Below are 114935 nucleotides of genomic sequence, written 5' to 3'. Positions count from 1 at the left end.
ACCCTGACGCACTTCCCCGGTGTCAGGTGGCGTGTGGATGGGGATCCGGCGCCAGGAGCGGGCTCCGACATTCCATGGTCGATGACAGCGATCCGCGGGACATCCACACGCCGGTCATGCTCGAGCGCTGCGTCGAGCTGCTCGCGCCGGCGCTCGAGACCGACAGGCCGGTGCTCGTCGACGCGACGCTCGGCCTGGGTGGCCACACCGAGGCCTTTCTGGAGCGCTTCCCCTCTCTCACGGTGATCGCGCTCGACCGCGACACCGAGGCGATCGCACTGGCGACACAGCGGTTGTCAGCGTTCGGCGACCGGCTGAAGGCGGTGCACACGGTCTACGACGGGATCGCCGATGCCGTGGCATCCGCCGGATACACAACGGTCGACGCCGTGCTCTTCGACCTCGGCGTCTCCTCCCTGCAGCTGGACCGGGTGGAGCGTGGGTTCTCCTACTCCAAGGACGCCCCGCTCGACATGCGCATGGATTCCACTTCGGAGCTGACCGCGCAGGTCGTCGTCGCCGAGTACGGCGAGGACGAGTTGCGGCGCATCTTCCTCGACTACGGCGAGGAGAAGCTCGCCGCCCGGTACGCGCGGGCCATCGTGCGGGCCAGGAGTCAGGAGCCGATCACCCGTTCGGGGCAGCTCGTTGCGGTGATCCAGGATGCGACGCCTGCCGCGGTGCAGAGAGCCGGGCATCCGGCCAAACGCGTCTTCCAGGCGTTGCGCATCGAGGTCAACCACGAGCTCGACGTGCTGGAGCGAGCGGTCCCGCGGGCCATCGATCTTCTGCGCGTCGGCGGGCGCATCGCCGTCATGTCCTTCCAGTCCCTGGAGGACCGCATTGTGAAACGGGCTCTGGCGGCGAGGGCCGCGTCGACCGCGCCCGTGGGACTTCCGGTCGAGCTCCCCGAGCACCGACCGGAGCTGAAGCTGCTGACGAGGGGCGCCGAGCTGGCCGACGAAGCGGAGAGGGCGCGCAACCCGCGCTCGATTCCGGTGCGGCTGCGCGCGGCGGAACGTATCAGGGGGAACTCATGAGCCAGGCGACTGCGACTCTTCCATCGACGCGGATTCCGGCCACCCGCGGGCCGGCGCAGCGCACGGCGCCGCACCTCGCAGCACTGCCGCGTGCGCAGCGCCGAGCGCGGCCGAAGCTCTTCTACGCCGCTGTCGCCGTGACGACGGTCATGGTCGTCGTTGTCGCGCAACTGCTGCTGTCGATCGGAGTCTCGCAAGGCGCCTATCGCATCGAGTCGCTGCAGGCGAACAAAGCGCAGCTCGCGCGCGCCTACCAGGAAGCATCCGAGAAGGTGCAGACGTTGTCGTCGCCACAGAACCTCGCCGCCAACGCCGTGGCCCTCGGCATGGTGAACAACGGCACGCCGGTCTATCTGCGCCTCTCAGACGGCGCGGTGATCGGTTCGCCGGCACCGGCATCGGCATCGGCCGGCTCCACGGGGCAGCTCGTCGGAAACGCGCTGACTCAGGATCTTCCGCTGGTCACCGCACCGAAGACCACGAAGAAGCCGACGAAGCAGGGCGCCGGAGCGCAGAACGGCACGTCGAGCACCGCCGGTCAGACGTCCGGCGACGCGACCGCCTCCGGCACCGGCAGCGAGGCGGGATCGGGCACACCGAGCGCGAATCAGGCGCAGTCCGACGGTGGCCCCGTACCGTGGACAGGGGCCCTGCCGGCGCCTTCGACCCACTGATCCACCGCTGCAGCGCACCGCGTTCCAGCCGCCGTTTCGAGGAGCCCGATGACGACCGTCAAGTCGCACCGTCGCCGTTCCGCCTTCGCCATCGCCGCCGTCGTCGTCATCGTCGTGGTGTTCGTGGTGCGGCTGGTCGATCTGCAGGTCGTGCGGGCGAATGCGCTGGACAAGCAAGCCGCTGAGCGACGGGGCGACTATTCCACGATCGAGGGGACGCGGGGCTCCATCGTCGCCGAGGACGGAACGGTTCTGGCTCGCAGCGTGACGCGCTACGACTTCCAAGCCACTCCGAAGTACACGACGGGCCTGCGCGCCATAACCATCGATGGCAAGACCAAGAAGGTCTCGCTCGATGTCGCCGCTGCCGCCATCGCCAAGATCACCGGCCAGAAGCCGAGCGACATCACGGGTCCGATCCAGGCGGCATTGGCGAAGAACAAGGAGTCGATGTATGCGCCGATCATTCACGGTGTTGATGTCGCCACCTACCAGAAGCTGACCGCGCTGCAGATCCCGTGGCTGGACTCGACCAGCCATCAGGTGCGCGTGTACCCGAACGGTGCGGTGGCGGGGAACATCCTCGGATTCCTGAACGGGGACGGCAAGCCGCAGGCGGGCCTGGAAAAGGGGGAGAACAAGTGTCTCGCCGGCAACAACGGTGAGGAGACGTATCAGGTTGGGGCCGACGGTGTCACCATCCCCGGCAGCACGAAGGTGCAGAAGGCTGCCAAGGACGGCGGCGAGCTCGTCACCACGATCGACCCCGACCTGCAATGGTTCGCGCAGGACGAGCTGGCGAAGGTCGTTCCGCAGCTCGGCGCGCAGTTCGGCATGGTGAGCGTGGTCAGCATCAAGGACGCCAAGATCCGGGTGGCCGCCCAATACCCCTCCGCAGACCCGAACAACCTCGACGCCACCCCGGTGGCGGACTGGGACGCGATGATGTTCCAGGACCGATACGAACCGGGCTCGATTTTCAAACCCCTGACTGCTGCGGCGCTGATCGATTCAGGCAGGGCATCCCCGACAACGCAACTTGTCGTTCCCGACACGCTCGCACCGCAGAAGGGCGTGTTCGTCGCCGACGACGAGTTCCACCCGGTGCAGCACCTGACGCTCACCGGCGTTCTCACCGAGTCGTCGAACGTCGGCATGTCGGAACTCGGCACCAGCATGCCCGATCAGCAGCGTTACGACTTCATGAAGAAGTTCGGCATCGGCGACAAGACGGCGGTGAACTTCCCAGGAGAAGTGTCAGGCGAGTTCACGAAACCTTCGACGTGGGATGCGCAGACTCGTTACGCGACGACCTTCGGTCAGGGCCTCTCGACCACTCAGGCACAGATGCTGAGCGCCTATCAGGCGATCGCAAATGGGGGCGTCAAGGTTCCGTTGTCGCTGATAGAGGGCTGCAAGCAGGCGGACGGGAGGATGACCGACGTGCCATCCACCAAGGGCACCCGGGTGGTGTCGGCGCAGACGTCGCAGGAGATTCTCGGGATGCTCGAGAACGTGCTCAAAGGAGGGCCGCTCTCCACGCTGCCTCCGAGCGAGATCCCGGGCTACCTGGTTGCCGCGAAGACCGGAACCGCGCAGGAGACGGACGGAAACGGCGGCTATCTGAAGGGCAAGTACTACGTCTCCGTGATGGGTGTCGCACCGGTCGACAACCCCCAGTACCTGGTTTCGGTGAACATCGGCTTCCCGACTACGATTACATCGTCCCTGGCGGCGGGACCGCTGTTCAAGACGATGATGAGCCAGGTGCTCAAGGCGTTCCGGGTCCAACCGTCGACTGCGCCGCCGGCGAACTACCCCGATACCTATTGAAAGTGAGCCACGTGACCGGAACGGGCACCGCGATGCTGCGCCCCGAGCACCCCGTCTCCCGGTCCCTGTCGCAACTGGTGGCCGACTTCGGGTTCGAGGCTCTGGAGCGCGTCGACTCCGTCGAGGTGAGCGGCGTGACCGTCGCATCGGGCGCCGTTGAGCCCGGCGACCTGTACGTCGGCCTTCCCGGAAAACGCGCGCACGGCGCATCCTTCGCGGCCGACGCCGCCGAGGCGGGCGCCACGGCCGTGCTCACGGATGCCGCGGGAGCCGAACTCGCTGCCGGCTCGGGAATCCCGGTACTCGTCACGGATGACCCGCGCGCGCTGCTCGGTGAGGTTGCGGCCTGGGTCTACCGCACCGAGGAGAACCCCGCAACGCTGTTCGCCGTCACCGGGACCAACGGCAAGACGAGCGTCGTCTACATGATCGCCGCGCTCCTGGAGCAGATCGGTGTGCGTTCCGGGCTCAGCTCCACGGCAGAGCGTCGCATCGGCGACCTCGCTGTCACAAGCTCGCTGACCACGCCGGAAGCGAGCGAGCTGCACGCCCTGCTCGCGCGGATGCGGGAGGCAGAGGTGCGTGCGGCGGCTGTCGAGGTCTCCGCGCAGGCGCTCACCAGGCATCGCGTCGACGGCATCGTGTTCGACGTCGCCGGATTCACGAACCTCAGCCACGATCACCTCGACGACTATGCGTCGATGGAGGAGTACTACGAAGCGAAGCTCGCACTGTTCTCGCCCGACCGGGCACGGCGCGGCGTCGTCACCGTCGACACGGAGTGGGGGCGACGTGTCGCGGCCGAGTCGCGCATCCCGGTCACGACATTGGCCACCGTGCCAGGGGTCGAGGCGGACTGGCATGTGGAGCTGGGCGAGGAGTCCATCGACAGCACAGTGTTCACGCTCGCCGGGCCCGACGGCCGCGCGGTCTCCACAAGCATCCCGATCCTCGGATCGTTCATGGCAGGCAACGCCGCTCTGGCGATCGTGATGCTCGTCGAGTCGGGCTTCGATCTCGAGGCGATCGGCCAGGTGCTGGAACGTGATGGAGGCATCCAGGCCTACATTCCCGGCCGCGCCGAACGGGTATCGGGCGAAGAGGGCCCCGTGGTGTTCGTGGACTACGGACACACGCCGGACGCGTTCGCGCGCATCCTCGCGTCGCTGCGCACCGTCACACCGGGCCGCGTGATCATGGTCTTCGGCGCCGATGGCGACCGCGACACGACGAAGCGCGCAGACATGGGCGCGATCGCCGCTCGCGGTGCCGATGAGGTGATCATCACCGACTTCCACCCCCGCTTCGAAGATCCGGCCGCCATCCGTGCCGCGCTGATCCGCGGGGCGCTGGATGCCGTGCCCGACGCGCACGTGGAGGAGATCGCCGACCAGCGGGTCGCCATCCGCACGGCGATCGCCCACGCGGGTGATGGAGACATCGTCTTCTATGCGGGGCCGGGGCACGAGGACTATCAGGAGGTCGCGGGAGTGCAGTTGCCCTATTCAGCGCGTGAGGATGCGAAGCTCGCGCTTCGCGAGGCGGGGTGGCTGTCGTGATCGCCATGACGATCGAGGAGATCGCCCAGGCCGTCAGCGGTCGTCTGGTCCCGGAGGAGGGCGCATCGCGCCTGGTCGAAGGGCTCTCCTACACGGACTCCCGCGAGGTTGAGCCGGGCGGCATCTTCTTCGCGAAACCGGGTGAGTTCACCGATGGTCACCTCTTCGCACCGCAGGCCGTCGAACGCGGTGCAGCGCTCGTCGTCGTCGACCACGAGCTCGGGCTCGACGTGCCTCAGGTCGTCGTCGATGACGTGGTAGACGCGCTCGGTGCTCTGGCACGCAGCAGCATCGCGCGGGCACGCGAGGCGGGCATCCTGCGCATCGTGGGCATCACCGGCTCCAACGGCAAGACGACCACGAAGAACCTGCTGGCGGCAATCCTCGGGCGAGTCGGCGAGACGGTCGCGCCCCGTGCATCCTTCAACAACGAGGTCGGGGCTCCGCTGACCATGCTCGAGGTGGGCGAGAACACCCGCTTTCTGGTGGCCGAGATGGGCGCGAGCCGCGAGGGCGACATTGCGAGGCTCATCCGCATGGCCAAACCCGACGTGGGAGTCGTGCTCAAGGTCGGCCTTGCGCATGCCGGTGAGTTCGGCGGGATCGAGCACACGCAGCGTGCCAAGTCCGAGATGGTGACCGATTTGGATGCCGGCGACACCGCCGTGCTCAACGCCGACGACCCGAGGGTGGCCGCCATGGCACCGCTGACCAGGGCGCAGGTGTTGTGGTTCGGGGTCGACGGCGATGCCGCACCGGATCGGGTGCGGGCGACGGACGTGCGATCCAGCCGCACCGGCACGACCTTCACGCTGCACCTGCCCGCCGGCGCGGAGGGCGAAGGGCCGAGCCGTGAGGTCGCGTTCCGGGTGCTCGGCGAGCACCACGTGGCGAACGCGCTGGCGGCCGCGAGCGCTGCGCACGCGCTCGGCGTCGGCATCGACGACATCGCCGCCGGACTGGAATCGGTCACCAGGGCGGAGCGCTGGCGCATGGAGGTCATGGGCGGAGCGCGAGGCGTGACGATCATCAACGATGCGTATAACGCGAGCCCGGACTCGATGGCCGCCGCGTTGAAGACACTGGTGCAGCTGCGCGAGCCCGAGGGCCGCGCCATCGCCGTGCTCGGCGAGATGAGCGAGCTGGGCGAGGCATCCGGTGCAGAGCACGACCGCATCGGCCTTCTGGCAGTGCGCCTCGGAGTCGACCAGGTCGTGGTGGTGGGCGCCGGTGCACGCCGCATGCACATCTCGACGATCAACGAGGGCTCGTGGGACGGCGAATCGGTCTTCGTCGAGACGCAGGACGAGGCGTACGAGTTGCTCGAGTCACTGCTCCGCAACGGCGACACCGTTCTTGTCAAGTCGTCCAACTCCGCCGGACTCCGGCACCTGGGGGACCGGCTGGGGGAGTTGTACTCGTGAGAGCACTGTTGACCGCTGGAGCGCTGTCGCTTGCCTTCTCCCTCTTCCTCACCCCGATCTTCGTCAAGCTGTTCCACCGGCTGAACTGGGGTCAGTTCATCCGCGACGACGGTCCGCAGTCGCACCACGCGAAGCGCGGCACGGCGACCATGGGTGGCATCGTCATCATCCTCGCCACGCTGGTCGGCTACTTCGTCGCCGTGCTGCTGAACGGCGGCGATGGGCTCTCGGCCTCTCCGCTGCTCGTCCTTCTGATGATGGTGGGCCTCGGCGTCGTCGGCTTCATCGACGACTTCCTCAAGACCCGGAAGCAGCGCAGCCTCGGCCTCGGCGGGTGGTCCAAGGTGGTCGGTCAGGTCATCGTCGCCACGCTCTTCGGTATCCTCGCCATCAACTTCCCGAGCAACGAGGGCGTGACGCCGGCCTCGACCGAGATCTCCTTCATCAGAGACCTCCCGATCGACCTGATGGTGCTGGGCGGCATTCCCGTGATCGGGATCATCCTCTACCTGATCTGGGTCAACCTCATCACGACCGCCGCATCGAACGGGGTCAACGTCACAGACGGCCTCGACGGCCTCGCCACGGGTGCCTCCATCCTGGCGATCGGTTCGTACATCATCATCGGGTTCTGGCAGTTCAACCAGTCCTGTTTCAGCGACACGATCGACACCGACAACCTCTTCAAGTGCTACACCGTGCGCGACCCGCTCGACCTCGCGGTCGTGGCCGCCGCCATCGTCGGATCGCTGGTCGGGTTCCTGTGGTGGAATACGTCGCCCGCCCAGATCTTCCTCGGCGACACCGGCTCGCTCGCGCTCGGCGGCGCCCTCGCCGCGTTCGCCATCCTCAGCCACACCGAGCTGCTGCTCGTGCTGATCGGCGGCCTGTTCGTGATCGAGGCCGGCTCGGTCATCCTGCAGCGGGCGTACTTCAAGGTCACGCACGGCAAACGCATCTTCCGCATGAGTCCGATCCACCACCATTTCGAGCTCAAGGGGTGGGCAGAGGTGACGGTCGTCGTGCGGTTCTGGATCATCGCCGGACTGCTCGTGGCCGCCGGCGTCGGCTCCTTCTATCTCGAGTGGCTCTCGAGGACGTCGTGACCTCTCCCGATCTGCCTGGTCGGCTCGCCGGCCTGACCAGCTGGCGTTCCGACTGGCAGGGCTTGCGGGTGGCGGTGCTCGGTCTCGGCGTTGCCGCGTTCTCCAGCGCCGACACTCTGGCCGAACTCGGCGCCGACGTGCTCGTGGTGGCGGACGCCCCGCACGAGGAACGCGCACGCCTGCTCGACGTCATCGGGGTACGGCTTCACGTGGGCGACCTGTCCTCGGTGCCGGATGCCGTGACATCCTTCGCTCCCCAGGTCGTCGTCGTCTCGTCGGGCAGGTACCACCCCGACCACGCGGTGCTCACCTGGGCGGAGAGCGCGGGGGTCGCGGTCTGGAGCGACGTGGAGCTCGCCTGGCGGGTGCGCGACAAAGTGGAACCGGCGGCGGAGTGGATCTGCGTCACCGGCACCAACGGCAAGACGACAACTGTCGAGCTGACGGCGACATTCCTTGTTGCAGCGGGCCTGCGCGCGGCCCCGTGCGGCAACATCGGCGTCCCCGTGCTCGATGCGATCCGCGACCCGCAGGGGTTCGACGTGCTCGTCGTCGAGCTCTCCAGCTATCAGCTGCACTGGATGAATCGCAACGCGGGCGGCGAGGTGTTCCCGTACTCCAGCGTCTGCCTCAACCTCGCCGAAGACCACCTCGACTTCCACGGATCCCTTCAGGCGTACGGCGCCGCGAAGGCGAAGGTATACGACAACACCAAGGTCGCCTGCGTCTACAACCGCGCCGACGTCGCCACCCTGCACATGGTGGAGGAGGCCGACGTGGTGGAGGGAGCCAGGGCGGTCGGCTTCGGGCTCGACACACCCGGGCCCAGCGACTTCGGCATCGTCGACGGCATTCTCTGCGACCGCGCATTCCTCGACGACCGTGCCACGACCGCCCTCGAGCTGACCACCCTCGACGAACTGCGGGCGGCCGGCCTCGGCGCGCCGCACGTCGTGGCGAACATCCTTGCCGCGAGCGCACTCGCGAGGTCCTGCGGGGTGTCCGCCGACGTCATCCGCGAGGCGCTGAAGACGTTCCGGCTCGACCCGCACCGTATCGAGGTCGTGGCCGTGCACGATGGTGTGGCGTGGATCGACGACTCGAAGGCGACGAACCCGCACGCGGCAGACGCGTCGCTCCGCGCGTTCGATCGCATTGTGTGGGTGCTTGGCGGGCAGCTGAAGGGCGTCGAACTCGACGGGCTCGTGCAGAGGCACCTGGCGCGCCTCGCCGGAGCGGTGGTGATCGGACTCGACCAGGAACCCGTGCTCGCCGCATTCCGCCGACACGCGCCAGAGCTTCGGGTGCTCCCCGTCGGGGCCGGAGAGACTGATGACGTGATGCCGGAAGCGGTCCGGCTCGCCGCGCGTCTGGCGCGCGACGGAGACACCGTGCTCCTCGCACCGGCGGCTGCGTCGCTGGACCAGTTCACCGATTTCGCGGACCGGGGCGACCGGTTCGCGCGGGCGGTGCGAGACCTCATAGGCAGGGGGAACCGGTGACAGCTCCCACGCAGGCCTCGCGTGCGCCGAGGCGCATTCCGAACGCAGCGGATGCGTCGGCCGCTGAGTCGTCGGCTCGCGGTTCGCTCGTCAGCGCCCGTATCTCGCTCGGGCGGGTTTTCGCGGGCGAGTCGGCGAACTACTTCTTGCTGCTCGGCGTGACGCTCTTCATGGTCGTCTTCGGCCTCGTGATGGTGCTCTCCTCGTCGTCGGTCGACTCTCACTCCAACGGCGACAGCTTCTTCGCGCGCTTCCTCAATCAGGGCCTGTACGCGCTGATCGGGGTGCCGATCATGCTGCTGGCCTCACGCATCCCACCCGGTTTCTGGAAGCGGATCGCTTGGCCGGCGCTCATCGTCGCGGCGACGCTTCAGCTGCTCGTCATCGCGACGCCGCTCGGCTCCGACAACGGAACCGGATACAACCAGAACTGGCTCAAGATCGGCCCCGTCGTCTTCCAGCCCTCCGAGGCGATCAAGATCGCGATGATCCTGTGGATGGGCATGTTCATCGCCCGAAAGCAGGATCGCCTGTCGCAGTGGAAGTACGGGCTGCTGCCCGTCGTGCTCGTCATGACGGTGGCCATCGGGCTCGTGCTCGCCGGCGGCGATCTCGGCACCACGTCGATCATGGTGGCGATCGTGCTCGGCGCACTGTTCTTCGCCGGCATCCCGTTGCGGCAGTTGATCACCGCCGGGGTGATCGGAGTCGGAGCCGCCCTGCTCTTCGCAGTGACGCGTGCGAACCGGCTCGAGCGCATCCTCGGCTTCCTGCACCCCTCGGCAGCCGACCCGATGAGCACCGGCTGGCAGATTCAGCAGAGCAACTTCGCGCTCGCGCACGGCAGCCTCATCGGCGTCGGCCTCGGCAACTCCGAGTCGAAGTGGAACTGGTTGCCCGCCGCCAGCACCGACTTCATCTTCTCGATCATCGGCGAGGAACTGGGCCTGCTCGGCGCCATCGTCGTGCTGCTTCTGTTCGTGCTGCTGGCGATCTGTTTCGTCCGTATCATGAACGCGACGGCCGACCCGTTCGCCAGGGTCGTCACCGGCGCGGTGATGATCTGGCTGGTCGGGCAGGGCCTGGTGAACATCGGCGTCGTGCTCGGACTGCTTCCAGTGCTCGGTGTGCCTTTGCCCTTGATATCCGCCGGAGGTACCGCCCTGATCAGCTCCTTGTTCGGTATCGGCGTCGTGCTCTCGTTCACGCGCACGCCGTCGAATCCGCTGTCCGAGCCCGCACTAGGCGGTCGCCTTCGGAGCCGCGCCCGGTGACGACGTATCTCATGGCTGGCGGGGGAACCGCCGGCCACGTGAATCCGCTTCTCGCCGTCTCCGATGCGCTCCGCCGTGTCGAACCGGACGCGGGGGTGATCGTGCTCGGCACCGCCGAGGGCCTCGAGTCCCGCCTCGTCCCGGAGCGCGGGTACGAGCTGGTGACGATTCCGAAGCTGCCGTTCCCTCGTCGGCCGGATGTCGCGGCGCTGCGGTTCCCAGCACGCTTCCGCTCCAGTGTGGCCAGAGTGCGCAGGCTGATCGCCGAGCGGGGCGTGGATGTCGTCGTCGGCTTCGGGGGATACGCATCGGCGCCGGCCTACAGTGCAGCGCACCGCGAAGGCGTTCCTCTCGTGCTGCACGAGGCGAATGCGAAGCCCGGGCTCGCGAACAAGCTCGGTGCGCGGTACACGCGTCAGGTGGGCGTCGCGTTTCAGAACACGCCGATCGCGCACGCCCGGTTCGTCGGGATGCCTTTGCGCCGTGAGATCGAAGACCTGGACGGTGCGGCGCGCAGGGCAGAGGCATTGGAGTACTTCGGCCTCGACGACCGTCCCACCGTATTGATCACCGGCGGGTCTCTCGGCGCCCGTAGCGTCAATGCGACCGCGATCGCTTCCGCGAAGGACCTCACCGGCACCGGGTACCAGGTGCTGCACATCCAGGGCGGCGCCGCCGAATTCCGCGACCCGCAGGTGGCCGGCTACCATCTCGTCGACTACTGCGACCGCATGGATCTGGCGCTGGCCATCGCGGAGGTCGCCATCTCCCGCGCCGGGGCCGCGACCGTGAGCGAGCTCTCGGCCCTGGGCATTCCCGCCGTCTACGTGCCCTATCCGGTCGGCAACGGGGAGCAGCGGTTCAACGCTGCAGGTGTCGTCGGTGCGGGTGGGGCGATCCTCGTGGACGACGCTCTGTTCACTCCTGAATGGGTCCGGGCATCCGTCGTTCCGCTGCTGCACGACGAAGAACGCCTGCACGGCATGGCGACGGCGGCGGCGAGCGTCGGCGTGCGCGACGGTGCGGAGCGGATGGTCGCCCTGATCGGCGAAGCGCAGCGGGACGCAGTCGGACCGGCCCGAGCGGGTCGCCGCAAGCCCTCAGCGCACTGACTGCATACTGGAAGGAACCCGCCCAGCAGACCGCCATCGCACCAGAGACAGGATGCCTGAAGCACCGTGATCAAGCCCGACCCGACCATGCCACTTCCGGAGCAGATCGGACGAGCGCACTTCGTCGGCATCGGCGGTTCCGGCATGAACGGCATCGCGCGGCTCTTCCTGCAGGCGGGGATCCCGGTGAGCGGTTCGGACCGCGCAGAGAGCGAGTACACGCGCGCTCTTCGCGAGCTGGGCGCCGACGTGCGGATCGGTCACGACGCCGCCAACGTGGGCGACGCCGACACGCTCGTCGTGACCGGTGCCCTGTGGCAGGACAATCCCGAATACCAGTACGCGCTTGCCAACGGCATACCGGTTCTGCACCGCTCCCAGGCGCTCGCCTGGCTCACCCGGTCGAGCCGGCTCGTGGCCGTCGCCGGCGCGCACGGCAAGTCCGGGACGACGGGCATGATCGCCACCGCCCTGATCGAACTGGGAGAGGACCCGAGCTTCGTGAACGGCGCCGTGATCGAGGGGCTGGAGACGAGCGCGCGCCACGGCGATTCCGGTCTGTTCGTGATCGAGGCCGACGAGTCCGACGGCTCGTTCCTGCTCTACGACACGGCCGTCGCGCTCGTCCTGAACATCGACGACGACCACCTCGACCATTACGGCTCGTACGATGCCGTGCAGGATGCCTTCGTCGCGTTCGCCGATCACGCCCGCGAACTCGTCGTCATCTCCGCCGACGACGAGGGCGCCCGTGCCGTGACACCGCGCATCGGCAACGCCAACCTGCTCACGTTCGGCGAGTCGGAAGGCGCCGACGTGCGCGTCACCGGCATCACGACGGATGGTCCGGTCGCCTTCACTCTTCGTTGGAAGGGTGAGGAGTACAGGGCGCAACTGAGGGTGCCCGGGCGCCATCACGCCCACAATGCCGCTGGCGCGTTCGCCGTGCTGACCCATCTCGGCATCGAGACCCAGCGTGCAGTGGACGCGCTGCAGGCGTATGGCGGCACGCATCGCCGTTTCGAGCTTCACGGGAACATCGGCGGGGTCAGCGTGTACGACGACTACGCCCATCACCCGACCGAGGTGCGGGCGGTGCTCGAGGCTGCGCGCACGGTCGTCGGAGAGGGTCGCATCATCGCCGTGCACCAGCCTCACACCTACAGTCGCACGCAGCGCCTGGCCGCGGAGTTCGCCGAGACGCTCGAACGCTACGCGGACGAGACAGTGGTGCTCGACGTCTTCGGTGCACGTGAAGATCCCGTTCCCGGTGTGACCGGCGCGCTGGTCTCCGAGCGCTTCCGCGACCAGTCCCGTGTCGCGTACATCCCTGACTGGCAGCAGGCTGCCGACTTCACGGCCGACTTCGCACGCGACGGCGACTTCGTGATCACGCTCGGCTGCGGCAATGTGAACCTCATCGTCCCGCAGCTGCTCGAATCCCTGCGACGGTCGAACGGCTGACCCAGGTGAAGCGTCCCCAGGGTTTCGAGAACGCGGCGCCGCGACGGCTGGCGCGTGGGCAGCGCGCCGAGGCGCCAGGACGTGAGGTTCCGACCGCGGTGCTGGACGATCGCGGCCACGGAACGCGGAGTGCCGAACCTGATGCCGACACCGCGCCGATTCCTGTCATCCCGGCCGCCAAGCGTGCACCCTCCGCCAATAAGGCGAGCCCTGCAAGCAAGGCTGCGTCGTCCGAGCAACGGCGGGGCGCCGAGCCCCGGAAGAGGGCGGAGCAACGGAAGGGGACGCCGCAGCGGTACAGCACCGAGAACCGCGGCGGCTCGGAGGTGCGCGACAGCCCGGCTTCCCCGAGCGTGCGGGCAGCCGCCCGTCAGCGCCGCAAGTACGAACGCGCGGAGATCAAGCGGTTCACGCGAGCCTCGCGTCGCCGTCGCCTGGCCTGGCTGATCGGGGTCGGATCCGTCGTTCTCGTGCTTCTCGCGGCTGCTCTCGTCTCGCTCTCACCGGCCATGGCGCTCCGCACCGTCCGGGTCGTCGGCGTGCAGCGCATCGACGCGAAGGCGGTGCAGCACGCGCTCGCGAACCAACTCGGAACGCCGCTTCCGCTGATCGACTACGGCAAGGTGCGCAAGGAGCTGGCGGCCTTCCCGCTCATCCGGAGCTACAGCACGGAGGCCGATCCACCCGGCACCCTGGTGGTGCGCATCGTCGAGCGCGTGCCGATCGGGCTCCTGAAGGTTCCTTCCGGGTACCAACTCGTCGACCAGGCGCACGTCGTGATGCAGACCACGCCAGACCGCCCGGGCGGTTACCCGATCATCTCCATCCCCGACGACGCTTCCGAACAGTCCAGACAGAAAGAGTTCAGCGCGACCGCGAACGTGCTCGCGGCTCTCCCGGCAGGCATGCTCGGGCAGGTGGACACCGCTAGCGCCACGGGCGCACAGGATGTCACCCTCAAGCTGACCTCCGGCGTCTCGGTGGTCTGGGGCGGGCCGGAGGATGCCGCGCTCAAGTCCTCGGTGCTCGCGGATCTTCTCAAAGCAGTCCCCGGCGCATCCGTCTACGACGTCTCCGCTCCGAACAGCCCCGTCACGCGCTGAGCGGGACCGTCGCCACCGCACGGAGTGGGCCGTCATGGATGCCTTCGCACCCCGGTCGGGCGACACGCGGCAGATCTGCACGGCGCAGGAGAGGGCCGCGCTTAACGTCAGGCGTAGTAAATGCATACCGAGCATAACTTTAAGCCTCGACTTGAAGTTGAAGGTTGCCAGCATTCGCCAGGGGAGCCCGTCGTGAGTCAAAACCAGAACTACCTCGCCGTGATCAAGGTCGTCGGCATCGGCGGTGGCGGCGTGAACGCCGTGAACCGCATGATCGAGCTCGGGCTTCGCGGCGTCGAGTTCATCGCCATCAATACGGATGCCCAGGCGCTGCTGATGAGCGACGCCGACGTGAAGCTCGACGTGGGCCGCGAGATCACGCGAGGGCTCGGTGCCGGAGCCGATCCGGAGGTCGGCCGCCGCGCAGCCGAAGACCACGCCGAGGAGATCGAGGAGGCGCTGACCGGCGCTGACATGGTCTTCGTGACCGCGGGCGAGGGCGGCGGCACCGGAACCGGTGGCGCGCCAGTGGTTGCCCGGATCGCGAAGTCGATCGGCGCTCTCACCATCGGTGTCGTCACCAAGCCGTTCGGCTTCGAGGGCAAGCGCCGGCAGGACCAGGCCGAGGCGGGTGTCGCTCGCCTGAAGGAAGAGGTCGACACCCTCATCGTCGTGCCGAACGACCGGCTGCTCGAGATCAGCGATCGCGGCATCAGCATGCTCGAGGCGTTCGCTACCGCCGACCAGGTGCTCCTCGCCGGTGTTCAGGGGATCACCGACCTCATCACGACACCGGGCCTCATCAACCTCGACTTCGCCGACGTCAAGTCCGTCATGCACGGCGCGGGATCTGCGCTCATGGGCATCGGCTCCTCGCGGGGCGCGGACCGTGCGATCAAGGCAGCGGAACTCGCAGTCGCCTCGCCACTCCTCGAAGCCAGCATCGAGGGGGCTCGCGGCGTGCTTCTGTCGATCCAGGGCGGTTCCAACCTGGGCATCTTCGAGATCAACGACGCAGCCCGCTTGGTGCAGGAGGCGGTGCATCCCGAGGCGAACATCATCTTCGGCGCCGTCATCGACGACACCCTCGGCGACGAGGTGCGTGTGACGGTGATCGCCGCCGGTTTCGACGGAGGAGAACCCCAGCAGAAGGCGGTCGACGTGCGTCGCTCCACCTTCGTGGCGACGGGATCCGATCAGGCGTCGTCCGGGTCGGAGCTGGTCGACACGCAGGCGCTCGAGGAGGAAGACGTGCCGACGCAGGGCTCCTGGTCCGACGCCGACTCGAAGCTCGTGGAAGCGGCGGCCAACGACCCGTCGTTCGATGACGACGACGTGCTGGACGTGCCCGACTTCCTGAAGTGAGCGATACCTCGGAGCTGAGCGGTGAGGCCCGTCAGGGTCTCGCCGACCGGCTTGCGCGGGTGCGGCAGAGCGTGGCGGATGCCGCGCGCTCGGCGGGCAGGAACCCTGCGGAGATCACGACCATCGTGGTGACCAAGTTCCAGCCCGTCGCGCTCGTGCGTGCGCTCGTCGACCTCGGAGTGCGCGACGTCGGCGAGAACCGGGCGCAGGAGGCCGCAGCGAAGGCATCCAGTGTCGGCGAGACGCATTCGAACGGGCTGCGCTGGCACTTCATCGGTCAGTTGCAGACGAACAAGGCGAAGCAGGTCCGCACCTTCGCCTCGGCGGTGCACTCGGTGGATCGGCCCGCGCTCGTCGGAGCCCTGAGCCGCGCCGGAGGGTCCGCCGAGAGGGCGTCCGACCGAGCGTCCGCCGGCAACGACCTCGACTGCTTCATCGAATTGGCACTCACCGACGAGCCCGGCCGCGGCGGCGTAGCGCCGGACCGCTTGCTCGACCTTGCAGAGCGCATACTGGCCGAACCGGGGCTGCGCCTGCGCGGCGTGATGGCTGTGGCGCCGCTGAACGAAGACGCGCGACGGGCGTTCGCCCGGGTGCGCGAGGCATCCGACCGGCTGCGTTCACTCGCCCCGGATGCAACAGCGATCTCCGCCGGAATGTCCGGCGACTATGCCGATGCGATAGCGGAAGGGGCGACACACCTTCGCATCGGCACTGCAATCACGGGAAAGCGACCCGAGCGTGCTTAGCCTGGCTGTGGAATACGCCGACGACCGGCGAGACCGCAAGACCTCGAGCTGCACACGGAGGATCGCATGGCAAACCCGCTCAAGAAGACGATGGCCTACCTCGGTCTCGTCGAAGACGAGCTCGAGTACGACGAAGAACCGGTCGCCACTGCGCATCCGGCACCTGTCGCGCCGGTCCAGCATCCTGCTCCGGCCAAGGCGCCTGTCACGCCGCTGCGTAAGCCGACCCCGGCCCGGAATGTGACGGTGCAAGAAGTGAATGAGATCCTGACGGTTCACCCCCGGCAGTACAGCGACGCGAAGATGATCGCGGAGTCCTTCCGCGAAGGAGTCCCCGTGATCCTGAACCTGTCGCAGATGAGCGAATCCGAAGCCCAGCGCATGATCGACTTCTCCAGCGGTCTGACGCAGGGCTTGCGCGGCAAGATCGAGAAGGTGACCAGCAAGGTCTTCCTGCTCTCGCCGGAGCACGTCATGGTGTCGGGCTCGGCGACGAACGCCGGGAACGACGTCGAGGCGTCGTTCTTCGCCAGTGCGTAGCCGCACGAGCGACGCAAGCGGTGGGGGCTGGAGCCGAGGCACAGCCAGCGTCCCGCATACTTGATCTGTGCCCCTCGCCGTCTTCATCGTCGCGACCGTCGCGTACTACATCTTCCTGCTCTTCTTCGTGGTGCTGTGGGTTCGCTTCGTACTGGATCTCGTGCGTACTTTCGCCCGCGGATGGCGACCACGCGGGTTCGGCCTGGTGCTTGCGGAAGCGGCGTTCACGGTCACCGATCCGCCCATCAAGTTCTTCCGGCGACTGCTCCCTCCGCTGTCGCTCGGACCGGTCGCACTCGACTTCGGCTGGACGTTGACGATGTTCGCGTGCATCATCGGCATGTACATCGCGTCGTCGTTCATCTGATGTCGCATCAGGCTCACGCAGATGGCAGTGTCGCGGGCGACTTTGCTAGCGTTAGCTGAACGTTATCCACTGTTCGAAAATCAAGCTCTAAGGGTGGTAAGCCATGGCGCTAACTCCGGAAGATGTCGTCAACAAGCGGTTCCAACCGACCAAATTCCGTGAGGGCTACGACCAGGACGAGGTCGACGATTTCCTCGACGAGGTCGTCGTCGAGTTGCGCCGGCTGAACCAGGAGAACGACGAGCTGAAGCAGCGGCTCGTGGCATCCGAGTCGCGGATCGCCGAACTGCAACGCACCTCGTCGTCCGAGCAGACGCAGGCCATCGCAGCGCCGGCTCCCGCACCCGTGGTCGCGCCGGTCGCGCCTCAGCCGGCCGTCTCCGGCGCGGATGAGACCGAGAGCACGAACAACCTTCTCCAGCTGGCACGACGGTTGCACGAGGAGCACGTGCGTGAGGGCGTCGAGAAGCGCGACGCGCTGATCGCCGAGGGCCACGCCACCGCCGCCCGGGTCGTCGCAGAGGCAGAGGCCAAGCAGCGCGCGCAGATCACCGCCCTGGAGTCGGAGCGCTCCACCATCGAGCGTCAGATCGAAGAGCTGCGCAACTTCGAGCGGGACTACCGCGCGAAGCTGAAGAGCTACATCGAGGGTCAGTTGCGCGACCTCGACAACGCGGGCTCTGCCACGGGTGGTTTCAAGCCCGCCGGTGCCGCCGCGGCGTCCGGGCAGTTCGCCGCCGTTGCTTCGGGCGACGCAGATCGCCAGAACCCGCCGACGTTCCAGAGCTTTGGAGGCTAAGCCTTCCAGGAAGGTCAGCGTTCGCGCGATCATCCTGCTCGTCGCGATCGCACTCGTCGTGCTGGCGATCGACCAGCTCGCCAAGTGGTGGGTGGTCACGACTCTGCCCTACCGGGTGCCGAAGAACATCATCGGCAACCTGCTGATCTTCGAGTACGACCGCAACCCGGGTGCCGCATTCTCGATCGGGACCGGATCTACCTGGATCTTCTCGATCGTCGCGGTCGCCGTGCTGGTCTTCGTGATCTGGTACGCCCGGCGCATCCGCTCGATGGTCTGGGCGCTGGTCTTCGGTCTCGTGCTCGGCGGCCTGCTGGGAAACCTCAGCGACCGTTTGTTCCGGCCGCCGGGGTTCGGCGTCGGGGAGGTCGTGGACTTCCTTCGGATCCCGCTGCTCCCCGCGATTTTCAACCTGGCCGACTCGGCGATCGTCGCGGCCATGATCCTCTTCCTGCTGCTTACCGTGCTGGGCGTCGGCCTCGACGGCAAACGCGCGACCAAATCGGTGGATTCGGCCCCCGCGTCGTCCGCCGGGGGGCCCGCCGAGTCTGCCGACGAACATCTCGGCGACGCGACGCCCGAGCAATCGGCCGACGCTGAGGACCCATCCGGTTCGGCATCCGACGTCGATACAGTCGGCGAGACCGAGGGCGCATCGGCGCCCGATGCCGGGGACACCGGTGCGAGACGCGACCGTTCAGAGTCGCGCGGCGCGCAGCTCGGCGAGGTGGGGCATCCAGTCGACGGTCGTGTCTGACATGACCGAGTACCGCAGCCTGCCGGTTCCGGACGGCCTCGACGGGTCGCGGGTGGATGCCGGCGTGGCGAAGCTGCTCGGCTTCTCGCGGACCTTCGCAGCCGAGGTGGCGGAGGCCGGTGGCGTCGTGCTCGACGGCCGAGTGCTCGACAAGTCGGACCGGCTGAGCGCCGGTGCCTGGCTCGAGATCGGCTGGACGCCGAAGACGGCCGTCGAGATAGTGCCGGTCGTCGTACCTGAGCTGGGGATCGTGTACGACGACGACGACATCGTTGTCGTCGACAAGCCCGCCGGCGTGGCGGCGCATCCGTCCATCGGTTGGGAGGGCCCGACGGTGCTCGGCGCTCTTGCCGGGGCCGGATATCGCATCTCGACCTCAGGCGCCGCAGAACGGGCGGGCATCGTGCACCGACTGGATGCCGGAACCAGCGGGCTCATGGTCGTGGCGAAAAGCGAGCGGGCATATACCGCGTTGAAGCGCGCGTTCCACGACCGTACCGTCGAGAAGATCTATCACGCGATCGTTCAGGGGCATCCGGACCCGCTTGCGGGCACCATCGACGCTCCCATCGGACGGCACCCGCGAGCAGACTGGAAGTTCGCCGTCACCGCTGCGGGCAAGCCGTCGGTGACGCACTACGAGACAGTGGAAGCCTTCCCCGCGGCCAGCCTGCTCGAGATCCATCTGGAGACGGGGCGTACGCATCAGATTCGCGTGCACATGGCCGCCCAGAGGCATCCGTGCGTGGGCGACGCGATGTACGGTGCGGATCCGACGCTGTCAGCACGGCTCGGGCTGACCCGGCAATGGCTGCAGGCGTGGCAGCTCGCGTTCGAGCATCCCGCGACGGGGGAGTGGGTGACGTTCGTGTCCGAGTATCCGGCCGATCTGCAGCACGCTCTCGACGTGCTGCGTGAGTCCTGATCGCGGACCGGCGAACCTCCGCTTCGGAGCCGATCGAGAGCGGGTGCACTCCGTTAGTCTGGACTCCCCAGACGACCGGGAGGACCACACGCCGTGACGACTGATTCCTTCGTCCACCTGCACGTGCACAGCGAATACTCGATGCTCGACGGTGCGGCGAAGATCGGTCCGCTGATGGATGCCGCCGTGGCGCACGGCATGCCGGCGATCGCGGTCACCGACCACGGCAACATGTTCGCCGCGTTCGAGTTCTGGCGGGCGGCGAAGGCTGCCGGAATCAAGCCGATCATCGGCACGGAGGCCTACCTCACCCCGGGTACGCATCGCAGCGACCGCACTCGGGTCCGGTGGGGCAACGGGGGCGAAGACGACGTGTCGGGCAGCGGCGCCTACACGCACATGACGATGCTCGCCGAGACGACGGAGGGCATGCACAACCTGTTCCGAATGTCGTCACTGGCATCGATCGAGGGCTACTACTTCAAGCCCCGCATGGACCGCGAACTTCTCGAGCGCTACGCGAAGGGCGTGATCGCCACCACCGGATGCCCGAGTGGCGAAGTGCAGACCAGGCTTCGGCTCGGGCAGTACGACGAGGCGGTGAAGGCGGCTGCCGACTACCGCGACATCTTCGGCAAGGACAACTTCTTCGTCGAGCTCATGGAGCACGGCCTCGGGCTCGAGAAGCGCGTGCGGCAGGACCTCCTCAGACTCGCCAAGGAGCTCGGCCTGCGAACCGTGGCGACCAACGACCTGCACTACACGCACGCGGAGGACGCCAAGTCCCATGCCGCCCTGCTGTGCGTGCAGTCCGGTTCGACGCTGAACGACCCGAAGCGCTTCCAGCTCGAACCCGAGGGGGAGTATTACCTCAAGTCCCCGCAGCAGATGCGCGATCTGTTCCGGGAGCATCCGGATGCCTGTGACATGACGCTCGAGATCGCCGAGCGCTGCGAGATCGACTTCGAGCTCTCGACAGGCAAGTACATGCCGAAGTTCCCGGTGCCCGAGGGTGAGACGGAGGAGAGCTGGTTCGTCAAGGAGGTCAGCAGGGGCCTCCAACAGCGGTATCCGGACGGCATCCCCGAGAAGGTGAGGGCACAGGCGGATTACGAGACCGGGATCATCCTGCAGATGGGCTTTCCCGGCTACTTCCTGGTGGTCGCCGACTTCATCAACTGGTCGAAGAACAACGGCATCCGGGTAGGGCCGGGCCGCGGCTCGGGCGCGGGCTCGATGGCCGCATACGCCATGCGCATCACCGACCTCGACCCGCTCGAGCACGGCCTGATCTTCGAGCGCTTCCTCAACCCGGACCGCGTCTCGATGCCCGACTTCGACGTCGACTTCGACGACCGCCGGCGGCTCGAGGCGGTCAAGTACGTGACGGAGAAGTACGGCGCCGAACGGGTCTCCCAGATCGTGACGTACGGCACGATCAAGGCGAAGCAGGCGCTGAAGGATGCCGGCCGAGTGCTCGGATTCCCGTTCTCCATGGGCGAGAAGCTCACGAAGGCGATGCCGCCCGCAGTCATGGGCAAGGACATCCCGCTGTACCAGGTGTTCGACAAAGACAGCCCGCGGTACAAGGAGGCCGTCGAGCTGCGCGCTGTCGTCGAGAGCGACCCCGAGGCGAAGACCGTCTTCGACACGGCGCTCGGACTCGAGGGCCTGAAGCGGCAGTGGGGCGTGCACGCGGCGGGCGTCATCATGTCGTCCGATCCGATCATCGACGTCATCCCGATCATGAAGCGGGAACAGGACGGCCAGATCGTCACCCAGTTCGACTATCCGGCGGCGGAATCGCTCGGCCTGATCAAGATGGACTTCCTGGGCCTGCGCAACCTGACGATCATCAGCGACGCGCTGGACAACATCAAGGCGAACCAGGGATTCGAGCTCGACCTGGAGGGGCTGCCTCTGGATGATCGGCCCGCGTACGACCTGCTGACTCGCGGCGACACGCTCGGTGTTTTCCAGCTCGATGGCGGCCCGATGCGCGCGCTGCTGCGTCAGATGAAACCGGACAACTTCGAGGACATCTCCGCACTCATCGCGCTGTACCGGCCAGGGCCGATGGGTGCTAACTCCCACATCAACTACGCCCTGCGAAAGAACGGGCTGCAGCCCATCACCCCGATCCATCCCGAGCTCGCGGAACCGCTGCAGGAGATCCTCGACACCACCTACGGCCTGATCATCTATCAGGAACAGGTCATGGCGATCGCTCAGAAGGTGGCGGGATTCTCGCTCGGCCAGGCGGACATCCTGCGTCGTGCCATGGGCAAGAAGAAGAAGTCCGAGCTCGACAAGCAGCAGGAGGGCTTCTTCTCCGGCATGCGCGAGCGAGGGTACTCGCAGCAGGCGATCGACAAGCTCTGGGAGATCCTGCTGCCGTTCTCCGACTACGCCTTCAATAAGGCGCACTCGGCGGCATACGGCGTCGTGTCGTACTGGACTGCCTACCTTAAAGCGCACTACCCGGCCGAGTACATGGCCGCCCTGCTGACCAGCGTCGGGGACTCGAAAGACAAGATGGCCGTCTACCTGAACGAGTGCAGGCGCATGGGCATCAAGGTGCTGCCGCCCGACGTGAACGAGTCGATCGGATTCTTCGCCGCCGTCGGCGACGACGTGCGGTTCGGGCTCGGTGCGGTGCGCAACGTCGGCTCCAACGTGGTGGACGGCATCAGGGATGCCCGCGAGACGAAGGGCCGCTTCGAGTCGTTCCACGACTTCTTGAAGAAGGTGCCGCTGCACGTCGCGAACAAGCGCACCATCGAATCGCTGATCAAGGCCGGCGCGTTCGACTCGTTCGGCGACTCACGGCGCGCGCTGCTGGAGGTGCACGAGGCAGCGGTGGAGTCCGTCGTCAACGACAAGCGAGTCGAGGCCACCGGGCAGGCGGGGTTCGACTTCGACATGTTGCTGGCCGAGGAGCCGCAGAGTGCCTCCGTATCGCTCGTGCCCGAGAAGCCGGAGTGGGACAAACGGCAGAAGCTGGCGTTCGAGCGCGAGATGCTCGGCCTGTATGTGTCGGACCACCCGCTGGCGGGCCTCGAACTCGAACTGGCCAAGCAGGCGAGCACGTCGATCGCCGACCTCACCGGCTCCGAATCCACCCAGGACGGCGACACGGTGACGATCGCCGGGCTCGTGACGGGAGTCCAGCACCGGGTGGCGAAGGCATCCGGCAACCAGTACGGCATGATCACGGTGGAAGACTTCGGCGGCGAGATCACCGTGATGTTCATGGGCAAGGCGTACCAGGAGTTCGGCCCCGCGCTCACGCCGGACTCGATCGTGGTCGTTCGCGGCAGAGTCAGCATGCGCGATGACGGCATGAATCTGCACGCCTACAGCCTGTACGCGCCCGACCTCGGATCCGTGGCGTCCGGGCTGTCCGGTCCGCTCATCATCACGATGCCGGATCAGCGCGCCACGACGGATGTCGTGCAGAACCTCGGCGACATGCTGATCCGCCACGCCGGCGACGGCGAGGTGCGGCTGAGGCTCGTGAAAGGCACCACGGCAAGGATCTTCGAGCTGCCGTATCGCGTCTCAGTCTCGGCCGACCTGTACGGCGAGCTGAAGGGACTGCTCGGCCCCGCCTGCCTCGTCTGACGCGTTCGCCCGGTCTCGGATGGATCACGCGTGCAGCAGACACGCCACATCACGGCGTCGCCACTCAGAGGCTCAATCGGGCCGCCCGCGCAAGCAAGCTCGCACATGCGACCCTCAATCGCCTCTAGGCTTGCCGGGTGCGAACACTCGACCTGAGACGACGGACATTCGACGCCTCCGAACTGCGTCGCATCGTGCCGCGACCCGAGCTCGACATCAGCGCTGCTTCGACCGCGGTCGCCGCTCTGATCGCCGACGTGCGTGAACGCGGCACGCGCGCCCTGCTCGACCAGGCGGAGAAGTTCGATCATGTGCGGCCGCAAGCACTGCGAGTGCCCGCATCCGACATCGCTGCCGCGGTGGAGACGCTTCCCCAAGCTGTGCGCACCGCACTGGAGCGAGCGATCGAGCGCGTGCGCGAGGTGAGCTCAGCGCAGGTGCCCCCCGCCGCATCCACCGTTCTCGGTGACGGCGCGATCGTCGAGCAGCGCTGGCAGCCGGTATCCCGTGCGGGCTTGTACGTACCGGGCGGAAAGGCGGTCTACCCCTCCAGCGTCGTCATGAACGCTGTGCCCGCGCAGGTGGCCGGCGTCGGCTCCGTCGCCCTTGCCAGTCCCGCACAGCGCGACTTCGGCGGCTCCGTGCACCCGCTCATCCTCGGGGCGGCGGGGCTCGTCGGAATCGACGAGGTGTACGCGATGGGCGGCGCAGGGGCCGTCGGAGCGCTCGCATACGGCGTACCCGACCTCCCGCTCGAAGCGGTCGACATCGTCACCGGTCCCGGAAACATCTACGTGGCCGCCGCCAAGCGTCTCGTGCACGGCGTCGTCGGCATCGACGCAGAGGCGGGGACCACCGAGATCCTGGTGATCGCGGATGCCACGGCCGATCCACGCCTCGTGGCCGCCGATCTTCTCAGCCAGGCAGAGCACGATGAGGCGGCCGCCTCGCTGCTGGTGACCGACTCGGAGGACCTCGCGGAGGCGGTACAGCGCGAGCTGAGCGAACTGGTGGTCGCCACGGCCAACCGGGAACGTGCATCCATCGCACTCGAAGGACCGCAGTCCGCCATCGTGCTCGTCGACGACGAAGAGACCGCGACGCGGTTCAGCGATGCCTACGCTCCCGAGCACCTCGAGGTGCACACCGCCGACCCGGACGACACGCTGCGGCGGTTGACCAACGCCGGTGCGATCTTCCTCGGCTCGCACTCGCCGGTGAGCCTGGGAGACTACCTCGCAGGGTCGAATCACGTGCTTCCGACCGGGGGATCGGCGCGGTATTCGTCCGGGCTCGGCGCCTACACCTTCCTGCGCCCGCAGCAGATCATCCGATACGACGAACGGGGCCTCGGCTGCGTCGCCCCGCACGTGATCGCCTTGGCCGAGGCGGAGCGGTTGCCCGCCCACGGTGAGGCGGTGGCCGCGCGCACCGTATCGTCGTGAGCGAAAAAGTAAGCAAGGCCTGACCTGGAGCCGCCATGTTCTGCCCGTTCTGTCGTCATCCGGACTCCCGTGTGGTTGACTCGCGCACGTCGGACGACGGTCTCTCGATTCGCCGTAGACGTCAGTGCCCGGAGTGCGGGCGCCGGTTCTCCACGATCGAGACGGCGAGCCTGAACGTGATCAAGCGCAGCGGCGTGGTCGAACCGTTCAGCCGCGAGAAGATCATGGCCGGCGTGCGAAAGGCGTGCCAGGGCCGTCCCGTCACCGACTCCGATCTGGCGATGCTCGCCCAGAAGGTGGAGGAGGCGGTGCGCGCGACAGGTGTGTCGCAGATCGACGCGAACGAGATCGGCCTAGCGGTGCTTCCACCGCTGCGTGAACTCGACGAGGTGGCCTACCTGCGTTTCGCGAGCGTCTATCAGGCGTTCGACTCGCTGGATGACTTCGAAGACGCGATCGGCGCCTTGCGCGCCGAGCACCATTCCCGACCCGCTCCGGCGGAGTGAGGGTGGAGAGCGGCTATCGCGGTTGCGCCGCTCATAGGCTCAATCGCCTCGGCCGACCGGGCGAGCCCGCTCGGCTCTCGGCTCAATCGCCTATATCGCGGTTACGCCGCTCATAGGCTCAATCGCCTCGGCCGACCGGGCGAGCCCGCTCGGCTCTCGGCTCAATCGCCTATATCGTTGCTTCGGCATGTATCGCATCCTGTTCTCGCTCGTCTTCCGGCATATGGACCCGGAACGGGCGCACCATCTGGCCTTCGCCGTCATCCGCATGCTCCCGAACCTCGGACTCCGTCGGGCGGTTTCCCGTTTCACGATGCCGAAGCGCGACATCTCGGTGCGCGCTCTGGGCCTGACGTTCCCGACACCGTTCGGGGTCGCCGCCGGATTCGACAAGAACGCCACGGCCATCCTGGGACTCGGCGCACTCGGCTTCGGGCACATCGAGGTGGGAACAGTGACGGCCATTCCGCAGCCGGGCAACCCGCGGCCGAGGCTCTTCCGGCTCATCCCCGACCGCGCCATCGTGAACCGGATGGGCTTCAACAACGACGGCGTGACCGCGGCAGCCGCGAAAGTGGCAAAAGCCCGTTCGGCTCGGCGTCGTCCGGTGATCGGCGTGAACATCGGCAAGTCGCGGGTTGTCGACGTGGCGGACGCCGTCGCAGACTACCGGGTCTCGGCCCGGGTGGCTGCGGGGGTCGCGGATTACCTCGTCGTGAACGTGAGCTCACCGAACACGCCGGGACTGCGCGACCTGCAGGCGCTCGACTCTCTGCGACCGCTGCTGCAGGCGGTCAAGGAAGAGGCGGGATCGACCCCGCTGCTCGTCAAGATCGCACCGGACCTTGCCGACGATGACATCCTGGCGATCGCCGACGTGGTCGTCGAGCTCGGAGTCGACGGCATCATCGCCACGAACACGACCATCTCCAGGGACGGGCTGACCACAGATCGCGAGGTCGTGAAAGCGGCTGGCGCGGGAGGGCTCTCCGGGGCGCCCCTGGCCGCGCGGTCGCTCGAGGTGCTGCGGCTGTTGCGCTCCCACGTTCCCGCCACGCTCTGCATCGTCTCGGTGGGAGGTGTGGAGACGGCTCGGGATGTGCGCACCCGCCTCGATGCGGGAGCCACGCTCGTGCAGGGCTACTCCGCGTTCATCTACCGCGGGCCGTTCTGGGCGCGGGCGATCAACCGCGGGCTGGACCGGCTGCCCGCCGCCTGATCGATCTCCGGCTCACTCCGCAGTCGTTCCCTGATGGAACCTCAGGCGCCAGCGTGCGCCGTCACGCACCCAGAGCGAACTGCGCAGTACGGAGCCCCTCGCATCCTCCGTGCGGAAGACGAGAAGTATCGCGTCGTCACAAACGCGGTCGACAGAGACGACCTCGGCGATGCGAGCTTCACCGTCGCCGGCGGGGGAGAGGGCCGCGTCATCCCTGCTCCAGATGCGGCCGGTACGTCCCACCTCGAGGAATTGCGGATGCAGGAGCACGCCCAGCTCCGCGACGTCGTTCCGCACCCGTGACGTCAGCAGAGCGCGCTCCTGGCGCAGAACGATCTCCTCATCGGGCTCCTCAGCGAGATCGTCGAACAGGGCCGGCTGGGGTGCAGGCAGTGCGGAGTCCGGCACGCCGCTGTCGGGTGTGGACGCGACCGCTGGCCCCGCTTCCGATGAGAGTGCAGCGGAGGCACGCCAGCCCGGTCCTGCATCGACCGGGGAACCGTTCTGGTACGAGGTGGCGACCGCCCGCGCACGGATGTCCGCTGCCTCATTGAGCTCGTGTCCGGTGTGGCCGCGCACCCACTCGAACGCGTAGCTGCGTCCGACCAGCGCGGCGTCCAGTCGCTTCAGGAGGTCGAGGTTCTGCACGGGTGATCCGTCTGCCTTGCGCCAGCCCTTCCGTTTCCAGCCGGGCATCCACTTGGTGACCGCGTTGATCACGTACTCGCTGTCGCACAGGATGCGCAGGTCATCCGGCTCTCCGGCCGTCGACTCCAGCAAGTCGATCACGGCCATCAACTCGCCCTGGTTGTTGGTGCCGTGCGGCCAGCCACCGGCCGCCCAGGCCGTCTCGTCGACGTACCAGGCCCAGCCGGCGGGACCCGGATTGCCCAGAGCTGAGCCGTCGGCCGCTGCGGTGATCGTCATCGCGCGAGCTATGCGGGGAAGCGGCCGCGCTTCACCTGCGGCTTCGGGATGCGGATCATTCGGAACTGCAGCGCCCGCATGACGGCGTACCAGGTGAGGCCGCGCTCGAGGGTGCCGAACTTGTCCCGCAGCCGTCGCTTCATGGTGAAGGTCATGATGGCCGAGTCGATCACGGCGATCGCGAAGAATCCCCAGAGCACGAAGATGCCGTAGTACTGCAGCGCCTTCACCGGCACGAATGTGAAGACGATGATCACGAGCATCACCGGCATGAGGAACTCGGCGACGGTGTAGCGGGCGTCGACGTAGTCGCGTACGTACCGGCGCTGCGGACCGCGGTCGCGCTGGGTCAGGTAGCGCTCGTCGCCTGCCGCCATGCCGAGCCTAGCCCGCTCGCGCGCCTCGGCGTTCTTGGAACGTGCGTCCTTGGCTGCCGCCTTGCGGTCGGCCGGCACCAGGGGACGTTTCCGCGCGGCTTCTCGCTCGGCGCGACTCGGCGTCGCGTGTCCTTTGCCGCTCGTCGGAATCATCTCTGATTCGGCGGCGGGGACGGTTGGTTCTGCTCTTTTGGCCACGGAAAGTCCTCGATAGTCGTCCGATTAAGATTACCCGCATGAACGAAGCCGATCAGCCACGGGACGATCTCACGCAAGCACTCGACGACGCTGTGCAGGCGGGCATGCCGCACGCCGTCGCAGACCTCACGGACCTGGTGCGCATCCCGTCGGTCTCCTGGTCGGCGTTCGACTCGAAGAACGTCGAAAGCAGCGCGGATGCCGTCGCGCGCCTTCTGCGCGACCTTCATGTGTTCGAGAGCGTGGCGATCGCCCGGGCGCCGATCGGCGACAGTGTGCCCGGCGGTGACGCCGAGCAGGGCCAGCCCGCTGTCATCGCCCGCCGGCCCGCGCGCGGCGGCGCCCCGACCGTTCTTCTCTACGCCCACCACGACGTGCAGCCGCCCGGCAAAGACGAGGACTGGCAGACGTCGCCGTTCGAGCCCACCGTGCGCGGGGACCGGCTCTACGCGCGCGGTGCCGCGGACGACAAGGCCGGGGTCATGGCGCACGTCGCCGCGATCAGGGCGCTGACCGAAACGGTCGGAGACGAGTTCGACCTCGGTCTCGCCGTATTCATCGAGGGAGAGGAGGAGTTCGGATCCCGTTCGTTCGCAAACTTCCTCGCCCAGAACAAGGACTCCCTCGCCGCCGACGCGATCGTCGTCGCCGACTCCGACAACTGGAGCGTCGACGTGCCCTCGCTGACCGTCGGCCTGCGCGGCAACGTCACCTTCCGGCTCACCGTCTCCACACTTGAACACGCCTCGCATTCCGGAATGTACGGCGGGGGAGTGCCCGACGCGATGATCCCGCTCGTCAAGCTGCTCGCGACCCTGCACGACGACGAAGGATCGGTCGCGGTGGAGGGCATGACGACCCACGACGCCGACGTACCCGACTTCTCCGAGGATCAGTTGCGCGAAGACGCGGCAGTGCTCGACGGCGTCTCGCTGATTGGCCTCGGTCCCGTGCTGTCCCGGCTCTGGAACCAGCCGACGGTGACGGTGACCGGAATCGATGCACCGAGCGTGGCCAACGCATCCAACACGCTTCTGCCCTCTGCGGCAGTGCGCATCAGTGCGAGGGTCGCGCCAGGGCAGCGCGCGCGCGACGCGTTCGAAGCGCTCGAGCGGCACCTGCGCACCCATGTCCCCTTCGGCGCCCACGTCGAGATCGATGACGTCGACCTCGGCGACCCTTTCCTCGTCGATACGAGCGGCTGGGCGGCGCTGGAGGCGAAGGCCGCGATGCGGGATGCCTGGCGTGCTGAGCCCGTCGAGGCCGGCATCGGCGGCAGCATCCCATTCATCGCCGACCTGGTGCGCGAGTTCCCGGATGCCCAGATCCTGGTCACGGGAGTGGAAGACCCTGACACCAGGGCGCACAGTCCGAACGAGTCTCTGCACCTCGGCGTCTTCCGCCGGGCGATCCTGACCGAGGCCCTGCTTCTCGCGCGCCTGAACAAGCGGGGCTGACGCCCATCGTTCAGGCGGCTGACCTACACTGAGGCCAGGCAAGACTTCCTAGGAAGGGATGAGGCACTCGATGAGCGAGACCACTCTCACCGGCGCCGGCACGGCGACCGAGTCCAAGGCGCACGGCGTGCTCCTGACGGATGCCGCCGCAGACAAGGTGCGCAGCCTCCTGAACCAGGAGGGTCGCGACGACCTGCGTCTGCGCCTGGCCGTGCAGCCCGGCGGATGCTCTGGGCTGATCTACCAGCTGTACTTCGACGAACGCTTCATGGACGGCGACGCCACCGTCGACTTCGGCGGAGTCGAGGTCATCGTCGACAAGATGAGCGCACCGTACCTCGACGGCGCCACCATCGACTTCGAAGACACGATCCAGAAGCAGGGCTTCACGATCGACAACCCCAACGCGAGTGGGAGTTGCGCCTGCGGCGACAGCTTCCACTGATGACTGAGGCGAGAGCAAAGCACGCTTGCGTGCTTTGCCGAGCCGATGGAGTCAGTTGAGCGCGAAGCGTGATCACTGATGACTGAGGCGAGAGCAAAGCACGCTTGCGTGCTTTGCCGAGCTGATGGAGTCAGTTGAGCGCGAAGCGTGATCACTGATGACTGAGCTCATCTGACGAAAAGGACCGGCCGATCAGCCGGTCCTTTTCACATTTCGAAAGGATGCCGGCACCCGGGCGGAAGGTGCGTCCGGCACGCGAAGGCCCCCGCGATGGCGATAGGCTAGGCAATGGTCATCGCAGCAGCGAATGCCGCTGCGCCCACGAATCACTCGAAAGGTCACCGGTGCGTCACAATCGCCGTTTCCGATGGGCTGCACTTCCGATCGCAGCAATGGTCGCGCTGGTCTTGGCCGGCTGCACGCAGTCCCAGTTGAACGGATTCCTACCCGGATTCAACGGCAAGACCCCGGTCACCAACCACACGGAGCGCGTCTCCGGCCTATGGGTCACCTCGTGGATCGTGCTGCTCCTGGTCGGACTCGTCGTGTGGGGCCTGATCATCTGGTGCGTCATCGTGTACCGGCGCCGCAAGGGCCAGACCGGTCTTCCTGTGCAGCTGCGCTACAACATGCCGATCGAGATCTTCTACACCATCGTTCCGCTGGTCCTGATCCTCGGCTTCTTCGCCTTCACCACGCGCGATCAGGACGCGATCGAGAAGCCGTATGCGCACCCCGACCTGACCATCCAGGTCTACGCCAAGCAGTGGTCGTGGGACTTCAACTACCTCTCCAACGACGTCTACGACCCGGGCATCCAGGCGCAGCCGAGCGATAAGGCCGACGTTCCCGCCGGCTCGGTTGTCGAGGCCAAGCTCCCCACGCTCTACCTGCCTGTCGACAAGAAGATCACGATCAAGCTCAACTCTCGCGACGTCATTCACTCATTCTGGGTTCCGGCCTTCCTCTACAAGAAGGACGTCATGCCGGGCCACACGAACTACATGTACTTCGAGCCGACCCGGGAAGGCACCTATCAGGGCAAGTGCGCCGAGCTCTGCGGCGAGTACCACTCCGCCATGCTCTTCCAGGTCAAGGTGGTCTCCGAGTCCGAGTACCTGCAGCACATTCAGGACCTGCGGGACCGCGGTTACACCGGCAGTCTCGGCTCCAACGACGATCGCAACCTGAACCAGCCCGGAACGGGCGCCCCGAAGAACAACGACTAAGGCATCGGCGAAGTAATGAGTACGACTACAGCACCGGCCCCCGCGACGACCACGCCATCCGTTCAGACTCTTGGCGGGACGAGAATCCATCGCAAGGGCAACATCCTGGTCAGCTGGATCACGTCGACGGATCACAAGACGATCGGGTACATGTATCTGATCACGTCGTTCGTCTACTTCTGCATCGGCGGCGTGATGGCCCTGATCATCCGGGCTCAGCTGTTCGAGCCGGGTCTGCAGGTGGTGCAGACGCGCGAGCAGTACAACCAGCTGTTCACGATGCACGGCACGATCATGCTGCTGATGTTCGCGACGCCGTTGTTCGCCGGCTTCACGAACGTGATCATGCCGTTGCAGATCGGCGCACCGGATGTCGCTTTCCCGCGTCTGAATGCGCTGGCGTACTGGCTCTTCAACTTCGGCTCGCTGATCGCGGTCGGCGGATTCCTCACGCCGCAGGGCGCGGCCTCGTTCGGGTGGTTCGCGTATGAGCCTCTGTCGTCAGCGACGTTCTCGCCGGGGCTGGGCGGGAACATGTGGTTCATGGGGCTCGCGATATCGGGCTTCGGCACCATCCTGGGTGCGGTGAACTTCATCACGACGGTGATCACGCTCCGTGCGCCGGGTATGACGATGTTCCGGATGCCGATCTTCACCTGGAACGCGATGGTCACCTCGATCCTGGTGCTGATGGCGTTCCCGGTGCTCGCGGCCGCGATCCTGGCCGCTGCTGCGGATCGTGTTCTGGGTGCACACGTCTTCGATGCCGCGAACGGCGGTGCGATCCTGTGGCAACACCTGTTCTGGTTCTTCGGGCATCCCGAGGTGTACATCATCGCGTTGCCGTTCTTCGGCATAGTCACCGAGGTGTTCCCCGTCTTCAGCCGAAAACCGGTGTTCGGCTACAAGACGCTGGTGTATGCCACGATCGCCATCGCCGCGCTCTCGGTGAGCGTGTGGGCGCATCACATGTACGTGACGGGCATGGTGCTGCTGCCGTTCTTCTCCCTCATGACGATGTTCATCGCGGTGCCGACCGGGGTGAAGATCTTCAACTGGATAGGCACGATGTTCCGCGGTTCGCTCACCTTCGAGGCACCGATGCTGTGGGCGATCGGGTTCCTTGTGACGTTCACGTTCGGCGGTCTCACCGGTGTGATCCTGGCGTCGCCTCCGCTGGACTTCCACGTCTCCGACTCCTACTTCGTAGTGGCGCACTTCCACTACGTGGTGTTCGGCACGGTCGTGTTCGCGATGTTCTCCGGCTTCTATTTCTGGTGGCCGAAGTGGACCGGCAAGATGCTCAACGACCGGCTGGGCAAGTGGCATTTCTGGTTGCTGTTCATCGGTTTCCACACCACCTTCCTGATCCAGCACTGGCTCGGCGTGGTGGGAATGCCGCGTCGTTACTACAGCTACTTGCCGCAAGACGGCTTCACCTGGATGAACCAGGTGTCGACGATCGGGGCAGGCATCCTCGCGATCTCGATGATCCCGTTCTTCCTGAACGTGTACATCACAGCGCGCACGGGTGCGAAGGTGACCGTGAACGATCCCTGGGGCTATGGCCGCTCGCTGGAGTGGGCGACGAGTTGCCCGCCGCCGCGACACAACTTCACGTCGATTCCGCGCATCCGCAGCGAGTCGCCGGCGTTCGACCTGAACCACCCCGAGGTCGGTCTTCCCGTCGGAGTAGGACCCGGCAAGGATGCTCCGGATGCTCCGGTGCTCGACGCGTCAGATGCAAAGGTGAAGTGACATGCGTACCAGTGCAACAGTCTTCTGGATCATCGCCGCCTTCTTCTTCCTGATGGCCATCGTCTACACGGTGTGGTCGTGGTTCTACTACCCGCACCATCAGCTCGAGCCGGTGGGCACGGTGGCTCTGACGCTGACCGGGATCCTCGGGGTCTTCATCGCGTTCTTCCTCATGCGCACCCACGCCACGCAGAACGGTGTGGAGCTGCCCGAGGACCGGCTCGACGCCAACATCGATGACGGCGACCCGGAGTTGGGCCACTTCAGCCCGTGGAGCTGGTGGCCGTTCATGCTCGGGCTCTCGGCCGCAATCGGTGCACTCGGCATCGCCGTGGGATGGTGGATCGTTCCGATCGGCGGTGCTCTTGCCACCGTCAGCCTGGTCGGTTGGGTGTACGAGTACTACCGGGGCTACTTCGCCCGCTGACAGGCAGTCGCTTAGCGAAGCGGCCTCCAGGGATCTCCTGGGGGCCGCTTCTTGCGTTACGAGGGGTGGGGACGGAACCGCAGCACGTCGACGGCAACGGTGACCTCGCGGGGCAGGCTACCAGCCGGCTGCTCACTGCCGTGATGGCCGGCGGGCCCCATCGCGCGCAGAGCGATCGCCATCTCTCGCGAAACTGCGAGCGTGTACCGAACGGGGGTTAGCTGCTCAGGGATGAAGTGCCCGGCGAATTCCTCGGTGACGTGCTGCGCCTTGTCGGCGGGCACGTCGAGCATGGGCATGGCGCGGCGCAACTCGATCAGATGATCCTGCCTCGGAGTCGCAATCACCAGGCATCCATCCGGGGCGAGGATGCGCCTGAACTCGCCGGCGTTGCGCGGGGCGAACACGTTGATGATCGCGTCCGCGGAGTGATCCCGTATCGGCAGGGGTCGCCAGGTGTCGGCGACGAGGCCGTCCGCGTGCTCCCGGCTGAGGTGCTTCACCGACCGTCGCACGGCCTCGGAGGAGATGTCGGCGGCGAGGACGCTCACGGGGGAGTGCGGCTCGGCGAGGATCCTGGCGGCGTAATGTCCCGTACCTGAGCCCGCGTCGAGGAGCCGCCGTGAGCCCGGACGTCGCACGTTCTCCGCGACGACACGGGCGACAGGGTCGTAAGCGCCGCTGCCCAGCAGGTCGGCGCGCGCATCCAGCATCTGCGGCGTGTCACCGGCGATACGCGGCTGGGAGGCCAGCATGCTGACGTACCCGCGCTTGTTCACGTCGAAGCGATGTCCGTTCTCACAGCCCAGGACGAGGGGTGGGAGCGGAAAGAGCGCTTCAGAACAGATCGGGCACCGAAGCCACTCCGACAGCGTCGTGAGTGACATCGGTGCCCGATCGAGGAGGGTGGCTACCGCGTCAGTGGTGACCGTGCCCGGACTCGAGCTCGTTCTTCGTGACCGGCTCGAGACGGTCTTCGAAGAACCACCGGGTCATCCCGGCTCGCAGTCGTGCACCTGCAGTGATCTTGCCGCGGGAGTTGGGGCGCAGCATGAGCGGCTGGTACGTGTCGTAGCTGATCAGACGCCACCGCTCGTACTCGTCGAGCGGCTGGTGCACCTCGATGAATTCGCCGCCCGGCAACTTCACGATTCGGCCCGACTCGTAGCCATGCAGCGCGATGGAACGGTCTTTCTTCTGCAGAGCGATACAGATTCGCTTCGTGACGAAGTAGGCGACGATCGGTCCAAGGATCAGCGTGATCTGGAGCGAGTAGATGACGCCTTCCATCGTCAACTTGAAGTGCGTCGCGATGATGTCGGAACTCGCTGCGGCCCACATGACGGCGTAGAACGTGACTCCGGCGGCGCCGATCGCAGTGCGCGTGGCCTGGTTGCGGGGCCGATCGAGGATGTGGTGTTCGCGCTTGTCACCGGTGATCCACGCCTCGATGAACGGGTAGATCGCGACGAGCACGAGGAACACCACGAGGATGACCACGGGTATGAATACGTTCAACGACCAGGTGTGATTCAGCCAGACGAACTCCCAGTGCGATGGCATCAGACGCAGCATGCCGTCGGCGAAGCCGATGTACCAGTCCGGCTGGGTGCCCGCCGAGATCGGCGAGGGGTCGTAGGGACCGTAGAGCCAGATCGGGTTGATCGTGAACAGCGACGCCATGAGGGCGAGCACGCCGAACACGATGAAGAAGAACCCGCCGGCCTTTGCCGCATACACAGGGAGGATGGGATAGCCGGCCACGTTCTGCTGCGTACGGCCCGGTCCCGCGTACTGGGTGTGCTTGTGCACCACGATGAACACGAGGTGCAGCGCGATGAACGCCACAACCAGAGCGGGTAGCAGCAGGATATGGAGCGTGTACAGGCGTCCCACGATCGAGGTGCCGGGGAACTCCCCACCGAAGATGAGGAAGTTGAGCCACGTGCCGATGACCGGGATGCCCTGGATGAGGCCCGAGATGATGCGCAGACCGTTGCCCGAGAGCAGGTCGTCGGGGAGCGAATAGCCCGTGAACCCCTCCGCCATCGCCAGCACGAACAGTGTGAAGCCGATCACCCAGTTCAGCTCGCGCGGCTTGCGGAAGGCGCCGGTGAAGAAGATGCGCAGCATGTGCAGGCCGATGGAGGCCACGAACAGCAGCGCCGCCCAGTGGTGAATCTGGCGAACCAGGAGGCCGCCGCGCACATCGAACGAGATGTTGAGCGTGGAGTTCATGGCGGCCGACATCTGGATGCCCTTCAAGGGCACCCAGGAGCCGTGATAGATCACGTCGGCCTGTGAGGCCTGGAAGAAGAACGTCAGGAACGTTCCGGTGATCAGGATGACGACGAAGCTGTACAGCGCGATCTCGCCGAGCAGGAACGACCAATGGTCGGGGAAGATCTTGCGGCCGAACTCCTTGACGACGGCGGAGATGCCGGTGCGTTCGTCGATGTAGTTCGAGGCGGATGCGGTGAAGCTGCGCTTGGGGGCCGTGGTTTCAGCGGCAGTCGTGGTGGTCAATTGCGCTCCCAGAAACTCGGGCCGACGGGCTCGTGGAAATCGCTCTGCGCGACGAGATAACCGTCGGAATCCACTTCGATCGGCAGCTGAGGCAACGGACGGCTCGCCGGACCGAAGATGACACGTGCCTCGTGGGTGATGTCGAACTGCGACTGGTGACACGGGCACAGCAGGTGATGTGTCTGCTGTTCGTACAGCGCGACCGGGCATCCGACGTGGGTGCAGATCTTGGAGTACGCCACAATGCCGTCATAGGCCCAGCTCGCGCGCCCGTGCGTCGGGTGAAGGTCTTTCGGGTCGAGGCGCATCAGCAGCACCGCGGCCTTGGCCTTCTCGTCGAGGGCGTCCTCCTTGTCGTTGATCCCTTCGGGCATCACGTGGAACACGGATCCGATGGTGACATCGGATGCCTTGATCGGCGTTCCGGAAGGATCGCGGGTGAGCCGCATTCCCTTCTTCCACATGGTGTGGGAGAGGAGCTTCACCGGGTCTTGGTTCTGCGGGCCGAGCCCACGGAACAGCACGATCGCTGGGAGCGGGAAGGCGACGAGTGCACCGATCAGGGAGTTGCGGATCAGGGTACGACGGCCGAACCCGGACTCGGCGTCGGCTTCTTTGAAGATCTCGACGGCTCGTTCCCGCGTCTCCATCGAGCCATGCACGGGGTGACGGAGGTCGATGCCCTCCTTGTCGACCATCAGTGCCTTGGCCCAGTGGACCGCGCCGAAGCCGATCGCGAGAAGGGCGAGCGCCATGCCCAGGCCTATCGCGAGCGTGCTGAAGCGAACGTCGGAGATCTTGCCAGACTCGATCGGGAACGCGATGTAGGCGGCGATCGCCCAGATGCTTCCGACGATGGACACGTAGAAGAGCGTGTAGATCGTGCGCTCGGCGCGGCGCTGCTTGCGCGGGTCCTTATCGGTGATCCTCGCGCGGTGCGGCGGGAAACCGGGGTTCTCCACGGCGTCCTGCACGATGACCGCCGTTCCCGGGTCGCCGGGACGGTGGTCGACGGCCGACGAGGCGGCGGGCGTGATCTCCGTGCCGCCGTTATCGTCCTGTGCCATTGCTCTCCTTCTTGCGCGCGCCTGCGAACCGCGGGCGCATCAGTTCGACTTCGCCGTGATCCAGACCGTCAGAGCGACGATCGAACCGAGGCCGAAGATCCAGATGAACAGGCCCTCGGCCACCGGGCCGAGCGATCCGAGCTCGAAACCGCCGGGGGAGGGATTGTTCTGGATGAAATGCAGGTAGGTGATGATGTCCTTCTTGCCCTCCGGCGAGATGTTCCGGTCGTTGAAGACCGGCATGTTCTGCGGGCCGGTGACCATCGCCTCGTAGATGTGCGTCGGAGAGACACCGCGCAGCGGGGGAGCGTACTTGCCTTCGGTGAGGGCACCGCCGGCACCGGCGACGTTGTGACACATCGCGCAGTTCACGCGGAATAGCTGGGCGCCCTTAGCCGCGTCGCCGTTCGGGTCGGTGATGTCAGATCCGGGGATACCGGGCCCGGGAGCCAGCGATGCCACGTACGCCGCCAGCTTGTCGATGTCCTGCTGGCTGAACTGCGGCGGCTTCTCCTCGGCCTGCGGTCCCTGCATCGCCATCGGCATACGGCCCGTACCGACCTGGAAGTCGACGGCCGCGGCACCTACGCCGATCAAGCTGGGAGCGTCACTCGTGCCCTGCGCTTCGAGACCGTGACAGCTGGCGCAGTTGGCTTGGAAAAGTCTCTTGCCCGCGCCGATGTCGCTCTGGCTGGATGCCGTGGCGTCTGCGCTCGAGCCCGTCGCGTTGAACGCGGCGTATGCGCCACCGGTCAGACCGAGCCCGATCGCGATGAGTGCGACGGTGGCCAGCGGATGCCGGCGTGCGCCCTTGCGCTTGCGAGCGGTCTTTTGCGTTGTCTCCCGCATTGGGTTGCCCTGCTCCTGATCTCTATTTGAGGACGTAGATGACCAGGAAGAGCCCGATCCAGACGACGTCGACGAAGTGCCAGTAGTACGAGACGACGATGGAACTCGTCGCCTCCTTGTCTCCGAACCTCCGCACCGAGAACGCGCGGCCGACCACGAAGAGCATCGCGATGAGACCGCCGGTGACGTGCAGAGCGTGGAATCCCGTGGTGAGGTAGAAGGCCGACCCGTAGGCGTTCGAATCGATGGCGACGCCTTCGCTGATGAGGCCGGCGTACTCGACGACCTGGCCCGCGACGAAGATGGCGCCGAGAGCATAGCTGAGCGTGAACCACTCCGCCATTCCCCACTGGCGCGGGCTCGGGCCGGTGGCGCGGGCCTGGAATCGCTCTGCGGCGAAGACTCCGAACTGGCAGGTGAACGAGCTGGCGACCAGGATGAGCGTGTTCGTCAGTGCGTATGGAACGTTGAGGTGCGGTGTCTCGGCGGCCCACAGCTGCGGCGACGTCGAGCGCAGCGTGAAGTAGATCGCGAACAGGCCCGCGAAGAACATCACCTCACTGCCCAGCCAGACGATGGTCCCGACGGCGACCACGTTGGGGCGGTTGATCGTCGGCGCCGTAACCGATGGAGAAATCGAGGTGCTCGTCACGTGTCCCATTATGGCCGATTTCGAGGGCCGGTTTTCGCAATCGGCCGCCGAATGAGGCGGATTGCAATCCCCTAATATCGCCTGTATGGCGGAAACCCGTACCTGGCCGACGATCATCTCGACCGTGCTCGAGGGTGAACATCTGAGCGTGGCCGATGCGGCGTGGGCGATGGAACAGGTCATGACGGGCGAGGCTACCGATGCCCAGCTCGCCGGATTCCTGGTCGCCCTGCGCACCAAGGGGGAGACGGTCGACGAGATCGTCGGATTCCGCGACGCGATCCTGGAGCACGCCGTGCCGCTGCCGTTGGATCCGATGGCGCTCGACATCGTCGGAACCGGAGGCGACCGCTACGGGACGGTGAACGTATCGACGACGGCATCGATTGTCGCAGCGGCATCCGGTGTCCCCGTGATCAAGCACGGCAACCGGGCGGCGAGCTCGCAATCGGGCTCCTCCGACGTGCTGTCTGCGCTCGGGCTGGATCTTGCGCTGCCCGCCGATCGCGTTGCCGAGGTCTTCGAACGTGCAGGCATCACCTTCGCGTTCGCCTCCCTCTTCCACCCCGGGTACGGGAACGCGGCAGCCGTGCGCCGCGAACTGGGCATCCCAACCGTGTTCAACATCCTCGGTCCCCTGATCAACCCGGCCCGCCCGGAGGCGTCCGCCGTCGGCGTTGCGCAGCTGGACCGGGTTCCGCTCATCGTTGGCGTCTTCCAGACCCGTGGAGCGACGGCCCTCGTGTTCCGCGGCGACGACGGCCTCGACGAGCTTTCGACGACCGGGCACAGCCACGTGTGGGAGATTTCGCGAGGCCTCGTGACGGAGCACGACATCGACCCGCGCGAGCTGGGCATCCCTCGAGCCGACATCGACGACCTGAAGGGCGGCGACGCCGCACACAATGCCGAAGTCGTGCGTGCAGTCCTGGCGGGGGAGAGGGGACCTGTGCGCGACATCGTGCTGCTCAACGCGGCCGCGGGCCTGGTCTCGTTCGAACTGGCATCCGATCCGGCAAGCGGGCAGCGCAGCATCCTCGGACGATTCGCGGAGAAGCTGCGCGTCGCGGGGAACGCGATCGACTCCGGCGCGGCCGCAGCGAAGCTCGAGGAATGGATCGCGGCGTCGCGATAGCGGCGCTTGCGAACCGCGGAGGCCGAGCATGAAGAAGCTGATGAACGACCCTCGGTCGTTCGTGGCTGAGTCGCTGGCAGGTTTCGCACGTGCACACGGAGACCTCGTACGGGTGAGCACCGCGCCGACGTACGTCGTGCGGGCGAAGCTCGTTCCGGGGAAGGTCGGCATCGTCTCGGGTGGCGGAAGCGGCCACGAGCCTTTGCACCCCGGCTTCGTCGGTCGAGGCATGCTGGATGCCGCTGTGCCCGGAGAGGTGTTCACGTCGCCGACGCCGGATCCGATCCTGGCGGCAACCCGTGCGGTGGACCAGGGGTCGGGCGTTCTGTACCTGGTGAAGAACTACACGGGCGACGTGCTCAACTTCGAGACAGCGGCCGAGTTCGCCGCGGCGGAGGGCGTTCTCGTGCGCACCGTCGTCATCGACGACGACGTTGCGGTGCAGAACTCCGAGTTCACGGCCGGGAGACGTGGCGTGGCGGGAACCGTGCTGATTGAGAAGATCGTCGGTGCGGCAGCGGAACGCGGCGACGGCATCGTTGAACTCGAGGCGCTGACGACGCGACTCGTGGCGTCGGCGCGGTCGATGGGTGTCGCGATCGGTGCGCCGACCGTTCCGCACTCGGGCAAGCAGAGTTTCGAACTCGGTGCGGACGAGATCGAGTTCGGCATCGGCATCCACGGAGAGCGAGGTCGCGCCCGTGCGCCCATGGCCTCGGCGGACGAGCTGGCCGACCGTGTGCTGGAGGCCGTTCTGCACGACCTGCCGCGCGAGCCGGGGGAGCGGGTGGTCGTGCTCGTCAACGGCATGGGAGCGACACCGGTCGCCGAGCTCTATGTGGTGTACCGGCGGATCGCCGAGAGGCTGGATGCGTCCGGCGTGCGGATTGCTCGGTCGCTGGTCGGATCGTACGTGACATCGCTCGACATGGCAGGGTTCTCGGTGACCCTGCTCACAGTGGACGACGAGCTGCTCGGCCTCTGGGACGCACCGGTGCACACCGCAGCGCTGAGTTGGGGAGTGTGAACGCACGGTGCACAGCATTGTCTATGTTTGCGGGATGTTCTGCGGACGGGAACGGGTGAGGACGACATGACACTGGACACCGCATGGGCGAGGGCGTGGCTGGCGCGTGCAGCGGATGAGATCGGCGAGCGGTCGAGTGAGCTCAACGAGCTCGACAGGGCGATCGGCGACGGCGACCACGGCGAGAACATGAACCGGGGATTCATCGCCGTGCGCGCCGCACTCGACGAGGCCGAGGGCGGGGCGGCTCCATCGGATGTGCTGCGCACCGCGGCGATGAAGCTCATCTCGTCGGTCGGAGGCGCGGCAGGGCCTTTGTACGGAACCGCCTTCCTGCGTGCGTCCGATGCGGTTTCTGGCCACGTCGAATTGAGCGCCTCCGATGTCGTGGACCTCACCGACGCGGCGCTTCGCGGGATCGAGGAGCGGGGTCACGCTGCGCCGGGTGACAAGACGATGGTGGATGCCTGGGCCGCTGCTGTCCGGACGGCGCGCGGCGCCGCGGCCGCGGGTGACGACGCAGTGCGTGTGCTGTTCGCCGCGGCGGCCGGTGCGGAGGAGGGTGCGGCATCCACCGACGAATTGCTTCCGCACAAAGGGAGGGCGAGCTATCTGGGGGAGCGGGCCGTCGGCCACCGCGACCCGGGTGCGGTATCGACCGCGATCATCCTGAAGGCAGCGGCGGAAGCGGCGTCATGAGCGACGTGCCGGCGCACCCTTTGGTTGGGATGGTCATCGTCTCGCACAGCGACTTGATCGCGCGCGGCGTGGTCGATCTGGCCGCGGAGATGGGGCCCGACGTGACCGTGATCGCCGCGGGGGGAACTGCGGATGGCCGGCTCGGAACGGATGTCGAGCGGGTGATGACGGCGATTCGTGATGCAGATGGGGGCGCCGGCGTCGTCGTGTTGTCTGATCTGGGTTCTGCCGTGCTGAGCGCAGAGGCGGCTATCGATCTGCTCGGCCCCGATTGGGCCGCCCGCGCAGTCGTCGCGCAAGGTCCGCTCGTCGAAGGGGCCGTGGCCGCGGCCGTGTCGTCGCAGACGGGGGAGGGGCTGCAGGATGTGGCGCGCGCGGCAGCCGCGTCCATGCCGCCTACGGGCGCTGTGCCGGCGATCCGTGGCTACGTGCGTACCGCGACGCTGATCAACCCGGATGGCCTGCATGCGCGCCCGGCGGCGGAGTTCGTCAAGCTTGCGGCCAGCCTTGGGCAGCGGGTGACGGTGAACGGCAAGGATGCCCGCAGCCTGCTGAGCATCCTGTCCCTCGGGCTGACGCAGGGTGCAACCGTGGAGATCGCAGCGGAGGATGCGACGGGCAAGGACGCCGTCGACCGTTTGGCCGCGCTGGTCGAGTCGGGATTCTCGGCCTCGTAACGAGACGGTGGATGACGGCACCTCTGCGGCCGACCTCACCGGTACTTCTTTTTCGCCCGACGCCGCGCTGCCCGGTTTGGCGGCATTGATGTGAAGATCCACTCGGGCGTCAAGCGGTCGAACATGGCGTGGTACATGGGAGCGAGTGAATTGCCGGGCGCGAGGCGCCGCGCCGACACGATCGTTTCGTGAGCGGCGTTCGAGAGACCGAGTGCCCATTGCACCCACGCGAAAGCGCACATGAGCCAAGCTTTCTCGGGCAGCGGGCAGTGGGCGATCGCGCGGCCGAGCAGGGCGGCGCCGGCGCGCAGCCGCTCAGGCGAGGGGAGCTCGCGCGTCTGCCCCGTCAGGAGGTTTCCCAGCCGCTCATCCTGCCGGCTGTAGATTCCGCGCTCATACCGGTCCATCAAGATGTCGTTCGGTTCGACGCCCGACTCCGCTGCGGCCGCTCGCACCGCGAGCGTGGCGGACCATGACTGTGCGCCGGCGGCGCGCCCGAACGCGAGCTGCAGCACCGTCCGGTCGACGGCGCCCTCGGACTCGATCTGAGCGATCAGCCGAGCCAGGGTCAGGGCGGAGGCCTCGGCCGGCCCGTCAGCGAGTGCCTTTTCGAGGAAGTCCACCGGGTCGGGCGGTGCGACTGGTCGGAGGCGTCCGAAAGAGTCTCGCTCGGACTGATCGATGTATCGGTCGAAGAGGGCGTCTGTGACGCGTTGAGCGAGTTCCGGATCGGTCTCGGGCAACGTCGATACCGCGTCGGAGCGCGGAACTTCGGGCATCCGCTTCGCGTGTTCCTCGATCTCCGACAGCGGCTGAGGAGCTGCGAGATCGCCCTCGAAGTAGGGGATCCACCCGTCGGCGGCGACGATGGCGGCATCCTTGATGTGGTAGCCGGACTGGTGCAATCGCTCGAGGACGACGCCGAAGGCCTCGTGCCACTGCGGTCCGATCTGGTCGAACGGCTCGTCTCGGTAGACGGCGACCGAGACGCTACCGCAGTCGTCGAGTTTCGAGAGGGCTCCAAGCGCCACCGATGCGAGCGTGCGCGCCGTTTCCATGGAGGGCGATGGCTCGACTGGGATGCGCAGAGCGCGTGATGCCCGGTTTCCGATGAACGGAGCGATGACGAGGCTGCCCCGGACGGGCACACCTGCCAAGACGGGCATGAACGCGAGCAGTTCTGCCGTGGATGTGAGTTTGACGATGGGGATTGTGCTGGTCGACATGCCACCCATCGTCTCGGCGCCGGCCAGTCGGGGAGGGGCGAAAGCACAATCTGGGGATAACTTTGCCCGGTGCTCGGACCGTCAGCCTGCAAGTGATGCAAGGGCGACGACCCGGCGCAAACCAGCCTGATGGCCCGGGCTGCGGTCGATGAGCGCCACTCGATCGATCGCGACCGGCTCGCCCGGCGCGATGGATCGACCACGCTGCACGCTGACATGCGGTCGGTAGCGGTCGCGAACGTTGCGGCGGTCGGCGTGCTGCTCTGCGACGGGTCCGACCGCATCCATGAGTGCCGCGTGCAGCAGAAGCAGTCCGGGGTCGGGCTCGAGCGTGATGACAGGCACGTCGCGGCGCCGGCCGAACAGTTCCCGTCCTGCAGCGCGGACGGTCAGCGGGCTGAAGCTGCGACATACCGACGCGATGAGCTCGACAACGATTTCAGCCGGCACTGACGTGGTGAACGGTGGTACGAGCGTGACGTGCAGCGGCCAGGCGTTCGTGCGGAACTCCGAGCCCGGCCGCATCGTCTCAAGCGGCGCCACGATGACGAAGGCGCCAGGGCTGCGGCGTGACGGGTGCGTCGGCACGTCAGCGCTCATCCTGATCCCACCGTTTTCGAGTCGAAGACACCCGGACTCTACGCGGTCGAGGCGACCTCAACGACCCAGCTCTTCAGCGATATCGCGCGCGTCGGGTAGTGAGCGGGCCAGTCGATCGAGCTTGGTGACTACGAGGCGCCATTGTGCTCTTACCGCACGCCTGAGGCCCGACAATCAGGCTGGGTCAAATGGTCCAGGTGATCGGATAGTTGACGATCGAGGCGTGCTCTGGGCTGAAGTCGACGCCGACGGCTGTGAAGTCTCCACGCGCGGTGACGATCATTTCCTTCAGCCGGCCCATCTGCTCAGCGTGCTCCTCGGAATCCCAGATGCTGATGTGTACGAATGAACCGTCCGGCGATTCCCCCGCGAAGTAGTGCACGAGCCCAGGTAACGAGCGAATGGCGGGGATCAGGTACTCCGAGATCTTCATGTCTGCTGCGACGACCTCATCGAAGAGGCCGGGATCGAAGGTGACACGTGAAACACGGACGACAGCAGTTGGGGGCAATGACTCGACCATGACGATCCTCTCCGTCGGCAATTATGTTCCGGAGTACCATCGTAACGTAATGAGCACTCCCGAAACCAGGGTCGGGCGGCCGAGGAACCCTGCCCTGGACCAAAGCATCCTCTCGACCGCGGTGCACCAGTTCGGCGACCTCGGTTTCGCCCGCATGTCTCTGGAATCCGTCGCCACCGCCGCCGGGACCACAGTGCCAAGCCTGCGACGCCGGTATCGGAACAAAGCGGAATTGGCGGCCGCAGTGATCCGATCATTACGGGTCGAAGAACCCCCTGACGAAGCGGTCACCCCACGGGCTCACGCGCTGGCGATCCTGCAGAACTTCCACAGCAACCTGCGGGCGGCGCCCGCGATGGCCATCCTGGGTTCATTGCTCGCGGAAGAGGAACGCCACCCCGAACTGCTCGACCTCTTCAAGACGACTCTCGTCGAGCCTCGGCGGGCGCTACTTCGCCAAGCACTCTCAGCCGGCGACTTCCCGGACCAGATCGACTTCGACGTACTCACGAGCATGCTCATAGGCTCGTTCTACGGCCAATACGTCACCACGGCCGGAGTACCGGACGACTGGCCCGAGCGGGTGCTGAACGCCGTATGGCCACAGAACGCCACCGACAACGACCACCCAATGTGACCGACAGCGTCGCGCTTGCCATTCCGCCACAGCCGGAGAATCCGCGGAGACGCAGCAGTCGAACTGACATAATGTGCATTATCGGTCATAAACCAGCGGGAGTTGCGGCGCGACCGGTGTCGACCTGCGTGAGTCGATGAGCAGCATTCCAGGTCCCTGTGGTCCGCCGGCCGGCGATGGTTAGGCTGGCCGCGTGGGCGATGACGACAATGACCCGAACACGCCGTCAGTCATCGCCTCGCGTCGGCGCGAGATTCTTCGACACCCGGCGTTCGCCTTGTTCTGGAGCGCCAGCAGCATCCGAGCGTTCGGTAGCGCCATTTCCGGCGTGGCGTTCAACGTCCTGATCGTTTCGGTCCTGCACGCATCTGCCGCTCAGATCAGCATCCTGAGCGCGCTCAGCGTCGTGCCGTACCTGTTCCTAGGACTGATCATCGGCGCTCTCATGGACCGCTGGCGACGCCGGCCGACGCTTGTTCTCACAAGCGTCGGCCGGACGATCGCTCTGGCCTCGATCCCGGTCCTGATACTCACCAACACTCTCAGCTTCTGGTCGGTCGCGATCGTCACGCTTGTGCTCGGAGTACTTGTCTTGTTCGCGCACTCAGCCGAACAGCCGCTTCTCCCGAGGGTCGTCCCCCGCGAGGCTCTCGTCATCGCCAATGCACGCCTCGGGCAGATCGAGACGGTGGCCGGAACCGCAGGTCCGGCGCTCGGCGGCGCGCTGTTGAACGCCCTCGGTGCGCCCCTCCTGTTCGTGTTCGACGCGATCTTCACCGCCGTCTCGGCCGTGCTCCAATCCCGGATCAAGGTCGACGAGCCCAAGGCCGGTCCCCGCGAGCCCGGCCGTCACATCGGGCACGACATCGCCGAGGGCATGCGTTACACCTACACGCACCGCACACTGCGCCCGCTGGCTCTTTCGATCCACACGTGGTTCCTCGGCAACAGCATCGTGGCGACAGTGTTCGCAGTCTTCGTTCTCCGGCAACTCCGACTCCAACCGTGGGAATACGGTCTGGCTCTCACATTCGGTGGAGCAGGCGGGTTCCTGGGTGCACTCATCGCGCCGCGGCTCGGTGCATGGCTCGGTGCGGGACGTGCGATCTTCCTCGCCCGTGCCCTTGTCGTCGTGCCCTGGCTCGCACTCGCCGTCGTGCCCGTGAACGTGGCAAGCGGCGGCTTTGTGCTGGTCACGCTCGTGGCTGCGGCCCAGTTCCTCTATTGCCTCTCGATGGGTATCGAGGACCCGAACGACACCGGATACCGGCAATCAGTCGCACCCGACGCAATCCAGGGGCGGATGAACTCGACCATCCGCACGATCAATCGGGTGGTCTTCTTCTTCGGAGCACTCCTCACCGGAGTCCTCGCAACCTTGCTCGGCTACCGCGTGACCATCGGAATCGGCGCAGCGATCTTCTTGGTCGCTGCGCTCATCGTCCTGTTCTCGCCGTTGTTCGCAGCGCGACACGACGACCAGCCTGCGAACGCCTGAACGAGTCCTCCACCACGCCTGGTGGCCGCGTGCTCTCCGAGCCCACGGTTGCGGTCGCGACACGAATCGGGTGATTTGCAGCGAATGAACCACGATTCGGCGACACCCGAGGCTAGGCTCACGACAAAGCTCACAGCTTTCTCACAGGAAAGGTAGCCTCCATGTCCGCTGAAAGTTCCGTCGCGAGAACCGCGGTGAACGGCATCCGCACGGCATTCGGAGTCGGCGGCCTCGTCGCGCTCATCGTCGGCATCATCATCTTGGTCTGGCCCGGTCACGCCGCCGTCGCCCTGACAGCCGTCATCGCGGCGTACGCGATCGTCGGCGGACTGGTCTACGCCGGTCTCGGCATCTTCTCCAAGTCGATGAGCGGCTGGTCGCGCGTCGGCCACATCATCCTCGGCATCTTGTTCATCATCGCAGGCATCATCGCCTTCACCGAACTCGCCCAGACCGCGGTGTGGCTCGCCGTATTCGTCGGCATCCTCGTGGGGATCATGTGGATCGTCGAGGGCGTGGTCGCGCTCACCGCGCTAGGGACCTCCACGTCGCGTGGCTGGTCGCTGTTCTTCGCGATCCTGAGCATCATCGCGGGCATCATCCTGCTGTTCTCGCCGCTCTGGGGCGCCGTGGTGCTGTGGTGGCTGCTGGGCATCTCGCTCGTGGTGCTCGGCATCATCCAGATCCTTCGCGCGTTCACGTTCAAGGCTGCGTGACGTAGGTCCTGCAAGTCGAAGAAAGGCGCCGGCCCTCGAGGGTCGGCGCCTTTCTTCGTGTTGGGGGTTCGACGGGCTCAACCCCCGGGATGCGAGCTCAAGCCACTGGCTCGGAGCGATGGTTCCGCACGGTGGGCAAGTGGCGTGCCCACCAGTCGAGGATGATCTCGAATCGCTGTACACGATGGCGCGGCCTGCCCGATCGGCTGAGCTCGTGATCCTCACCGGGAAAGACGACGAGCTCCGTCTCCACCCCGCCGCGCTTCAGCGAGGCGAAATAGCGCTCCGCCTGGCTGAGCGGACAACGCAGGTCGTTCTCCGAGTGCATCACCAGAGTCGGCGTGCGAACATCGCCGACGTGCGCCTGGGGGCTCTGCGCCGCGATGAGCTCGGGATCGGCGCCGTTGTACTCCTCGCCGAAGAACGAGCCGATGTCGCTCGTCCCGAAGAAGAACTGCGGGTCGAGGTAACCCCGCTCGACGATGGCCGCCGCGAACCGATGGTCGTGCGCGATGGTCCACGCCGTGAGATAGCCGCCGTACGAGCCACCGAGAATGCCCACCCGGTCGCCGTCGAGTTCGGGATGCGCGGCCACCGCGGCATCCAGAAAGTCCAGCACGTCGTCCAGGTCGACGGTGCCCATGCGGCCCTTGATCGCGCGCCCGTGCTCCTGGCCGTACCCGGCCGAGCCCCTCGGGTTGCAGTAGACGACGGCGTAGCCGGCGTCCGCGTATACCTGCGACTCGTCGAACACGTGAATGGAGTACTGCGCGTAGGGCCCGCCATGGATGTTGAGAAGCACCGGATGCGGCCCCTCCCCCTCGGGCAGCACCACCCAGCCATGCACGGGATAGCCGTCGCGGCCGGTCGCCTCGAACTCGATCGGCGTGCGGACGCCCTTCGCTCGCAGCTCGGAAGAGAAGTCGGTGAGCACCCGGACGGCGGCCTCATGCGCGTCCTCACGCTCGAGGCGGGCGACATCGACGACCGCGAAGTCGCCGAACGTCGACTCGGACTGGAACGAGAACGCGACGGTCTGCCCCGCCGAGGCAGCACCGGTCACCTCCCGGTCACGCACCAGTGTGGTGACGACTCCGTCGGACCCGACCGCGAGCAGGGTGACCCGGCCCCGTTGCGCGTTCCGCACGAGTGCCCCGTGAGGTGACAGCACAACGTCGCTCCCGGTGAGGTCGATCGTTTCGTCGTCGGTGAGGCGGATCGGCTGCTCCCCCACCGACTCCACCAGGTAGAGGCCGGAGTTGCGGGCGACGAAGTCCCGCCCGGACTCCCCCACGTGCTGCGCGACGAAGTACAGTGCGCCCTCCTCCGTGACGGCGACCGCGCCGGCGCTCTCCCCGAGGGACAGATTCGCATCCGGCCCGACGACTGAGAGGGGCTCGCCGCCGTCGATGGGCACGAGCGTGAGGATCGAGCGCAGATCGTCGTCGGCAGCAGGATGCCCGTCGGAGACCACCGCCACATGCCGGCCGTCTGCAGCGAAGGCGATGGCGCCGTGCTCTGCGTCGTCGTTCGTCAGCGGGCGCGGCTCGATCACAGCGGGCCGCGGTTCTGCCACGCCGTCGGAGGATGCGACGGGCTGCACGACGGGCGCGGCGCACAGGTCGGGCACGGGAACGACGAACACTTGGCTGCGACGATCCCGCATCCAGCCGACACCGTTCGCCGAGTAGCGGTAGGTGGTGATGCGACGCGGTGGTTCGGCGGCCGGGTCTACGCCCTCCACGGTGCCGTAACGGCCGTGCTCCGGCTCTCTGGAGACGAACGCGAACATCGACCCGTCGGGCGACCACGCGAACTCCGAGACACCCAGCTTGCGGTCGGTGACCTGGATCGGCTCGCCGCCCGTCGTGGCCATGACGTGCAGCTGTGCTGGTTTGCCGGGTTCTGCACGGAGGAAGGCGATGGCCGAGCCGTCCGGCGAGAACTGCGGTGCGGCGTCGCGGAAGCCGCGGGTGATCCGCCGGGGCGAGGTGCTCCCCTTCACGTCGACGGACCAGAGCTGCCCCACGTAGGCGTCGGCGTCGAGGTCGGGATGCGCCGCGGCCACGACGACGGTACCGCCGTCCGGGCTCAGAGTGGGGCTCGAGACTGAGACGAGACGGGTGATGTCTTCGGCTTTCACGCGGTCAGGCCTCCGCCGCGAAATCCGTGACGTCGCCGATGAGACGAGTGTGGTCATCCGGAACCGGCTCGACGGCGGCCTTCGCAACCTCGGCGGCGAACTCGCTCACGTTGTACAGGCGTCCGGCCGCTTCCTTGCGCTGCTGAATGGCGCCGGGATTCGCACGTTCGAGCAGAGTGGCGGTGATCGTGCCCTCGATCATGTCGCCGGAGACGACGACGAAGCCGATGCCGCGGGCATCCAGCTCGGGAATGAGCTCGCGCAATGCGTCTTCGCCCGCCCGTTTGCTCAGCGCCACCGGCTCGTACTCAGGCATGGTCGGCGTACTGCGGATGAAGTGCGCCTGGTGACTGGTGACGAAGACCACGCGGGATCCCTCGCCAAGGAGCGGCAGCGCCGCCTTCAATACGTTCACCTGGGCGTCGCGATTGAGCTTGAGCGCGTAGTCCGCCTCCATGCCGGACTCCATTCCGCCCGACGCGTTCAGCACGAGGATGTCGAGGCCGCCGAACTCGCGCTGAACCTTCTCGAACATGGCTGCGACGGACTCGGTGTCGGTGAGATCCGCCCCGACCACGATGGCGGTGCCGCCGGATGCCTGGATCGAGTCCGCGAGCTTACGTGCCCGTGCCTCCTTGTTGCGGTAGTTGATGACGACGCTCGCGCCCGCCTCGGCAAAGTATCCGACGGTGTCCGCTCCGATGCCTCGGGAGGAACCGGTCACGAGGGCCCGCTTTCCGGACAGTGACGACGGGGCGAGAGGGTTGCTCACGATGAAGTTCTCCTTGTGCTGCCAGTGCTGTACGGCCCTGCGAAGGGCACCAGGACAGTATCTCAGGCCGGTCGTCGGGCGTCGTCGTGACCGGCTCGCCCGCCGCCGACCGCGCCATCGTGGGGCTGAGGCCGCATGCTGATAGCGTCTGACCAGGCGCGAAAGGAGCGTGTGCGACATGGATGTCGTTTCGTCTTACGCGTGGATCGCCTGGCTCGTTCTGATCCTGGTCTTCGTCATCGTCGAGATGCTTTCGCTGGACTTCGTCTTCCTGATGCTGGCGATCGGCTCTCTCGGGGGCCTGATCAGCGGTCTGTTCGGATTCCCCTGGTGGGCTCAGATCCTCGTTGCGGCGGTGCTTTCGATCCTGCTGCTGTTCCTGCTCCGGCCTCCGCTGCTGCGTGCCCTTCGCCGCGGTGGAGACCCGGCCAGGAGCAACGTCGCCGCTCTTCTCGGTCAGGAGGGCAGGGTTGTGGAGTCGTTCGGTAACGACGGCAGGGGTCTCGTGAGACTGGCCAACGGCGAGGTGTGGACGTCGCGGCTGGCAGATGTCGACGCATCCGGCATGCCGCGACACGTGGAACCGGGAGAACTGGTGCACGTGACCGCGATCGAAGGGGCGACGGCGGTCGTCGTCCCGGCAGGGAAAACCACCTCATGACCTCTGTAGAAGGGCTCGTCGTGCAGATCATCGTCTGGATCGTCGTACTGATCATCCTGATCTTCGTGCTCGTCACGTTGTTCCGGGCGATCCGGATCGTGCCGCAGGCGAGGGCCGGAGTCGTCGAGCGATTGGGGCGCTACCACAAGACGCTCCTTCCCGGACTGAACCTGCTCGTCCCCTTCGTCGATCGGCTCCGCCCGCTGATCGACCTGCGCGAGCAGGTGGTGAGCTTTCCTCCGCAACCGGTGATCACGGAGGACAACCTCGTCGTGTCCATCGACACGGTCGTCTACTTTCAGGTGACGGATGCCCGTGCCGCAACCTACGAGATCGCGAACTACCTCAACGCGGTCGAGCAGCTCACCACGACCACGCTCCGCAACGTCGTCGGCGGCCTCAACCTGGAGGAGACGCTGACCAGCCGCGACAACATCAACAGCCAGCTGCGCACCGTTCTCGACGAGTCGACAGGCAAGTGGGGCATCCGGGTCAGCCGTGTCGAACTCAAAGCGATCGACCCGCCGGTGTCCATCCAGGACTCGATGGAGAAGCAGATGAGGGCGGAGCGTGACCGGCGTGCGCTCATCCTCACCGCGGAGGGCACGAAGCAGTCCGCGATCCTCACCGCGGAGGGCAACAGACAGGCCGCGATCCTGAACGCGGAAGGCGAGGCGCGAGCGGCCGTGCTCGTTGCCGAGGGTGAGGCGAAGGCGATTGAGACCGTGTTCGCCGCCATCCACGAGGGCAATCCGGACAACCTGCTGCTGGCATACCAGTATCTGCAGACGCTCCCCAAGATCGCGGAGGGCGCTTCGAACAAGCTCTGGTTCATCCCGAGCGAGTTGACCGAGGCTCTGCGGGGTATCGGAGAGGGCTTCGCGTCGCAGGGCAAGCCGCGTACGGGACCTCCTTCGCCGCTGAAGTCCTACGCCGACCTCGATCGGATTGCCGAGACCTCGGGCACACCGGGCGAAACGAGCGTGCAGGAGATCATCGACACCCCTGTCGAAAAGCTCGTCGAGCCGCCCGCGGACCTCCTCGGCGAAACCGACTCATCCGCGTCAACGCCGTCAGATCAATCGCCTTCCGGGCCATCGGCCGACCCCGACTCCACGCCGCGGACGGATGCCTGACCCGGCACGCTACTTCGACGGCGCCCCGCCTCGCGCGATCGCACACCGAGGCCTGGCGCTGCATGCACCGGAGAACACGCTCGACGCGTTCCGGGCGGCGCTCGACGCGGGCACGGACATCCTGGAAACCGACGTGCACGCCAGCGCTGACGGCGTGGCCGTGATCTGCCACGACGACGACCTGGCGCGCATCGCCGGTGTTCGGCTTGGGGTTGAACAGCTGCCGTGGGAACGTCTTCGCGACCTGACCCTGGTGGGCGGCGGCGCCCTCACGACCCTGGAGACCGCACTCGCCTGCTTTCCGAACGCCCGATTCAACATCGACATCAAGACGGATGCCGCGCTCCTCCCGACGATCCGGGCCATCCGGGATGCCGGGGCCGAGCCGCGCGTGCTGGTCACCTCGTTCCGGCAGCGTCGACGGCGCCGGGCCGTGCGTGCGCTTCCCGGTGCGGCCACCTCCGCGTCGACGCCGGGCGTGGTGATCTGCCTGATCGGAGCGTGGCTGCGCTTCGCCCCGCTCGTTCGGCTGGCACTGCGCGGCGTCGACGCCGTACAGGTGCCACGTCGGCGTGGCGCCGTCACGGTGGTCTCCCCCGGGTTCGTGAGCGCCGTGCACGCGGCGGGGAAGGAAGTGCACGTGTGGACGATCGACGACCCGGATGAGATGCGCGATCTGCTTGCCCTCGGCGTCGACGGCATCGTGACCGACCGATGCGATCTGCTTCGGGCCATACTGCATGCCGGCACGGGGCACAACCCGCGCCGTTCTCCCGGCGTGACCTAGGAGTTCGTGAGACCCTGAACGAAGAAAATGCCTGAAAGGAGGCTGAATCTCCGGATGTGCCGGGCAGAGAATGCCCAGCTTGACGGTTTATAAGTGTGGAGGCATCGCGAGAGGAGACCACACAATGGCAGATCGCAGCTTGCGAGGCATGAGACTCGGTGCTCAGAGCCTGCAGAGCGAAGAGGGCGTCACGTTCTCTGCCCGCACCACGTACAACTACAAGTGCTCGAACTGCGACCGTGAGACGGAGGTCGTGTTCGCCGCCGATGCCGAGGCTCCCGAGACCTGGGAGTGCAAGTACTGCGGCCACGAGGCGACCCTGCTCGTGGACGATGCGCCCGTCGAGGTGGACCGTTCCGACGTGAAGGCACCGCGCAGTCACTGGGACATGCTGCTCGAGCGCCGCACGCGTGCGGAGCTGGAGGAGCTCCTGGAGGAGCGTCTCGCCTATCTGCGCGCACGCCGCGGAGAGCACAAGATCGGCGCCTGAGGCGCACTCGGCCGAGAAGCGCCGAGGAGCCGGGTGCAAGCCCGGCCGGATGGTGACGCAGCCTGCTCCGGCAGGCTGCGTTTTCGTGTGAGGCGCCTCAGCGCGACCGGCTGTGACGCGTGCGCGGCATCGTGATGGCCGCCACCACCAGTCCGCCGAGACCGAGTCCGCACGCCAGCACTTCCCAGGCGCGGCTGAGCAAAGTCGCAGGCGTCGTCGTGGTGCCCAGAGGAACATCCGCCAGCATCGCGCCCGGTTTGTAGGCAGGAATCTGCGCGATCGTTCGGCCGTCCGGATCGATGATCTGGCTCGTTCCCACTGTGGAGATGTTCACCAGACTCCGGCCGGTCTCCACGGCACGCAGTCGCGCGATTGCGAGCTGCTGCATGTTCTCCTTGGTGCGCCCGAAATCGGCATTGTTGGTCTGCGCCAGGATGACCTGTGCCCCGCCGTCCATCATGTCGGTGGTGAGCTGATCGTCGACGATGTCGAAGCAGATCGAGATGCCTGCCCTTACCCCGTCGACATCGAACACGTTGCTGCGGGTTCCCGGCGTGTACTGGCGGCCGATCAGGCTGAGCAGACTCGGTGCGAACGGCATCCAGAACGAACGGTCGGGCACGTACTCGCCGAACGGCACCGGGTGTCGCTTGTCGTAGATGGCGACCGCGCCCTTCCCGGCCTTCCAGAGCAGCGACGAGTTGTAGTACTTGCCGTGCCGGTACGTGATCGTGCCCACGATCATCGGGGCGTGCAGCTGCGTGCTGAGATTGTCGAGCACGGCGGCAGACGACCAGTCCCTGGTGGGATCGATGTCGGCACTGCCCTCCGGCCACACGACCATGTCGACGGTCTTGCCGATCAGGGGCCGGGTCGCCGCGATCTGCGCGTTCATCACGTCGCCTGGCTGAGCGCGATCGAAGTATCCCGCTGGCCCATTTCCTTGCACAGCGCCGATCCTCGTGCTGCCCGAGATGGTGGCCGGCCAGAGTGGAACGGCGAGCACGAGCGCGATGGCCGCGACCGCGACACCGGTTCGTACACCGGGGTGCTCGGCCGAGGCATCCGTCTTGTTCGCAGGCATCTGCGCAAACGGATGCCTCTTCAAGCGTGCGCACTCGATGGCCAGGGCGACGATCCAGACGATGAGGAAGGAGACGCCGGAGAGGCCGAACCATGCGACGAGGTGGGCGAACGGGCTCTCCGACTGCGAGAGAGCTGCGCGCCCCCAGGCGAAGCCGCCGTACGGCCAGTTGCCGGAGAGCCACTCCCTGCCGGTCCAGAGGCCGGCGACGATGACCGGGAGGAGTCCCAGACGACCGAGCGCGGACGGAAAGGCTCGCGGCACCCAGCGGTAAGCCAGCGCGATCGCCACGGCCCCGAGCGCGAAAAGCAACGACTCGAAGACCGACAACGCGATCCACGGCACGGGTCCCAGATACAGCGCGGTCCACGACACCTGGGTGAGGTAGAAGGTCAGCCCGGACAGGAATCCGACCAGCACGGCGGCACCGATGGAGCGCCCGGCGAGGGCGACGAGCATGAGCGCCAGGCCTACGAACGCGAGCGGCCACACGTCGATCGCCGGGAACGCTCCGTCGTACACCACTCCCCCGCCTGCGCCGAGGATGATCGCCAGCCACAGCGGAGTCAGCGGGCGGGCGGGCGAAGTCACGATGCGAGCATAGGGGAACGGGGCATGGTGCTCGCCGAGCGCATGGCCCGGTTCCTCATCCGACGCCGGAGTACGCCACGATCCCCCGTCGCACCGCGACCAGGGCGTCCCTCGCCACGGGTGCCAGAGGGCCCGTGGCGACGCCGGAAAGCTGGTCGAGCAGATCGATCACCTGCTTCGCCCAGCGCACGAAGTCCCCTGCGGGCAGGTCGGCCTCCGCCAGCACGGCGGCCAGCGGACGCCCGGATGCCCACTGGTGCATCGCCACGCACAGCGCGGTCGCCAGTGGCTCGCTGCCCGGCAGCCGGTGCTCCCGCTCCAGGTCGTCCAGGCGCGCCCACAGCTCTTCTGTCTTCTGCAGCACCTCCCGGAATGCCCCGCGCGGCAGGAACCGCTCGGCGGGATTCGGCTCGTCGCGCCGCGGCTCGAACACGAGCGCGCAGATCATCGCTGCAAGACCGGGCGCGTCCAACTCTGCCCACACGTTGCGTCTCAGGCACTCCGCGACCAGCAGGTCTCGTTCGCCGTATATCCGGGCCAGCACGCGGCCGTGCTGAGTGGGGGCGAGCGAGCCGTCGCGGTCCCCGAGATAGCCCAGCTCGAGAAGCACCTCGGTCACACGATCGAAGACCGTCGCGACGGCACCGGTACGGGTACGGATCTGGCGAGTGAGGGCATCCGTCTCGCGCTTCAGGCGCCACCACCGTTCGGCCCAGCGTGCGTGCTGTTCCCGCTCGGCGCATCCGTGGCACGGATGCCTCTTCATGCGTCGTCTCAGATCGGCCAGCTCCCTGCTGCGCGCCTGAACAGCGGCGGCGCTCTGCGAGCCTGCCCTGGCACCCTTGCGCTCCAAATCGCTGAGCTCGCGACGGAGTGCGGCGTACTCGGCGAAGTCGCCGAGGTGGCACTGCATGGCCCGCTCGTACCCGGCGAGCGATTCCTCCTGCTTGCGCACCGTGCGCGCGAGATCGACGACGGCACGGTCGGCCTGGAACTGAGCGAACGACGACTCGAGGATCTCGCGGGTGCGATCCCTGCCGAACTGGGCGATGAGGTTGACCGCCATGTTGTACGTGGGCCGGAAGCTCGAGTTCAGCGGGTAGCTGCGCCTGGAGGCCAGTGCCGCCACAGCCTGCGGGTCCAGCCCGTCGCGCCACTGGATGACGCAGTGCCCCTCGACGTCGATGCCGCGACGGCCCGCCCGCCCGGTCAGCTGCGTGTACTCCCCCGGCGTGATGGGCACCCTGGCCTCGCCGTTGAATTTCTCCAGCCGTTCGAGCACGACGGTTCGTGCCGGCATGTTGATGCCGAGAGCGAGCGTCTCGGTCGCGAACACCACCTTGACGAGCTTGCGCCGGAAGAGTTCCTCGACCACCTCCTTGAACGCGGGAAGCAGCCCTGCGTGGTGAGCGGCGACGCCGCGCTGCAGGCCCTCCAACCACTCCCAGTAGCCGAGCACTGCGAGGTCTTCGTCGGCGATCGTGCGGCAGCGCCCCTCGGCAACCAGCCGGATCTGCTCGCGCTCGTGCTCTTCGGTGAGACGGATGCCCGACCGCAGCACCTGCGACACCGCCTGATCGCAGCCGGCCCTGCTGAACACGAACACGATCGCCGGCAAGAGGTTGCGGTCGTCGAGCAGCCGCACCACCTCTGGCCGGTCGAGCCTGTCCATGTCGGGCCTGCCGCGCCCCCGCCGTCTGCCGCGGTCGCTGTACTGACGGGATCCGGACGGACGTCCGCCGAGCCGTGCCATCTGCACCAGCTCAGGATTGACCCGGTTCGCCGCGCCCCGCGCAGCCGACTCGAAGAGGTCGACCAGACGCTGTCGCACGAGTACGTGCTGCTCCAGCGGGACCGGCCTGCTCTCCGACACGATCACGTCGGTGTCGCCGCGAACGGCCTGCAGCCAGTCGCCGAACTCCTCGGCGTTCGACACGGTCGCCGACAGCGACACCAAGCGCACCTCGGGCGGCAGGTGGATGATCACCTCTTCCCACACCGCGCCCCGGAACCGATCGGCGAGGTAGTGCACCTCGTCCATCACGACGTAGGCGAGGTCGGTGAGCAGATCCGACTCCGCATACAGCATGTTCCGGAGCACCTCGGTGGTCATGACCACCACCCTGGCGCCGGCATTGACGTTGGTGTCACCCGTGAGCAGGCCGACGGCATCCGTTCCGTACTCGTCGGCGAATTCCTGGTACTTCTGGTTGGACAGCGCCTTCATCGGCGTGGTGTAGAAGACCTTGGCGCTGGGATGCCGCATCGCGAGAGCAACTGCGAACGCCGCCACGACGGTCTTGCCGGCGCCCGTCGGCGCGGCGACGAGTACGCTGTGGCCGTCCTCGAGGGCGCCACACGCCTCGCGCTGGAACGGGTCGAGGTCGAACCGCTGGTGTTGCCGGAACTCCTCGAGCCGCGGATGTCCGACACGGCTCCGCGACGCCGCGAAACGATCGGCGGGCGAGAGCTGCTCGGTCACCCGTTCAGACTAAGGGGCTCGCCGCTACCCCGCCGCGAGCTCGGCGTCGATGTCGAGTGCACGCTTCGCATCTCTGCGGTCGTGTATCCACGCGACGGCCCAGGCCAGAAGGTAGAGCACGATCAGCGGAAGGGCGAGCAGGAACATCGAGATGACGTCGGCGGACGGCGTCGCGATCGCAGTGAAGACCATGATCACGAGAATCGCCCACCGCCACGACTTGATGATCGCCTTGGCGCTGATCACGCGCATGAAGTTGAGCAGCACGACGAACACCGGCAGCACGAACGCGATGCCCACGACGATGATCAGCTTGAGAACGAAGTTGAAGTAGTCGGATGCCACCAACAGGGTGGTCTCACCGTTAGGCACGAAGCTGGTCAGCACGCCCACGATGTGCGGAACGACCCACCAGCCGGCGGCACAGCCGGCGAGGAACAGCGGAATCGCGGTGAAGAAGAACCCGAACGTGTAGCCCTTCTCCCTGCGGTTGAGCCCAGGGGTCAGGAACGCGAAAATCTGGTACAGCCACAACGGCGACGTGATGATGATGCCGATGTAGACGCTCAACTGCAGCTTCAGGTCGAACGCCGCGGTCACGTTCGGCCAGTTGATGCTGGCATGCTGCGTCTTTGCAATCTCATGCACAGGCAGGCTGATCGCATCCCACACGAACGGTTCGAGGAACCAGCCGGCGATGGCGCCAACGAGGATTCCACCTGCGATCCAGAAGAAGCGGTTCTTCAGTTCCCGGAGGTGTGCCCCCAGCGACATCCGGCCTTCGGGATTGCTGCCGCGCTTGGTACGAGCGGCGGTGCTCACGGCGACTAGATCTTGTCGGCCGGCTTGTCAGCCGTCGAAGGCTCGGCCTTGGTGTCGGTCTTAGAGGACTTGGCAGCTTCGGCGGCCTCGTCTTCTTCCTGTCCGTCCCGGATCTCCTTCTTGAAGATACGAGTGGACTGCCCGATGCTCCGCGCCAGTGCGGGAAGTCGGGTCGCGCCGAACAGGAGCACGATGATGAGCAGGATGATCCAGATGTGCCATCCGCTGAAGAGATCGCCAAGCATTTCAGTGTCGCTTTCGCAGTAGGTGGGAGAACCGACTCGGATCGGCACTCACCAGGAGTTTACCGCGCCGGACTCTCTCTTCTCGTCGAGTATGCCTGATCGTTGCACTGCGCGCACGGCGATCCTCCCACCTCTGCGCGTATTCACGGGCTGGGCCGAGCGCGGCAGGACGAAAGGCAGGTTCGCCGGCATCGTCGTCGAAGCGGGTGGAGAGCACCTCGGTCTTCTCCGCGAGCTCGCCGAGGGCGCTCATCGTGCGCATCGCCTTCACGAACAAGCGATACCCGAGCACCGCGAGCATGCCGAGCAGCGCAAGCACGAGCACGAGCCAGATGACGAGCCAGGACCACCACGGCATTGCTTCACCCTATAGGCGATGGCGGCCCGATTGAGCCTTTGAGCGGCGACAGCCGCGATAGCCGGTCGCTAGGCGGTCGGATCCTCGTAACGGGCTGCACCTGCGCGTGCCCAGTCCGCCACCGCGATCCGCGCCTCCTCTGGAGCGGTGACCGTGACCTGGCCGGCGAACCGGGCCACCATGCGCTTCAGCCCGTGATAGTGCGCCACCCGAACCTTGGTGTGCACGACGTCGCCGTCCTGGATGCGCGCAGCATCGTCGGGAATGTAGTCGGCGATCAGCGGCAGCGCGGCCGCGACGACGTCGACAGACACCGTGAGGTCTTCGGCCGAGCCCTGGAACAGCCGCTCCGGCAGCACGACGTGTGCGGCGTGCTCGCTGATCGGTTGCCCCGTCGAGACGAGGTGGTCGATGCGGTCGAGGCGGAAGGTGCGCACCGCCTCGCGCAGATGGCACCACCCGCGCAGGTACCAGTCGTCGTTGACGGACTCGATGCGCAACGGATCGACGGTGCGCCGTTCGGAGTCGCCGCGGGCGCTGACATAGTCGAGGTCGACCTGCGTCCTCTTCTCGATCGCCTCCCTGATAGTGGCGACGGTGTCGCGAAGTGCCGCAGGGGCGACCGCGACCTGGGCGGCGCCCGCGGCCGTTCCGCGTTCGAGCTTGGCCATCAGCGAGGACATGGCATCGCGGTCGGCGTGCTCGGGCAGCGAGCTGAGATACTGCAGGCCCGCGATCAGGGCTGCGGCCTCGCGTGCCGAGAGTCGCGGCGTGTCGTCTATCGCCACGGTGTGCGTGAGCGCGATCCGATCGTGCTGCTCCAGTTCGTCCCAGTCGATGTCGAACAGGTCGCCGGGCAGATACGAATGCGATTCGCCAGGCAGGCCGGAGACCGCGATCAGATAGACGGCGTCGCGGATCTGCTTCGGCGAGACGTCGAACGCGGCAGCGACCTCGTCGACGGACGCGCTCTCGTGATCCATCAGGTACGGGATGAGCGAGAGCAGCAGGGCGAGCTTGTCGCGGGCGTCGCGGGGACCGGCAGGCTCAGCCACGGGCATCCACCTCCCCCGCGCCGGTGTTCGCCGTGTGCGCCATCACTGTCGTACGCAAGCGTTCGCGCACCGCGTCCACGAGGCGCTGCGGCCAGATCACGCGCACCTCGGGGCCATAACCCGCGAGCTCGTCGGCGAGGAGCGCCGTGTCGGAGTAGTGCACAAGCAGGTTGCCGTCATCATTGCGGCGCGCGTCTTCGCGCTTGCTCAGCCGCACCCAGGCATCCGTTCCGGGGAGCACGTCGAGCTCGGCCTGATTGCGGTCCCAGATCTTCTGCAGCTCGTCGATCGCGTGCGAGGCGTAGTCGGTGCCTCGCCGCGTGAACCCGATCTGGGTGGCTCGCGGGCGGCCGATCACGCGCGAGAGCAGAAAGGTGCGCGGGGCATCCACTCCTTTGTCATGGGCGTGCAGCAGCCAACGTCCGTGGAACTGGACGAGCGCGAGCGGCTCGACGACACGCTTGGTCGCCTCGGTCTCCCCCGGCTTCAGGTAGTCGAAGTTCACGACGACGCTGCGCTCCAGGGCGACCTCGAACGGTTCGAATGCGGCCTCCCTGGTGCGCACGCGGGGAGCGAACCCGACCAGCGGGTCGTCGGCCTCGACGCCCAGCGTGCGCAGCTTCATGATCGCCCTGCGGGAGTCCGCCGAGAGGGACCCTTCCCGCCAGACGGTGGCGGCGAGGCGGAGCAGCGCCATCTCCTGCGGAGAGAACGTGATGTCGGCGGGCAGATCGTATGCCGTCTTGGGAATGCGATAGCGCAGACCCTGATTGTTGCCGGGATCCCCAGGGTCTTCGACCGTCTCCAGAGGGATGCCGAGCTCGCGGATGTCGTCTTTGTCGCGTTCGAACTGCCGCTCGAGCGCGCTATTGTCGCCGCCCTCCCGGTACCGGGAGTTGTAGCCCTGCACGCTGGAGAGGATCTCGCTCTTCGTCAGCCCCGCTTCGGTGGCGACGAGGGTGAGCACAAGCGAGAACAAGCGCTCCTCGACGGGGACCTTCTGTGGGGACACGCAGGCAATCCTATGAGGTCGCCGCCTCGGACGGCGCGAGCGCGATGATGCCCGTCGCGCTACTTCCAGATGCCGAGGATGTCGATCACGTACGCCGTGGCGTTGCTGCCCGGTGTGACGACGAGCACCTGGCTTCCGACGTTCTGGCCGACGAGTTGCTTCACCACATCGGCGGGCGGGGTGAAGCCGCTGGAATCCGTGGTCGGCCAGACGACGGGAGACCCGTCCACCCAGCTGGATCCGGCGACGGAGGTGGGGTCGTTGTACGTGACCGCGGTGTAGTTCACCAGCACCCCGCTAGAGGAATCGACCTTCTTCACGACGGCGCCCGAACCCTGTCGGAGCACGGCCGTGCGCAGCTTCGTGGGCACGGTGTTCTCGGTGATCTTGATGCCGGGCTGGCCGTTCGGTGCAAGGACCACGGTGGGCATGCCGGGCTGTCCCGGTCGCGGAGAGCCTGTCGCGCGCGAGGGGTAGGCCTTCTCGACGTCGACGACGAGCACCACAGCCTGGTCTGCCGACCCCTGGCTGCCGGCGATGTCGGCCTCGGTTCCCGTGACCACGATGCGCGATCCGACAGTGGTGCACAGCAACGCCTTCTGAAGGCCGGGCAGCGAGCTCTTCCCGCCCGCGGGCACAGCGGCCGGGAACGTCTCGACGGACTTGCCCGTCGATGCGTCGTAGTGCGCCAGCGTGAACCTGACCATCTGGCCCTTGCCGATGGTGTTGCCCGAGCCGGTCTTCACGGTGCTCTTCTGCAGCGTGCTCGTGTCGATCGGGTGCGGGAACGACGCGTGCGGCGAGCCGAACGCGCCCGACGTGTGGACCAGTTGAGACGCATCCCCCGGCTGCACGCAGGAACTCGCCGACGCGGCCGAGCATCCGGTCAGCCCGACGCCCACGAGTGCTGCCGCGGCGATCACCGTGCCGATGCGACGAGCGCGTGCGGTGAGCGGCACAGAGCGTGCCGGTGCTGTGCGTGCCAGGAGTGTGCGCACGATTCCTCTTTCGACGAGGGACGAGGGGTCAGGGGCGGCCAGGGCAGGCAGGGCGGTCCGAGCGCTCCGGCATCCCATGCTAGTCGACGGCCTGATGTCCCTCGGCTCCGCCATCGGATGGTGCTGCGTCACGTTCTCGGGCCAGCCGCGCGGACTCGGATGCCTCCCGCACCCGCTTGCGCAGGCTCTTCGGGCTCACCACTCGTTCACCGAGTGCGCCAGGCGTCCAGGCCTCGACGTCGTCTTCGCTGTATTCGCTCTTGGATGCCCGCCTCTTCAGCTCGGGCAGCTCCGTGCCCGGCGCCAGCCGACGCGCACTGATCAGGAAGCCGGTGTGTGCGATCATGCGATGGTCCGGCCGCACGGCGAGACCCTCCACGTGCCAGCCCCGCACCATCGTCTCGTTCGAGATCGGGTGCGTGAACGCCCCGCTCCCGCGGATCGCCTCCGCCACCCGGGAGAGCTGCGTGACGGTCGCGACGTAGCACAGCAGCACGCCACCGGGTTTCAGGGTGGCGGCACAGGCATCCACGCACTCCCACGGCGCCAGCATGTCGAGCACGATGCGGTCGGCGGTGCCGTCAGGCGCTGCCAGCGCCAGCTCCTTCTGCAGGTCGCCGACGGTGAGCGTCCACATCTTCGGAAGCTCGCCGAAGAACGTCTCTACGTTGCCGCGCGCGACGTCGGCGAACTCGGCGCGTCGTTCGAAGGAGAGGAGCCGTCCCTGCGGCCCGATCGCCCGCAGCAGCCACAGCGAGAGGGCGCCGGAACCCACGCCGGCCTCCACGACTGTGGCACCGGGGAAGACGTCGGCCTGCGCGAGGATCTGCGCGGCATCCTTCGGATAGACGATCGCGGCTCCGCGTGGCATCGACATGACGAAGTCGGTGAGCAGCGGGCGCAACGCCAGATGTTCCACGCCTGCCTCGTTCGCCACGACGGAGCCGTCGGGCAGGCCGATGATGGCATCGTGCGGAAGAGGTCCCTTGTGCGTGTGGAACACCTTGCCGGGAACGAGGGTGATGGTGTGCAGGTGCCCCTTCGGTCCGGTCAACTGCACCCGGTCGCCCGGGCGGAACGGACCGGAGGACGCCGGGAGCTCGCCGGCGGTCACGCCGCCCGCTCCTCGAACAGCTCGGCCAGGTCGGCGAAGCTGACGCCATCCAGCGTCGGCCACAGCGTGTGCTCGTCGCAGCTCGGAAGCGGGATCATGTGCGGAACCCCGATCGCGACGGTGCCGGCGGCCACTGCCGAAGCCAGCCCGTTCATCGAGTCCTCGATGGCGACGCAGTCCTCAGGGTGCACGCCCAGCTTTCGCGCCGCGTCGAGATAGGGGTCGGCGTACGGCTTCGGCCGGGCGACCTCATCTCCGGTGACGAGCACGTCGAAGGCGGGGAACGGGATGTGTGCCACGATCTGCTCGGCCATGTCGCGGATAGACATGGTCACGAGCGCCGTCTTCACACCGTTGTTCCGGATGTCGAGCAGGAGCTCCTTCGCTCCCGGGCGCCAAGGCACACCATCGGATTCGAGCTGGTCCTGCACACGTCGGGTGAGCGTCGCGACGATCGTGTCAGCGTCGAGGTCGACGCCGTGCTGCTGGAAGACCCTCGCCGATTCCCATAAGCCCGACCCGACCAGCACGAGCGCGTCGTCGTGCGTCCACGTTCCGCCGTGCTCTGTGACGAGCTCGGTCTCCGCCCGCATCCAGTACGGCTCGGTGTCGACGAGGGTGCCGTCCATGTCGAAGAGGACGGCGGCGGGGGCGGCGGAGGTCACGAGCATCCATTCTATTGGCGGCCTCCAGCGGCCGGTCGTCGTGGACCCGGGCCTATTCTGGGTAGGCGCGCCCAGCCGGGCGCCGAGGACGAAAGCAGCCGAAAGCGTGAGCAACGACAGCGGGATCTTCGACGGACGCATCCTGGTGGTGGCGTTCGAGGGGTGGAACGACGCGGGCGAAGCCGCGAGCGGAGCCGTGCGCACTCTGAAGGACTCCCTGGATGTCGTGCCGGTCGCGAGCATCGACCCTGAGCTGTACTACGACTTCCAGTTCAACCGTCCGATGCTCGCCGCCGACGAAGAGGGCAGGCGCAGGCTGGAGTGGCCGGGCGCGGTGGTATACGCGCCGGTGTCGCCCGGCATCCACCTCGATCCGCTGGAAGAGGATGCCGAGGCGCACGCCAGCGGGAGCGGGGTAGGCAACCTCTATCTCCTGCTCGGCACGGAGCCGTCGCGCAGCTGGAAGGCGTTCACCGCCGAGCTCATCGATGCCGCGCTCGCCGCGGGCATCGACGGCATCGTGCTGCTCGGGTCCATGCTCGCCGACGTTCCGCACACCCGGCCGATCTCCGTCTTCGCCTCCAGCGACAACCCGCAGGTGCGTGCCGATCTCGGAGTGGAGCGCCCGACGTACGAAGGTCCGGTCGGCATCCTCAGCGTGCTGGCCGACGCGGCGGAGACCGTGGGGATCCCGACGCTGGCGCTGTGGGCATCCGTTCCGCACTATGTGCACAACTCGCCGAGCCCGAAGGCGATGCTCGCCCTCATCGAGAGGCTCGAGCAACTCATCGACGTGACGGTGCCCCGAGGAGAGCTCGTGGCGGATTCGGCCGCCTGGGAGAGCGGCATCGACGCGCTCGCCGCCGACGACGAGGACATGGCGGCATACATCGAGCAGCTCGAGCAGGCCAGGGACACCGTGGACTCCCCCGAGGCCAGCGGGGAGGCGATCGCGCAGGAGTTCGAGCGCTACCTGCGCCGCCGGGGCGACGGCCGCGACAAGGGCGACGGCAGGGGCGACGGCAGAGGCCCCGACGAGCCCTGGCGGCGGGAGTAGTCCTCCGCTTAGAGCGCGACGCCGAGCAGGGCGTCGACGAGTGCGCGGATGAGTGCCGGGTCGTCGACTCCTGACTCCACCGCGTCGTCGATCACCGCGAGCGCGCCGGGCGTGTCGAGGTCGTCGGCGAGTCGCTCGCGCACCTGCTCGAGCACGTCGAGCGCGCGGGCACCGGTCGTGGTGGCATGGATGCCGCGCCAGGCATCCAGCCGGCGGAGCGCCGCCTCGAGTCCTTCCTGCGTCCACTCCCACTCGTCGCGGTAGTGGTGAGCGAGCAGCGCCAGCCTGATGGCGGCGGCAGGCACACCGCGCTGTAACAGGTCAGAGACCAGAACGAGGTTGCCCAGGGACTTGCTCATCTTCTCGCCCTGGTACGCGACCAGCCCGGCGTGGCTGAAGACCTTCGCGAGCGGATGCCCGCTGAGTGCCGCCGCGTGGCCCGCGCTGAGGTCGTGGTGCGGGAAGATCAGGTCCGCTCCCCCGCCCTGCACGGTGAAGTCGTGCCCGAGGTGCTTGAGCGCGATGACCGAGCACTCGATGTGCCAGCCGGGCCGGCCCCGGCCGAGCACCGATGCCCACGACGGCTCCCCCTCGCGGGCGGCGCGCCAGAGCAGCGGGTCGAGCGCGTCCCGTTTGCCCACGCGGTCGGGGTCACCGCCGCGCTCGGCGGACAGGGCGAGCATGTCAGCCCGGTCGAGGTTGCTCTCCTCCCCGATCCGCCACGGGCTGGTGCGCTCCGCCGAGGCGATGTCGAAGTAGACGTCGTCGGTCTCGGCGCCGCCGGCACCCGCGTCGGGCGTAGGCACTCGATAGGCGGTGCCGCGTTCGAGCAGGAGGGCAACGGCATCCGCGATCTCGTCGATCACCTCGGTGACGGCGACGTAGTCCTGGGGCGGCAGGATGCGCAGCGCGGTCATGTCGCCGCGGAACAGGTCGATCTGCTGATCGGCGAGTTCGCGCCACGGCACGCCGGTGGCCTCAGCGCGTTCCAGGAGAGGATCGTCGATGTCGGTGATGTTCTGGGCGTAGTGCACCTCGAGCCCGGCGTCCAGCCACACCCGCTGCAGCGTGTCGAACACGAGATATGTGCTCGCGTGACCGATGTGCGTGGCGTCGTACGGCGTGATTCCGCAGACGTAGAGCCTGGCGATGGTGTCGTCTGGCGCTGAGCAGAGCCTTTCGCCTGTGGCCGTGTCGTGCAGACGTGGCGGCCTGCCCGTGCCGGGGAGGGTCGGTACCTGCGGGCGCACCCAGGACTCAGGCATTCAGCACCCCCGCAGCGAGGAGGATCATCAGGAGCACGCCGAGCGCAATGCGGTAGACGACGAACGGCAGGAAGCTGCGTCGTGAGATGTAGCGCATGAAGAATGCGATCACGAGCAACCCGACCGCGAAGGCCACGACCGTGGCGCCGAACGTGTCGACCGCGTTGAAGACCTCGGGGGTGCACGCGTGCGTCGTCGCTTCGTGCGACCCCGCCACGCACGGATGCTTGACCGACTTGTACAGCTCGTACAGTCCGCTTCCGAAGACGGCGGGCATGGCCAGCAGGAACGAGTACCTGGCAGCCGCGCTGCGCTGGTAGCCCATGAACAGACCGGCCGAGATGGTTCCACCGGAGCGGGAGACGCCGGGTACGAGGGCGAACGCCTGGGCGATGCCGTAGATCGCCGCGTGCCCCCAGGTCAGCTCTGAGACGCGGCGCGTCTTCGCGCCGATGTAGTCCGCGACCCACAGCACGACCGCGAACACGATGAGCGTGACGGCGACGATCCAGAGCGAGCGGAACGTGGTCTCGATCGCGTTCTGGAACAGCAGCCCGAGCACGACGATCGGGATGCTGCCCACGATGATCATCCAGCCGAGACGCGCCGTCGGGTCGTTCCGCGGGATGCGGCCGAACAGGGCGAGGAACCATCGCCCGATGATGTGCGTGACGTCGTGCCAGAAGTAGACGAGCACGGCGAGCTCGGTGCCGAGCTGGATGATGGCGGTGAACGCCGCTCCCGGGTCCTCCCCCGTGCCGATCAGCTCGCCGACGATGCGCACGTGCGCGCTCGAGGAGACGGGCAGAAACTCGGTGAGCCCCTGCACGAGGCCGAGGATCAGCGCGTTGACGAAATCCATCGCACCCTTTCGGTGGGTCGGGCCATAAGGGCGGCGTCAGTAGGTGGAGAGCAGGTGGCGCAGCACGGTGCGGCCGAATACGAGCGCGTCGAGCGGAACCCGCTCGTCGACCCCGTGGAACATGGCGGGAAAATCGATGTCGGCGGGCAGCTTCAGCGGGGCGAAGCCGTAGCCGGTGATGCCGAGCCTGCTGAGCGCCTTGTTGTCGGTGCCTCCGGAGAGCAGGTACGGCAGCACGACGGCGTCGGAGTCGTGCGACAGCAGGGCATCCGTCATGGCATCCACGAGAGGGCCGGCGAACGGCGCTTCGAGACCGATGTCGCGGTGCACGATCTCGATGTCGACGTCGTCGTCGACGAGCTCGCGCACCTTCAGCAGCACGTCATCCTCCTCACCGGCGAGGGTGCGGATGTCGACCAGCGCCTCCGCGCGCTCCGGCACAACGTTGTGCTTGTAGCCGGCCTTCAGCAGAGTGGGGTTGCTCGTGGTGCGCAGTGTGGCACGGATGAAACCGGATGCCGTTCCGCTGCGCAGCACCACCTCGTCCGGCCCCAGCGCGACCGGGTCGACGTCGAGCAGGCGGGCGAGTTCGCCGACCAGCTGGGCCGTCGTCTCGGTGAGACGCACGGGCCATTCGTGCGTGCCGATCGCGACGACCGCTTCCGCCAGCTTCGTGACGGCGTTCTCATTCACCATGCGGGAGCCGTGTGCCGCCTTGCCGCGCGCGACGAGGCGGATCCAGACCAGGGACTTCTCCCCCGTCTGCATCAGGTATGCCCGGGTGCCCGCGACATCGACGGAGTAACCACCGACCTCGCTGATGGCCTCCGTGGCGCCTTCGAAGACGTCGGGATGCTCGTCGACCATGAAGTGCGAACCGAACAGGCCGCCGTCCTCCTCGTCGGCGAAGAAAGCGATGACGAGGTCGCGTTCCGGCGCTTGCCCCGCACGCAGGATGTCGCCCAACGCGGTGAGGATCATCGCGTCCATGTTCTTCATGTCCACGGCGCCGCGGCCCCAGAGCAGTCCGTCGTGGATCTCGCCCGCGAAGGGGTCGAAGGTCCAGTCCGACGGGTCGGCAGGCACGACATCCAGGTGGCCGTGCACGACGAGGGCCGGTTTGCTGCGGTCGCGTCCATCGATGCGGGCGACGACGGTGGTGCGGTCGGGCCGCGATTCGAACGTCCGGGGCTTCAGCCCCAGGGAGGCGAGGTGCTCGCTGACGTAGGTTGCGGCATCTGTCTCGCCTTTCGCCCGTCCTTCGCCCCAGTTGGTGGTGTCGATGCGGATGAGATCCCGTGCGATGCGCGCCGTCTCGTCGAGGCTCTGCTCGGTTCCTGATCCGTCGGCGCTGGTGGTGGCGTCGTCCGGGTTGGTCATGGGTGCAACGCTACCGGGAGGGGGTTCTCGGCGACCAATCGGATGCCTGTGCTCGGCCCCTCCGGCGGCCACCGCGGTCTCTCCGGCGCGGGCGGAAGGGGCATCGGATTCGTGCTAACCTCGTACGTCGGTGGCCGATTGGTCGGCCTCCGAAAAGTGCGCGCGGGTGGCGGAATAGGCAGACGCGCTAGCTTGAGGTGCTAGTGCCCTTTATCGGGCGTGGGGGTTCAAGTCCCCCCTCGCGCACGAAATGAGAAGAGCCGGTCCGAAAGGACCGGCTCTTCTCATTTCATCCGCGTGCGGGTCTCCTTGAACCCCTCGGGGGTGGGCCCCCACGGCCGGAGGCTCCGAGCGCCGCGAAGCGGCGGTTGGAGGGGCCGCAGGGACAAGTCCCCCCTCGCCGGTTTCGAAGCACCGCTTCGAAACCGCACCTGGAACGTCTACGTGACCCCTCGGGGGTGGGCCCCCACGGCGCGCAGGGGCCCCGGGCGGGGTTCACCAGCCGAGCACGCCTGCATCCTCCTGGAACGTGCCCGTCGGCCCGTCCACCCCGATGTTCGCCCAGGCGGCGACGACCTCTGCGCTCTCGGACGCAGGGCGTCCGGGATGGCTGCCCGGGTCTCCCCCACCGAGCTCGGTCGCCGTGATGCCGGGCTCGACGGCGTTGAACTTCACCTCCGGAACCACCTTCGCGTACTGAACCGTGAGCATCGAGACGGCTGCCTTGCTCGACCCGTAAACGATCGACGGATAGTGCGAGGCAGGGCGGGACGGCTCGTGCGTCGCCCAGAATGAGCCGAGTGCGCTCGACACATTGACAACGACGGGATTGGGCGATCGACGCAGAAGGGGCAGCGCAGCTTCCGTGACCCGGATGATGCCCACCGCGTTCGTGTCGTACACCTCGAGCGCGCTGGGTCCGTCGACGGCCTCGCCCTGCCCGTCCGCGGTGCGCTTGGCGATCCCGGCATTGTTGACGAGTACGTCGAGTCCGCCCTCGCTCGCAATCGTCGCGATGGCGGACTCGACGGAGACGTCGTCCGTCACGTCCAGCTGCACGAATCGGGCGCCGAGCTCGTCGGCGGCTTCGCGTCCGCGCTGCTCGTCGCGCGATCCGATGTAGACGGTGTGGCCCAGTTCGATGAGGCGGCGGGCGGTTTCCTTGCCGAGGCCCTTGTTGGCCCCGGTGATGAGTGTTGTGGTCATGGGTCAATGCTCTGCCTGGGTTCGACGCGCAGGCAGTCGTCTCTTCTTCGTAGGACTGGCAGTGCCACGACAACGCGTGTGCTGCGGAGCAGACTGGAGCCGTGGAGCAGCAGGAGTTCGGCCGCACGGTTCGGCGTTGGCGTGATCGGGTGGCACCTGAGACCGTCGGAGCTCCGGTCGGCACCCGCCGACGCGCCGAAGGTCTTCGTCGCGAGGAGCTGGCTGCCCTGGCCGGGATCTCCGTCGACTACCTCACAAGGCTGGAGCAGGGGCGTGCCACCTCGCCGTCTGGTCAGGTGGTCGAGGCTCTGGCACGAGCACTGCGCCTGACCGATCCGGAACGCGAACTGCTGTTCCGGCTCGCCGGGCTGGCTGTTCCCGGTCGTGAACTGGTCCCTGCGCGCATTCCGCCTAGCGTGCAGCGGATGCTGGATCGGCTTTCCGAGAACCCGATCGCCGTGTACGACGCCATGTGGAATCTCCTCGTCACGAACGCCGCGTACGACGCGCTCACCGGCGCCTCGGCCTGGCGGGGCATCCAGCGCAATGGAGTGTGGCGGAACATGGTCGGGCCCGGCCCGGTGGCCGAACTCGGTCCGGACGAGCTTCTCGATCAGCAGGCCGGGCTCGTCGCGGATCTGAGGCTCTCGGTGGCGAAGTATCCCGCAGACCCCAGGCTGCGCGCCCTGGTGTCCCGGCTCCGGCGGGAAAGTACACGGTTCTCGGAGCTCTGGGACGACGGCGAGATGCGGCTGCACGAGGATCACTCCCGCCATAAGTTCATCGAGCATCCGGAAGCCGGCCGCATCGGCCTTGACTGCGACACGTTCATCGTGGCGGGTGATGATCTTCGGATCATGATCTACTCGGCCCAGCCGGGAACGGAGGATGCCGAGCGGCTGAAGCTGGCCATCGTTCTCGGCACGCAGGCGTTCGCCGAAGTACCGTCGAGCGGCGGCTCAGGACGATAGCGGACGCCTACCCCTTCGCGGCGACGTGCCCCAGGATGGCGGGAATCACCGTCTCACCGTAGACCCGCAGAGTCTCCTCCTTGTCGTCGTGCTGAAGATATCCGGCGAACTGGGTGACGCCCAGCTCCCGCAACGCTTTCAGCTTCGCGATGTGGTCCTCGGCCGGCCCGAGCACGCACAGCCGGTCGACGATCTCATCCGAGACGAAGGCGGTATGGGTGTTCCCGGCCCGGCCGTGCTCGTTGTAGTCGTAGCCTTCGCGCTCCCTGATGTAGTCCGACAGCACCTGGGGAACGGCGCTTCCGCTCTCGCCGTAACGGCGCACGATATCGGCGATGTGGTTGCCGACCATGCCGCCGAACCATCGGGTCTGCTCGTGCTGATGGTCGACATCCGTTCCCACGTACATCGGTGCGGCCACGCAGATCGCCAGGGACTCGGGGTCGCGACCTGCCGCGCGCGCTGCGTCTTTGACGGCCCGGATCATCCACTCGGCGACGTCGAGGTCCGCAAGCTGCAGGATGTACCCGTCACCGACCTCGCCGGCGAGTTTCAGCGCTTGCGGTCCGTACGCGGCGACCCACACCTGAAGCTCGCTCCCCTTCGACCACGGGAAGCGCAGGGTGGACCCCTTGTACTCGACAGCCCGGCTGTTGGCGAGCTCGCGGATGACGTGGATCGCCTCGCGCAGTTCGGCCATTGTCACCGGCTTGCCGTTCGTGACGCGCACGGCCGAGTCGCCTCGGCCGATGCCGCAGACCGTGCGGTTGCCGTACAGCTCGTTGAGCGTGGCGAAGACGGAAGCCGTCACCGTCCAATCCCGTGTTGCCGGATTCGTGACGAAGGGTCCCACCTTGATGCGGTGCGTGCGGGCGAGGATCTGGGAGTGGATGACGTACGGCTCCTCCCAGAGCAGGTGCGAGTCGAACGTCCACGCGTGGCTGAAGCCGTACTGCTCTGCGAGCTCGGCGAGATGCACCACCCGGCTCGCGGGCGGATCGGTCTGCAGAACGACGCCGAACTCCATGAGCGGATGCCTCTCTCGTCACACCAGGTACTGGCTCAGCCCGCGTTTGAGGAAGACGCCGTCGCCGTTGGAACCGACGTATTCACCGTCGTCGACGATGACCTTGCCCTTCGACAGCACCGTCTGCACCCGGCCGTCGATCTCGAAGCCCTCCCACGCGGAGTAGTCGAGGTTCATGTGGTGCGTCGCGGCCGAGATGGTGGTGTGGCCGTTCGGGTCGTAGACGACGACGTCGCCGTCCGCGCCGGGCTGGATCACGCCCTTGCGCCCGTACAGACCGAACATCCGGGCGGGCGTCGTGGAGGTGATCTCGACGAAACGCTCGAGCGAGATCTTGCCCGTCGCGACCGCCTGGTACAGCAGGTCGATCCGATGCTCAACGGTGCCGATGCCGTTCGGGATCTTCGCGAAGCTGGCCAGCCCCAGCTCCTTCTGGTCCTTCATGCAGAACGGGCAGTGATCCGTGGAGACGAGCTGGAGCTCGTTCGTGCGCAGAGCGCGCCAGAGCTCCTCGATGTGTCCCTCGTGCTTCGAGCGCAGCGGCGGTGAGGCCACCCACTTCGCTCCCTCGAAGTCGCCCCACCGGTCGCTGTGCGCGCCCAGCTGGTCCTCGAGGCTGAGATAGAGGTACTGCGGGCACGTCTCGCCGAACACGTTCGACCCTCGGTGACGCGCGGCGGCGATCTGTTCGACGGCCTGCTTCGCGCTCACGTGCACGAAATACAGCGGCGTGCCGGCCACGTCGGCGATCATGATGGCCCTGTGCGTGGCTTCCTCCTCCATCTGCCACGGGCGGGTGAGCCCGTGGTACACGGGGCCGGTGTCGCCTGCGGCGAGTGCCTGCTGCACGAGCACATCGATGACCGAACCGTTCTCGGCGTGCATCATCATCAGCGCGCCGTTCTCGGCACCCTTCTGGAACGCCCGGAAGATCTGCCCGTCGTCGGAGAGGAACACGCCCTTGTACGCCATGAAAAGCTTGAAACTCGTCACGCCCTCGTTCACGAGCTCGTCCATTGCGATCAGCGACGAGTCCTGCACGTCGGAGAGGATCTGGTGGAACCCGTAGTCGATCGCGCAGTTCCCCGCAGCCTTCTCGTGCCACAGGTGGTACTGGTCGAGCACGTTCTGATCGGGATACTGCGTGACGAAGTCGATGACGGTCGTCGTTCCGCCGATCGCTGCTGCCCTGGTGCCGGTCTCGAAGGTGTCGCTGGCGTTCGTGCCGCCGAACGGCATCTCCATGTGCGTGTGCGGATCGATTCCGCCGGGGATGACGTACTTTCCGCTGGCGTCGATGACGGTGTCGACGGATGCCTTCAGGTCGGAGCCCAGCAACTGCGAGCCCGGCTCGAGGACGGCGACGATGGTCGCCCCGTCGACGAGCACGTCGGCGGCCGCCCGTCCGGTCGAGCTGACCACGGTACCGCCGGTGATGAGCGTCTTCATCGTGTCTCCTACGGCTTCGGGATGCCCGTGTACGACTCGGGGCGCCGGTCTCGGTAGAACTGCCAGTCGTCGCGCGTCTGCCGCACGAGGTCGAGGTCGAGATCGCGGATGACGAGCTCTTCGTGCTCACTCGAGCCGTATCCGCCGATGACGTTCCCGCGCGGGTCGACGAACTGGCTGGATCCATAGAAGTCGACCGCCAGGTCTCCGTACTCGTTGTCTTCCCGGCCGACCCGGTTGGGCGCGGCGACGAAGTAGCCGTTCGCGGCCGCAGCGGCAGGCTGCTCGATCTCCCACAGGCGGTTGCTGAGCCCCGGTTTGGTCGCGTTCGGGTTGAAGACGATCTGCGCGCCGGCCAGGCCGAGCTCGCGCCACCCTTCCGGGAAGTGCCGGTCGTAGCAGATGTACACGCTGATCGGTCCGACGGCCGTCTTGAAGACGGGGTATCCGAGGTTGCCTGGACGGAAGTAGAACTTCTCCCAGAACTTGTCGAGGTTGGGGATGTGGTGCTTGCGGTACTTGCCGAGGACGGCGCCATCGGCATCCACGACGACGGCCGTGTTGTAGTAGACGCCGGGTTGCTCCTCTTCGTAGATGGGCAGGATCATCACGAGGCCCAGTTCCTCGGCGAGTGCCACGAAGCGCTGCACGGTCGGCCCGTCAGCCGGTTCGGCGAAGGAGTAGTACTTCTTGTCTTCGGTGATGCCGAAGTAGGGCCCGTAGAACAGCTCCTGGAAGCAGATCACCTGTGCGCCCTGCGCCGCCGCGTCGCGGGCGAATCCCTCGTGCTTGACGATCATGGACTCTTTGTCGCCGGTCCAGGTGGTCTGGCTGATGGCCGCTCGAATCGTGGTCACGTTCGTCCTCTCCATCGGTGTTTCCCGCATTAAACGCTCGAGAGGTGATCTTCGCTACGGAAGGACTCGAATGGGGCACAATGCGCTCGGATGCGCAGCCACAGGCGTTTCCCCGGTGTGTTGCCGGCCTATGCCGCGGGCTTCGTGGGCTCGATGAGGGATGCGTCGCCGGGGTCGGCGGTGCGGGAGCTGTTGACCTTGGGGTCGACTTCGTAGCTCGTGATCGTGCCGGCGACCTTGTCTGACTCCGCCGTCAGAAGCTGCACCATGTGCTCCTTGGCTGCGTCGTCGAGCTTGTCAGGGGTGAGGAACTCCTCCCAGACATCGCGGTCGAGGAACACCGGCATCCGCTCGTGGATCTCACCGGATGCGTCGCGAGCCGGCCGGGTGATGATCGCGGTGGACACCACCCATTCGTCGTCGACCTTCCTGGCCGTGTAGATGCCTGCGGCGGCGAGAAGGCCGCCCGCCTTGGAGTGCAGGAAATGGGGTTGCTTGTGGCCGGCCTCGCCGGTCCATTCGTAGTAACCGCGCATCGGGACGATGGCTCTGGATGCTGCGAACGCACCCTTCCAGAGTCCGTTGCTGGTGACCGTCTCGATACGGGCGTTGAAGTTCGGGCGTTTCGAGTCGCGCATGAACGCGGGATGGAAGTCCCAGACGGCGGCATCGACGCTGCGCCGCACCTCACCGGTCTGTTTGTCGACGCGTTCCCTGACGATGGGCACGACGTCCGTCGGGGCTATCGAGTAGCTCGGCCGCCAGTCGCGATAGTCGCCACCGGAGGCGACGAACTCCTGGATCAATTCATCGACGTGGTCGTCGAGAGCGAATCTGCCACACTGGTCCAGCTTCTCACCTGCGTCTGTCGGTGCGTGATGAGAGGATGCTTCCGCGCGCTATCACGTGCCGCGAGCACTTAGCGTATCTTCGAAGAAGAAGTCGCAAACGACACGCCGTTGATGTTTGACAGTCTCGAAGATGCGTTCGAAACTGGAGTGGTGACCCTTCTCGTTTCCGATCTGCCGGCGGAGTACCCACCCCCGCCGATGCGATCGGTGCGGCCGGTCATCCATGACGTCGGCGATACCGCCGTCGAACGTGCAAAGGCAGACCTGGAACGACTGCTCAGCCTCCGCTCCAGGATGGGTGAGCTGGAAAGCGCCCGTGTCGACGACGGGGTGCTGCGCACCGACCCCGTGCTGGCTCCTCTGCTCCCCGGCGGCGGCCTGCAGCCCGGCGGCGTCTACTCCGTTCAGGGCGCCACCTCCCTGGTCATGGCGTTGCTGGCCGGCCCGAGCGCTGAAGGTGCGTGGAGCGCTGTGGTGGGCATGCCCGGGTTCGGCGCAGAGGCAGCGGCACGGCTGGGCGTCGACCTCGACCGGCTCGTGCTGGTGCCGCATCCCGGCGACCGCTGGTTCAGTGTGACCGCCGCGCTCGCCGACGCGGTGAGCGTCGTCGTCACCGTGCCGGGTTCGAGAGTGGGCGAAGCGGAGGCGGCCAGGCTGGCGGCCAGGCTGCGGCAACGCCGTGCTGTGCTCCTCGTGTGCGGCGCATGGCCACGGGTGGATGCGCGGGTGGGCGTGGCATCCGCCCGTTGGGCCGGTGTCGGCGATGGGCACGGCTACCTGGCGGAGCGCGAGCTCACGGTCGCCGTGGAGAGCAGATCGTGGGGGCGGGAACGCAGAGCGAAGCTCCTGCTGACGCCGGACGGACGGCTGCACGAGACGACACCGTCGCGGCATACCACGCCGCGTCACCAGAGTGCGCCATCGCACAAGACCGCGCAGGAGCAGGAGACCTTCCCCGCGCTGAAGGCGGTGGTCTGAATGGCGATACGCGACGCCGATCGCACCGGCCGGCGCAGCATCGTGCTGTGGTGTCCGGACTGGCCGGTGCGGGCGGCGGTGGCAGCTGGACTGGCCGAGCACGGGCATCCGATCGCGCTCATCGACAAAGGAATGGTGTTCGCAGCCTCTGCCGCCGCGCGACGCGATGGGGTACGGCGCGGACTGCGTGTGCGAGAGGCGCAGGCACGCTGTTCGGCACTGACCGTGCTGCACTACGACGCGTCCGTCGACCAGCGGGAGTTCGACCCGCTGCTCACGGCGATCGAGCAGGCCGTTCCCGGGGTGCAGCCCATCCGGCCCGGGCTGTGTGCGCTGAGAGCGCGGGGTCCGGCGCGCTATTACGGGGGCGAAGACGCCGCGGCCGCCGAACTGCTGCGCGTCGCTGCCGAGCACGGCTCTCCGGATGCCTGCGTGGGGATCGCCGACGGCCCGTTCGCCGCGGAGCAGGCAGCGAGGGCAGCGGGAAGGGTGACCTCCGGCACGAGCCGCACCCTGATCGTGGAACCGGGACGCACCGCGGAGTTCCTCGCCCCGCTGCCGGTCGACGTGCTCGACGACGCCGACTACGTCACGCTGCTGCACCGGCTGAGCCTGGACACGCTGGGCGCCGTGGCGAAGCTGGGCCCGCTCGAGCTGGAGGACAGATTCGGCGAGCTCGGCGTGCGCACCCACGCGCTGGCGAACGGTTCGGAACGCACCACCGTCGTGCCGCGTGCTCCGCAGGCGGTGCTGGAGCGTCAGGCCGAGTTCGAGCCGGGACTGGAACGGGTGGACGAGCTCACGTTCGCCTTCCGTCGAACGGCCGACGACTTCGTGGCATCCCTGACGGCGGCGAAACTCGTCGCCACGGCGATCACCGTCGTCGTGCTCGCCGAATCGGGTGCGGTCAGCGAACGCACGTGGCTGCATCCCAGGTGGTTCACGGCATCCGACGTGGTCGACCGGGTGCGATGGCAGCTGCAGGGCACAGGAACCGACAGCGGACTGGACTCCCCCGTCGTACAGGTGACGGTGGCCCCCGAATCGGTCGATGCGATCGGCAACCACGAAGACGGCCTGTTCGGCGCGGGACCGGACGAGCGCGTGCACCACGCGCTCTCCAGGGTGCAGAGCATGCTCGGGCACGACGCGGTCGGCACGGCGGCGATCGGCGGCGGACGTCTGCTCGCCGACCGCTCCGTTCTGGTCCCCTGGGGCGACCGGGTTCCGGATGCCGTGACCGTCGACGCAGCGAAACCGTGGCCGGGTGCCCTCCCACCGCCGTTGCCCGCCACCGTCTACTCGCCGCCGGTGCGATGCACGGTGACGGCGGCATCCGGAGAGCCGATCGACGTGGACGAGACGGGTATGCTCACCGCGCACCCCGCGCGCTTCTCCCCCGCTCCTGGCAGAGCTCCGTCACAGGTGACGGCATGGACGGGACCATGGCCGGTCGAGGAGCGCTGGTGGGATCCGGATGCCGCCCGCAGCATGAACCGGCTGCAGCTCGTCGACGAGACCGGCAGCGCCTGGCTCGTGCTGCTCGAGCGCGGCGAATGGATGCTGGAGGCCCGCTATGACTGAGACAGCGCCATGACTGGCGGGATGCGCTGATGGGCTGGAAGAACCCCGCGATACCGTGGTCCGAGCTGGAGCGCACGCTCTCTGGCCGACGCCCTCCGGAGGGCAGCCTCGCCGCGCTGGACTCCCCCGCCCGAAGCGTGAAGCGCAGGACCTACCAAGGCGAGCGCATCGTCCCGGTGGCAGGCCCTTACGTGCCGTACGCGGAGCTGCACGCGCACTCCAACTTCAGCTTCCTCGACGGGGCGAGCGATCCGGAACGGTTGATCGAAGAGGCCGCGCGACTGAGACTCACCGGGCTGGCACTCACGGACCACGATGGGCTGTACGGTGTGGTGCGCCTGGCGGAGGCGGCCGAGACGCACTCCAGCGTGAAGACGGTGTTCGGCGCAGAGCTGTCGATCGGTCTGAGCAAGCCGCAGAACGGTGAGGCGGATCCGCAGGGGTCCCACCTGCTCGTGCTCGCCCGCGGCGAGGAGGGGTATCACCGCCTCGCCGGTGCGATCACGGATGCCCAGCTGCATCCGGATGCCGAAAAGGGCCGCCCCGTCTACGATCTGCGGCAGCTGGCCGAGCAGGCGGGCGGCCACTGGACGGTGCTCACCGGATGCCGCAAGGGTGCCGTGCGGCAGGCACTGACGGGCAGCAGCGACAGCGGCGCCGATCCGGACCTCGACGCCGCATCCCGTGCCCTGGACGAGCTCATCGAGCTGTTCGGCACGGGGCACGTGGTCGTCGAACTGTTCGACACCGGCTCCCCGCTGGACACCGTGCACAACGACGCGCTCTACGCACTGGCGCGACGCAAGGGGCTGGCATCCGTCGCGACAGGTCTCGTGCACTACGCCACGAAGGCGGAGCGTCCGCTCGCCACGGCGATGGCGGCCGTGCGCGCCAGGCGCAGCCTGGACGAGCTCGACGGCTGGCTGCCCGCCGCTGCCACCTCGCGGATGCGCTCGGGTGCGGAGATGGCCAGGCGGTTCGCCCGCTACCCCGGTTCGATCGAGCAGACGGTCGTCATCGCCGAAAGCCACGCGTTCGCGCTGAGATCCGCCAAGCCGCGACTGCCGAAACAGGAGGTTCCCGAGGGACACACACCGATGAGCCACCTGCGCGAGCTCGTCGCGCGCGGAGTGGCCGAGAAGTACCCGCCGGACTATCCGCATGCGAGCGCCGAAGCCGTCACGGCACGCATGGAGCAGGAACTGAAGGTGATCGAGGAGAAGGACTTCCCCGGCTACTTCCTCATCGTGCACGACATCGTGCGGTTCGCCCGCAGCAAGGGCATCCTGTGCCAGGGCCGCGGCTCTGCCGCCAACTCCGCCGTCTGCTTCGCGCTGAGCATCACGGCGGTCGACTCGATCCAGTACAAGCTGCCGTTCGAGCGCTTCCTCTCCAGCCTGCGACCGGAGGAGCCCGACATCGATGTGGACTTCGACGCCAGGCGACGGGAGGAGGTGATCCAATACGTGTTCGACAAGTACGGCAGACGCAACGCCGCCCAGGTGGCCAACGTGATCAGCTACCGGCCGAAGAACGCGGTGCGCGATATGGCCAAAGCTCTCGGGCATTCGACGGGACAGCAGGATGCCTGGTCCAAGCAGGTGGAGAGATACGGCCCGGAGGTGTTCACCGGCGATCACGACATCCCGGATGCCGTCGTCGCGCTCTCCGAGCATCTGCTGCGCGCGCCGCGGCACCTGGGCATCCACTCCGGAGGCATGGTGCTCACGGATCGGCCGATCGGTGAGGTGTGCGCCATCGAACACGCCCGCATGGAGAACCGCACCGTGCTGCAGTGGGACAAGAACGACTGCGAGTGGATGGGCCTGGTCAAGTTCGACCTGCTCGGACTCGGCATGCTCGCCGCCGTGCAGTACATGTTCGACATGATCGAGGCGCACCTCGGTGAGACCTGGACGCTGGCCACCCTGCCCAAGGAGGAACCGGCGGTCTACGACATGCTGTGCAGGGCGGACGCCATCGGCGTGTTCCAGGTGGAGAGTCGCGCCCAGCTCGGCACGCTGCCGCGTCTGCTCCCCCGCGAGTTCTACGACCTCGTGATCGAGGTGGCGCTGATCCGGCCGGGGCCGATCCAGGGCGGTGCGGTGCATCCGTATATCCGCAGGCGTGCAGGCAAGGAGACCGTGACGTACGCGCACGACGACCTGATACCGGTGCTGGAACGCACGAAGGGCATCCCGCTGTTCCAGGAGCAGGTGATGCAGATGGCGATGGCGGTCGGCGACTGCACCGGTGAGGATGCCGACCTGCTGCGGCGGGCGATGGGGTCGAAGCGCGGCATCGAGAAGATCGAATCGCTGCGCGGCAAGGTGTTCGCAGGCATGGCGAAGCGGGGACTGGACGACACGGCGGCGCAGGGCATCTGGTCGCAGATCGAGGCGTTCGCCGACTTCGGCTTCGCCGAGAGCCACGCGCTGAGCTTCGCGCTCATCGTCTACGCCAGCTCCTGGCTCAAGCTGCACTACCCCGCCGCGTTCCTCGCCTCGCTCATCAAGGCGCAGCCGATGGGCTTCTACTCGCCGCAGACGCTGACGCAGGATGCCGTGCGGCACGGTGTCGTCGTGCGGCACGTGGACATCCTGCGCTCGGGCGTGCATCCCGACCTGGAGCCCGTCGACATGGAGTCCGGCGGTGCCGTGCGCCCGGCGCCGACCGGGATGCCGGGATGCCTGGCGCAGAAGCAGCCGCCGGTGCCGAAGGAATTCCATCGCGACGCTCCGGATGCCTCCGCCTCCCACCGCAGAGACGCCGCGCTCGCCGTGCGCCTCGGCCTGGCCGGGGTGAACAGCATCGGCGAGAAGCACGCCAAGCGCATCGTCGAGGAGCGCGAGACGGCAGGACCGTTCACGAGCATGCACGACCTCGCCAGTCGTGTCGGCCTGACATCGCCGCAGCTGGAGGCGTTGTCGGCGGCAGGCGCGTTCGAATCGCTCGGGCTCACCCGCAGGCAAGCGCTGTGGGCGGCGGGCCCTGCCTCCAGGGAACGCAAGGACTACCTGCCCGCCACCGCGGTGTTCGTGCAGCCGCCGTTGCTTCCGATGCTGACGGCATCCGAGCAGACCGTTTACGACCTGTGGTCGACCGGCATCTCACCCGGCGACCATCCGATGCGAAACGTGAGGCAGGGCCTGGCAGCCAGAGGAATCCGATCGATCGAGGAGCTGCTGACGATGGAGACGGGAACGCGGGTGGAGGTGGCAGGCGTGGTCACGCACAGGCAGCGGCCTGCGACGGCGAGCGGAATCACGTTCCTGGGCCTCGAAGACGAGTCCGGCCTGCTCAACGTGATCTGCAGTGTCGGCGTGTGGGGTCGCTATCGGAGGATCGCTCGAGAGGCGGCCGCGATGGTGGTGCGGGGCATCCTGGAGCGAAGCGAGGAGGGCATCGTGAACGTCGTAGCCGATCGATTCGAGAACCTGCCGCTGAAGGCGCGGACCACCTCCCGCAACTTCCAGTAGGGCGAGAAAAGGGTGCGCTCAGCCCGGTTTGACGCTGTTGTCCTTCGACTTGCCCGGCGCGCCCGCGCTGTTGGGCCCTGGCGGCTCATCCATGAGGTGAAGGCCCTGCGTGCTGTTCGCCGACAGAGTGAGCAACTCGATCCACTCCCGGTTGATCACCGGCGGCTTGCTGCCCGAGTAGCGGAAGTACAGCGGAACGGACGGATCGATCCACACCGAGCTGCGCCCGTCTCCCACCGAGATGTCGTCGCGCCAGGTGAAGAAGAAACCCTCACGACGACGCAGCTTGGCCCCGATCACCACCTGGAGGTGGGCGAGAACGCGGTCCTCGAATTTCACTTCGATGTCGGATCCGCCGTACAAAAGAGCACCCACCACTACCTCCCGGGGATCACGGTCTCGAGCGGCAAGCTTACCGTCGCGCGGCTGCAGGCCGCGCTCCTGCAGCACGAGCATGTCAAGCCCTTGCCGTTCGCCCTGACCGCTTCGTAACGTCAGGGTTTGCCGCATCCGACCATCCGAGAAGGAGAAGCCATGGGCGACGAAGACAAGATCGAGAACAAGAAGGACGAGCTCTGGGGCAAGGGCAAGGAGGCCGTCGGCAAGGCGACCGGCGACGACGAGCTCGAGAACCAGGGCAAGTTCGATCAGACCAAGGCCAACCTCAAGCAGGCCGGTGAAAAGGTGAAGGACGCCTTCAGCGACAACGACTGAGGGCTTCGACGGCCAGGGCCGCACGCGAGTGGGATGCTCGCGTGCGGCCCTTCGTCATTCCCTGAGCAGTTCCTGCCAGCCGTCCGCCGTGGCGTTCTCGAAGATGAGGCTCGTCTGGGTGTGCGAGACGGCGGGGTCGCCGGTCAGGTATTCGAGCACGAAGTCGCGCAGCTCCCCGGAGTCGCGAGCGGCGACGTGCAGGAGATAGTCGTCGGACCCCGCGGTGTGGAACAGCCGCAGCACTCCTGGCCAGTGCGGTGCCGCCGCGCGGAAGGCGTCGATCTGCGCCCTGGAGTGCTTCGCGAGACGCACGGCGATGAGCGCCTGGAGCGGGATGCCCGCCGCGGCGAGGTCCACGTCGAGCCGGTATCCGGTGATCACTCCCCTGCGCTGCAGGCTCTTCAGCCGCAAGGACACGGTGGACTCGGCCACACCGAGTTCTGCCGCCAGAGCGGAACCCGTGATGCGCGAGTTGCGGGACAACGCCAGCACGAGCCGGCGGTCGAGGGAGTCCAGTTCGGGAATCTTCGAGGCGGGCATGCGGGCATCCTCAATTCTGCAAGAAACTGCGATCATCCGGAGTCTTCTCGAAGGATATCCGAGTGACCTACTCCAAGGCGGGGGAATCCACCGATCATGGGGATATGACAACGTCGTCCGATCCCCTCAGCCCGCACCTGGAGACCAGGGCGGTTCACGCCGGCATGGACGGTCTCACCGAGACCGGCTCTCACGTTCCGCCGATCGACCTCTCGACCACCAATCCCCTGCCGAGCGTCGAGGCCGGCGGTGACTCGTACGAGAACCTCGCCACGGGAGGCGAGCTGCTCCCCGGAGACTCCGCCGTGTACCAGCGGTTGTGGCAGCCTGGCGTCGCCCGGTTCGAGCGCGCGCTGGCCGACCTGGAGGGAACAGAGGAGTCCGTCGCGTTCGCGTCAGGCATGGCCGCGCTGACCGCCTGCCTGATGGCGGCAGTGGCCGCCGGCACACCGCACATCGTCGGCGTCCGCCCGCTCTACGGCGGAACAGATCACGTGCTGGCGACCGGACTCGTGGGCACGAGCGTGACCTGGGCGAGCCCGGACGGCATCGCCGCCGCCGTGCGGCCCGACACCGGTCTCGTCGTGCTGGAGACTCCGGCGAACCCCACCCTGGAGCTGGTCGACATCGCGGATGCCGTGCGGCAAGCCGGGTCGGTGCCGGTACTCGTCGACAACACGTTCGCCTCTCCGGTTCTGCAGCGTCCCGTCGAGCACGGCGCACGGCTCGTTCTGCACAGCGCCACGAAGTACCTCGGCGGGCACGGCGACGTGATGGGCGGCGTGGTGGCGACGGATGACGAGTGGGCGCGCCGCCTGCGCGGCCTGCGTGCGCTGACCGGCGGCCTGCTCCATCCGTTCGCCGCCTACCTGCTGCACCGGGGACTGCGCACGCTGCCGCTTCGCGTACGCGCCCAGCAGGAGACCGCGAGCGTGCTCGCTCGGCGCTTGCAGGAGCACCCGGCCGTGCACCGGGTGCTGTATCCAGGGCTCCCCGGGCAGGACCCGCTCGGACTCATCGGCCGCCAGCTCGAGGGACCCGGCTCGCTGATCTCGCTCGACCTGGGCGACTACGACAGTGCGGTGCGGTTCACCGAAGCGTGCCGGCTGGTGACCCATGCGGTGTCGCTCGGCGGGGTGGACTCGCTGGTGCAGCATCCCGCATCGCTCACCCACCGACCGGTGGCGGCCGAGGCCAAACCACACGCCGGCGTCGTGCGCATCTCGATCGGCCTCGAGCACGTCGACGACCTCGCAGAAGACCTCATGCGTGCCCTGGATGCCGTGGGCGCCGAGCGGTCGCGGGCCGGCCGGACAGGCGCGTCAGTGATGGCCCAGTCGCTTGCGTAACAGGTCGATGCGCGCCTGAAGCTGGGTGACACTCGCCTGTGCGACGGCCGGCCCGCCGCACAGGCGGCGGAGTTCGGCGTGCACGAGCCCGTGCGGTTCGCCGCTGTTCTTCGCATACAGCCCGACCAGGCTGTTCAGAAGGCTGCGCTGCTCCTTGAGGGTGCGGTACACCGGCGGTGGCGCCTTCGGCGCGTCGGCAGATGCCGGCCGGTTAGCGGCGCGCTTGGCCTGGCGCGCCTGCCTCGTGCGCAGCAATTCGTGCACCTGCTCGGGCTCGAGCAGGCCGGGGATGCCGATGAAGTCCCACTCCTCGTCGCTCCCCGGCTCCGCGTACCCGCCGAACTCGGTGCCGTCGTACAGCACCCGGTCGAACGCGGCATGGGAGTCCAGAGCTTCGAACGCGAACTCCTGCTGCAGGGAGTCGGATGCCTTGTCCTCGCGCTCGGCCGCCGCCACCATGGCGTCCTCCGGGTTCCAGAGGTCACCCTCGACGTCGGCCGAGACCCGGTCGAGAGCGTGGTCGCGCTCCAGTTCGAGGGCGTGCGCAAGGGCGACGAGGATCGGCACGTCGGGCAGGAACACCGTGGCGGTCTCGCCACGTCGTCTGGCTCGCACGAATCGCCCGATCGCCTGCGCGAAGAACAGCGGCGTCGCGGCGCTCGTGGCGTACACGCCGACCGCCAAACGCGGCACGTCGACTCCTTCCGAGACCATGCGCACCGCGACCATCCACCGGGAGGTGCCCTGCGAGAACTCCTCGATGCGGTCGCTGGACTCCTTCTCGTCCGAAAGCACGACCGTGACCTTCTCGCCGCAGATGCTCTCGAGAATCGCCGCATACGCGCGAGCCGCGACCTGGTCGGTGGCGATGATGAGGCCACCGGCATCCGGAATCTGTTGGCGGATCTCGCTCAGGCGCCGGTCGGCGGCATGCAGCACCTGCGGTATCCACTCGCCCTTCGGGTCGAGCGCTGTGCGCCATGCCTGCGCCGTGATGTCCTTCGTGTTGCCTTCGCCGAGCCGGGCCTCCATCTGGTCGCCGGTCTTGGTGCGCCAGCGCATGTGGCCGGCGTAGACCATGAAGAGCACAGGCCGCACGACACCGTCAGAAAGAGCGCGTCCGTAGCCGTAGTTGTAATCGGTGCGGGAGGTGCGGAGGCCTTCCCTGTTCTGGAGGTACGTCACGAACGGGATCGGCGAGGTGTCGCTGCGGAACGGTGTTCCGGTCAGCGAGAGCCTGCGCTCCGCGCGTTCGAAGGACTCGCGGATGGCGTCGCCCCAGCTGAGCGCATCGCCACCGTGGTGCACCTCGTCGAGGATGACGAGCGTGCGGTGATCCAGCGTGATGTCGCGGTGCAGTGCGGCATTGACCGCCACCTGCGCGTAAGTCACGGCGATTCCGCGGTAGTGCGGTCCGTATCTGCCGTGCGCGTTCCTGAAGTTCGGATCGATCGGGATGCCCACGCGCGCTGCGGCCTCGGCCCACTGTCGTTTCAGGTGCTCGGTCGGCGCCACGATGGTGACACGGTCGACGGTGCGTCGTTTCAGCAGCTCGACGGCCAGACGCAGCGCGAACGTCGTCTTGCCGGCGCCCGGTGTCGCGGCCGCCAGGAAGTCGCGGGGCTCATAGCGGAAGTACGCCTCGAGCGCCTCGGCCTGCCAGGCGCGCAGCTTGCTGGCGGTACCCCACGGGGCACGGGCCGGGAACGAGGGCGAGAGGTGCTCGATGGCCCACGTGCCGACCTCGCGTCCGCCGCTTTCCTGCTCGGCGGCTCCCGGGTACGACGGATCCGGATCCTCGGTCGAGGCGGAGGCGGGGATCGGGGAACTCACTTCACTCCACGGTACCCAATGCGACTGACGTCCTCGCGTGCTCCTGGCCAGAATGGATCCATGACGGAACCGCTGCATCCCTTCCATCGGTACGTCGCTCTGGGCGACTCGTTCACGGAGGGAATCGGCGACCCCGACCCCAACGCGCCAGGCGGCCACCGGGGGTGGGCGGATCGTGTCGCCGAGGTGCTCGCCCGAGGCACAGACGACTTCGCCTACGCGAACCTTGCCGTGCGCGGCAAGCTCATCCGTCAGATCGCTGCAAGCCAAGTGGACGCGACGGTGGCGCTGGCGCCGGATCTCATCACGATCTCCGCGGGCGGAAACGATGTCATCCGGCCCGGCACGGACCCCGACGAGATCGGCGAGCTGTTAGACGAGATCATCACGAGGCTTTCCGCGACCGGTGCCACGATCGTCGTGTTCACCGGAGTCGACGTGGGCTTCTCACCGGTGTTCAAGACGATCAGAGGCAAGGTCGCGATCTACAACGAGAACGTCAGGGTGGTCGCCGAGCGGCACGGATGCCTCGTGGCAGACCAGTGGGCGCTGAAAGACGTGCAGGACCAGCGCCTGTGGTCCCCCGACCGGTTGCACATGAACCCGCTCGGGCACCACACCGTCGCGCGCATGGTGCTCGACACACTGGGCGTCAGTCACGACCTGCAGCCGATGGAACCGGAACCGCTTCCTCCGCGCAGCTGGCGCCAGGCTCGGGCGGAAGACCTCTCGTGGGCTAAGGAGTACTTCGTGCCGTGGATCATCCGCCGCGTGAAGGGCATCTCCAGCGGCGATCACGTGCTGCCGAAGCGACCCGAGCCCGCCCCGGTCACCCTGCCTGGCGACGAAGAGGCCGCGATGTAGCTACGGCAGCAGCAGCTGCGGGTGCGTGAGCCGCCACCCGAGACCGGGATCCTCGACGGCCTTCGACACGGTCAGTGTGCTGCTGAAGCTCTGCCCGCCGCCGCTGAACGTGACGGTGCCCACGTCATCCCCGGGGCTTGCCAGGGTGACGGGGGCGGACCGAACGGTGACCTTGATGGGCGTGTCGGAGAACACGAAGATGCCGTCGGACTTCTCGCTCTTCAGCGTCGCCGACTGCCCCCACACGCTGCGGTACGTGCCGTAGTCCGTGCTGCCCGCACCGACCGTCACCTCGTGAAAACCGGCCTCGACGCTCTTCAGCAGAACCGGGACATCCGTCCACAGGTTCGTGTAGTCGGGGGCGCCCGTCACGACACCGACCAGTGTGACCGGATGCCCGTGCAGCGTCACCGACGCCGCGAACAGCAGGCAGTGGCCGGCCTGGTCCGTCCACCCGGTCTTGATCCCGATCATGCCGTCCTGCCCGAGCAGCTTGTTGCCGTTGTCGACCGTTCCCGCCCCGGGCAGATCCGCGGTCGTCGTGTCGACGATGGAGGCGAGCACGGGATTCGCGATGACCAGCTTGCCGATGCCGACGAGGTCGACCGGCGTGCTGACGGTGCCGGGGTCCAGACCGGACGGATCGGTGACGTGCGTACCCGTGAAGCCGTGCGAGTTCAGCCACGCGTTCGTGTACGTGAGGTAGGCATCCACCGAGCCGAAGCCCCAGTTCGCCAGTGAGTAGGCGTAGTTGTTGGCGCTGGGCAGCAGCATCGCGGTCAGTGCCTGTTTCTCGGTCAGCTGCTCCCCTGCCTGCACGGGCGCCCAGGAGCCGTCCTCGGCCCACACCTGGTGCAGGATGGCGACGTCGGCATCCGTGAACGTGATGACGGGCCCTTCGGTCCCCGCCGCGATCGGATGCTTGGCAAGCAGCACGAGCGCCGTGATCGTCTTCGTCATGCTCGCGATGGGGGTGCTGGCCATGCTGCCGTTCTTCACGAGCAGGTCATTCCGGCCGACCATGCCGACCGCGGCGCTTCCCCACGACGGGAAGGCCGGCTGCACCGCCGCAGGACGGATGGTCGTGGACGCGGATGCCGCCTCTGCGGCAGCGGGCAACGGCGCGATCGCCGTCAGCACCGTGTACGCGGCAGCAGCGACGACCACGCCGAGCGTGGTGAACGTGAGGACCCGGCGACGACGGCCGCGCGGCCGACGTCGCGTGTCGGACCGTTCGCGAGTGGCCTCCGCCTGGCCATCGGATCTGTCGTGCACGGCTGTCATGCTACGGCGGCGCCGCTATGCATCGGCGCCAAGCGGTTGTCTCTCGGGTACCCGGAGCGCGTACAGTGCCACCGCAGCGGCGGAAGCGACGTTCAGCGAGTCGACGCCGTGCGCCATCGGAATGGTGACGATCGTGTCAGCGACCGAGATGGCGCGACGGCTGAGACCGTCGCCTTCCGCGCCCATCACGATGGCGACCTTGCTCGGTGGATTCGCCGCGAACTCGTCGAGGCTCACCGCGTCGTCGGCGAGCGCGAGCGCCGCGAGATGGAAGCCGGCCTCATGAAGCCGAGGTGCGGCATCCGACCACTCTCCGATCCGCGTCCACGGCACCTGCAGCACGGTGCCCATGCTGACCCGCACGCTGCGGCGGTACAGCGGGTCGGCGCAACGCGGGGACACCAGAACCGCGTCGGCGCCGAGACCGGCAACGGCACGGAAGGCTGCACCCACGTTGGTGTGGTCGACGATGTCTTCGAGCACCACGACTCTGCGGGCGCCGTCGAGCACCTCCTCCAGGGCAGGGAGTTCGGGCCGGTGCATGGCCGCCAGCGCGCCGCGATGCAGGTGGAAGCCGGTCAGCGTCTCCAGTGCTTCCTCGGTGCCCACGTACACGGGAACGTCGGGAAAGGACTGCAGCAGCGGCTCCAGGTCGGGAAGCCACCGTTCGTGCAGCAGAACGGACCGCGGGATGTGCCCGGCCGCCAGCGCCCGACCGATCACCTTCGTCGACTCGGCCAGGTACAGACCTCCGGCGGGTTCGAGCGCTCGCCGCAGCGCGACATCCGTGAGCCGCGTGTAGTCGGCCAGCTCGGGGGCGTCGACCGTGTCGATGGGAATGATGCGCATGACGTCCAGGGCGGGGAAACATATCCGAAAACTGCGCTGTTTACACTGGCGAAGAACGAGGGGGCTTCCAGTGAGCACAGCGGTGACGACGGATGCGACGATCGACTCCGCCATCGACATCCTCGCAGACCGCACTGTCGCCGTGCTGACAGGCGCCGGCATCTCCACCGACTCCGGGATACCGGACTACCGGGGCGAGGGTGCACCGCGGCGCACCCCGATGTCGTTCTCGCAATTCCTCGCCGATGCGCGTTCGCGCAAGCGCTACTGGGCCGGCAGCCACCTCGGCTATACGCGCTTCAGCGCCGCCGAGCCGAACGCTGGTCACTTCGCACTGGCCGACCTTGAAGCGGCGGGGGTGGTGTCCGGCGTGATCACTCAGAACGTGGACGGGCTGCATACGCGGGCCGGCTCCCGCAGAGTGGTGCCGCTGCACGGCACCATGGACCGCGTTCTCTGCCTTCGCTGCGGCCAGATGTTCGCCAGAGACGACATCGCTGCGCAGATCGACGCGCTCAACCCCTGGCTCACGCGGCCGGACGCGGTCACCATCGCCCCGGACGGAGACGCCGAGGTGAACGACGTCGACTCGTTCGTCGTTCCCGAGTGCAGCGTCTGCGGCGGAGAGTTGAAGCCTGACGTCGTGTTCTTCGGCGAGTTCGTGCCGCCGTTGCGCTTCGAGGCGGCACGCGAGCTCGTGGACGGCGCGGATGCCCTGCTCGTCGCCGGTTCGTCGCTCGCGGTGAATTCGGGCATCCGGCTCGTCGAACAGGCGCGTCGTCGTAGGCTGCCGATCGTGGTGGTGAATCGCGGTGAGACGAAGGGCGACGCGCGAGCGACGCTGAAACTGGATGCGGGCACGTCCGAGACCCTGGTCGCCCTGGCCGACGCGCTGATCCGATGAGCTCGGCGCAGGCGAACGCACCGCACGGGAACCCATCGCACGGGAACCCATCGCACGGGAACGCCGAGACCCGACTCACGCTGGTGAGGCACGGCGAGACGGACTGGAACCGTCAGCGGCGCATCCAGGGGTCGACGGATGTCCCGCTCAACGCCGTCGGCATGGCGCAGGCCCGCGCAGCCGGCCTCTCGCTGATCGGCACCGACTACGTCGCGCTGTACTCGAGCCCGCAGGTGCGGGCGCTGGAGACCGCGCGGATCATCGCCGAGACTCTCGGTATGGGCGAGCCCATCGTGCGTGCCGAACTCCGGGAGCGGTCGTTCGGACCGGCGGAGGGGCTTACCGATGGAGAGATCGCTGAGCGCTTTCCCGACGGCATTCCCGATCAGGAGTCCAGGGAATCGGTCGTCGAGCGCGCACTGCCCGTGCTGCAGGAGATCGCCGACCGCCATCCGGGAGAGTCCGTTCTGGTGGTGACGCACGGCGCCGTGATCAGCTCGCTCGTGCGCCGGTTGAGCGGGGACGCGCATCCGCGACTCGGCGAGCCGATCGTGAACCTCTCGCTCAGCCACTTCACGCACTCCGGCGGGCGACTGCGCATCGGCGACATCAACGTGCCGTCGCACGACCCGGGCGGGCTCGTCGTCGAGTAGCGGCGCTCAGGCGTCGGAACGGGCTGCAGTCTCGGTCAGCACGCCCAAGAGCGTGGCGGCCGAGGCGGCCCAGGTGTAGCGGGAAGCCGCGGCGACACCGAGCCGGGATCGTTCCGCCCACTCCCCCGGCCGCTCGAGGCGGCGCACGGCTGCGGCGAAGCCGGCGGCGTCGTCGGCCGGCACGTACAGGGCGGCATCCGCTCCGATCTCGCGGAAGATCGGGATATCGCTCACGATGGTCGGTGTTCCGACCCGCATCGCCTCCGCCACGGGGATGCCGAAGCCCTCATCGTGGGACGCGGTGACGAGCGCCGTCGCCTGCAGCAGGGTGGCGAAGTACTCCTCATCGCTGGCACCGTTGTGGAACGCGAGCCGGGCGTCCGGTGCTGCGGCGATCAGCCGTTCGCGCTGCGCATCCGTGATGCGGCTCATGAGGTGCAGCGCGTAGCCGGGCAGCAACGCCGTCGCCCGAACGAGCGTCTCCACGTTCTTGTACGGCATGAACGACCCCATGTACACGAGCGACTTCGTCGCCGGGGTGATGCGGGCATCCTCGTTCAGATCAGAGGGCACGACCGGGGCGTTCGGCACGACGTGCACCGGCCTGCGCGTTAGGCGATGCCGGTCGATGAGTCCGGCCGTGGTGTGCGAGACCGCCACGACCGCGTCCGCTCGGTTCAGCAGCATCCGCTGGGGCCACCACGACAGGTGGTAGAGCCGCCACAGCCCGCGCACGAATGCGGGAAGGTCGCGCGGCGGGGTGCGGTGCCGGTAGTAGATGAGGTCGTGCACCGTCTTGATCAGACGGTACCGGCGCCCGAGCGATCCCATGGTCTGCATGGGCGTGAAGACGATATCGGGCTTCAGCTTGTTGACCTGCAGAGCCACTAGCGGTTCGCGCACGCTCGTGGGCGACGATGCGAGCGACCACGGCAGCGCCGGCAGCATGTCGAGTTGCGCTGTGTCGCTGATCAGCATCGTGACCTCGTGCAGCCTGCCGAGCTCCTCGACGAGGGATGCCGTGTAGCGGCTGATCCCGTCGTGCCGCCCGATGCGCGTGTAGCGGCAGTCGAAGACGACCTTCATGCCAGGAACTCGCGGATGCTCTCGGCCGCCTCGTCGGCCGCCTCGTAGTGCACGAGGTGGCCGACGCCGTGCACGACATGCATGCGGGCATCCGGAAAGAGGGTCTGCAGCCGGTGCTGCGCCTGCAGCGGGGTGATGTCGTCGCGGTCGGCTGCGATGAGAAGCACGGGCTCGTCGATCGACTTCGCGTACTCCGACACGTCATGGCTCACGGATGCCCGGAACGCCTCGAGCACGACCTCCCGGTTGGCGAACGCGCTGAAGTATCGTGCGTGCTGGTCGTGGATCCAGCGTCGGAGTGGCCTGTCCTTGGTCTTCGCCATCGCCTCGCTCATGACGCGAACGATCAGCCCGTTGCGCAGCAGACCGAATCCGAGGCGCTCGGGCAGGGCGGCGCCGAGCCAGTAGTAGAGGATCGCGAGACGGGTGCCGACGGCACGGGGACCCTTCAGCGCGGGCGCACCGATCGGGTTCACGAGCACGACGCGCTCGGGCCGCGCCGTCTCCTGCGGATGCTGTGCGAGCATCGCGGACACGACGATGGAACCGAACGAGTGGCCGAGCAGCACGAACCTGCCGGCGGGATCGACCGCGCGGAGGAATCCGCGCAACCAATCCGCGTAGCCGTCGATGTTGTGCTCGTGCCTCAGCGGTTCCGATTCGCCGAAGCCCGGCAGATCCGGCACGATGACCCGGAACTCCTTCAGGCGTGCAGCGATCGGCTCGAGGCCGTGGTGGTCGCCTCGGAAGCCGTGCACGAGTACGACAGTGGTGCCGGCATCCCGATCGCCGTACTCCCAGAACCAGGTGCGCGATCCATCGACCTGCACGGAGAGCCTGCGTGGGCGCGGGTGCTCGCCAGGATCTGCGGCGGCCGCCGCCGGCACAGAACGGTTCGACATCAGGCACCAGTGTAGGCGGGCGAGGATGCCGCTCCTGAGTGTGCGCGGCACGTCGCAACCCGGGCCCGGCATAGACTTTCGTGCAAAGCGTCAGTCGCGGACGATGCGCCACTCGAACCGTCAGAATCGCCTTCGCAGGAGGACCCGTACGTGACCTTCACCGCACCTATCCAGCTGCCTGGACTGACGCTCGACCCGCAGTGGTATCGACGCGCCGTGTTCTACGAGGTGATGGTGCGCTCGTTCGTCGACAGCAACGGCGACGGCACCGGCGACATCCAGGGCCTCATCTCCAAGCTGGACTACCTGCAGTGGCTGGGCGTGGACGCTCTGTGGCTGCCTCCGTTCTTCGTCTCGCCGCTGCGCGACGGCGGATACGATGTGTCCGACTTCCGCTCGATCATGCCCGAGTTCGGCACGCTCGACGAGTTCCAGGAACTCGTCACCAAGGCACACGAACGCAATATGCGCATCGTCATCGATCTGCCGCTCAACCACACGAGCGACCAGCACGAGTGGTTCCAGGCTTCGCGCAGCGACCCGGAGGGGCCGTACGGAGACTTCTACGTCTGGAGCGACACCGACGAGAAGTGGCCGGACATCCGCATCATCTTCGTCGACACCGAGGAGTCGAACTGGGCGTTCGACTCCGAACGCCGGCAGTTCTTCTTCCACAGGTTTTTCTCGCACCAACCCGATCTGAACTACAACAATCCGGCCGTGCACGATGCCGTCTTCGACATCGTGCGGTTCTGGCTCGACATGGGCGTGGACGGGCTGCGGCTGGACGCGGTTCCGTACCTCTACGAGTCGGACGAGGGCAACGGCGAGGGCGAGCCTCCCACGCACGACTTCATCAAGACACTGCGCGCCATGGTCGACCGTGACTACCCCGGGCGCGTCATGATCGCCGAGGCGAACCAGTGGCCGCGCGAGGTCGCCGCGTTCTTCGGCAGCGAGGAGGAGCCGGAGTGCCACATGGCCTTCGACTTCCCGGTCATGCCGCGCATCTTCTACTCGCTGCGCTCACAGCACGCCGACGAACTCGTGCGGGTGCTGTCGGAGACCACCGACATCCCGGAGGGCGCCGGCTGGGGCGTCTTTCTGCGCAACCACGACGAGCTCACACTCGAGATGGTCAGCGAGGAGTACCGGCAGGCGATGTACGGCTGGTACGCCTACGACCCGCGTATGCGCGCCAACATCGGCATCCGGCGCCGCCTCGCTCCCCTGCTCGACAACTCCCGTGCCGAGCTCGAGCTGGCTCACGCGCTGCTGTTCTCGCTTCCCGGCACCCCGTTCCTGTACTACGGCGACGAGATCGGGATGGGCGACAACATCTGGCTGCCCGATCGCGATTCCTCGCGCACGCCCATGCAATGGACCCCGGACCGCAATGCCGGCTTCTCCACGGCGGACCCCGGCAAGCTCTACCTGCCGGTGGTGCAGTCGCTCGTGTACCACTTCAACCAGGTGAACGTGGAGGCTCAGCTGGCTCAGTCGCGCTCCCTTCTGCACTGGGTGCGCAATGTGATCTACATACGCAAGGGGCATCCGGTGTTCGGGCTCGGCTCCATCACGGTGCTGCCGTCCGATCACTCCTCGGTTCTGGCGTTCGTGCGATCGTATGGCGGAAGCGGAACCGTGTTCGGCGACCAGCCCGAGAACGTGCTGTGCGTCTTCTCGTTCTCGCACAACCCGGTATCTGTGACTCTGGATGCCCCGGACTACGCCGGCAGCGCGCTCTACGACCTCTTCGGCGGCGGCCAGTTCCCCACGATCGCCGACGACGGCAGGTTCACCCTGACGCTCGGCACCCAGAGCTTCTACTGGCTGCACATCGAGTCGCCGCGATAGACCTCCCCTCCCCCTTCAAGTCGGTCGGACGGCCATAGCCGGCGCTCGGCCGCTGGCAGCATGACGTTCCATCCGGAACAGGCCGATCTGTCCTGTTCGCGGCGGGAGAGCGCGATCTGTCAGGTCGGCGGTGCGTGGCCCTGCGTGGCGACCGTGAAGTGACAGTGGTGATCCATAACGTTGCAGCCATGAAGCAATGGCACGACGAATTGGGCGTATTCGATCTGGAGACCACCGGCGTCGACGTCGACGCCTCGCGCATCGTCTCGGCGCACGTGGGTGTGCTGGATGCCGCAGGCGACGTCGTCGAGAGACTCGACTGGCTGGTGAACCCCGGCGTCCCCATTCCGGAAGCCGCCACGGCGGTGCACGGCATCACCAGCGAGCGAGCGCGTGCCGAGGGACGTGAGGCCGCCGGTGCCGTGCTCGAGATCGTGGCGGCGCTGCGCACCTTGCTGAGCCGGGGCATCCCGATCGTCGCATACAACGCGCCCTACGACTTCTCTCTGCTGCGTCGTGAGGCGGTGCGGCACGGCGTCGAGCCGCTAGTGGACCCCTCTCCCATCATCGATCCGTTCGTGATCGACAAGGCCGTCGACAAGTACCGGCGCGGCAAGCGCACGCTCACCCTGACCGCCGGTCACTACGGCGTGGCCCTGCTGGATGCGCACGACGCGGGAGCGGATGCGGTCGCAGCCGGCCGCGTCGCGCAGGCGATCGCCCGAACGTATCCGGCCGAGCTCGGAATCGACGTCGCCGAGCTGCACAGACGCCAGGTGCGGTGGTGCCAGGAGCAGGCGGAGGACTTCCAGGCCTACATCCGCCGCGTGAAGGACCCGCTCTTCACGACGACGGGCACCTGGCCCTGCCGCTGACCGTCGCGGAGACGCAAGAAGAGGGCGGCCGATCGATCGGCCGCCCTCTTCGCGTCGGTTCTACTTGCCGAAGTTCTTGAAGCGCTGGTTGAACTTCTCGACGCGGCCTGCGCTGTCGAGGATGCGCTGCTTGCCCGTGTAGAACGGGTGCGACGCGCTGGAGATCTCGACGTCGATCACGGGGTAGGTGTTGCCGTCCTCCCACTCGATCGTCTTCTCGCTCGTGACCGTCGAACGGGTCAGGAACGTGGCACCGGAAGCGAGGTCACGGAAGACCACCGGCGCGTAATCGGGGTGAATGTCAGACTTCATGGGACTTCCTCGAATGCTTGCGGATCGGAACTCGACGCGCACCGCGAATGGGACGCGAAAGCTGGATGGGCCGGGATGAGCATCCACGGCCGACGAGCAAGTTTAGCAGAGACGCGACGCTTCCCCGGACTGGGTCCGGACGCACACCGGGACGTGCTCAGTCGTTCGCCCTGGATTCGTCGGCGCTCTCGGTGCCTGCACGAGCCGTGTAGCGACCGCGGTCCGATGAGACCTCGATCGGCAGGCCGAATGTCTCGCTGAGCTTCTCCGCGGTCAGCGTCTCCTCCAGCGGCCCGGCCGCCACGACCTTGCCGGCGTTGAGCAGCAGCACGTGGGTGAATCCGGTCGGGATCTCCTCCGCGTGATGCGTGACCATGATCATCGCGGGCGACCGCGAGTCGCTGGCGTATCCGCCCAGCAGGGTCACGAGCTCCTCGCGGGAGCCGAGGTCGAGGCTGGCCGCCGGCTCGTCGAGGATCAGCAGCTCGGGATCGGTCATCACCGAACGGGCGATCTGCACGCGCTTCTGCTCGCCGTCGCTCAGTGTGCCGAACGCCCTGTCGGTCAGCGAATCGAGCTTCCACTCGGCTAGCACCCGCCTGGCACGGCGCGTGTCGATGTCTTCGTACTCCTCGTTCCAGCGCCCGGTGACGGAGTAGGCGGCGGTCAGCACGACGTCGAGCACCGTCTCTCGCTTCGGGATGCGCTTCGCCAGGGCGCTCGACGCGTAGCCGATGCGAGGCTTCAGCTCCGCCAGGTCGGCTTTTCCGAGCTCCTCGTCGAGCACGGTCACGGTGCCGGACGTGGGATGCGACGCCGCGGCCGCCAGCTGCACGAGTGTCGTCTTGCCTGCGCCGTTAGGGCCCAGGATGACCCATCTCTGATCGGCGGTGACCGTCCAGTCCACCTGGTCCAGGATCGCGTTCCCGTCGCGCACCACAGACACGGAATTGAACGAGAGGACGGTGTTCGACATGGCCTCTAGCCTAGAGGCGATTGAGGGTCCGACGGGCGAGCTTGCTCGCACGGCGGGCCCGATTGAGTCTCTGAGTGGCCACGCCGCGATAGAGGCGATTGAGGGTCCGACGGGCGGGCTTGCTCGCACGGCGGGCCCGATTGAGTCTCTGAGTGGCCACGCCGCGACAGAGCGTGCCCGCGCCGGGCTCGTGTCACTGCGCGGTCAGACGGCGGTACAGGTCGAGCGTCTGCTCGGCGATCGCGGGCCAGCCGAACTGCGTCTGCGCACGCAGCCGGCCCGCGAGCCCCTGGTCACGGGCGCGGTCTCGGTCCGACACGGTCTCGGTGAGAGCTTCCGCGAGATCGGCGACGAAGCGGTCAGGGTCCAACGGCGTGCCTGTGCCGTCGGTGGCCTGGTCGATCGGCACCAGTCGTCCGGTGACGCCGTTCTCCACCACTTCGGGGATGCCACCGGTCGCCGTCGCCACGACCGGGAGTCCGCACGCCATGGCCTCGAGGTTCACGATGCCGAGCGGTTCGTAGATCGAGGGGCAGACGAAGACGGTGGCGGCACTGAGCAGGGCGGAGAGCTCGTTCTGCGGGAGCATCCGGTCGATCCAGACCACGCCGTCGCGCGAACCCTGCAGCTCGCGAACCAGCCCTTCGACCTCGGCCATGATCTCTGCCGTGTCCGGTGCCCCCGCACACAACACGAGCTGCACCTCGGGCGGAAGCGCGGCCGCGGCCCGCAGGAAGTACGGAAGGCCCTTCTGGCGGGTTATGCGGCCGACGAAGATCACGGTCGGCCGGTCGGGATCAACCCCGAGCGAACGCACGAGGTCCGGCTCGTCGACGATGCGCCACCGCTCAAGGTCGATGCCGTTGTAGATGACGTGAGTGCGCGCAGGGTCGACGTCGGGATACACGCGCAGGATGTCACGCCGCATGCCCTCGCTCACCGCGATCACGGCATCCGCCGTCTCGTATGCCTCGCGCTCGACCCAGCTGGAGATGCGGTAACCGCCGCCCAGCTGCTCGGCTTTCCACGGACGCAGCGGCTCAAGGCTGTGCGCGGTGACGACGTGCGGGATGCCGTGCAGCATGCTCGCCAGCCGGCCGCCGTGGTTCGCGTACCAGGTGTGCGAGTGCACGAGGTTGGCGCCGGCGGCATCCTGCGCGAACTGCAGATCCACGCCCAGGGTGCCGAGCGCCGCGTTGGCTCCCGCAAGCTCCGCGGGGACACGGTAGCCGGTCGTGTCCGCCTCGTCGCGCGGGCCGCCGAAGCAGCGTACCTGCACCTCGATCGATCTGCGCAGCGCGCGCACCAGCTCGGTCACGTGCACCCCGGCCCCGCCGTAGATGTCAGGCGGATATTCCCTGGTCAAGAGGTCCACGCGCATGTCGTCGACGGTAGCGCGAGTCGTGCTGCGCCGCATCAACTCGACCGGCAACGCGCCCGGAAACCAACCCCTTACGGTCGTTCACCGACGTCGGTCTAGTGTTGTGTCATGACGGGCAAGAAGATCTTCGGCATTGTGCTGGCGGGGGGCGAAGGCAAGCGCCTGATGCCGCTGACCGCAGACCGGGCCAAGCCGGCCGTTCCGTTCGGCGGTCAGTATCGATTGATCGATTTCGCGCTGTCGAACCTCATCAATTCCGGGCTGAGACAGATCGTCGTGCTCACGCAGTACAAGTCGCACAGCCTCGACCGCCACGTGTCGCAGACGTGGCGCATGTCGGGGCTGCTCGGGTCTTACATCGCCTCCGTGCCCGCCCAGCAGCGGCTGGGGAAGCGGTGGTTCTCCGGCTCGGCCGACGCGATCCTGCAGAGCCTCAACCTCATTCGAGACGAGAAGCCCGACATCGTATTCGTGGTCGGGGCCGACCACGTCTATCGCATGGACTTCGCGCAGATGCTCGATGCGCACATCGAATCAGGTGCGGCCGCCACGGTTGCGGCGATCCGGCAGCCCATCTCGCTGGCGAACCAGTTCGGAGTGATCGAGGTCGACTCGGCACAGCCCGACCGCATCGCCGCGTTCCGGGAGAAGCCGAGCGACCCGGTCGGTCTGCCCGACGCTCCCGATGAGGTGCTGGCATCCATGGGCAACTACGTCTTCGACGCACAGGCGCTGATAGACGGGGTGCAGCGCGACGGCGAGCGGCCGGACTCCAACCACGACATGGGCGGCGACATCATCCCCGACTTCGTCTCGCGCGGCGAGGCCGGGGTGTACGACTTCAAGCGCAACGACGTTCCGGGGTCGACGGAACGCGACCGCTACTACTGGCGCGACGTGGGAACGATCGACTCGTTCTTCGAGGCGCACCAGGACCTCGTCTCCGCCTTGCCCATCTTCAACTTGTACAACGACGACTGGCCCATTTTCAGCCAGCAACTCAACTCGCCTCCGGCGAAGCTCGTCCGCGACGTGCACGGTGCGATCGGAACGACGATCGACTCGATCGTCTCGCTCGGTTCGGTGATCAGCGGCGCACATCTGGAGCGAAGCGTGCTGGGCCCATGGGCGAAGGTGGAGTCGGGTGCTCACGTCGTCGACTCGGTCATCTTCGACCGTGCAGTGATCGAGCCGAATGCGTTCGTCGGCCGGGCTATCCTCGACAAGGACGTCATCGTCAGCGAGGGGGCGAAGATCGGCGTCGACCCGGAGCGCGACCGCGCCCGTGGTTTCACGATCACGCCATCCGGCCTCACGGTCGTCGGCAAGGGAGTGCACGTCGTTCCATGAGCGCAGCCGAGTCCGCGTCCGCCCGTTTTCTCGTGGTGCTCGATGTGGACTCCACCCTCATTCACGACGAGGTCATCGAACTGCTCGCCGAGCATGCCGGCGCCGGTGAGCTGGTCGCCGGCATCACCGAGCGCGCCATGCGGGGTGAGCTCGACTTCGAACAGAGCCTCCGGGAGCGTGTCGCGACATTGCGGGGGCTCAGTGAGGACGTCTTCACGGATGTCGCGCGCCGCATCCGGATCACCGACGGTGTACCCGAGCTCGTGGATGCCGTGCACTCGGCGGGCGGCCTGGTCGGCGTCGTCTCCGGTGGTTTCCACGAGCTCGTCGACGGCCTGGCGGAGCGGCTCGGCATCGACAGATGGCGGGCCAATCGGCTCGAGGTGGTCGACGGCGTTCTCACCGGCGCCGTGGACGGACCCGTCGTGGACGCAGCGGCGAAGGAGGCGGCGCTCACCGAGTGGGCGCAGGATGCACGCGTGCCGGCAACCAGGACGGTCGCGATCGGGGACGGCGCGAACGACCTGCGCATGATGGGGGCCGCCGCGCTTTCGGTGGCCTTCTGCGCGAAGCCCGCCGTGCGGGCCGCGGCGAATTTGGCCGTCGATAGCCGCGACCTTTCCCAGGTGCTGCCGCTACTGGGCCTCCGCGGGTAGGAATCTTCGCGAGGTTGGGGTCGGGGCGGGTCTTCGACGGCAGGGGTCAGCGCGGATCTTGGCCGAGCGTAGGAGTCCGCGGTCTAGGAATTCGTCGGCCGATCGCCCTGGTCTTCGGCTGACGACTCATCCGCCTCGTCGGCGGCGCAGTCGTGGTTCGGTGAGTCGGACGTGCCAAGCACCAGCACGCGCCCGTGCTGCGACGGATGCTCCTCGACGGGCTTCCGCTCATCGTCTTCCTCGGTGGTGTCGAACGGGATCGGTGTTCCCGTGAGGGCCGGCTTCGGTGCTGCGCCCGGCTCGACGGCGATAACCGATCGGCCCATCCATCTGCTCAGCGGCACGTAGCCGTCGAGTGACTCGTCTTCGACTTCCTCGTCGGTGAAGGCCTTGCGGGCCCGCTTTCGCACCCGTTCCGCTTCGCGCCGCTGCTCCTCGGGGTCGTCGGCGTTGAGCCTGCGGTACTCCCGCACCGCACCTCGCCACAGTACGAAGAATCCGATCAGCACGAAGAGCAGCCACTGGATCATGTACGAGTAGTGATACCCGACGCCCTCAGCAGGCGGAGTGGCCTGAATGCGCGCGAGCCCTTCCGCCGAGGACCGCGGCGAGACGATCACGCCCCAGGCGGCGGAATACACCCGGCCGCCGACCACGGGGGCGAGCTCCGACAGGTCGACTGACTCGATCTGGTGAGCGTTCACTCCCCCTTCACCGCGTTTCGCCTGGCTCGCCTGCAGGCGAGCGACGAGGTCCACGGCTCCCGTCGGAGGCTGCGGCCTGGACGCCGGCTCCGCGCCGTTCCCGGATGCCGCGACCCACCCGCGGTCGACGAGGAACGTCGTGCCCGACTCGAGCCGGAACGCGGTGATCACGTCGAACCCGGTCTCCCCGCTGCGCACGCTGTTGCGCAGGTAGTACTGGTGGCCGGCATCCCAGTGGCCGCGCATGCTCACCGCGCGCCACACCTGCTCGGGCGAATACGACGACAGCGTGGGGAGGGCGCTCGTGAGCGGGACCGTCTGCGCTGCGAAGTTGTCCGAGTAGAGGTGGTTGTCGGCGGACGCCTGCCGGCCGCGGTCGTACTGCCACAGCGCAAGTCCGCCGCAGATCAGCGCGAAGACCACGGCAGCGGCGAAGTAGGCGATCCACCGGCCGGTGCGCAGGAACTGCCACCCGGTGAGGCCCTCGGTCACCGTGTCGTAGACGGCGGCGGGCTTGGCGACCGCGCCGGGCGCGACGGTGCGGCGGGTCAGCTCGCTCGCCGTGCGTGCGACGGCGTCACCGGGATGCCTGTCGGTAGACGTGCTCGGTCCTCTCGTTCCCGGTCGACGCTAGTCGGTGTTGCTGTGGGATGCCCTGAGTAGTGGATGCCCTGAGTAGTGGGATGCCCTGTGTAGTGCGGGTGTCCTGTGCCGCAGGCGAGGGAGTGGCTGCCTGCTAGTGGCCCATCCCCATGCCGCCGTCGATGGGGATGACGGCGCCGGTGATGAAGCCCGCGTCATCGGATGCCAACCACGCCACCGCCTTGGCGACCTCGGACGGATGCCCGAAGCGTCCGACCGGAATCGCCTTCTTGTAGGCGTCCTGCTGCTCCTCCGGCAGAGCAGCGGTCATGTCGGTCTCGATGAATCCGGGCGCCACGACGTTGGTGGTGATCCCGCGTCCCGCCAGTTCCCGAGTGAGCGATCGAGCGATGCCGACCAGACCGGCCTTCGAGGCGGCGTAGTTCACCTGGCCCGGAGATCCGTAGAGACCGACCACGCTGGAGATGAGCACGATGCGGCCGAAGCGGGCCTTGAGCATCCCCTTCGACGCGCGCTTGACGACGCGGAAGGCGCCACCGAGATTCGTGTCGACGACCGTGTCGAAGTCGTCGTCGGTCATGCGCATCAGAAGGGTGTCGCGGGTGATGCCGGCATTCGCCACGACCACCTCGACGGGCCCCAGTTCGGCCTCGACGGCGGTGAACGCGGCGTCGACCTGCTCGCTATCGGTGACGTCCGCACGAACCGTCAGTGATCCTGCCGGTCCCTCGCCGCTGCGCGCTGTCACCGCGACGCGGTGTCCCAGCGCGATGAACTCCTCCGCGATGGCGCGGCCGATGCCACGGTTCCCTCCGGTGACCAGCACGGTGCGGGGTGTCGTCATGGGGCATTCCTCGTGGTGTCGGGGGTGGATGAGAACGCCGGACCAGTCTATGAGGACCGCGGCAGGCATCCGTTCTGCATGCGCTCGTATCGAGCCGTTCGGGGTGGGGTCAGGCACGTAGGCTGGGAGTGCGGAACGCGCTGGCGGTCCGCTCCCCCAGGAGCCATGCGATGAAACATCAGTCGATCACGTCGTTGCCGCCGGCACCGGCGGCCGATCGGGGTCACCGCATGCTCGAGTACACGGTGATGATGTCGATCCGCGTGCTCTGTCTGGTCTCCTTGCTCTGGGTGCGTGGCTGGTGGATCCTCATCCCGGCCGCCGGTGCCGTCTTCCTGCCGTACTTCGCGGTCGTGGTGGCCAATGTCGCGCGAACCCGGCCATCGGAACCGGAACGCCCCGGCAGCATCGTGCGCATGGACGGCGTTCCAGGCGCCGCCACCTGGGAGGCGAGCGCCGACCCGGCCGGGACCGCCGCTGACGATGCGGGACAGGCGCCCGCTGACGTCCCGCGACAGAGTGAGCATCCGCAGTCCCCATCGTCGCAGCCAGGTGCCTCGCGGCCGACCGCGAGCGAGTCTGCTGAGCCGGGCGCGTCGGACTCCGATGAGCCGCCCGGCCGGCGTGAGTCGGCATGAGCCTGCTCGACGCGCTCGGCGGCGGCCCGGAGGTTCCCACCTGCTCGCGTGCCGGTTGCCGCGAGCAAGCAGCGTGGCGGATCGACTGGCGCAATCCACGCATCCACACCGAAGATCGCCGCAAGACCTGGCTGGCGTGCGACGAGCACGTCGAGTTCCTGCGCGGATTCCTCGCCTCCCGCGACTTCCCGCTGGCGGTGGAGCCCCTGGACGCCGGAACGCCCTAGCTCACGCCAGCGCGATGAGGTCCGCGTAGTCGGCGTTCCAATGGTCTTCGACGCCGTCGGGGAGGATGAGCACCCGCTCCGGGTTGAGCGCCTCCACGGCTCCCGGATCGTGCGAGACCAGCACCACAGCGCCCTCGTAGTGCGCGAGGGCATCCAGGATCTGCTCGCGGCTCGCCGGGTCGAGGTTGTTGGTCGGCTCGTCGAGCAGCAGCACGTTCGCCCCCGACACGACGATCATCGCGAGCGCCAATCGTGTCTTCTCGCCTCCGGAGAGCACGCCGGCCGGCTTGTGCACGTCGTCGCCGGTGAAGAGGAACGACCCGAGAACCTTGCGCGCCTCGGTCTCGGTGAGATTCGGCGAGCTGGAGACCATGTTCTGCAGCACCGTGCGACCGACGTCGATGGTCTCGTGCTCCTGCGCGTAATAGCCGATGCGCAGCCCGTGTCCCGGCTCGATCGAGCCCGTGTCGGGCACATCGATGCCGCCCAGGATGCGCAGCAGCGTCGTCTTGCCGGCGCCGTTCAGCCCGATCACGACGACCTTCGACCCGCGGTCGATAGCGAGGTCCACCGCGGTGAAGATCTCCAGCGAGCCGTAGCTCTTCGAGAGATCGGATGCCATCAGCGGGGTTCGTCCGCAGGCTGCGGGTGTCGGGAAGCGCAGCTTGGCGACGCGGTCCGCCTGACGCACCTCATCGAGGCCGTTCAGCAGGCGTTCCGCGCGCGCCACCATCTGGTGCGCTGCGGCGGCCTTGGTGGCCTTGGCGCCGAACTTCGCCGCCTGGGCCTGCAACGCCGAGGCCTTCTTCTCCGCGTTCGCCCGCTCCTTCTTGCGGCGCTCCTCGTCCGCAGCCCGCTGCGCGAGGTACGCCCTCCACCCCATGTTGTAGATGTCGATGACCTGGCGGTTGGCATCCAGGTAGAACACCTTGTTGACCGTCTCCCCAACGAGCTCGACGTCGTGGCTGATCACGATCAGGCCGCCCTTGTAGTTCTTCAGGAACTCGCGCAGCCAGACCACGGAGTCGGCGTCGAGGTGGTTGGTGGGCTCGTCGAGAATCATGGTGTCGGCGTCGGAGAACAGGATGCGCGCCAGCTCGATGCGGCGGCGCTGGCCGCCTGACAGGGTGCGCAACGGCTGGTCGAGGATGCGGTCCGGCAGCGAAAGGTTGTGCGCGATCGACGCCGCCTCCGCCTCGGCCGCATAGCCGCCCTGCGCCTCGAACCGCTCGGTGAGGCTCGCGTAGCGTCGCATCGCCTTGTCGGCGGCGGCCGGATCGTCGGATGCCATGCTCATCGACGCCTCGTGCATTCCGAGCGCGAGCGTGCCGAGGCCCCGGGCGTCGAGGATGCGTGTGCGGGCGAGCATGTCGGGATCGCCGGTGCGTGGATCCTGAGGGAGGTAGCCGATGTCATCGGACCGGTCCACGCGGCCGTCGGTGGGCAGCAGATCACCGGCGAGCACCTTGGTCAGCGTCGTCTTGCCCGCACCGTTGCGTCCGACCAGGCCGATCTTGTCGCCCGCAGCCACCCGGAACGTCACACCCGACATCAGGGTGCGCGCGCCGACGCGGATCTCGAGGTCGTGCACGGCGAGCACAGGCGTGGTCCAGTTCTGTTCGAGGCGAAGGATGATGCGCGAAAGCGCCATACAAGATTAGCGGAGGGTGCCGAGCAGGAGTTTCTGTCGAACCCGGTTCTCCATCGGCTGCGACCGGCTTCGCACACAGACAAGCCGAAAACTCGCGAACGCGACACGCTCTACCAGGCGGCGGCCTTGACGCCGCCGAACGCGACGACGCAATCTGCCGACCGCGGCACGCCGCCGCTTGCGCGGCGTGCAGGACAACTCAGATCGCGAAGCCCAACGCCCGCATCATGTCGCGGCCGTCTTCGGTGATGCGCTCAGGGCCCCACGGCGGCATCCACACCCAGTTGATGCGGAAGCGTTCGACGACGCCGTCCAGGGACTCGGCGGTCTGCTCCTCGAGCACATCGGTGAGCGGGCAGCCTGCGCTGGTCAGCGTCATGGAGATGACGAGCGCGTCGTTCTCGTCATCCCAGGAGAGATCGTAGATGAGACCGAGGTCGACGACGTTCACGCCGAGCTCCGGGTCCATCACGTCCTTCAACGCCTCTTCGACCTGGTCGTAGAGGTCGGGAGCGAGGGTGGAGGGCATGATGCTCAGCCTACGCTCGCGGCCTGATCGTCGGTCAGGACGGCATCGGTGTCTTCCTCGCCGTCGGAGACGAAGCGCACGTAGCCCTCCTCCTCCAGCTGCTCGGCCAGCTCGGGGCCACCCTCTTCGGCGACGCGTCCTGCGACGAAAACGTGCACGAAGTCCGGCTTGATGTAGCGCAGGATGCGCGTGTAGTGCGTGATCAGCAGCACACCGAGGTTGGTGGTGTCGTGTGCCCGGTTCACGCCCTCGGAGACGATCTTCAGCGCGTCGATGTCGAGGCCGGAGTCGGTCTCGTCGAGCACGGCGAACTTCGGCTTCAGAAGCTCGAGCTGCAGGATCTCGTTGCGCTTCTTCTCACCGCCGGAGAATCCCTCGTTTACGTTGCGGGAGGCGAACGAGGCATCCATCTTGAGGTTGGACATGGCCGTCTTGACGTCCTTGGTCCACGCGCGGATGCTCGGTGCTTCACCGTCGATCGCGGTCTTCGCAGTGCGCAGGAAGTTGGTGTTCGTCACACCGGGGATCTCCACGGGGTACTGCATCGCGAGGAAGAGACCGGCCCGTGCGCGCTCGTCGGCCGTCATCGAGAGCACGTCGACGCCGTCGAGCTCGATGCTGCCCCGGGTGACGGTGTACTTCGGGTGGCCGGCGATGGTGTAGGCAAGGGTCGACTTGCCGGATCCGTTGGGGCCCATGATGGCGTGGATCTCACCGGTGTTGATGGTGAGGTCGACGCCGCGGAGGATCTCTTTGGTGCCCTGGTCGGTCTCGACGGTGACGTGCAGGTCGCGGATGGCGAGTGTTGACATGGATCAGATGGCTTTCGTGATGGTCGGGTCGATGAAGATGTCTCCGTCGGTGATCTCGACGGTGAAAACGGGGACCGGCTCGTAGGCCGGCAGGTTCAGCGGCTGCCCGGTGAGCAGGGAGAACTGCGAGCCGTGCGCCCAGCACTCGATGGCCTCGCCCTCGATGAACCCCTCGGACAGCGAGATGTCGCCGTGCGTGCAGGTGTCGCCGATGGCGTGGATGTCGCCGGCCGAGTCCTTCACGAGCGCGATCGGCACACCGCCGACTACAACCCGCTTGGCCTGATTCTCGACGAGTTCGGATGCCGGGCAGACGCGTTCAGCGCTCATCGGGCGTCACCCTGCACGGGCGCGCCGCCGGTGAGCTCGGCCTCGATCGCGGCCTGAAGGTGCTCCTCGAGCTCCGGGGAACCGATCTGCTGCACGATCTCGACGAGGAATCCGCGAACGACGAGGCGACGTGCCTCGTCTTCGGTGATTCCGCGCGACTGCAGGTAGAACAGCTGCTCGTCGTCGAACCGGCCGGTCGCGCTGGCGTGGCCGGCTCCGACGATGTCGCCGATCTCGATCTCGAGGTTGGGCACCGAGTCGGCGCGCGCTCCCTCGGTGAGCACGAGGTTGCGGTTCTGCTCGTAGCTGTCGGTGCCGACCGCTTTCTGGCCGATCAGCACGTCGCCGATCCACACGGTCTGGGCGGATGCGCCCTGCAGTGCGCCCTTGTACGTCACGCGGCTGCGCTGGTGCTGCTCGTCGTGGAAGACGTACACCTGGTGCTCGATGTACTGACCGGCATCCGCGAAGTAGGCGCCGTACGCCTCGATCTCCGCTCCCGGACCGGTGAGGTGCACGGCCGGATTCAGGCGGATGAACGCGCCACCGAGCGAGATGACGACGTGCTTGAGCAGCGCATCGCGGCCGACCGACGCGAAGTGCGTCGAGACGTGCCTGGAAGCATCCGTCCATTCCTGCACGCTCACCAGGGTGAGCCTGGCGCCCTGGTCGAGGATCACCTCGACGTTCTCGGTGAGACTGGCGTCTCCCGTGTTGCGCAGCAGAAGGGTGGCGGTGCTGCCTGCGGTGGCGTGGATGACGGTGTGCGCGGCACGATCGGAAGTGCCGAGCGCCGAGCGTGTCAGGCTCGCCTCCCCGGCGTTCCCGGAGACTGTGACGAGCAGCGCCTCGCCGAACGACGTCCACGCCGCCGCGGATGCCTTCTCCTCCGGAACTCCCGCCGCGCCGACGAGCGCATGGTCGCGGGCGACCCACTCGGCGGTCACCTGACCGCTGACGTCAGACGACGTGCGCAGATCGTAGTCGTACCGGGAGCCGTCAAGGCCGGGCTCGAAAAGCTGCGCGATGCGGGCGACCGGCGTGTACCGCCAGGTCGCTTCACGGCCGGTGACGGAGTCGAAGTCGGCGACGTCGGTGGACTTGAAACGCTCGGATCGGGTCTGAACGGGAACGAAGGCTGGTTCGGTCTCGATGATCGTCATTCCTCAGCCCACGCTGCCTTCCATGCCCATCTCGATGAGCTTGTTGAGTTCGAGCGCGTACTCCATCGGGAGCTCCCGCGCGATCGGCTCGATGAACCCGCGCACGATCATCGCCATTGCCTCGTCCTCTGGCAGGCCGCGGCTCATCAGATAGAACAGCTGCTCCTCGCTGACGCGGGAGACGGTCGCCTCGTGGCCGAGCTGCACGTCGTCCACCCGGATGTCGATGGCCGGGTACGTGTCGCTGCGCGAGATGGTGTCCACCAGCAGGGCGTCGCAACGCACCGTGTTCGCCGCGTGGTGGGCATCCTTCTCCACCCGTACCTCACCGCGGTAGCCGGCACGTCCGCCGCCTCGCGCGATCGACTTGGAGACGATCGAGGACTGCGTGTACGGCGCCATGTGAATCATCTTGGCGCCGGCGTCCTGGTGCTGACCCGGGCCTGCGAACGCCACGGAGAGCGTCTCGCCCTTGGCGTGCTCCCCCGCCAGGTAGATGGACGGGTACTTCATGGTCACCTTGGACCCGATGTTGCCGTCGATCCACTCCATGGTGGCGCCCTCGTGCGCGATGGCGCGCTTCGTGACCAGGTTGTAGACGTTGTTCGACCAGTTCTGGATGGTCGTGTAACGAGCGCGTGCGCCCTTCTTCACGATGATCTCGACGACGGCCGAGTGCAGCGAGTCGGACTTGTAGATCGGGGCGGTGCAGCCCTCGATGTAGTGCACGTAGCTGTCTTCGTCGGCGATGATGAGCGTGCGCTCGAACTGGCCCATGTTCTCCGTGTTGATGCGGAAGTAGGCCTGCAGCGGGATGTCTACATGCACGCCCTTCGGCACGTACACGAACGATCCCCCGGACCACACGGCGGTGTTGAGCGAGGCGAACTTGTTGTCGCCTGCCGGGATCACGGTGCCGAAGTACTCCTCGAAGAACTCGGGGTTCTCGCGAAGAGCGGTGTCGGTGTCTTTGAAGATCACGCCTTGGCGCTCGAGGTCCTCGCGGATCTGGTGGTACACCACCTCGGACTCGTACTGCGCGGCGACGCCCGCGACCAGGCGCTGGCGCTCGGCCTCGGGGATGCCGAGTTTCTCGTACGTGTTCCGGATGTCTTCAGGCAGGTCCTCCCAGCTCTGTGCCTGCTTCTCCGTGGAGCGCACGAAGTACTTGATGTTGTCGAAGTCGATCTCGGAGAGGTCGGCTCCCCATGTCGGCATCGGTTTGCGCTGGAAGAGCTGGAGAGCCTTCAGCCGGCGCTGGAGCATCCACTCCGGCTCGTTCTTGAGAGCCGAGATGTCGCGGACCACCTGATCGGAGAGACCGCGTCGGGCAGTGGCCCCCGCCTCGTCTGAATCGGCCCAGCCGAACTCGTACTGGCCGAGGCCGGCGAGCTCGGGACGGTCGATGAGAACGTCTGACATTGTGATTACCTCGTTTTCCTGCCGCCCGTGACCGGCTTCAGACCGGCTCCCACCTACGTGTGCGTGTCATCGCGGGTCGGTGACACCGAGGCAGGATTGTGCGGATGGCTTGCGAGTGCGAACGGTGCACTCCTGAACCACTCGATTCTACAGGGCGGCCCCGCGCCCGAGCCGAATATGGGCCGATGCTCAGCGGACGCGACGGGTCGGCGCGACTTCGCGGCGGTCAGTCGTCTTGCCGGCCGTACGCGGCCGCGATCTCCTGCGGCGACGCCCATCGGCTGTAGGTGGGCGACTGCGGCCACCCCTCCGGCGAATCCTGCCACTCCTCCTGCCGGCCGTACGGCAGCACATCGATCAGCGGGAAAGTGTGGCTGAGCTGCTCGACGCCGCGCCCGCTCGTGTGCCAGGTGCGGTAGACCGTATCGCCGTCGCGGAGGAACACGTTGACGGCGAATCCGCCGCCGGCGGGAGCGTCCACATCAGCGCCGAATGGGCTGTTCGCTGTGGAGTACCAGTCGAAGCGGTTGCCGACCTTCTGCTTGTATGCCAGTGCCTCATCGATCGGTCCCTGCGTCACGATGACGAAGCGGGCGTCGTATGGCTCGAGGAATTCGAAGCGGGTGAACTGGGCGGTGAAGCCGGTGCATCCGGGACATTGCCATTCCTCATCGTCGAACCACATGTGGTTGTAGACGATCAGCTGGCTTCGGCCCTCGAAGACGTCGGCCAGCCGCACCGGACCGTTCTCGCCCTCCAGCGTGTAGTCGGGCATCCGCACCATGGGCAGTCTTCTGCGCTGGGCGGCGACAGCGTCGAGCTCCCTCGTCGCAGCCTTCTCACGCATGCGCAGAGCTTCCAGTTCTCGGCGCCAGGTCTCCTGATCGACGACGGGCGGTAATGCAGTCATGAGGATCTCCCACCGGTTCGCTGTGTTATGCCGATGATGGCCACGTTAGGTGCGGCCTGCGACAAAGACCAGAGTGAGCGGAGATCGGGTGGTGCCGAATATCTCCGCGTCAGCGATCGGCGAACGAACCGGCGATGCCGCCGAGGGAGAAGTAGCGATTCAGCAGCCCGAAGATGAGCAGCGGCGGGATCACGATGACCAGCACGAGTCCCGGAGTGCGTGCAGCCTGCAGCCCGATGGGCAGGGTGTAGAGCGCGTTCGACTTGATGAAGACGAGAGCGACGAGGTAATCGTTCCAGGTGAGCAGGAAGCAGTAGATCGCCGTGGAGACGATGCCCGGCCAGCAACTGGGCAGCACGACTCGTACGAACGAGCCGAGCACGCTGCATCCGTCGAGCCAGGCGGACTCCTCTAGGCGCAGCGGCACCGCGTCGATGGCGGCGGTGAGCATCCAGACCGCCACCGCCACCGACAGCCCGATGTAGATGATCGTGAGGCCGCCGAGCGAGTCGACAAGGCCGGCTCTGGCGAACAGCACGAAGAGCGGGATGACCAGCACGACGACCGGGAGCGACTGCACGATGAACAGAACGAGCGAGTAGGCGGCGACGAGCCGGCCCCGCCCCCGCGACAGGGCGTAGGCCGCGGGCGCCGCGACGACGATCGCGACCGCCGTCGTCACGCTGGCCACGAGCAGACTGTTGCCCAGCCACGTCAGCGCAGGGGTGAATCGGAACGTGGCGAGGATGCCCGCCAGCGGTCCGCCCGCTCCCTGCCGGCCTCCGGGCGCGCCGGGCAGGAACGCCGCCGCGAGAACGGGCCAGAGCGGCGCGGTGACCAGTGCGCAGATGACGACGATCGCGATGAGACGCGCACCCGACGAGGCCGCGGAGCGCACCCTCCGGCGCACCGGCGCGGCCGGCACTCAGTTCGCCCGTTCGGGCAGCGGCGCGGTGCTCTTCGCACGATCCGCGTTGACGGCCCGCTCGGCCGTCGCCATGTGCACGCTCGGGAACAGCCCGGGGTTCACGTCGAGCAGCACACGGAGCACGCCCACCCAGACCAGGGCCGCCAGCAGAAGGTGGATCGCCACCAGCAGCGAAGGAAGCGCGGTCAGCGACTGTGCGAGGCCGACGGCGGCCTGCACGACGACCACACCGACGAACATCGCCGTGCGACGCAGCGGAGTAATCGCACGTGAACGCCAGAGCACGACCCCGAGCACGATCGCCACCACGAGGGTGACCGTTCCGAGCACGCCGTGCACGATCGTGATGTCGACCCAGTCGAAGGCCATGCGCGGCACCTCGACGGTGTCGCCGGAGTGCGGCCCCGACCCCGACACGAGCGTCCCGACGACGATCAGCACCGCGGTGAGCACCGCCAGCACCCAGCTGAAAACACGGGCCGGCGGCGTGATGCGTGCGAGGGCATCCTTCGAGACGGCCGCCTCGTGCACGCGATGCCAGGTGAGCGTCGTGGTCGTGAGCAGACCCATCGCCATCACGAAGTGGAAGGCGACGACGTAGGGGTTGAGGCCGGTCCACACGCTGACGCCGCCCGCCACCGCGTTGACCACCACGAGCCAGAACTGCGACCAGGCGAGCCGCGTGATGCTGCGTGCGCGCGGCTTCTGCAGCCGCGCGGCGATGATCACCCATGCGACGGCGATGCACAGCACGACGGTGAGCATGCGGTTGGAGAACTCGATGACCGCGTGGATGCCCATGGCCGGCGTCGGCGTCAGCGACGTCGTGTCGCAGGTGGGCCAGGTCGGGCATCCGAGCCCGGACCCCGTGACGCGCACGATGCCGCCGCCGAGCACGATCAGCACGCTGACCACGAGAGATGCCGTGGACGCCCAGCGCAGCGATCGGGGCGAGAGCGTGTAGCGGTCGGCGAGCCAGCCGAGCGGAGTCTTGACCGTCACGATCAGAACGGGAGGAGCGGGTCGATGGCTATCGCGAGGAACAGCACCGACAAGTAGGTGATGGAGCCGTGGAACACCCGCATCGGGGAAGGGTTCTCGTGCCGGATGGCCAGCGAGTACAGGCGATGCGTCTCGTAGATGAACCACACGCCGGCGGCCAGCGCGGTGAGCGTGTAGACGAGACCCATGTGTGCGACCGGCACGAGGAGCAGCGAGCACGCCACGGTCGCCCAGGCGTACAGGATGACCTGCAGTCCCACGACAGCGCGACCACGGGTGACGCCGAGCATCGGGACGCCGACCGACTTGTAGTCGTCGCGGTAGCGCATCGACAACGGCCAGTAGTGCGGAGGCGTCCACAGGAAGACGACGCCGAACAGGATGAACGGTGCCCAGTCGAGCGACTCCGTCACGGCGGCCCAGCCGATGAGCACGGGGAAGCATCCCGCGATGCCGCCCCAGATGATGTTCTGCTGCGTGCGGCGCTTCAGCCACAGCGTGTAGACGAACACGTAGAACAGGATCGCCACGACCGAGAGCAGCGCGGCCAGCCAGTTGGTCGTGAAGTAGAGCCACACCGTCGAGGCGACGGCGAGCGCCCAGGAGAAGACGTAGGCCTCACGGGGGGTCAGCTCCCCTGTCACGAGCGGACGGTTCTTGGTGCGCCGCATGACCTTGTCGATGTCGCGGTCGATGTAGCAGTTGAACGCGGCGGCGGAGCCGGCGCTCATCGCGCCGCCGATCACTGTCGCGGCCACCAGCCAGAGGTTCGGCACGCCGCCGGCGGCGAGGAACATCACCGGGATCGTGGTGACGAGGAGCAACTCCATCACCCGGGGTTTGGTAAGGGCGACGTAGGCGGCGAACTTGCGCCGGAACCCGATCCTGGCCGGTACTGTCCGGCTCGTGGCGGCTACGTCCATCGCTCCTCAATCACGTCGACACTCAACGCTCAATCCTAGGTCATGGAGTCGATGCCCATCCCCGCCGTCACACTCGTTCACACGGCCACCGGGTTTTGTCGGGTGGCCACAGCGCAGGGCCTCCTCAGCCCGCTGGAAACTGGCAATCTCCCTATACTTGGGTGTGCTCGCCTATCGATGCGCGCGCACTACCTCTCACCGGTGCGGGTCCGTTCGACGGGCCCCTCGTTCGCACCGACGAATAAAGAAGGGTCAGTCTCAAGTGGCAGCACTGCAATGGGATCCCATTGACAACAAGGCAGTAGACACCGCGCGCGTCCTTGCCGCGGACGCCGTCGAGAAGGTGGGAAACGGGCATCCCGGCACCGCCATGAGCCTGGCACCGGCCGCGTACCTGCTGTTCCAGCGCGTCATGCGCCGCGACCCCAAAGACCAGCACTGGCTGGGACGCGACCGGTTCGTGCTCTCCGCAGGCCACACCTCCCTCACCCAGTACGTGCAGCTCTACCTCGGCGGGTACGGACTCGAGCTCGACGATCTGAAGGCGCTGCGCACCTGGGGCTCGCTGACACCCGGCCACCCCGAGTACCGCCACACCGACGGCATCGAGATCACCACGGGTCCGCTCGGCCAGGGACTTTCCTCCGCCGTGGGCTTCGCGTACGCGTCCCGGTTCGAGCGCGGACTGTTCGACCCGGATGCCGCCCCCGGCACCAGCCCGTTCGACCATTTCGTCTACGTGATCGCCAGCGACGGCGACATGGAGGAAGGCGTGACGAGCGAGGCATCCTCGCTCGCCGGCCACCAGGAGCTCGGCAACCTCGTCGTGCTGTACGACAGCAACCAGATCTCCATCGAAGACGACACGAACATCGCGTTCACCGAAGACGTGAAGGCGCGTTACGAGGCCTACCACTGGCACGTGCAGGTCGTGGACTGGAAGAAGACGGGCCAGTACGTCGAAGACGTGCAGGCGCTGTTCGACGCCATCGAAGAGGCCAAGGCCGTCACCGACAAGCCGTCGCTGATCGTGCTGAAGACCATCATCGGCTGGCCGAGCCCGAAGAAGCAGAACACCGGCAAGATCCATGGCTCCGCTCTCGGCGGCGACGAGCTGCGTGCCGTCAAGGAGGTTCTCGGCTTCGACCCGGAGCTGACCTTCCAGGTCTCCGACGAGGTCATCGAGCACACCCGCAAAGCGATCGAACGCGGCGCACAGGAGCGGGCCGAGTGGCAGGTCGGCTTCGACGAGTGGGCGGAGGCGAATCCGGAGCGCAAGGCGCTGCTCGACCGGTTGCTCGCCGGGGAACTGCCGGACGGCGTCGAGGATGCCCTTCCGGTGTTCGAGCTTGGCAAAGACGTCTCCACCCGCGCCGCGGGCGGCAAGGTGCTGAACGCGATCGCGCCTCTGCTGCCCGAGCTGTGGGGCGGCTCCGCCGACCTCGCCGAGTCGAACAACACGACGATCGAGTCGGGCGCCTCGTTCGTGCCGACCGAGCGCTCCACGCACGAGTGGGCGGGAAACCCCTACGGACGCGTGCTGCACTTCGGCATCCGCGAGCATGCGATGGCGGCCATCCTGAACGGCATCGTGCTGCACGGCCCGACGCGGCCGTTCGGCGGCACGTTCCTCATCTTCAGCGACTACCAGCGTCCCGCGCTGCGGTTGGCCGCGCTGATGAGCATTCCGTCGATCTTCGTCTGGACGCACGACTCCGTCGCCCTCGGCGAGGACGGCCCGACGCACCAGCCGATCGAGCAGCTGGAGACGCTGCGCGCCATCCCGAACTTCACGGTGGTGCGCCCGGGCGACGCCAACGAGGTCGCATACGCGTGGCTCGAGATGCTCAGGCGCCGCGGCGGCCCGATGGGCATCGCGCTCACCAGGCAGAACATCCCCGTGTTCGAGCGCGGCGATGGCGAGGCATCCGGTGACACATTCGCCTCGGCGGCGGGTGTCGCCAAGGGCGGATACGTGCTGGCCGAGGCCCCGGGCGGCACGCCGGACGTGATCATCATCGCGACCGGCTCCGAGGTTCAGCTGGCTGTCGCCGCCCGCGAGACACTGAAGGCCGACGGGGTGAACGCCCGCGTCGTCTCGATGCCCAGCCAGGAGTGGTTCGAGGAGCAGAGCGCGGAGTACAAGGAATCGGTGCTGCCGGCATCCGTCACCGCACGCGTCTCCGTCGAGGCCGGTCGTGCGCTCACGTGGCGCCCGTACATCGGCGACAAGGGCCGCAGCGTGTCGATCGAGCACTTCGGGGCATCCGCCGACTACAAGACGCTGTTCCAGAAGTTCGGCATCACCGCCGACGCCGTCGTCAACGCCGCCAAGGAGACGATCGCGGCCCAGTAGGCGCGGTCGGGCGAGCGAAAGAACCTAAGAGAAGAAGAGGCGAGAAGAATGACCGAATCCCCCACTGCACGGCTTGCCGCCGAGGGCGTGAGCATCTGGCTCGACGACCTGTCCCGCGACCTGATCACCTCGGGCGGACTGCAGAAGCTGATCGACACCCGCAACGTGGTCGGTGTCACCTCCAACCCGACGATCTTCGCCACGGCGCTGTCCAAGGGCGACGCGTACGACGAGCAGGTGCGTCAGCTCGCCGCAGAGGGCAAAGACGTGCACGAGGCCGTCTTCGAGATCACCACGACGGATGTGCGCAACGCCGCCGACGTGTTCGCTCCGGTCTTTCAGGCATCCGGCGGAGTGGACGGCCGAGTCTCGATCGAGGTGGAGCCTTCTCTCGCGCACGACGCGGAAGGCACGACCGCCCAGGCCAAGCAGCTCTGGGAGAAGGTCGGCAAGCCGAACGCGATGATCAAGATCCCGGCCACGGTCGAGGGTCTGGAGGCCATCGCTGCTGCGACCGCCGCCGGCATCAGCGTCAACGTCACGTTGATCTTCAGCCTCGAGCGCTACCGGCAGGTGATCGACGCCTACCTGAGCGGTCTCGAACAGGCGAAGTCCGCCGGAATCGACCTGTCGACCATCCGCTCGGTCGCCTCGTTCTTCGTCTCCCGCGTCGACACCGAGATCGACAAGAGGCTCGGTGCGATCGGCACCGACGAGGCCGAGGCGCTCAAGGGCAAGGCCGCGGTGGCCAACGCGCGGCTGGCCTACCAGGTGTTCGAGCAGGCGTTCGACTCGGAGCGCGCGAAGGTGCTGCTGGCGGCGGGAGCCAACAAGCAGCGGCCGCTGTGGGCATCCACCGGCGTCAAGGACCCTTCGTACCCTGACACGCTGTACGTGACCACGCTGGTCGCGCCGGACGAGGTCAACACGATGCCGGAGAAGACGCTCGAGGCCACGTTCGACCACGGTGAGATCACGGGCAACACGATCGCCGGCACGTACGACGAGTCGAATGAGGTGCTGAACAAGATCGCCGCGCTGGGCATCTCGTACGACGACGTCACGCAGACGCTGGAAGACGAGGGCGTCG

108 protein-coding genes, 1 tRNA gene and 1 pseudogene (1 of these 110 only partly in view) are annotated in these 114935 nt (G+C 67.2%); 57 read left to right on the top strand and 53 right to left on the bottom strand.

Features of this window, described 5'->3' with window-relative positions:
• The first annotated feature begins 74 nt into the window (after positions 1 to 74).
• From rsmH to ACYVI5_RS05685, 22 genes are all read left to right on the top strand, one after another.
• The gene (rsmH, locus tag ACYVI5_RS05790) at positions 75 to 1040 is read left to right on the top strand and encodes a 16S rRNA (cytosine(1402)-N(4))-methyltransferase (protein ID WP_460579354.1); all 966 of its coding nucleotides are present in this window, start codon (positions 75 to 77) and stop codon (positions 1038 to 1040) included.
• A complete protein-coding gene (locus ACYVI5_RS05785) occupies positions 1037 to 1714 on the top strand; it encodes a hypothetical protein (RefSeq protein WP_460579353.1) in 678 nt (225 codons plus the stop codon). The genes rsmH and ACYVI5_RS05785 overlap by 4 nt, the downstream gene beginning before the upstream one ends.
• Before the next feature lie 48 nt (positions 1715 to 1762).
• On the top strand, positions 1763 to 3547 hold the full coding sequence (locus ACYVI5_RS05780; protein WP_460579352.1) for a peptidoglycan D,D-transpeptidase FtsI family protein: 1785 nt from the start codon (positions 1763 to 1765) through the stop codon (positions 3545 to 3547).
• A gap of 32 nt (positions 3548 to 3579) precedes the next feature.
• Positions 3580 to 5106: a UDP-N-acetylmuramoyl-L-alanyl-D-glutamate--2,6-diaminopimelate ligase gene (locus ACYVI5_RS05775; RefSeq protein WP_460579500.1), complete on the top strand. Its 1527-nt coding sequence runs from the start codon at positions 3580 to 3582 to the stop codon at positions 5104 to 5106.
• Positions 5103 to 6530: a UDP-N-acetylmuramoyl-tripeptide--D-alanyl-D-alanine ligase gene (locus ACYVI5_RS05770; protein ID WP_460579499.1), complete on the top strand. Its 1428-nt coding sequence runs from the start codon at positions 5103 to 5105 to the stop codon at positions 6528 to 6530. Before ACYVI5_RS05775 ends, ACYVI5_RS05770 begins: the two co-directional genes overlap by 4 nt.
• Positions 6527 to 7636 (top strand): phospho-N-acetylmuramoyl-pentapeptide-transferase, encoded by a 1110-nt coding sequence (gene mraY, locus ACYVI5_RS05765; RefSeq protein WP_460533829.1) that lies wholly within the window; start codon positions 6527 to 6529, stop codon positions 7634 to 7636. The genes ACYVI5_RS05770 and mraY overlap by 4 nt, the downstream gene beginning before the upstream one ends.
• On the top strand, positions 7633 to 9138 hold the full coding sequence (murD, locus tag ACYVI5_RS05760; protein ID WP_460579351.1) for a Mur ligase family protein: 1506 nt from the start codon (positions 7633 to 7635) through the stop codon (positions 9136 to 9138). Before mraY ends, murD begins: the two co-directional genes overlap by 4 nt.
• On the top strand, positions 9135 to 10412 hold the full coding sequence (ftsW, locus tag ACYVI5_RS05755) for a peptidoglycan glycosyltransferase FtsW (protein ID WP_460533833.1): 1278 nt from the start codon (positions 9135 to 9137) through the stop codon (positions 10410 to 10412). Before murD ends, ftsW begins: the two co-directional genes overlap by 4 nt.
• Positions 10409 to 11524 carry a UDP-N-acetylglucosamine--N-acetylmuramyl-(pentapeptide) pyrophosphoryl-undecaprenol N-acetylglucosamine transferase gene (locus ACYVI5_RS05750; RefSeq protein WP_460579350.1) on the top strand — a complete coding sequence of 372 codons (1116 nt, stop codon included), beginning with the start codon at positions 10409 to 10411 and terminating at the stop codon, positions 11522 to 11524. Before ftsW ends, ACYVI5_RS05750 begins: the two co-directional genes overlap by 4 nt.
• Positions 11525 to 11590: 66 nt before the next feature.
• Positions 11591 to 12988, top strand: a complete 1398-nt coding sequence (gene murC / locus ACYVI5_RS05745) for a UDP-N-acetylmuramate--L-alanine ligase (RefSeq protein ID WP_460579349.1) — start codon at positions 11591 to 11593, stop codon at positions 12986 to 12988.
• Positions 12989 to 12993: 5 nt separating this feature from the next.
• A complete protein-coding gene (locus ACYVI5_RS05740; protein ID WP_460579348.1) occupies positions 12994 to 14091 on the top strand; it encodes a cell division protein FtsQ/DivIB in 1098 nt (365 codons plus the stop codon).
• A gap of 192 nt (positions 14092 to 14283) precedes the next feature.
• Positions 14284 to 15456, top strand: coding sequence for a cell division protein FtsZ (ftsZ, locus tag ACYVI5_RS05735; protein WP_460533841.1), 1173 nt, complete (start codon positions 14284 to 14286; stop codon positions 15454 to 15456).
• Positions 15453 to 16205 (top strand): YggS family pyridoxal phosphate enzyme, encoded by a 753-nt coding sequence (locus ACYVI5_RS05730; RefSeq protein WP_460579347.1) that lies wholly within the window; start codon positions 15453 to 15455, stop codon positions 16203 to 16205. The genes ftsZ and ACYVI5_RS05730 overlap by 4 nt, the downstream gene beginning before the upstream one ends.
• A 66-nt stretch (positions 16206 to 16271) precedes the next feature.
• Positions 16272 to 16745, top strand: a complete 474-nt coding sequence (locus tag ACYVI5_RS05725) for a cell division protein SepF (protein WP_460533845.1) — start codon at positions 16272 to 16274, stop codon at positions 16743 to 16745.
• A 67-nt stretch (positions 16746 to 16812) separates the two neighbouring features.
• Positions 16813 to 17112, top strand: coding sequence for a YggT family protein (locus ACYVI5_RS05720; RefSeq protein ID WP_460533846.1), 300 nt, complete (start codon positions 16813 to 16815; stop codon positions 17110 to 17112).
• Between the two features lie 103 nt (positions 17113 to 17215).
• The gene (locus ACYVI5_RS05715) at positions 17216 to 17911 is read left to right on the top strand and encodes a DivIVA domain-containing protein (RefSeq protein ID WP_460533848.1); all 696 of its coding nucleotides are present in this window, start codon (positions 17216 to 17218) and stop codon (positions 17909 to 17911) included.
• Positions 17901 to 18668, top strand: a complete 768-nt coding sequence (gene lspA, locus ACYVI5_RS05710; protein WP_460579346.1) for a signal peptidase II — start codon at positions 17901 to 17903, stop codon at positions 18666 to 18668. Before ACYVI5_RS05715 ends, lspA begins: the two co-directional genes overlap by 11 nt.
• Before the next feature lies 1 nt (position 18669).
• Positions 18670 to 19593, top strand: coding sequence for an RluA family pseudouridine synthase (locus ACYVI5_RS05705; protein WP_460534052.1), 924 nt, complete (start codon positions 18670 to 18672; stop codon positions 19591 to 19593).
• A gap of 93 nt (positions 19594 to 19686) precedes the next feature.
• A complete protein-coding gene (gene dnaE / locus ACYVI5_RS05700; RefSeq protein WP_460579345.1) occupies positions 19687 to 23217 on the top strand; it encodes a DNA polymerase III subunit alpha in 3531 nt (1176 codons plus the stop codon).
• A gap of 137 nt (positions 23218 to 23354) precedes the next feature.
• Positions 23355 to 24662, top strand: a complete 1308-nt coding sequence (gene hisD / locus ACYVI5_RS05695) for a histidinol dehydrogenase (RefSeq protein WP_460579344.1) — start codon at positions 23355 to 23357, stop codon at positions 24660 to 24662.
• 35 nt (positions 24663 to 24697) lie between these two features.
• Positions 24698 to 25168: a transcriptional regulator NrdR gene (nrdR, locus tag ACYVI5_RS05690; RefSeq protein ID WP_460579343.1), complete on the top strand. Its 471-nt coding sequence runs from the start codon at positions 24698 to 24700 to the stop codon at positions 25166 to 25168.
• Between the two features lie 187 nt (positions 25169 to 25355).
• Positions 25356 to 26387, top strand: a complete 1032-nt coding sequence (locus ACYVI5_RS05685) for a dihydroorotate dehydrogenase (RefSeq protein WP_460579342.1) — start codon at positions 25356 to 25358, stop codon at positions 26385 to 26387.
• 12 nt (positions 26388 to 26399) lie between these two features.
• Here ACYVI5_RS05685 and ACYVI5_RS05680 read toward each other — a convergent pair whose 3' ends face one another.
• Entirely contained in the window at positions 26400 to 27314 is a 915-nt protein-coding gene (locus tag ACYVI5_RS05680; protein WP_460579341.1) for an RNase H family protein, read from the bottom strand.
• Between the two features lie 8 nt (positions 27315 to 27322).
• Positions 27323 to 27844 carry a DUF3043 domain-containing protein gene (locus tag ACYVI5_RS05675; protein ID WP_460579498.1) on the bottom strand — a complete coding sequence of 174 codons (522 nt, stop codon included), beginning with the start codon at positions 27842 to 27844 and terminating at the stop codon, positions 27323 to 27325.
• An 83-nt stretch (positions 27845 to 27927) separates the two neighbouring features.
• Here ACYVI5_RS05675 and ACYVI5_RS05670 point away from each other — a divergent pair, with 83 nt between their 5' ends.
• From ACYVI5_RS05670 to ACYVI5_RS05650, 5 genes are all read left to right on the top strand, one after another.
• Entirely contained in the window at positions 27928 to 29346 is a 1419-nt protein-coding gene (locus ACYVI5_RS05670; protein ID WP_460579340.1) for a dipeptidase, read from the top strand.
• A 70-nt stretch (positions 29347 to 29416) separates the two neighbouring features.
• On the top strand, positions 29417 to 29791 hold the full coding sequence (locus ACYVI5_RS05665) for a HesB/IscA family protein (protein WP_460533866.1): 375 nt from the start codon (positions 29417 to 29419) through the stop codon (positions 29789 to 29791).
• 344 nt (positions 29792 to 30135) lie between these two features.
• Positions 30136 to 31020 carry an aa3-type cytochrome oxidase subunit II gene (gene ctaC, locus ACYVI5_RS05660; protein WP_460533868.1) on the top strand — a complete coding sequence of 295 codons (885 nt, stop codon included), beginning with the start codon at positions 30136 to 30138 and terminating at the stop codon, positions 31018 to 31020.
• Positions 31021 to 31035: 15 nt separating this feature from the next.
• On the top strand, positions 31036 to 32778 hold the full coding sequence (gene ctaD, locus ACYVI5_RS05655) for a cytochrome c oxidase subunit I (protein ID WP_460533870.1): 1743 nt from the start codon (positions 31036 to 31038) through the stop codon (positions 32776 to 32778).
• A gap of 1 nt (position 32779) precedes the next feature.
• Positions 32780 to 33205, top strand: coding sequence for a cytochrome c oxidase subunit 4 (locus tag ACYVI5_RS05650; RefSeq protein ID WP_460533872.1), 426 nt, complete (start codon positions 32780 to 32782; stop codon positions 33203 to 33205).
• 56 nt (positions 33206 to 33261) lie between these two features.
• Here the strand turns inward: ACYVI5_RS05650 and ACYVI5_RS05645 are convergent, their stop codons facing one another.
• Genes ACYVI5_RS05645 through ctaE form a run of 5 tightly spaced genes read right to left on the bottom strand, consistent with a single transcriptional unit; the run spans position 33262 to position 38308 of the window.
• On the bottom strand, positions 33262 to 34092 hold the full coding sequence (locus ACYVI5_RS05645; RefSeq protein WP_460579339.1) for a class I SAM-dependent methyltransferase: 831 nt from the start codon (positions 34090 to 34092) through the stop codon (positions 33262 to 33264).
• Between the two features lie 31 nt (positions 34093 to 34123).
• Positions 34124 to 35731 (bottom strand): cytochrome b, encoded by a 1608-nt coding sequence (gene qcrB, locus ACYVI5_RS05640; RefSeq protein ID WP_460579338.1) that lies wholly within the window; start codon positions 35729 to 35731, stop codon positions 34124 to 34126.
• Positions 35728 to 36798 (bottom strand): ubiquinol-cytochrome c reductase iron-sulfur subunit, encoded by a 1071-nt coding sequence (gene qcrA / locus ACYVI5_RS05635; RefSeq protein WP_460579337.1) that lies wholly within the window; start codon positions 36796 to 36798, stop codon positions 35728 to 35730. The genes qcrB and qcrA overlap by 4 nt, the downstream gene beginning before the upstream one ends.
• A gap of 39 nt (positions 36799 to 36837) precedes the next feature.
• Positions 36838 to 37647: a cytochrome bc1 complex diheme cytochrome c subunit gene (qcrC, locus tag ACYVI5_RS05630; protein ID WP_460579336.1), complete on the bottom strand. Its 810-nt coding sequence runs from the start codon at positions 37645 to 37647 to the stop codon at positions 36838 to 36840.
• A gap of 22 nt (positions 37648 to 37669) precedes the next feature.
• On the bottom strand, positions 37670 to 38308 hold the full coding sequence (gene ctaE, locus ACYVI5_RS05625; RefSeq protein ID WP_460533881.1) for a cytochrome c oxidase subunit 3: 639 nt from the start codon (positions 38306 to 38308) through the stop codon (positions 37670 to 37672).
• A gap of 76 nt (positions 38309 to 38384) precedes the next feature.
• Here ctaE and trpD point away from each other — a divergent pair, with 76 nt between their 5' ends.
• The 4 genes from trpD (at position 38385) to dhaM (ending at position 41837) form a co-directional block, all read left to right on the top strand.
• Positions 38385 to 39434, top strand: coding sequence for an anthranilate phosphoribosyltransferase (trpD, locus tag ACYVI5_RS05620; RefSeq protein ID WP_460579335.1), 1050 nt, complete (start codon positions 38385 to 38387; stop codon positions 39432 to 39434).
• 28 nt (positions 39435 to 39462) lie between these two features.
• Positions 39463 to 40461, top strand: a complete 999-nt coding sequence (dhaK, locus tag ACYVI5_RS05615) for a dihydroxyacetone kinase subunit DhaK (protein WP_460579334.1) — start codon at positions 39463 to 39465, stop codon at positions 40459 to 40461.
• Positions 40462 to 40527: 66 nt separating this feature from the next.
• Positions 40528 to 41160 (top strand): dihydroxyacetone kinase subunit DhaL, encoded by a 633-nt coding sequence (gene dhaL / locus ACYVI5_RS05610; RefSeq protein ID WP_460579333.1) that lies wholly within the window; start codon positions 40528 to 40530, stop codon positions 41158 to 41160.
• Positions 41157 to 41837 carry a dihydroxyacetone kinase phosphoryl donor subunit DhaM gene (gene dhaM, locus ACYVI5_RS05605; RefSeq protein ID WP_460579332.1) on the top strand — a complete coding sequence of 227 codons (681 nt, stop codon included), beginning with the start codon at positions 41157 to 41159 and terminating at the stop codon, positions 41835 to 41837. The genes dhaL and dhaM overlap by 4 nt, the downstream gene beginning before the upstream one ends.
• Positions 41838 to 41872: 35 nt before the next feature.
• Here dhaM and ACYVI5_RS05600 read toward each other — a convergent pair whose 3' ends face one another.
• From ACYVI5_RS05600 to ACYVI5_RS05585, 4 genes and pseudogenes are all read right to left on the bottom strand, one after another.
• Positions 41873 to 43063, bottom strand: a complete 1191-nt coding sequence (locus ACYVI5_RS05600) for a hypothetical protein (RefSeq protein WP_460579331.1) — start codon at positions 43061 to 43063, stop codon at positions 41873 to 41875.
• An 81-nt stretch (positions 43064 to 43144) separates the two neighbouring features.
• A complete protein-coding gene (locus tag ACYVI5_RS05595) occupies positions 43145 to 43663 on the bottom strand; it encodes a 2'-5' RNA ligase family protein (protein WP_460579330.1) in 519 nt (172 codons plus the stop codon).
• Positions 43664 to 43729: 66 nt separating this feature from the next.
• Positions 43730 to 43831: pseudogene (locus tag ACYVI5_RS05590) on the bottom strand (recombinase family protein); the annotation flags it as partial.
• 16 nt (positions 43832 to 43847) lie between these two features.
• The gene (locus ACYVI5_RS05585; protein WP_460533895.1) at positions 43848 to 44186 is read right to left on the bottom strand and encodes a putative quinol monooxygenase; all 339 of its coding nucleotides are present in this window, start codon (positions 44184 to 44186) and stop codon (positions 43848 to 43850) included.
• Positions 44187 to 44235: 49 nt separating this feature from the next.
• Between ACYVI5_RS05585 and ACYVI5_RS05580 the strand changes: the two genes are divergently transcribed.
• The 3 genes from ACYVI5_RS05580 to ACYVI5_RS05570 all read left to right on the top strand — a co-directional run bounded on the left by ACYVI5_RS05580 (position 44236) and on the right by ACYVI5_RS05570 (position 47037).
• Positions 44236 to 44823, top strand: coding sequence for a TetR/AcrR family transcriptional regulator (locus ACYVI5_RS05580; protein ID WP_460533897.1), 588 nt, complete (start codon positions 44236 to 44238; stop codon positions 44821 to 44823).
• Positions 44824 to 45016: 193 nt separating this feature from the next.
• Positions 45017 to 46321: an MFS transporter gene (locus ACYVI5_RS05575; protein ID WP_460579329.1), complete on the top strand. Its 1305-nt coding sequence runs from the start codon at positions 45017 to 45019 to the stop codon at positions 46319 to 46321.
• Positions 46322 to 46482: 161 nt separating this feature from the next.
• Positions 46483 to 47037: an HdeD family acid-resistance protein gene (locus ACYVI5_RS05570; RefSeq protein WP_460533901.1), complete on the top strand. Its 555-nt coding sequence runs from the start codon at positions 46483 to 46485 to the stop codon at positions 47035 to 47037.
• A 97-nt stretch (positions 47038 to 47134) separates the two neighbouring features.
• Here ACYVI5_RS05570 and ACYVI5_RS05565 read toward each other — a convergent pair whose 3' ends face one another.
• Positions 47135 to 49180, bottom strand: a complete 2046-nt coding sequence (locus ACYVI5_RS05565) for a S9 family peptidase (protein WP_460579328.1) — start codon at positions 49178 to 49180, stop codon at positions 47135 to 47137.
• Between the two features lie 4 nt (positions 49181 to 49184).
• A complete protein-coding gene (locus tag ACYVI5_RS05560; protein ID WP_460579327.1) occupies positions 49185 to 49952 on the bottom strand; it encodes an SDR family oxidoreductase in 768 nt (255 codons plus the stop codon).
• Between the two features lie 178 nt (positions 49953 to 50130).
• Here ACYVI5_RS05560 and ACYVI5_RS05555 point away from each other — a divergent pair, with 178 nt between their 5' ends.
• The 4 genes from ACYVI5_RS05555 (at position 50131) to ACYVI5_RS05540 (ending at position 53026) form a co-directional block, all read left to right on the top strand.
• The gene (locus tag ACYVI5_RS05555; protein WP_460579326.1) at positions 50131 to 50613 is read left to right on the top strand and encodes an NfeD family protein; all 483 of its coding nucleotides are present in this window, start codon (positions 50131 to 50133) and stop codon (positions 50611 to 50613) included.
• Positions 50610 to 51749 carry an SPFH domain-containing protein gene (locus tag ACYVI5_RS05550; RefSeq protein WP_460579325.1) on the top strand — a complete coding sequence of 380 codons (1140 nt, stop codon included), beginning with the start codon at positions 50610 to 50612 and terminating at the stop codon, positions 51747 to 51749. Before ACYVI5_RS05555 ends, ACYVI5_RS05550 begins: the two co-directional genes overlap by 4 nt.
• Positions 51742 to 52536, top strand: a complete 795-nt coding sequence (locus tag ACYVI5_RS05545) for a PI-PLC domain-containing protein (protein WP_460579324.1) — start codon at positions 51742 to 51744, stop codon at positions 52534 to 52536. Before ACYVI5_RS05550 ends, ACYVI5_RS05545 begins: the two co-directional genes overlap by 8 nt.
• A 124-nt stretch (positions 52537 to 52660) precedes the next feature.
• On the top strand, positions 52661 to 53026 hold the full coding sequence (locus tag ACYVI5_RS05540) for an RNA polymerase-binding protein RbpA (protein ID WP_460533913.1): 366 nt from the start codon (positions 52661 to 52663) through the stop codon (positions 53024 to 53026).
• 97 nt (positions 53027 to 53123) lie between these two features.
• On the opposite strand, the gene lnt is transcribed toward ACYVI5_RS05540, so the two are convergent.
• The 10 genes from lnt to ACYVI5_RS05490 all read right to left on the bottom strand — a co-directional run bounded on the left by lnt (position 53124) and on the right by ACYVI5_RS05490 (position 63452).
• On the bottom strand, positions 53124 to 54701 hold the full coding sequence (lnt, locus tag ACYVI5_RS05535; protein WP_460579323.1) for an apolipoprotein N-acyltransferase: 1578 nt from the start codon (positions 54699 to 54701) through the stop codon (positions 53124 to 53126).
• Between the two features lie 55 nt (positions 54702 to 54756).
• The gene (locus ACYVI5_RS05530) at positions 54757 to 57183 is read right to left on the bottom strand and encodes a DEAD/DEAH box helicase (protein WP_460579322.1); all 2427 of its coding nucleotides are present in this window, start codon (positions 57181 to 57183) and stop codon (positions 54757 to 54759) included.
• Between the two features lie 24 nt (positions 57184 to 57207).
• Positions 57208 to 58005 (bottom strand): twin-arginine translocase subunit TatC, encoded by a 798-nt coding sequence (gene tatC / locus ACYVI5_RS05525; RefSeq protein WP_460533917.1) that lies wholly within the window; start codon positions 58003 to 58005, stop codon positions 57208 to 57210.
• A 5-nt stretch (positions 58006 to 58010) separates the two neighbouring features.
• Positions 58011 to 58250 (bottom strand): Sec-independent protein translocase family protein, encoded by a 240-nt coding sequence (gene tatA / locus ACYVI5_RS05520; RefSeq protein WP_460533919.1) that lies wholly within the window; start codon positions 58248 to 58250, stop codon positions 58011 to 58013.
• 1 nt (position 58251) lies between these two features.
• A complete protein-coding gene (locus tag ACYVI5_RS05515; RefSeq protein WP_460579321.1) occupies positions 58252 to 58608 on the bottom strand; it encodes a hypothetical protein in 357 nt (118 codons plus the stop codon).
• A 68-nt stretch (positions 58609 to 58676) separates the two neighbouring features.
• Positions 58677 to 59663, bottom strand: a complete 987-nt coding sequence (locus tag ACYVI5_RS05510; RefSeq protein ID WP_460579320.1) for a helix-turn-helix transcriptional regulator — start codon at positions 59661 to 59663, stop codon at positions 58677 to 58679.
• A complete protein-coding gene (locus ACYVI5_RS05505; protein ID WP_460579319.1) occupies positions 59656 to 60675 on the bottom strand; it encodes a helix-turn-helix transcriptional regulator in 1020 nt (339 codons plus the stop codon). Before ACYVI5_RS05505 ends, ACYVI5_RS05510 begins: the two co-directional genes overlap by 8 nt.
• A gap of 59 nt (positions 60676 to 60734) precedes the next feature.
• Entirely contained in the window at positions 60735 to 61673 is a 939-nt protein-coding gene (locus ACYVI5_RS05500) for a hypothetical protein (RefSeq protein ID WP_460579318.1), read from the bottom strand.
• A gap of 79 nt (positions 61674 to 61752) precedes the next feature.
• Positions 61753 to 62787: a tRNA (adenine-N1)-methyltransferase gene (locus ACYVI5_RS05495; RefSeq protein WP_460579317.1), complete on the bottom strand. Its 1035-nt coding sequence runs from the start codon at positions 62785 to 62787 to the stop codon at positions 61753 to 61755.
• Positions 62784 to 63452, bottom strand: coding sequence for an HAD family hydrolase (locus ACYVI5_RS05490; protein WP_460579316.1), 669 nt, complete (start codon positions 63450 to 63452; stop codon positions 62784 to 62786). The genes ACYVI5_RS05495 and ACYVI5_RS05490 overlap by 4 nt, the downstream gene beginning before the upstream one ends.
• A gap of 106 nt (positions 63453 to 63558) precedes the next feature.
• Here ACYVI5_RS05490 and ACYVI5_RS05485 point away from each other — a divergent pair, with 106 nt between their 5' ends.
• Positions 63559 to 64509: a PAC2 family protein gene (locus tag ACYVI5_RS05485; protein ID WP_460533933.1), complete on the top strand. Its 951-nt coding sequence runs from the start codon at positions 63559 to 63561 to the stop codon at positions 64507 to 64509.
• An 8-nt stretch (positions 64510 to 64517) separates the two neighbouring features.
• On the opposite strand, the gene mshC is transcribed toward ACYVI5_RS05485, so the two are convergent.
• The 3 genes from mshC to ACYVI5_RS05470 are packed head-to-tail and all read right to left on the bottom strand — an operon-like array spanning position 64518 to position 68016.
• The gene (mshC, locus tag ACYVI5_RS05480) at positions 64518 to 65774 is read right to left on the bottom strand and encodes a cysteine--1-D-myo-inosityl 2-amino-2-deoxy-alpha-D-glucopyranoside ligase (protein ID WP_460579315.1); all 1257 of its coding nucleotides are present in this window, start codon (positions 65772 to 65774) and stop codon (positions 64518 to 64520) included.
• Positions 65767 to 66636 (bottom strand): undecaprenyl-diphosphate phosphatase, encoded by an 870-nt coding sequence (locus tag ACYVI5_RS05475; RefSeq protein ID WP_460579314.1) that lies wholly within the window; start codon positions 66634 to 66636, stop codon positions 65767 to 65769. The genes mshC and ACYVI5_RS05475 overlap by 8 nt, the downstream gene beginning before the upstream one ends.
• Before the next feature lie 36 nt (positions 66637 to 66672).
• A complete protein-coding gene (locus ACYVI5_RS05470; protein WP_460579313.1) occupies positions 66673 to 68016 on the bottom strand; it encodes a M20/M25/M40 family metallo-hydrolase in 1344 nt (447 codons plus the stop codon).
• Between the two features lie 160 nt (positions 68017 to 68176).
• On the opposite strand from ACYVI5_RS05470, the gene ACYVI5_RS05465 reads away from it, so the two are divergent.
• A tRNA-Leu gene (locus tag ACYVI5_RS05465) sits at positions 68177 to 68262 on the top strand.
• 249 nt (positions 68263 to 68511) lie between these two features.
• Here the strand turns inward: ACYVI5_RS05465 and ACYVI5_RS05460 are convergent.
• Entirely contained in the window at positions 68512 to 69222 is a 711-nt protein-coding gene (locus ACYVI5_RS05460; protein ID WP_460579312.1) for a Rossmann-fold NAD(P)-binding domain-containing protein, read from the bottom strand.
• A 101-nt stretch (positions 69223 to 69323) separates the two neighbouring features.
• On the opposite strand from ACYVI5_RS05460, the gene ACYVI5_RS05455 reads away from it, so the two are divergent.
• Positions 69324 to 70193, top strand: coding sequence for a helix-turn-helix transcriptional regulator (locus tag ACYVI5_RS05455; protein WP_460579311.1), 870 nt, complete (start codon positions 69324 to 69326; stop codon positions 70191 to 70193).
• 7 nt (positions 70194 to 70200) lie between these two features.
• Here the strand turns inward: ACYVI5_RS05455 and ACYVI5_RS05450 are convergent, their stop codons facing one another.
• From ACYVI5_RS05450 to ACYVI5_RS05435, 4 genes are all read right to left on the bottom strand, one after another.
• Positions 70201 to 71220, bottom strand: coding sequence for an LLM class F420-dependent oxidoreductase (locus tag ACYVI5_RS05450; RefSeq protein ID WP_460579310.1), 1020 nt, complete (start codon positions 71218 to 71220; stop codon positions 70201 to 70203).
• 18 nt (positions 71221 to 71238) lie between these two features.
• The gene (hydA, locus tag ACYVI5_RS05445; RefSeq protein ID WP_460579309.1) at positions 71239 to 72669 is read right to left on the bottom strand and encodes a dihydropyrimidinase; all 1431 of its coding nucleotides are present in this window, start codon (positions 72667 to 72669) and stop codon (positions 71239 to 71241) included.
• An 8-nt stretch (positions 72670 to 72677) separates the two neighbouring features.
• A complete protein-coding gene (locus ACYVI5_RS05440) occupies positions 72678 to 73526 on the bottom strand; it encodes a carbon-nitrogen hydrolase family protein (protein ID WP_460579308.1) in 849 nt (282 codons plus the stop codon).
• Positions 73527 to 73654: 128 nt separating this feature from the next.
• On the bottom strand, positions 73655 to 74377 hold the full coding sequence (locus ACYVI5_RS05435; protein WP_460579497.1) for an SOS response-associated peptidase: 723 nt from the start codon (positions 74375 to 74377) through the stop codon (positions 73655 to 73657).
• Between the two features lie 150 nt (positions 74378 to 74527).
• Between ACYVI5_RS05435 and ACYVI5_RS05430 the strand changes: the two genes are divergently transcribed.
• The 3 genes from ACYVI5_RS05430 to ACYVI5_RS05420 are packed head-to-tail and all read left to right on the top strand — an operon-like array spanning position 74528 to position 80418.
• Entirely contained in the window at positions 74528 to 75355 is an 828-nt protein-coding gene (locus tag ACYVI5_RS05430) for a hypothetical protein (protein WP_460579307.1), read from the top strand.
• Complete coding sequence (locus ACYVI5_RS05425) at positions 75356 to 76939, top strand: DNA polymerase Y family protein (RefSeq protein ID WP_460579306.1); 1584 nt, start codon at positions 75356 to 75358, stop codon at positions 76937 to 76939.
• A 29-nt stretch (positions 76940 to 76968) separates the two neighbouring features.
• A complete protein-coding gene (locus ACYVI5_RS05420) occupies positions 76969 to 80418 on the top strand; it encodes an error-prone DNA polymerase (RefSeq protein ID WP_460579305.1) in 3450 nt (1149 codons plus the stop codon).
• Positions 80419 to 80436: 18 nt separating this feature from the next.
• Here the strand turns inward: ACYVI5_RS05420 and ACYVI5_RS05415 are convergent, their stop codons facing one another.
• The gene (locus ACYVI5_RS05415; RefSeq protein WP_460533957.1) at positions 80437 to 80928 is read right to left on the bottom strand and encodes a DUF7882 family protein; all 492 of its coding nucleotides are present in this window, start codon (positions 80926 to 80928) and stop codon (positions 80437 to 80439) included.
• A gap of 24 nt (positions 80929 to 80952) precedes the next feature.
• Between ACYVI5_RS05415 and ACYVI5_RS05410 the strand changes: the two genes are divergently transcribed.
• A complete protein-coding gene (locus ACYVI5_RS05410) occupies positions 80953 to 81132 on the top strand; it encodes a CsbD family protein (RefSeq protein WP_460579304.1) in 180 nt (59 codons plus the stop codon).
• A gap of 54 nt (positions 81133 to 81186) precedes the next feature.
• On the opposite strand, the gene ACYVI5_RS05405 is transcribed toward ACYVI5_RS05410, so the two are convergent.
• Positions 81187 to 81672, bottom strand: coding sequence for an Lrp/AsnC family transcriptional regulator (locus tag ACYVI5_RS05405; RefSeq protein ID WP_460579303.1), 486 nt, complete (start codon positions 81670 to 81672; stop codon positions 81187 to 81189).
• A gap of 104 nt (positions 81673 to 81776) precedes the next feature.
• On the opposite strand from ACYVI5_RS05405, the gene ACYVI5_RS05400 reads away from it, so the two are divergent.
• Positions 81777 to 83021 (top strand): trans-sulfuration enzyme family protein, encoded by a 1245-nt coding sequence (locus tag ACYVI5_RS05400; protein WP_460579302.1) that lies wholly within the window; start codon positions 81777 to 81779, stop codon positions 83019 to 83021.
• Here the strand turns inward: ACYVI5_RS05400 and ACYVI5_RS05395 are convergent.
• Positions 82995 to 84749 carry a DEAD/DEAH box helicase gene (locus ACYVI5_RS05395; protein WP_460579496.1) on the bottom strand — a complete coding sequence of 585 codons (1755 nt, stop codon included), beginning with the start codon at positions 84747 to 84749 and terminating at the stop codon, positions 82995 to 82997. The two genes, ACYVI5_RS05400 and ACYVI5_RS05395, sit on opposite strands and share 27 nt — an antisense overlap.
• A gap of 165 nt (positions 84750 to 84914) precedes the next feature.
• On the opposite strand from ACYVI5_RS05395, the gene ACYVI5_RS05390 reads away from it, so the two are divergent.
• A complete protein-coding gene (locus ACYVI5_RS05390; protein ID WP_460579301.1) occupies positions 84915 to 85718 on the top strand; it encodes an SGNH/GDSL hydrolase family protein in 804 nt (267 codons plus the stop codon).
• On the opposite strand, the gene ACYVI5_RS05385 is transcribed toward ACYVI5_RS05390, so the two are convergent.
• Positions 85719 to 86993 (bottom strand): D-alanyl-D-alanine carboxypeptidase family protein, encoded by a 1275-nt coding sequence (locus ACYVI5_RS05385; protein WP_460579300.1) that lies wholly within the window; start codon positions 86991 to 86993, stop codon positions 85719 to 85721.
• A gap of 24 nt (positions 86994 to 87017) precedes the next feature.
• Positions 87018 to 87851 carry a TrmH family RNA methyltransferase gene (locus ACYVI5_RS05380; protein ID WP_460579299.1) on the bottom strand — a complete coding sequence of 278 codons (834 nt, stop codon included), beginning with the start codon at positions 87849 to 87851 and terminating at the stop codon, positions 87018 to 87020.
• A 70-nt stretch (positions 87852 to 87921) separates the two neighbouring features.
• On the opposite strand from ACYVI5_RS05380, the gene ACYVI5_RS05375 reads away from it, so the two are divergent.
• On the top strand, positions 87922 to 88755 hold the full coding sequence (locus ACYVI5_RS05375) for an SIR2 family protein (protein WP_460533971.1): 834 nt from the start codon (positions 87922 to 87924) through the stop codon (positions 88753 to 88755).
• Positions 88752 to 89408 carry a histidine phosphatase family protein gene (locus tag ACYVI5_RS05370; protein WP_460579298.1) on the top strand — a complete coding sequence of 219 codons (657 nt, stop codon included), beginning with the start codon at positions 88752 to 88754 and terminating at the stop codon, positions 89406 to 89408. Before ACYVI5_RS05375 ends, ACYVI5_RS05370 begins: the two co-directional genes overlap by 4 nt.
• A gap of 6 nt (positions 89409 to 89414) precedes the next feature.
• On the opposite strand, the gene ACYVI5_RS05365 is transcribed toward ACYVI5_RS05370, so the two are convergent.
• Positions 89415 to 90494, bottom strand: a complete 1080-nt coding sequence (locus ACYVI5_RS05365) for a glycosyltransferase family 4 protein (RefSeq protein WP_460579297.1) — start codon at positions 90492 to 90494, stop codon at positions 89415 to 89417.
• Positions 90491 to 91396, bottom strand: a complete 906-nt coding sequence (locus ACYVI5_RS05360) for an alpha/beta fold hydrolase (protein ID WP_460579296.1) — start codon at positions 91394 to 91396, stop codon at positions 90491 to 90493. Before ACYVI5_RS05360 ends, ACYVI5_RS05365 begins: the two co-directional genes overlap by 4 nt.
• A 150-nt stretch (positions 91397 to 91546) precedes the next feature.
• Between ACYVI5_RS05360 and treS the strand changes: the two genes are divergently transcribed.
• Together treS and ACYVI5_RS05350 are read left to right on the top strand one after the other, a co-directional pair.
• Positions 91547 to 93253: a maltose alpha-D-glucosyltransferase gene (gene treS / locus ACYVI5_RS05355; RefSeq protein WP_460579295.1), complete on the top strand. Its 1707-nt coding sequence runs from the start codon at positions 91547 to 91549 to the stop codon at positions 93251 to 93253.
• Between the two features lie 188 nt (positions 93254 to 93441).
• Positions 93442 to 94128 (top strand): exonuclease domain-containing protein, encoded by a 687-nt coding sequence (locus ACYVI5_RS05350; RefSeq protein WP_460579294.1) that lies wholly within the window; start codon positions 93442 to 93444, stop codon positions 94126 to 94128.
• Between the two features lie 60 nt (positions 94129 to 94188).
• Here the strand turns inward: ACYVI5_RS05350 and ACYVI5_RS05345 are convergent, their stop codons facing one another.
• The 3 genes from ACYVI5_RS05345 to glgA form a co-directional block, all read right to left on the bottom strand.
• A complete protein-coding gene (locus ACYVI5_RS05345; protein WP_440296071.1) occupies positions 94189 to 94440 on the bottom strand; it encodes a type B 50S ribosomal protein L31 in 252 nt (83 codons plus the stop codon).
• A gap of 157 nt (positions 94441 to 94597) precedes the next feature.
• Positions 94598 to 95416: an ABC transporter ATP-binding protein gene (locus ACYVI5_RS05340; protein ID WP_460533983.1), complete on the bottom strand. Its 819-nt coding sequence runs from the start codon at positions 95414 to 95416 to the stop codon at positions 94598 to 94600.
• A 193-nt stretch (positions 95417 to 95609) separates the two neighbouring features.
• Positions 95610 to 96797: an alpha-maltose-1-phosphate synthase gene (gene glgA / locus ACYVI5_RS05335; RefSeq protein ID WP_460579293.1), complete on the bottom strand. Its 1188-nt coding sequence runs from the start codon at positions 96795 to 96797 to the stop codon at positions 95610 to 95612.
• 108 nt (positions 96798 to 96905) lie between these two features.
• Here glgA and ACYVI5_RS05330 point away from each other — a divergent pair, with 108 nt between their 5' ends.
• Together ACYVI5_RS05330 and serB are read left to right on the top strand one after the other, a co-directional pair.
• Positions 96906 to 98147 (top strand): glucose-1-phosphate adenylyltransferase, encoded by a 1242-nt coding sequence (locus ACYVI5_RS05330; RefSeq protein WP_460533987.1) that lies wholly within the window; start codon positions 96906 to 96908, stop codon positions 98145 to 98147.
• Complete coding sequence (gene serB, locus ACYVI5_RS05325; protein WP_460579292.1) at positions 98144 to 98803, top strand: HAD family hydrolase; 660 nt, start codon at positions 98144 to 98146, stop codon at positions 98801 to 98803. The genes ACYVI5_RS05330 and serB overlap by 4 nt, the downstream gene beginning before the upstream one ends.
• 83 nt (positions 98804 to 98886) lie before the next feature.
• Here serB and ACYVI5_RS05320 read toward each other — a convergent pair whose 3' ends face one another.
• Positions 98887 to 99999: an SURF1 family protein gene (locus ACYVI5_RS05320; RefSeq protein ID WP_460579291.1), complete on the bottom strand. Its 1113-nt coding sequence runs from the start codon at positions 99997 to 99999 to the stop codon at positions 98887 to 98889.
• Positions 100000 to 100243: 244 nt separating this feature from the next.
• Complete coding sequence (fabG, locus tag ACYVI5_RS05315) at positions 100244 to 100954, bottom strand: Rossmann-fold NAD(P)-binding domain-containing protein (RefSeq protein ID WP_460579290.1); 711 nt, start codon at positions 100952 to 100954, stop codon at positions 100244 to 100246.
• Between the two features lie 170 nt (positions 100955 to 101124).
• Here fabG and ACYVI5_RS05310 point away from each other — a divergent pair, with 170 nt between their 5' ends.
• Entirely contained in the window at positions 101125 to 101592 is a 468-nt protein-coding gene (locus ACYVI5_RS05310; protein WP_460533995.1) for a DUF3099 domain-containing protein, read from the top strand.
• Positions 101589 to 101819, top strand: coding sequence for a hypothetical protein (locus tag ACYVI5_RS05305; RefSeq protein WP_460533997.1), 231 nt, complete (start codon positions 101589 to 101591; stop codon positions 101817 to 101819). The genes ACYVI5_RS05310 and ACYVI5_RS05305 overlap by 4 nt, the downstream gene beginning before the upstream one ends.
• 1 nt (position 101820) lies before the next feature.
• Here the strand turns inward: ACYVI5_RS05305 and abc-f are convergent, their stop codons facing one another.
• The 10 genes from abc-f to ACYVI5_RS05255 form a co-directional block, all read right to left on the bottom strand.
• The gene (gene abc-f, locus ACYVI5_RS05300) at positions 101821 to 103419 is read right to left on the bottom strand and encodes a ribosomal protection-like ABC-F family protein (protein ID WP_460579495.1); all 1599 of its coding nucleotides are present in this window, start codon (positions 103417 to 103419) and stop codon (positions 101821 to 101823) included.
• Positions 103420 to 103669: 250 nt separating this feature from the next.
• Positions 103670 to 103999: a metal-sulfur cluster assembly factor gene (locus ACYVI5_RS05295; protein ID WP_460533999.1), complete on the bottom strand. Its 330-nt coding sequence runs from the start codon at positions 103997 to 103999 to the stop codon at positions 103670 to 103672.
• Positions 104000 to 104004: 5 nt separating this feature from the next.
• Positions 104005 to 104811 carry an ABC transporter ATP-binding protein gene (gene sufC / locus ACYVI5_RS05290; protein ID WP_460579289.1) on the bottom strand — a complete coding sequence of 269 codons (807 nt, stop codon included), beginning with the start codon at positions 104809 to 104811 and terminating at the stop codon, positions 104005 to 104007.
• Positions 104812 to 104814: 3 nt separating this feature from the next.
• On the bottom strand, positions 104815 to 105141 hold the full coding sequence (locus tag ACYVI5_RS05285; protein ID WP_460534003.1) for a non-heme iron oxygenase ferredoxin subunit: 327 nt from the start codon (positions 105139 to 105141) through the stop codon (positions 104815 to 104817).
• Entirely contained in the window at positions 105138 to 106304 is a 1167-nt protein-coding gene (locus ACYVI5_RS05280; protein WP_460579288.1) for a SufB/SufD family protein, read from the bottom strand. Before ACYVI5_RS05280 ends, ACYVI5_RS05285 begins: the two co-directional genes overlap by 4 nt.
• Positions 106305 to 106307: 3 nt before the next feature.
• A complete protein-coding gene (sufB, locus tag ACYVI5_RS05275) occupies positions 106308 to 107726 on the bottom strand; it encodes a Fe-S cluster assembly protein SufB (protein ID WP_460534007.1) in 1419 nt (472 codons plus the stop codon).
• A gap of 226 nt (positions 107727 to 107952) precedes the next feature.
• Positions 107953 to 108636 (bottom strand): DUF899 domain-containing protein, encoded by a 684-nt coding sequence (locus ACYVI5_RS05270; RefSeq protein ID WP_460534009.1) that lies wholly within the window; start codon positions 108634 to 108636, stop codon positions 107953 to 107955.
• A 109-nt stretch (positions 108637 to 108745) separates the two neighbouring features.
• Positions 108746 to 109561, bottom strand: coding sequence for a carbohydrate ABC transporter permease (locus tag ACYVI5_RS05265; RefSeq protein WP_460579287.1), 816 nt, complete (start codon positions 109559 to 109561; stop codon positions 108746 to 108748).
• A complete protein-coding gene (locus ACYVI5_RS05260) occupies positions 109562 to 110566 on the bottom strand; it encodes a COX15/CtaA family protein (protein ID WP_460579286.1) in 1005 nt (334 codons plus the stop codon).
• A 2-nt stretch (positions 110567 to 110568) separates the two neighbouring features.
• Positions 110569 to 111489, bottom strand: coding sequence for a protoheme IX farnesyltransferase (locus ACYVI5_RS05255; protein WP_460534015.1), 921 nt, complete (start codon positions 111487 to 111489; stop codon positions 110569 to 110571).
• Positions 111490 to 111751: 262 nt separating this feature from the next.
• Here ACYVI5_RS05255 and tkt point away from each other — a divergent pair, with 262 nt between their 5' ends.
• A complete protein-coding gene (gene tkt, locus ACYVI5_RS05250; RefSeq protein WP_460579285.1) occupies positions 111752 to 113845 on the top strand; it encodes a transketolase family protein in 2094 nt (697 codons plus the stop codon).
• A 48-nt stretch (positions 113846 to 113893) separates the two neighbouring features.
• On the top strand, positions 113894 to 114935 hold the 5' portion of the coding sequence (gene tal / locus ACYVI5_RS05245) for a transaldolase (protein WP_460579284.1). The gene runs 86 nt beyond the window's last position; 1042 of the gene's 1128 nt are visible here — the first part of the coding sequence; the start codon lies at positions 113894 to 113896; its stop codon lies beyond the right edge, outside the window.

It is taken from the genome of Humibacter ginsengisoli, assembly GCF_054780095.1.
Note: the sequence above shows the minus strand (reverse complement) of the source record. Positions and strands in the feature narration are given on the sequence as shown.

Coding starts and splice junctions, on each gene's coding strand:
- rsmH (WP_460579354.1), top strand. CDS start 75: ATGGTCGATGACAGCGATCCGCGGGACATCCACACGCCGGTCATGCTC.
- ACYVI5_RS05785 (WP_460579353.1), top strand. CDS start 1,037: ATGAGCCAGGCGACTGCGACTCTTCCATCGACGCGGATTCCGGCCACC.
- ACYVI5_RS05780 (WP_460579352.1), top strand. CDS start 1,763: ATGACGACCGTCAAGTCGCACCGTCGCCGTTCCGCCTTCGCCATCGCC.
- ACYVI5_RS05775 (WP_460579500.1), top strand. CDS start 3,580: ATGCTGCGCCCCGAGCACCCCGTCTCCCGGTCCCTGTCGCAACTGGTG.
- ACYVI5_RS05725 (WP_460533845.1), top strand. CDS start 16,272: ATGGCAAACCCGCTCAAGAAGACGATGGCCTACCTCGGTCTCGTCGAA.
- ACYVI5_RS05715 (WP_460533848.1), top strand. CDS start 17,216: ATGGCGCTAACTCCGGAAGATGTCGTCAACAAGCGGTTCCAACCGACC.
- ACYVI5_RS05705 (WP_460534052.1), top strand. CDS start 18,670: ATGACCGAGTACCGCAGCCTGCCGGTTCCGGACGGCCTCGACGGGTCG.
- nrdR (WP_460579343.1), top strand. CDS start 24,698: ATGTTCTGCCCGTTCTGTCGTCATCCGGACTCCCGTGTGGTTGACTCG.
- ACYVI5_RS05685 (WP_460579342.1), top strand. CDS start 25,356: ATGTATCGCATCCTGTTCTCGCTCGTCTTCCGGCATATGGACCCGGAA.
- ACYVI5_RS05680 (WP_460579341.1), bottom strand. CDS start 27,314: ATGACGATCACCGCAGCGGCCGACGGCTCAGCTCTGGGCAATCCGGGT.
- ACYVI5_RS05675 (WP_460579498.1), bottom strand. CDS start 27,844: ATGATTCCGACGAGCGGCAAAGGACACGCGACGCCGAGTCGCGCCGAG.
- ACYVI5_RS05670 (WP_460579340.1), top strand. CDS start 27,928: ATGAACGAAGCCGATCAGCCACGGGACGATCTCACGCAAGCACTCGAC.
- ACYVI5_RS05665 (WP_460533866.1), top strand. CDS start 29,417: ATGAGCGAGACCACTCTCACCGGCGCCGGCACGGCGACCGAGTCCAAG.
- ctaD (WP_460533870.1), top strand. CDS start 31,036: ATGAGTACGACTACAGCACCGGCCCCCGCGACGACCACGCCATCCGTT.
- ACYVI5_RS05650 (WP_460533872.1), top strand. CDS start 32,780: ATGCGTACCAGTGCAACAGTCTTCTGGATCATCGCCGCCTTCTTCTTC.
- ACYVI5_RS05645 (WP_460579339.1), bottom strand. CDS start 34,092: ATGTCACTCACGACGCTGTCGGAGTGGCTTCGGTGCCCGATCTGTTCT.
- qcrA (WP_460579337.1), bottom strand. CDS start 36,798: ATGGCACAGGACGATAACGGCGGCACGGAGATCACGCCCGCCGCCTCG.
- qcrC (WP_460579336.1), bottom strand. CDS start 37,647: ATGCGGGAGACAACGCAAAAGACCGCTCGCAAGCGCAAGGGCGCACGC.
- ctaE (WP_460533881.1), bottom strand. CDS start 38,308: ATGGGACACGTGACGAGCACCTCGATTTCTCCATCGGTTACGGCGCCG.
- trpD (WP_460579335.1), top strand. CDS start 38,385: ATGGCGGAAACCCGTACCTGGCCGACGATCATCTCGACCGTGCTCGAG.
- dhaK (WP_460579334.1), top strand. CDS start 39,463: ATGAAGAAGCTGATGAACGACCCTCGGTCGTTCGTGGCTGAGTCGCTG.
- dhaL (WP_460579333.1), top strand. CDS start 40,528: ATGACACTGGACACCGCATGGGCGAGGGCGTGGCTGGCGCGTGCAGCG.
- dhaM (WP_460579332.1), top strand. CDS start 41,157: ATGAGCGACGTGCCGGCGCACCCTTTGGTTGGGATGGTCATCGTCTCG.
- ACYVI5_RS05600 (WP_460579331.1), bottom strand. CDS start 43,063: ATGTCGACCAGCACAATCCCCATCGTCAAACTCACATCCACGGCAGAA.
- ACYVI5_RS05595 (WP_460579330.1), bottom strand. CDS start 43,663: ATGAGCGCTGACGTGCCGACGCACCCGTCACGCCGCAGCCCTGGCGCC.
- ACYVI5_RS05585 (WP_460533895.1), bottom strand. CDS start 44,186: ATGGTCGAGTCATTGCCCCCAACTGCTGTCGTCCGTGTTTCACGTGTC.
- ACYVI5_RS05580 (WP_460533897.1), top strand. CDS start 44,236: ATGAGCACTCCCGAAACCAGGGTCGGGCGGCCGAGGAACCCTGCCCTG.
- ACYVI5_RS05570 (WP_460533901.1), top strand. CDS start 46,483: ATGTCCGCTGAAAGTTCCGTCGCGAGAACCGCGGTGAACGGCATCCGC.
- ACYVI5_RS05555 (WP_460579326.1), top strand. CDS start 50,131: ATGGATGTCGTTTCGTCTTACGCGTGGATCGCCTGGCTCGTTCTGATC.
- ACYVI5_RS05550 (WP_460579325.1), top strand. CDS start 50,610: ATGACCTCTGTAGAAGGGCTCGTCGTGCAGATCATCGTCTGGATCGTC.
- ACYVI5_RS05545 (WP_460579324.1), top strand. CDS start 51,742: ATGCCTGACCCGGCACGCTACTTCGACGGCGCCCCGCCTCGCGCGATC.
- ACYVI5_RS05540 (WP_460533913.1), top strand. CDS start 52,661: ATGGCAGATCGCAGCTTGCGAGGCATGAGACTCGGTGCTCAGAGCCTG.
- tatA (WP_460533919.1), bottom strand. CDS start 58,250: ATGCTTGGCGATCTCTTCAGCGGATGGCACATCTGGATCATCCTGCTC.
- ACYVI5_RS05515 (WP_460579321.1), bottom strand. CDS start 58,608: ATGCCGTGGTGGTCCTGGCTCGTCATCTGGCTCGTGCTCGTGCTTGCG.
- mshC (WP_460579315.1), bottom strand. CDS start 65,774: ATGCCTGAGTCCTGGGTGCGCCCGCAGGTACCGACCCTCCCCGGCACG.
- ACYVI5_RS05475 (WP_460579314.1), bottom strand. CDS start 66,636: ATGGATTTCGTCAACGCGCTGATCCTCGGCCTCGTGCAGGGGCTCACC.
- ACYVI5_RS05470 (WP_460579313.1), bottom strand. CDS start 68,016: ATGACCAACCCGGACGACGCCACCACCAGCGCCGACGGATCAGGAACC.
- ACYVI5_RS05460 (WP_460579312.1), bottom strand. CDS start 69,222: ATGACCACAACACTCATCACCGGGGCCAACAAGGGCCTCGGCAAGGAA.
- ACYVI5_RS05450 (WP_460579310.1), bottom strand. CDS start 71,220: ATGGAGTTCGGCGTCGTTCTGCAGACCGATCCGCCCGCGAGCCGGGTG.
- hydA (WP_460579309.1), bottom strand. CDS start 72,669: ATGAAGACGCTCATCACCGGCGGTACCGTGGTCAGCTCGACCGGACGG.
- ACYVI5_RS05425 (WP_460579306.1), top strand. CDS start 75,356: ATGGCGATACGCGACGCCGATCGCACCGGCCGGCGCAGCATCGTGCTG.
- ACYVI5_RS05420 (WP_460579305.1), top strand. CDS start 76,969: ATGGGCTGGAAGAACCCCGCGATACCGTGGTCCGAGCTGGAGCGCACG.
- ACYVI5_RS05415 (WP_460533957.1), bottom strand. CDS start 80,928: ATGCGGCAAACCCTGACGTTACGAAGCGGTCAGGGCGAACGGCAAGGG.
- ACYVI5_RS05410 (WP_460579304.1), top strand. CDS start 80,953: ATGGGCGACGAAGACAAGATCGAGAACAAGAAGGACGAGCTCTGGGGC.
- ACYVI5_RS05405 (WP_460579303.1), bottom strand. CDS start 81,672: ATGCCCGCCTCGAAGATTCCCGAACTGGACTCCCTCGACCGCCGGCTC.
- ACYVI5_RS05400 (WP_460579302.1), top strand. CDS start 81,777: ATGACAACGTCGTCCGATCCCCTCAGCCCGCACCTGGAGACCAGGGCG.
- ACYVI5_RS05390 (WP_460579301.1), top strand. CDS start 84,915: ATGACGGAACCGCTGCATCCCTTCCATCGGTACGTCGCTCTGGGCGAC.
- ACYVI5_RS05380 (WP_460579299.1), bottom strand. CDS start 87,851: ATGCGCATCATTCCCATCGACACGGTCGACGCCCCCGAGCTGGCCGAC.
- ACYVI5_RS05370 (WP_460579298.1), top strand. CDS start 88,752: ATGAGCTCGGCGCAGGCGAACGCACCGCACGGGAACCCATCGCACGGG.
- ACYVI5_RS05365 (WP_460579297.1), bottom strand. CDS start 90,494: ATGAAGGTCGTCTTCGACTGCCGCTACACGCGCATCGGGCGGCACGAC.
- ACYVI5_RS05360 (WP_460579296.1), bottom strand. CDS start 91,396: ATGTCGAACCGTTCTGTGCCGGCGGCGGCCGCCGCAGATCCTGGCGAG.
- ACYVI5_RS05350 (WP_460579294.1), top strand. CDS start 93,442: ATGAAGCAATGGCACGACGAATTGGGCGTATTCGATCTGGAGACCACC.
- ACYVI5_RS05345 (WP_440296071.1), bottom strand. CDS start 94,440: ATGAAGTCTGACATTCACCCCGATTACGCGCCGGTGGTCTTCCGTGAC.
- ACYVI5_RS05340 (WP_460533983.1), bottom strand. CDS start 95,416: ATGTCGAACACCGTCCTCTCGTTCAATTCCGTGTCTGTGGTGCGCGAC.
- glgA (WP_460579293.1), bottom strand. CDS start 96,797: ATGCGCGTGGACCTCTTGACCAGGGAATATCCGCCTGACATCTACGGC.
- ACYVI5_RS05330 (WP_460533987.1), top strand. CDS start 96,906: ATGACGGGCAAGAAGATCTTCGGCATTGTGCTGGCGGGGGGCGAAGGC.
- serB (WP_460579292.1), top strand. CDS start 98,144: ATGAGCGCAGCCGAGTCCGCGTCCGCCCGTTTTCTCGTGGTGCTCGAT.
- fabG (WP_460579290.1), bottom strand. CDS start 100,954: ATGACGACACCCCGCACCGTGCTGGTCACCGGAGGGAACCGTGGCATC.
- ACYVI5_RS05310 (WP_460533995.1), top strand. CDS start 101,125: ATGAAACATCAGTCGATCACGTCGTTGCCGCCGGCACCGGCGGCCGAT.
- ACYVI5_RS05305 (WP_460533997.1), top strand. CDS start 101,589: ATGAGCCTGCTCGACGCGCTCGGCGGCGGCCCGGAGGTTCCCACCTGC.
- ACYVI5_RS05295 (WP_460533999.1), bottom strand. CDS start 103,999: ATGCCCTCCACCCTCGCTCCCGACCTCTACGACCAGGTCGAAGAGGCG.
- sufC (WP_460579289.1), bottom strand. CDS start 104,811: ATGTCAACACTCGCCATCCGCGACCTGCACGTCACCGTCGAGACCGAC.
- ACYVI5_RS05285 (WP_460534003.1), bottom strand. CDS start 105,141: ATGAGCGCTGAACGCGTCTGCCCGGCATCCGAACTCGTCGAGAATCAG.
- ACYVI5_RS05280 (WP_460579288.1), bottom strand. CDS start 106,304: ATGACGATCATCGAGACCGAACCAGCCTTCGTTCCCGTTCAGACCCGA.
- sufB (WP_460534007.1), bottom strand. CDS start 107,726: ATGTCAGACGTTCTCATCGACCGTCCCGAGCTCGCCGGCCTCGGCCAG.
- ACYVI5_RS05270 (WP_460534009.1), bottom strand. CDS start 108,636: ATGACTGCATTACCGCCCGTCGTCGATCAGGAGACCTGGCGCCGAGAA.
- ACYVI5_RS05255 (WP_460534015.1), bottom strand. CDS start 111,489: ATGGACGTAGCCGCCACGAGCCGGACAGTACCGGCCAGGATCGGGTTC.